The following is a 115,343-nucleotide window of genomic DNA, read 5'->3' on the forward strand; positions in this document are numbered from 1 at the left end:
TATCCGATTCCTGAAAGAGAAGTACGACTGAATAAATTTGATCAGAATCAAGGATGGTAAAAAAAACTAGAAAAAGGCAGAAACGTTTACTATATTACTACAGCTATAGTCAACGGAAGACCCATACAGACAGTATCAACTCAGGAACATATTCAAGTAAATATTTATGACCACGTTACGCAAAAAACCATTCAGGCTACTGGCACTTATTTTCACTGTTGTGATAACAGCGGTGGCTTGTAATAACGGAAACGACTCAACGTCAAAAAGCAGGGAAACCGGCAACCGGAAAATCGACGCATTGAAATTACCTGATAATTTTAAAGCAGAGCGGCTGTATAGCCCGGGCGACAACAAGCAGGGGTCCTGGGTGTCCATGACCTTCGACGACAAGGGCCGCATGATCGTATCAGATCAATACGGCTACCTGTACCGGCTGCAGTTACCCGCCGTAGGAGAAGATTCAGCTAAACTGAAAATTGAAAAGCTCATTATCGGCGGCGATACCTCTACCCAAAAAGTGGCGATGGGCTATGCACAGGGCCTGCTATATGCGTTCAACAGCTTGTACGTAATGGTGAACCACAACAGCGACGACCGCTTCAATAAAGGCAGTGGCTTATATCGCCTGCAGGATACCGATGGCGACGACCAGTTCGACAAGATCACACTCCTGAAAGCGCTGGAAGGAGAAGGAGAACATGGTCCGCACAGCATTGTCCTTTCCCCGGACAAAAAATCTATTTATGTGATTGCCGGGAACTTTACCAAAATCCCGGAGATGAATAATTATAAAGTGCCGCCTTCCTGGAATATCGACAACGTACTTCCTTTTATCAAGGATCCTAACGGTCACGATAATACGGTAAATACACATGGCGGATGGATTGCGCATCTCGACTCTACCGGCGCTAACTGGGAGCTGATCAGCTCTGGTTACCGCAACCCATTCGATCTTACATTCAATGATAACGGGGATATGTTCACCTATGATTCTGACATGGAATGGGATTTTGGAACACCCTGGTATCGACCCACCCGTATTTGCCATGTTACCAGTGGCAGTGAATACGGCTGGCGCCCGGGTACTGAAAAGTGGTCGCCTGCCTACCCGGATAACCTGCCTCCGTTGCTGAATATCGGCCAGGGCTCTCCTACCAACCTGATTTACGGTGGTAAAGCACGTTTTCCTGAGAAGTACCGCAAATCGTTGTTTGCGTTTGACTGGAGCTTCGGCATCATCTATGCTATCCAGCTGCAGCCCGATGGCGCCTCCTATAAAGCCAGTGCAGAGGAATTCCTGTCCGGTTCCCCGCTGCCCCTCACCGATGGCGTTATTGGCCCGGATGGCGCACTGTACTTCCTCACCGGTGGACGCAGGCTGGAATCAGACCTGTATCGTGTGTACTACAAAGACAACAAGGAAAGCAATGATCCGTTGCCGGTAGCGGCACCTACCGCCGGCGCCAATGTGCGTAAACAACTGGAAGCCTTCCATGGCGGCCCCAAAGATGGCGCAGTGGATTTTGCCTGGCCTTACCTGAAAGACAACGATCGCTTTATCCGTTTTGCTGCCCGGATTGCCATAGAAAATCAACCCGTTAGCCAGTGGCAAAATAAAGTACTGCAGGAGAAAGACCCTGAAACCCTTATCCAGGGAAGCATTGCGCTGGCCCGTCAGGGTAAGGAAGATGTAAAGAAAATACTGCTGCCACAACTGATGACCATCAACTATGCGCAATTGTCACCCTCTCAGCAGATTGACTTACTCCGTGCTTTTGAGCTTGTGTTCGTGCGTATGGGTAAACCTGATGCCGCAGTAGCGAAACAGGTAGCTGCCTATCTCGATCCGCAGTATCCCGCCAGCAACAATGACCTGAACCGTTCTCTAAGCAAGGTATTGGTGTACCTGGATGCACCTAAGTCAGTAGAAAAAACCATGGCATTGCTGGCCATAGCGAAAGATGATACCGCTGCGCAAAAAACTGCCATGCAATCGGCCGACCTGATCCTGCGTAACCCGCAGTATGGGCTCGATATTGCCGGTATGCTTTCTAAAATGCCTCCATTACAGCAAACCTGGTATGCTACCGTATTAAGCCAGGCTAAAAACGGCTGGACACCTGCCTTACGTGAACAATACTTCCAGTGGTTCTACCATGCCTTCACATTTAAAGGAGGCCATAGCTTCATCGGGTTTATCAATAATGCCAGGAAAAATGCGCTGGACAACCTTCCGAAAAGTGAGTATGCACACTTCAACCAGGTATCCGGCGATTCACTGGTCAACAACAATGGTAACCTGGCCCAGGGCTTCCCGCAGCCGAAAGGACCTGGCAGGCGCTGGACCGTGGAAGAAGCGGTGAAAGTGGTAGATAGCGGCTTAACGAATCGCAACTTTGAACAGGGCCGCGCCATGTTTGCCACCGCCTTATGCAGCTCCTGCCATGGTATACGCGGAGAAGGTGGCGTTGCCGGTCCGGATCTGACTCAACTTGGCACCCGCTTTTCTACCAGGGATATTCTCGAAGCAATCATTGATCCAAGCAAAACCATTTCTGACCAATATGCCGCTACCGTATTTTCTCTGAAAAACGGCGGCTCTGTATTAGGGCGGCTGGTAAGCCAGGATAAAGATAAATACGTTATTTCCCAGAATCCTTTTGCGCCGCAGGAAGTACGGGAACTGCCGAAGAAAGAGGTGGCCGGCACAAAAGCCTCTACCGTATCGGTGATGTTGCCGGGGTTGATTAACCGCCTGAACGAAGAGGAATTGAGGGATCTCATTGCCTACCTCAAAGCAGGCGGCAATAAATCTGATACTATCTTTCTGCCTGCAAAACACCCGGTAGAACTTTCAAAAAAATAAATCACGCGCGGATGACCTCCTCATCTCAACCATGGCTTCATAAAATATCCAACCATTTACAGTTGGGTGGTATTGAAACGGCGGTACTGGACAATGGCCCCGGCAGGGGCGCCCGTATCGCCTGGATCAATACCGGCACTGGCTTGCGTTATAAAGTGGTGTTGGACCGGGCCATGGATATCGCGGATGCTTTTTACCAACAGCATAGTCTCGCCTGGTTGAGCCACGGCGGGGTGACACCGCCGCAAAGATTAACAGACAAAGGTTTGGACTGGCTCCAAACCTTTGGTGGTGGATTGATGACCACCTGTGGCCTGATGCATGTAGGCGGACCCGAAACCGATGAATATGGTGAACGTGGTCTGCATGGGCCTATCAGCAATACACCAGCGGAAATCATTTCCATCATACAACCCGACCCGGTAGCCGGTAATTTTGATATGAGCATTACCGGCATTGTACCACAGGTGCAGGCACTCGGCAAACAGCTATGGCTGAAACGAACCATCTCCGGTACCCTGGGCGTTGCGGGCATCCGCATACAGGACGAAGTGATTAACCGCGGTAATACTACCGCACCGCATATGTTACTGTATCACTTCAACTTTGGCTGGCCGCTGATAGATGAAGGCGCCGATATTTTATGGAAAGGCAGCTGGACTTCCAGGGCCGGTAATCCTGATCACATTTTCAATAATACGCATAACTACAAAAAAGGAATGGCGCCGCTGGACAGCCACGCTGGCGGCGGAGAAGAAGCCGCTATCATCGACCCGGAAGCAGATGCACAGGGCTGGTGTAACTGTGGCGTACATAATGCCCGCCTCCCATTGGCAGTATCCCTGCGTTTCAAAAAAGCGCAGTTGCCGGTGCTTACCAACTGGCAGCACTGGGGTAAAGGCGAATATGTGATGGGACTGGAACCCGGCACCCATCCTCCTACCGGCCAGGCCAAAGCCCGCCGGGAAGGGACCTTATTATTCCTCGAACCCGGCGAAAGCCGGCGGTATGAACTGGAACTGGAGGTATGGCATACCGAAGCAACGATAAAACAATTTCTCACTGATCTTTAAATCACAACACATGATTGAAGCAAAGGAAAAAATAAGTTTCGCTGAAAAAGCGCTTGAACAGGGACAAGGCATTCTTCGCTTAGCGCCTACCTGGGTACCCCGGTCGTTTTGTATACCCGGCCGCAGGATTAAATTGCACCCCGACGACTATTACGTGCTAGGGGGCGAACGTGGCGGCATAGATGAGCGTTGGCTGTCATCTACCACCCCGGCCAAGAACGGCCCGTTAACCGGCGAAAATGAAGGATTAAGCATGGTAGTATGGCAGGATGGTCAAAATACCCGGCAGTTCCTGTTGAAAGATGCCATCAGCGAATTAAAAGACCAGCTGATCGGAAAACGGTTATGGCATGAATATGGCGCCTGGCCCATGTATTCCAAGTTCTTCGATAATATGGGACCACTGCCCCATCACATCCATCACAACGATGAAAAAGCGGCGCTGATAGGCCAGGCCGGTAAACCCGAAGCCTACTATTTCCCTCCGCAGCTGAATAATCACGGGGGCGACTTCCCCTATACATTCATGGGTATTGCTCCAGGCACCAGCCGTGAACAGATCAAGGAATGCCTGATGAACTTCACCAAAGGGGATAATAAAATTACCAACTACTCCCAGGCGTATCGCCTGGAGCCCGGCACCGGCTGGGATGTACCGCCGGGATTATTACACGCGCCCGGTAGCTTATGTACCTACGAACCACAAAAAGCGTCCGACGTATTTGCCATGTACCAGTCGCTCGTTAACGAAGCAATTGTGCCGGAAGTATTGCTCTGGAATGGCACGCCGCAGGAAAGCATCGGCGACTATGATGCGCTTATGGATGTTATTGACTGGGAACTGAATGTAGATCCCAATCAGTTTCAAAACCGTTTTATGCCGCCCAAACTGGCAGCTAACGGGGAAGGTTATACGGAAAATTGGGTATGTTATAAATCGGCCGCCTTCAGCGCCAAAGAGCTGACCATAGCGCCCGGCGCCACCGTGGTGATCAAAGACAGCGCGGCCTATGGCATGATCATGATGCAGGGACATGGCAAGATGGGCGTATGGGATATTGAAACGCCTTCCCTGATCCGTTATGGACAGCTGACCCATGATGAGTATTTCGTTAGCGAGGCGGCAGCAACGGCCGGGGTGAAAATTGTGAACACCTCCGCCACCGATCCTATTGTAATGCTGAAACATTTTGGTCCGGGTAATCCTGACCTGGTACTGTAACTCACCCATTAAACACCCACGTGATGAAGAATAACAACTTTCCAAAACTCCACAATGCTACCTGGCCGGGTATTGTAGGAAAGGGCGATGGATCTGAACCCATCATCTCATTTGATACACTGCTGGAAATGACGGCTGCCGTGGAAGTAGACGGCATCAAATTCGATGGCATCGACATCGGTTTATTTGATCCGCATGTACCGGTGGATAGCAGTGATGATGACCTGAAGCGGCTGCGCGACAAAGTAGCATCCTATGGATTGGAGATAGGTAGCCTGGTAGCGCCGATCTGGCCTCCCACAGGAGGATCTGCCATGGGCAGCAAAGAAGACCGGGCCCGTTTTGTGGAGCAGGTGCGTAAAGCCTGCCGCGTTGGTCAACGGTTGCGGGAACTGGGTATCCGTCCGCATGGCATCGTACGCATTGATTCCGCTACTTCCCCCGAAAGCTGGGCTAAAGACCCCGCCGCCAATACCCAACTGATTGCCGCCACGTTCCGCGAAGCTTGTGATGTAGCAGCGGATTACGGCGAACGACTGGCGGCAGAAGGCGAAATCTGCTGGGGAGGTATGCATAGCTGGAGAGCCATGATAGATACCTTAGAAGCGGTGAATCGCCCTAATATTGGCTTCCAGGCCGACATGTCGCATACCTTCCTGTATTTACTGGGATATAATAGTCCGGAAGACAGTATCCTGCCGGCGGATTTCGACTGGAAAGACCGGGAAACGCTGACGGCCGGCCTCCGGCAGTTAACCCAGGCATTACGCCCGTGGACCATTGATTTCCACGTCGCACAAAACGACGGTACCGTTCATGGCACCGGTTCCCACGACAAAACCGGCCGGCATTGCCTGGCCACCGATCCTAACGGCAAGCTGAACATCCCGGTGGATGCCGGCAATTGGCTGCGCGATGAACAGGGACAGCTGACCAGGGCTTTTCGTCATATCTGCTGGGATGGCTGCATGTTTCCCAATGCCGTAATGACCCAGGCAAAAACCTGGCATGATATACTGGCGGCCATGATCGCTGTAAGAACGCAACATGGCTGGCAGGAATAGCTTTTCAATTACCTAACGAGAGATAACTATGACAACAAAGAAAGCACTGAGGATAGGATTAATAGGATGCGGTTTTATGGGCCGGACACATTCCAACGGATACCTGCGGGTAAAAAACTTCTTCCCTGAACTGGCTTACCAGCCGGTACTGAAAGCTGTATGCTCCCGTACCGAAAGTAAGGCCAGGGCCTTCGCCGAACAATGGGGCTATGAGTCGGTGGAAACAGACTGGAAAGCACTCATTGCCCGGGATGATATCGATGCAGTTGATATCTGTACTCCCAATGATAAGCATGCAGAAATTGCCATCGCCGCAGCTGCCGCCGGTAAAATGATCCTTTGTGAGAAGCCGCTGGCCCGTACCCTCCGGGAATCGGCCGATATGGTAGCCGCGATAGAAAAAGCGAAAGTACCCAACACCGTATGGTATAACTATCGCCGGTTGCCCGCCGTAACGCTGGCCAAACAGATCATCGACTCGGGCAAGCTAGGGCGCATCTTTCACTACCGCGCCAACTTTTTACAAGATTGGACCATCAACGCCAATCTACCCCAGGGTGGTGAAGGGCTTTGGCGCATGGACGCAGATGTAGCCGGGTCGGGTGTACTGGGCGACCTGCTCTCCCATTGCATCGACACTGCCTTGTGGCTCAATGGCAGCATCTCTACTGTGTCGGCCATGACAGAAACCTTCGTCAAAGAACGCATGCACCAGCTTACCGGCAAGGTAGAAAAAGTAAATATCGATGATGCGTGCACCTTCATGTGCCGCTTCAGCAACGGTTCTTTAGGGCTATTTGAATCAACACGTTACGCACGCGGACATAAAGCTTTATATACATTTGAAATCAATGGTGAACATGCCTCTATCCGCTGGGATCTGCATGACCTGAACCGCCTGGAATTCTTCGATAACGCCGACGCCTCTACGCTGAAAGGATGGAGATCTATCCATGTAACAGATGGAGATCAGCCTTATATGGATAAATGGTGGGTGCCCGGACTGGGCATCGGCTACGAACATTCTTTTGTTCACCAGGTGGCCGACTTTCTTAAAAGCCTGGAAGATGGCAGCTCCTGCTCACCCACCTTCCTCGAAGCATTTGAAACACAGAAAGTCTGCCAGGCCGTACTTGATTCTGCCGCTACCGGTATATGGAAAGACACCCATGCGGCGTAACTAACAATACCGGGTAAACGAAACATATCTCAAAAGGAGATACGAAAAACAAACACTTAAAATATCAACTATGCTGAAAAGATACAGCGCATTGTTTATGCCATTGGCCGCAGCAGTGCTGCTGACCTCCGCCAGCAGCTGTCAAACCGGCCACAGCATGGGCAACGACAGCGGCTTTGTTTCCATCTTCGATGGCAAAACATTAAAGGGCTGGGACGGCGACTCCATCCACTGGCGGGCTGAAAACGGCTGCCTCGTAGGAGAAGTAACTCCGCAAACCCTGCTCAAAACCAATACCTTCCTGGTCTGGAAAGGTGGGCAGCCAGCTAACTTCGAGCTAACCTGCGAATTCCGGATTACCGGCGGCGGCAACAGCGGCATCAACTACCGCAGCGTATGGGTCGACAATGTGTCTCATGCCCTCAAAGGCTACCAGGCGGATATAGACGGCGCTAACCGGTATACCGGGCAAAACTATGAAGAACGCGGACGTACTACCCTGGCCTATCGCGGACAGGTTACCACGATCCCCAAGCCGACCGTTTCTTTAGCGGAGGGCATAAAAAATAATGCCTGGACCGCCGCTATTGTGACTGGCTCCCTGGGCAGCAGCGATTCGCTGCAAACCCTTATCAAACATGAAGACTGGAACAGCTGTCACCTTGTTATAAAGGGCAACCGCCTTCAGCATTACATCAACGGCGTATTGATGAGCGATGTGACCGACAACGATAAAGTAAACGGCAAAGCCAAAGGACTGCTGGGTGTACAGGTACATGTAGGCCCACCAATGAAAGTAGAATACCGGAAAATTATGTTGAAGCGATTGTAGAGAAGCAGAAAGCTTAAAGCTTTCTGCTTCTTTTATTATATTAGCTCCATAAATCTGGAAACGATGCAGCTATCTATTGCCATAGACATGGACGAAACCATTGCCGATCCTATCAAAAAAGCCAGGGAATGGTATTACAGGGATTACGGAAAAACCTTTACCCCTGAAGAATTACACGGCAAAACATTTACCGAAGCAGTACCGCCTGAACACAAAGACAAGATCAAGGAATACCTGAATACGCCAGGCTTCTTCCGCGACCTGGATGTCTTCCCTGATGCGAAGGAAGTACTGAAAGAACTTAACCAGAAATATAAGCTCTATATCGTATCTGCTGCCATGGAGTTTCCCGATTCCTTGCGGGACAAATACGACTGGCTACAAGAACATTTCCCTTTCCTCACCTGGAAACAATTCTGTCTTTGCGGCGATAAATCTATTGTACAAACAGACATCATGATCGATGACCTGATCCGTAACTTTACCTTTTTCAAAGGGAAGGCGTATCTCTATCATGGTCACCACAACGTACATATAGAAGGCTATGAGCGGATACTGAACTGGGAAGATGCGGCAAAAAAACTGCTATAGCAGCTACTGGCGGATCACCTTTCCATCTTCCATTTCGATGATACGATTAGTATTTTGAGCAAACTCCGTGTCATGTGTAACGACCAACAGCGTTTGGTGATATTGGGTGGCCAGTTCTTTAAAAATATCGAATACAATCTGCCCGTTTTTCTTGTCCAGGTTACCGGTAGGTTCATCTCCCATGATGATAGCGGGATCGTTGATCAGGGCACGGGCTATCGCCACCCGCTGTTTTTGTCCGCCCGATAACTGGTTAGCGCCTTTTAGTGCCAGGTCGTCGATATACAGCATTTTAAGCCGTTCCATGGCCCGGTGTTCTATTTCTTCGGCGGAATATTTATTGAGTTTAAGTCCCGGCAGCATCACATTCTTTAGTACGCTAAATTCATTGAGCAGGTAGTGAAACTGGAATACGAAACCGATTTTTTCATTGCGTATACGCGCCAGCTGCTTCTCTTTCTGACCTGTTACGAGCTCCTGTTCTATCCACAGCTCTCCTTCATAATCGGTATCCATTGTAGAAAGTACATAGAGTAGCGTGGATTTGCCACATCCCGACTTACCCACTACTGATACAAATTCTCCCTTGTTCACAGACAAGCTAAGATCGTTCAGCACCGGTACCGTTACCGGGTCGTGAAAGTATTTCTTGATATGTGTTGCCTGTAAAATTACTTCGCTCATCTTATTTACCTCTTATAATCACCACCGGATCCACCTTGCTGGCCTTTCTTGCGGGAAAGAATCCTGCCAGGTAGGTAGTGACCAATGAAAATACCGTTGCTATCACATAAAATACCGGGTTATAATTCACCGGAAACGTTGATATAGTGGGCAATGCAGCCGTTTTAAACGGAATATGATTGATCACCACTGATAAGATATACCCCATTATCAATCCTACAGATCCTCCTGCCAGTCCTATGCTCAGGGCAATTACGATAAAGATCCGGTTTACATCGGCGCCGGAGAAGCCCGTCGCCTTCATGATGGCAATCGCATCCATCTTTTCGTAGATCATCATGTTCAGGATATTGTAAATCCCGAAGCCGGCCACAATCAACAGCGTAATACCTACCGAGTAAGAAATCAGGGTACGAATAAAGCTCCCGGTTTCAAACTGCGAGTTAGCGGTTTGGATATCCTCCGTATCGGCCTGGAACAGGCCCCCATATTCCCTGGCCACAGCCGGCGCCCCATTCAGGTCATGCAGTTTTATCTGTATATCGGTGAGATAATTATTGGGCTTGCCTAATAATTTCTGGGCCGTATTGATAGAAGTATAGCATTGTACTTTGTCAAAGTCCTGTAGCCCTGACTGAAAATAACCCACTACTTTCAAGGGCATCGTTTCTCCCTGGGAAGTAGTTACCTGTACCACATCTCCCAATTCTGCCAGTAGCTTTTCCGCTACCCCTTTTCCTAAAATGATGCTGTTGGGTACATTTTTCAGGTCAATGGCATTTCCGGCTACGATATAGTCGTTGAAGTGAAACAGGCTGCTCTCCGCCTGTACATCGATACCATTCACTACGCCGGTGATATCGATAGTGCCGGCATTAAAAAAAACGGGGGCCACAATTTTAGGCGCTACGCCCAGTACACGGCCATCGTGATGCAACAGATCGAGGATGGCGGCGCTATTGTATATTTCCAGGCGTCCGCTGGCCGATTTAACGGAGTGAATAAAGTTATGCGCAGACTTATTTTCGGGCGCCAGTGTCACCGGCTGACGTTTGGTGGGTTTGGTGTCGTTGTAGATGCGCACATGCGGCGTCCGGTTGAGAATCAGGCCATCGAGCAGGCCATTGAGCCCGGTCATGAAACTGAGCAGCGCAATAAACATGGTGATGCTGAAGGTAACGCCGATGGCAGCCACCAGTGTTTGCCGCCAGCGGGCTTTCAGCAATGAAATGGCGATATTGACAATTAATCTGTAGTTCATGGCGCCGGCTTAATGATCACATCGTTGGCGGTGAGCCCGCTCACAATTTCAACCTGCTGGTAATCTTTCACGCCCGTTACCACTTTCTTCCTTTCTTTATTTTCCAGCATTACTTCATCTTCCCCCAGTAAATAATTTCGGGGGATGGTTAACGCATGTTCTTTCGTTTGTATTTCGATATTGGCCTCGAGGGTGAGATTGGGATATACTACTGGTGGCGCCGTGGTGAAGTGTGCATCTACAGTAAAGGACCTGGATTTTTCGTTCATCATCGGGTAGATCTTTTCTACTACGGCCTCAAATACTTTTCCCCGGTAGCTATCCAGCGTTACATACACTTTTTGTCCCAGGCGGATGCGGGCAATATCATATTCGTCGGCTTGTAGCTCCAGGTAATAATTCCCGGCGTCGCCAATCACTGCAATGGGGCTTTGGGTAGTCACCATTTCTCCATTTTTTGGGGCGATGCTGTATACCTTCCCGTCAATATCGCTTCTGACGATATAATCATCGTTCTGGGTATGGCTGATTTCCAGGTTTTTTCCCGACTGCTTCGCGGCGAAATTAAGTTGCTTTTGCAGGTCGTTGTATTTGAATATGGCTACATCATAGGCCGTCACGGAATTTTTATAGGCCAGCTCCGCCTGTTCCAGTTGCTGCTGGCTGCCTATGCGTTGTTCCCATAGCCTGCGCTGGCGGCTCAGGGTGAGGGAGTCATTGTTGAGCTTTATACGGGCCAGGTCTATATTTACGCGGAGTTCATTTAATTTATCGGCGTTGGCTTTTACCGAGTTGTAGTCGGCCGCGATGGCAGCGTTTTCGGTATTGAGCTTTGCGGTTTCATTGCGGATGATGATGATCGGGGCGCCTTTCCTGACGGTATCTCCTTCGGTGACAGGAATGCTGACGATCAGTCCATTTACCCTTGAAAACACCTGGTATTGGCGCCGGGCTTTGATGATACCGGAAGCGTATACCGATTCCGTGATTTTTCCTACCGATGGTTGTGTCTTTTCCCATTTGCCTTTACAGGAAGCCAGGAGGAAAAGCACCGCTAATAATTGGATCGTCCTCATGTAACATATTTTTCCTGCCGGAAAATAACGGACAGTGCTTCGTTTGTGCTTTATACGGTATCAAATGTACGGCTTTCCGGGCGATGGCGGGGGCTAAAAATTTGTATCTTTAATTATCGTAATCTCCACCGCTATGGGAAAATTCTTTGATGATATCAATCCGCAGCACCAGGCATTCATTTCCGCCCAGAAAATGTTTTTTGTTGCCACTGCACCGCTCAGCCAGGAAGGGCATATAAATCAATCGCCTAAGGGACTGGACAGCTTCCGGGTATTGTCGCCTTCCCGGGTGGCTTACCTGGATATTGTAGGCAGCGGCAATGAAACCTCCGCCCACCTGGTAGAAAATGGCCGCATCACTTTTATGTTTTGTGCCTTTGATGGTCCTCCCAATATACTGCGTTTATACGGCCACGGCTATACGGTATTACCCGGCGCCCCGGAATGGCTGGAACTGTCGGCCCATTTTTCCCTGCTGCCGGCTACCCGGCAAATTATTGTGGCCGACATTCATAAAGTGCAAACCTCCTGTGGTTTTGGCGTACCGCTGTATACCTACACCGGAGAAAGGGACCATGCCGCTAAATGGGCTGCCAGCAAAGGCCCCGAGGGACTGGAGCGCTATAAAGCCGAAAAGAACCGCTTCAGTCTCGATGGGTTACCCACCGCACTGGGAAAATAAAAACCACTAAGAAATATACTCCCTTAAATGATGAGAAGGGTATCCGTTGATACCCCTGTTCTCCCCTGCCTGATGACCAATTGTTTTATGAAAGGCTAAAATAAATTTTGATATATGTAGTCAACTACGTAGTTTTATACTATAATTACGGAAACATGAGTACAGCACCCATCATCAGGATGATCGACAATCGCTTCAGCCAGCGGGCCATTGAGCTTATCCTGCCTATTCAGCAGCAGGAGTTTAACATCCCCGTTACCCTGGAAGACCAGCCGGACCTGCTGGATATTGACACCTGCTATCATCGTACCGGCGGCGGATTCTGGGGAGCCATACAGGGAGAAGCGCTGGTAGGCACCATTGCGCTTATTGCCATTGGTCACCAGGCCGGGGCTATCCGCAAGATGTTTGTGAAAAAAGAGTTCCGGGGGAAAGAGCCGGGCATTGCCCAACACTTGCTGGAATGCCTTATAGCGCATAGCCGCCAACAGGGCATACAGGACCTTTACCTCGGCACCGTCAATAAACTGGAAGCCGCCATGCGTTTCTATGAGCGCAATCATTTCAAAAGGATTCCTAAAACGGATTTACCTTCGTATTTTCCGGTGATGCCTGCGGATAACGTATTCTATCACTTACACCTGGATAATGAAGGCTAATGAGCAATTTAATTGAAGCATCCGGCATATTGGCAATTGCCACGCGGCTGCAGCGACTCAGCGACCAGCTGCGCAAAGAGGGGCAATTGATTTACAAGGCCCATGGGATTGATTTTGAGCCGAAGTGGTTCCCGGTGGTGTATACCCTCCACCAAAAGCCGGTATTGAGCGTAGTAGAAATAGCCGCAGAAATAGGCTATTCTCATCCATCTACCATCAGCTTACTAAAAGAACTGGAAAAGCAAAAGCTGGTCCGCTCTAAAAAAGACAAGACCGACGAGCGGAAACGGCTCATCCTGCTTACAGATAAAGGGAAGGACCTGGTAATCCAAATGCAGCCGGTGTGGAAAAAGATGTCGGCTGCCCTGGCGTCACTCACAAACACTCCCCATAACCTCATGAAGGCCATCGAAGAAGTAGAAGCCAATATAAAAGTGCAGAGCTTTTTTGAAAGGGAACAACAACAATAGGCTTATACCAGCAAGCCCTTTACCAGTGCTTTCCATTGGAGCTTTGAAATGCCGATAGCGCCGGTAGAACCCACTACTGCGTTCCTGATCCGGTCGCCCAAATCGGGGCTCTGGGTATTGGGCACCTCATTACGACCATATACCGCCGCAGTAACGGTAGCACCATTCCTTACCAATACAAAAGAACTGCTGGCTTCTTTACGCAGGAAATGTGCGATCCCCGCGCTTTTTTGTATGGGGTGCTCAGAAGGCCTGGCACGGATAAAGAATACTTCCTGGTGCTCATTCAACATGATATGTTCCTTCTGCTCAATTTTCACCCAGTCAAACCCCTTCCCTGCGTGGGTACCCGGCCCCGGAATATCAATGCGTATATACATGCCCGTTTCCGCCAGCCCTGATACAAGCTTTCCGGCCAGATCGGTAAGCTGAAAGCCTGACGACATGCTACCACTCAGCGATTCCCAGTTATTAATATCTGCCAGGCGCAGTACCGCCGTTTTAAAAAAGGCTGAGGCTGTCTCTTCATTTAATAAATCTTTGCTTTCGGAAGTACTAGTGGCTTCTCCCACATACTGTGCCGGTAGAAACGGCGTCGCAATATTATCTCCCATAACCAACTTTTTACGGATAAAACAATGCTACTTCCGCGCTTTACAATTTCCATTCCTGTTTATACCCGCGATCTTTGTATTTTTGCGTGGTAAACACTACAAAACAACGGAACAGAGAGCACATATACCGCTATGAATATCATCCATCCAATAGCATAATCGCGTTTCACGGGCATTACATTTGATGACACTAAAGATACAATTTATGAATCGTATTTATACTCTTCTACTTCTCGCCATCGTCCATATCAGTTGCAGCAACGTTCCTCCCGGCCAGAGCAATGGCAGAATTATCGGCAAATGGCTACCCGTGAAATCTGTCATGAGCGGCAGTGAAAACGGAAAGAAAACGTTCGAGAAAACCGACAGCAGTTTTAGCGAGATTGACGTGATGGATTTTAAAGAGGACGGCCACCTGGACGATGGAGGCCAACGATACGAATCCTATATCCTCTATCCCGATTCAAAGGAATTAACTTTGCTGGAATCGACCGGCGATGCCGTCACTTTTAAAATTCATACCCTCAATCCCAAACAGATGATCCTGGTGCGGGAAGATGACGAAGACTATCGTAACAACCGCCGGCACATGCGGCTCGAAATCCATTTTAAAAGACTCTGATCACTTCAGCACAAGGATAATTGCCCTACCCATATAGAATCCCGGGCATGCTGCGCCCGTACCGGGAGCATATACCATGCTGCCAGCAATAAAAAACCAATCGTGTCATACTGCACGATTTATTTCAAACCACCTGCCGTCAAGGATTCTGCGGGAAATTGGTGGGATCGTTGTGAATATCTATTTCGCTTTGAGGAATATAGAATAATAACCGGGAAGGCGTGAGCACCGGCGCAGTGAGGTTGTACTCATTTTTCAGGTGCGCCTGCATAATGGCCAGTCCCTTGCTATACCTGATCAGATCGAACCAGCGGTTGTTTTCAAAAGCCAGTTCTATCCTTCTCTCTGCAAATACCGCATCACGGAAACTGGCCTGATCGGGCAGGTCAGCAGCCGTTCTGGCTTTAAGCCCGGCTCTTTGCCGCACCTGGTTGAGGTAACCGAAAGCTGTACCGGCACCGGTGGCTGCACTATAAGCCTGCTCATTCAGCGCCTCTGCCTGCAGCAATAGGATGTCGGCATAACGTAATAGGGGGAAACTGCTACCACCGTCGCCGGTAGCGCCGGGCGGATCCAGGAATTTCTTTACATAGTTGCCCGACTGTTTAGTAGTAGCATTGCTATAAGACACCGTATCGAGAGAAGCCGCAAAACGCAGATCACCCGGCTCATACGCCGCTACGATATCGTGTGTGGGACGGTTATTGTTAGAGCCTCCATAAGCCACACCATTGTAAAAGAAGGAAAAAGGCACCATGTCTGAAAAAAATGTATTCCCTTCAGACGGACTCAATCCTTTTTTAAAACGGATGGTAAACAACACTTCGCTGTTCACGGCATTGGCAGGTGTAAACAGCGCTGCATAATCGGGCAACAACGTATAGCCATTTACGTTTTTCAGGACATTAGCAGCAGCCTGCCACTTCTTTTCTGTAACGTATACCTTACCCAGCAAACCATTGGCGCTGCCCGCGGTTACGCGGCCATAGTCATTGGGGTTGGTATACACGGCAGGCAGCAAAATGGCTGCCTGTTGCAGGTCTTTTTCTATCTGGGCATACACTTCCGTTACGTCATTCCGCTTGTCGTTCTGCGCTTCTGAGGTAGTTTCCGTTTTGATTACCAGGGGTACTTTGCCATACAAGCGAACCAAGTCGAAATATACAAACGCCCGCAGGAACAAGGCTTCTCCCTTGAACTGCTTTTTAGACGAATCGGGTATGGCGGCAGCATCTACCTGGTCCAGCACGGAGTTGGCCCGTGAAATGACAATATACGAACCGGCATATACATCTGTGAGAAAAGGATTGGTAGTGGTTTCTCCAAAAAGATCGATCTGAGAGGCCACTCCTGCCAATGCGCCACGGTCCAGGATATCGGTGTTATCGCTTCTTACCTCCATCAGGTAATAACTGGATTTACCGTAGGTGCGCGTACTTTGCAACCCATCGTAAATACCATTCACCCCCTGCTGAAAATCACTGGCTGTTTTGAAAAAGGTAGCGGTAGTTTGATTGGATACCGGGGGCCGGTTAATAAAATCTTTGCTGCAGGAAGATATAATCGTTACCAGCGACAAGCCTGCTATTGCTATAGTGATATTTAACTTCATATACTCCTGTTTTTAGAATAAAAGATTGATACCTGCGGTAAATGTTTTCGGCAAAGGATAGGTACCATAGTCCTCCCCTTGCGACAGCGGACTGTCGGGCCGGGCGTTCACTTCCGGGTTATAACCGGTGTATTTGGTCCAGGTATAGATATTCTGCCCGGAGAGATATACCCGCAACTGCTGTACTTTGTTACGCAACAGGCGTTGATTAAAACTGTAACCAATAGTTAAATTACGTAAACGCACATACGAACCGTCTTCTACAAAGAAGGAGCTGGGCTGTGTGCTATTCCCCGTAGCTACGCGATTAGGACGCATGGTGTTGCCATCCCCCGGATCGGCAGGCGATTTCCAATACCCCAGCTCTTCTACCATCTGGTTGGCATTACCTTCGCTGTTATAGAGGAAGCGACGTTGCAGGTTCATAATTTTGTTGCCATGTACCGCCTGCAGGGCGATATTCAGGTCAAATCCCTTATAACGGAATTCATTGCTGAGGCCCCAGATAAACTTGGGAAAGTAGCTGCCCATATCGGTTCTGTCGCTCGCATCAATTTTCTTATCGTTATTAAAATCTATAAACTTACGATCTCCCGGCTTTGTGCTGCTGTAATGGGGATAGGCATCAATTTCCGCCTGGTTTTTAAATACGCCTCCGTTGATATAACCATAATAGCTGCCTATCGGCGCTCCTACTTTGGTGATATATAACTGGGAGATAGTACCGTTGCCACCATCGGAGATGATGGGAGCGTTGTTGGCGCCCAGTTGCAGTACTTCATTTTTGTTGGCAGCGATATTAAAGCTCGTATTCCATATGAAGGCGCCCGTGAGATTGCGGGTATTCAATCCAAATTCCACTCCGCTGTTACGCACCTTGCCGATATTTTTCAAGGCGGTACCGAATCCTGAACTAAGGGCTACCGGGACATTCAATAGCAAGTTGGAAGTAGTAGCGCGATAGTAGTCGGCGCTGAGGTAAATTCTGTTGGTAAACAGGCCAATATCCAGACCAGCATTCAGTTGCAGCGTTTTTTCCCAGGTCAGATCGGGGTTGGCAGGCTGTGATAGTCCCGCTCCATTCACGGCATTGCCCGTACCTGGTCCCAGCACATATCCGTTGGATGATAACAGGTCGTAAGCCGCATAGTTGGCAATCTGGAAGTTACCAGAAGTACCGTAGCTCAACCTTGCTTTTAACTCAGAAATTGGTTTTACTTTAAAGAAGGACTCATTGCTGATCAACCAGCCGCCGGAAACAGCCGGGAAATAGCCCCATTTATTGTTGGCCCCGAAGCGGGAAGATCCATCGCTACGGATGCTGGCCGATACAAAGTATTTATCGTCGTAGTTATAGTTAACCCTGCCCAGGTAAGACACCAGCGACCATTGTGATTCCGTGGAAGTACCGCTGGTAATTGTAGCTGCATTCAGCGTTTGTACGGCATCGTTAGGAAAGCCAGTACCATCAGTTTCACTGGCTTTAGTCACGTTCCTCTGAGAGGTATAACCGGCCAGTACATCGAACTTATGTTTATCGTGTATGCTGAACTGGTAGGTCAGCGTGTTTTCCCAGAGCCAGTTGGTAGACAAAGCTGTTTGCGCTGATCCCTTGGGAATAGTGGGCGCACCTTGTTGTATAGGCTTATAGGTACCCAGGGTAGAAGGCCTGAAATAGTTGCGGCTGAAATAATTAATATCAGCGCCAAAGAACGTTTTAAACTTCAACCCCTTGACAATTTCATATTCTCCACAGGCGCTTCCCAGGTTGCGGATATGGTCCATTTTATCCTTGATCCGGGTGGCGAGTGCGACCGGGTTTTCTCCTCCAGAATAGCCAAACGCCCATATATTCTGACGATTGGTGGCCAGTGAGCCATCCGCGTTATATACCGGGAAAATGGGAGCAGCCTTCAGGGCATTGCTCAGCACCCCGTCAAATGTCCAGGGCCCTTCGCTGTTGATCAGGTCGTAGTGATCAAATGTTGGGTTGATACTAACGCCCACCCTTACACGTGATGTGAGGTCGGCGGTGAGATTGGCCCGTACACCATATCTTTTATACCCCGATCCCAGGATGATCCCTGTTTGATCAAGATAATTACCGGAGATATAGTACTGGAATTTGTCACTGCCGCCGGAAGCCGACAAGGTATGGTTTTGAATAGGCGCGGTTCTGAACAGGGCATCCTGCCAGTCTGTATTCACCAACCCCTGCTGCCCTGCCAGGTAAGGCAGTGTTTCCGGCGCAATCTGATAGTTGGAACTGCCGCGGGTAGCATTGTCGTCGGTGATTTTACCGGAGGGCCTGAAGTCGAGATAAGCGTTATTTTTAGCGTCGTAGCTGTATTTGGCCCACTCGTAGGCATCCATCAATTTTATTTTCTTACTTACCTGCTGAAAGCCTGCGTACATGCTATAGCCGAATGCCGGCGGACCAACCGGCTTTCCTTTCTTCGTGGTAATTAATACCACGCCGTTAGATGCGCGGGAGCCGTAGATAGCGGCGGAAGATGCGTCTTTCAGGATATCGATAGTGGCAATATCATCGCTGTTCAGGGTGCTGAGCGGATCCGGCGATTTCTGGAAAGAGGCCTGCCCGGCAATGTTTACAACATCTGTGGCGCCTTGCAGGTTTTTAAGATCGTTGGAAAGCGGCATCCCATCTATTACATAGAGTGGGTCGATGCCGGCAGAGATGGAGTTGAGTCCGCGGATACGTACGCTCATGCTGCCTCCGGGCGCGCCGGTATTCTGTAGCACCTGTACGCCGGCTACCTTGCCGGCAATGGCTTGCTCGAAGGTAGTTACCGGCTGGTCTTTCAGGTCGGCTGAACGTACAGAGGCTACCGCACCGGTGATTTCTTTGCGACGTTGTACGCCATACCCCACTACTACCACCTGGTTAAGCGAGGAGGTAGATTCTTTCAGCACAATCGCCAGTTGCTGCGTGGCGCCTGCTGTTAATGTAATGCCGCTTTGCAGCGTAGGCTCGTAGCCAATAGAACTGAATTGTATGGTGTAAGGGCCGCCAGCTGCCAGGGCAGGAAAGCGAAATACGCCGCTGGCATTGGTTTGCGTAGAGGCAATGCCGCCATTGGTTTCATTTTTTATCGTCACAGATACGCCGGGAATACCATCCTGCCGTTCATTGCGGACGATACCGGTAACGCCTGTACGTTTTTCCTGCGCCAGCAGGAATAAGGGAGCCAATAAAGTAACGAGCAACAGTAAGTGCTTCCATCTCCCTGGGAAAGACTGATAGTAAAAAGAGTCCATAGGTAACATTTTGGGGCCTCTGCGGGCTGTTGCCGTAGCCGCAGCTGGTAAAGCGTTTGCTCACCGATGTTTAAGGCCAATTTTAAAATAAACTGTTTATATTGATTCGGGTTGCGTTAAGCGATCTTTAGATTTTTTATCAAGGTTAAAAGTACCAACAAGTTTTTAGTCCACCAAATCAATAGACTAATACGAAGAAAATTTTTGTGATAGATAAATTTACCTTTCTGTTTATAAATGGCGGGCATCAATTACATAACCGGTAAAAAAACCGGGCACCTGATATGTTCAGAAATGAACACCCCGTCGTAAAAACGGACAACCTGAAAGATATATAGGGTATATTACCTATTGATAATCAAGTTATCCAAGCCTGGCACTTCCTTCGCCTACCTGTTTTCACAAGTTGTACTGCCATGATCAGAAGTCAATTAAAAATTGCGTTCAGAAATTTTCGCAAAAACATTACCCACAGTTTATTAAACCTTGTTGGTTTGACGCTTGGGTTGACCGCCTGTTTTTTCATTGCTATCTATGTGCGGGATGAATATAGTTACGACCGCTGGATACCGCAACAGGAGCAGGTGTACAGGATGGGAATGGATGTAAAAACGCAAACGAACGACAATATCCGGTTTGCAGCTACCTCCGGTAACCTGGCCAGGGCGCTGATGGAATATCCGCAGGTAAACAATACGGTACGGGTATTTAATTATGGCAACAACGGGGTGGTAAGTACTTCTCTCCAAAAACAAATTCCGGAACAAGCCATTTTTTTTGCCGACAGTTCCTTCTTCGACGTACTCCCCTACCCACTCCTGGCGGGCGATAGCCACACCGCGCTCAACGATGCAGATGGCATTTTATTGACCGCAGACAAAGCCACCAAATATTTCGGACATCAAAGCAACGCGAGTAACTGGCTAAACCAATCGCTCGATGTCAATGGTACCCATTACAGGGTGACGGGTGTGTTGAAAGATATCCCGTTCAACACTTACTTCCGGCCCGACTTTATTATTTCTACCGTTTCGGTAGCGCACCAGCAATGGTTCCAACAGAATACGGATAATTGGCATGGCACGATGGTGCAGACTTTCTTGAGGCTGAAACCCAACGTATCCATGGCAGCTTTTGAACCACAGATCCGGTTTATTGCTGATAAGTACGTAGGCGATGAAATTAAAGCTAACGGGCAGGTATACACGCATTTCATGCAACCACTGGCATCCATCCATCTGCACTCCAATTTACGTTATGAGCTCAGTAAAAACGGGGATGCGCTTTACATACGTATTCTTTCTTTCATTGCCTTGTTTATCCTGTTGATAGCCGGGATCAACTTTGTGAACCTCGCTACTGCAAGGGCCACTACCCGGGCTAAAGAAGTAGGTGTACGGAAAGTAATTGGTGCACAGCGTGCGCAACTGATCTTCCAGTTTATGCTGGAGTCCTGCATGATGAGCAGCCTGGCATTCATTGCCTCCTTGTTACTAATGCTGTTATTGTTACCCGCCTTCAACCATGTTGCCGATAAGAATTTTACACTTGATACCCTGCTGGCGCCGGGTATTATTAGCGCCGGGCTGGGTATTAGCCTGCTAATCGGCTTGTTATCGGGTATTTATCCTGCCATTGTACTTTCTGGGTTCAGCCCATCGCGGATTATACAGCGTTATGCCTGGCAGCGAAAAACCAATGTACTCAGGAACTCGCTGGTGGTCACCCAATTCGCCATATCCATACTGCTCATCATTGCCACCATCGTGGTGTACAAGCAACTGCAGTTTATGAAACATCAGGACCTTGGCTTTAACCAGTCGCAAGTATTGGTGATCCCTACCGCCGGAAATGAAGCCAGGCAACTACTGCCGGCGCTGGCAGAAAAACTGCGTAGACAGGCAGATGTATTATCGGTAAGTGTTTCCAGTAGTATACCAGGCCGGGATTTCGGCAACAACCTGTTGCAATTGAAAAACGACCATACCAAAAAAACGGATACCCGTTTACTGACTGCCGATGACCAATTTTTCCGTACTTATGATATTAAATTATTGGCGGGGCGCCTGTGCAACATGGTGGTGGATACCACCGGGCACCCGGATATTATGATCAATGAATCCGCACTCCCCTTCTTTGGATGGAAGAAGCCCGAAGAGGCGCTGGGACAGGAGTTTGACTGGGGTTGGGGAAGAATATGCGGGGTATATAAAGATTTTCATTTTAGCTCGTTGCAGCATGGTGTAACGCCCATGGCCATATTTTACAGGCCCTGGTCGCTGGCCTATATCAGCGTAAAAATGAATACGCACAACGCCGCTGCTACCATCGCGGGCATTGAAAAGACCTGGCATAGTTTGATACCAGGTGCTCTATTCAGTTACTTCTTCCTGGATGAAGATTATAACAAGCAGTACCTGGCAGAACAGCGGCTGGGCGAGCTGTTTATGATATTCTCCGTGCTGGCTATTGTAATTGCCTCGCTGGGATTGTTTGGATTGGCCTCTTTTGCCATAGAACAGCGTACCAAGGAAATTGGTATCCGGAAAGTACTGGGCGCCAGTATCAGTGGTATTGTGCGGTTGATGTCGACCGACTTCCTGCGGCTTGTCATCATTGCCGCGGCCATTGCGTTCCCGCTGGCCTGGTGGGCCATGAAAAGCTGGTTGCAGGATTTTGCCTACCGTGTGCCGCTCAACGCCTGGATCTTTATTATGGCCGGCACAGGCTCCCTGTTGATAGCCGCTTTGATTGTTAGTGCCCAGGCAGTAAAAGCAGCTTTGAATAACCCTGTGAATAGTTTACGCGCTGAATAAACAGCGAACCGCCCATCGTAGCTAAGCTACGATGGGCGGTTATATCTTCTCCCTGCCTATTACTTTGTAAACAGGGTAATATCTTCTCCTCCAGGTTCACAGTCAGCTAACTCCTCTTCCCAGTTGGACGAAAGCTTGAAAATATTATGCAAGGCACCCACCAGTTCCAGCCAACCACTCATCTCGTCCGACACCTCCAGGATTTCGCCATCCGACGTTTCGAAGGCCAGGAAGGTTAGCTCTCCCGGGTACGCATATACTTTATAACCTGATATGCGTGTCACATCCTCCCAGGCGAGGGTATCATCAATGTCTTCATCATATTTTACAGCCAGCGACTGTTCATCAAATGCTATATCCATGACGCAAAGATATTAATTTTGGTCTATCGGGTTTACAGTTTACCAGACAATACCCGCTTGATGGCTTTTGCCCACAAAATGCCCAGCTCTTCTGCTCCTTTTTCATTGGGATGCAGCTGGAAGGTGCCTGCTTTTCCGTGTTCCTGGACATACCATTCAGGATGTTTTTTAAAATAGTCAAAACCACTGGTATTGCCGATGAATACACGCTTAGGGTGAGTAATATGGTATTCGGCCGCAATGGTATTTAATACCGGGAAATAGGATTGCAACCTGGCGAGTCCTGCTGCCAGGTAGCGGGAGCTATTCTGGGTAGTGGGACTATACCAGATCGGATGATGCAGGACAACGATACAACCGGGATAATCGGCCAGGAGCCGGTCTATGATTGTCTTTACATTGGCTTTATAGTTAGCCGGCGATACCGGAGAGCCATTAGGCCCCTCTTCAGCACTGTCGTTTGTACCCAATACCAGGGAAAACACCAGCGTGGCATCTTTGTCTGTTTTAAAAGCATCGGCTGCTTTTACCACGTTATTGAATAAACGATTGGTGGCGGGCAGGAAATCGACCGTCGTGGAGCCACTCACGCCCTGGTTGCTGATGTGCACGTCGGCGGCAGGCATTGTTTTCTGCAGCCACTCCAGTGCCTTTATAGGCGGGGCTTCTTTATCGGCATGTGGTAAGCCGGCACCCTGGGTAATGCTGTTACCAATAAAAACGATGTTTACTTTTTTAGATTGCGCGATGGCCGAAAAGCCCAGCAGCAGCGCCAGGAGGCAAAGAAGCGTGGAATGTTTGTATAGCATGTCTTTTATTGTTGAGTGGCGTAAAATAATACCTTCCCCTGATAATCCGTTTTTTTTCATCCACAGCTTCTCTAAAAAAAATTTTGTGTAACCATTCGGTTTCCTATATTTGTAACCGAATGGTTACACAATAAAAACAGATTCCTTGAGACGAGATGTATTTCAGGCAATAGCAGATCCTACCCGTAGGCAGATCATTGGCCTGCTGGCCAACACTACGTTGAATCTGAATGCCATCGCCGACAATTTTGATATCAGCCGGCCGGCTATTTCCAAACATATCCGGATTTTAACAGAATGCGGGCTGGTCACTATCCGCCAGGATGGCCGGGAGCGCTATTGCAGCGCCGATTTGCGGCAATTGAAAGCGGTAGCAGACTGGACGGCGCAATACCATGCCTTCTGGACACAGAAACTAGATGCCCTGGAAAATTTCCTGGCGGCCACGGGAAAGCCTTCCCGTAAGAAAAAGTAATTACCTCATTTTTCATCTATTTAAACATGTCACCATGAGTAACACACCTTTAGTCATTGAGCGTATCCTGGATGCACCTGTAAACGCTGTATGGGAAGCCATTACAGACAAAGACAAAATGAAACAATGGTATTTCGATCTCTCCGCTTTCAGTCCCACCGTAGGCTTCGAATTCAGCTTCAGCGGCGGCAGCGAAACGAAACAATACCTGCATCATTGTAAAATCACAGAAGTAATACCAGGTAAGAAACTCAGTTATACCTGGAGGTATGAAGGGTATCCTGGCAATTCGGAAGTTACCTGGGAGCTGGCGGCAGAAGGCAAAAAAACAAAGCTCACGCTAACACATACCGGCTTACATACTTTCCCTTCCGGAGAGGATTCCAATTTCGGGGTGGCCAGTTTCACACAAGGCTGGACATACATTATCGGCACCAGTTTGCCGGAATACCTGGCGAAACAAGCCGTTGCACAATAGTTGCATGCAAAGGAGCAAAGCAACAAAGATTTCTACACCTTCTTATGCTGCTTTGCTCCTTTGCATTTTTGCGTGATAAGCTATTTACTGGCTACTGTGATTAATAGCGGTGAATTGAACATGCTGACAGGAGAGATAATTTTTTCATCGAGGGGAATATGTCCCTGGTAAATTTGTTCCATCTGCTGTTTTACCGCAGTGCTGTGCAGGTCAAAATCTTTCAACGCCTGTAATGTCCCTATTTCCAGTCCCGTGGCGCCTTTATAGATTTTCCAGACGAGTTCGGAACAATACATTCTTTCATCCGACCAGGCAAAATAAATGTCATAATCCCTTCCATCATACTGCGATCCTATTGCTTTCATTTTACCGACTACGGCGGGAGTTAACACGGTAGCGGCATCTTTGAGGCGTTTTTGAACGAAATGTTTTCCTTTCCCCCTGGCGATCCATTCCTGTAATGGTGTATATCTCACTGGTTGTAAGGCTTCGTATACATACCAGGCATCTCCTCTTTTAAAAATTATTCCGCAATGACTATATTTGGAATGTGTAGCCAACTGGATAGCCGTACTCAGATCTGATTGGGATACCTGGAAAATAATATCCCCTTCCTGTATATCTGAGTTAACAGGTGCAGCTTTTTGAGCCAGCGTGAGCCCTGTCAGCCACGCGCCCGCCACTAGTGTGCCGGTAGCGAGTACCAGTATTAATATCGTTGTAAGTGCTTTTCGTATCATTGCCATAAGTCACAAATTAACCAACAATATATTCTATTATTATAACCCAGCAAAAATGAAAGAAATCCTTATTGTACCTGCCATCACCGCAGAGGTGGAATTATTGCAACAGGTAGCCCGGCAAACATTCCTCGAAAGTTTTGCCGATGTTAATACGGCTGAAAATATGGCGCACTATCTCCGGGAAAACATGAGCCTCAACAAACTAACGAATGAAATGAGCCATCCCGATTCAGAGTTTTACTTCGCGATGCTGAACAATAACCCACTCGGCTATATGAAAATCAACTACCGGGCGGCGCAATCCGAATTATTCAACAGTCGTGCAGTGGAACTGGAACGGATATACGTACTTAAGTCGCACCAGGGCCAGCGGTTAGGTCAGCTGATGCTCAACCGAGTATTGGAACTGGCGGAGGAAGTAAAGGCTCCTTTCCTCTGGCTGGGCGTGTGGGAACATAATACCAGGGCTATAGGCTTTTACGAAAAACATGGATTTGCGTCGTTTGACAAACACAAATTTATGCTGGGCAGCGAGGAACAAACCGATATCCTCATGCGGCTCGATTTGCCCGTGCGCCGCTAACATTGGCCTGTCAACGGTAAATCCATAACAGGATAGGGCGATTGGCCCGATCGATGTAAGGCTCCAGCGACGCAAAATAGGCAGGATTTAACATGGGGCAGCCATCGCTGCGACAAATGCCCTGCTCCTGCGCTACTGCGGGCACAGCGCGGTAGCTGTGCAGCACCACAAACCTGTTGAATGCATTACTGTTTGTACTATCCAGTCCATGAAGCTTATATGCCGTACCAAATTGTCCACTATACCTCACGCCTATACGATATTTACCTAAAGAAGAACAGCGGCTTCCCGGTACATTGGAAAACACTACTTTCTCCGCCCGGAAGTCGGGCCCCTGTCCATGGGATACCAGCGCGGAACTGAGTACCCGCTGGTGTTCCAAATCATAGCAAATAAACCGTTTGCTGCCGGAGAAGACACTGAAATCGACCAGGAAAGCCAGCTGCATATTATAGCCATGGGCCTGCGCGTATTCCCGCAGCAACCGGGCCTGTTTCCGTAGTTTAATGGTGTCGGGCGACAGTAGGTAAGACGGCGGAGATAGCGGTATGATGCCGCTTTTAGACGAGGTATGCTTTTCTTTACAAGCTACTACGCCTGTTATCAGCCATAGCAGCAACAGGTAGCGTATATATGAATATTTACGGGGCATGAGGTAGAGATGCAGCACCGGGAAATTTCCATAAGTATACCTGGCTTATTCCCAGATATCTTTAATATGGATCAGGATAGAATAGCGCCCGGTAGGTGGGTACTGTTCAATATTGAGACGGGCTTCATCGAAAGGCAGGGGCAATTTATCGGCATATTGCAGGTACAGTTCCTGTACTACCGCAATGGCTTCCGCTTTGCTTTCCACCACCCAGGATTTGGCGGTGCGGTTATTATCGAAGAGTTGATTGAATGCTTTCCTGGCATCGGCAGTCTGCTCAAAGGGCACTACTTTCAGTGTCCACACTTCTCCTATCTTTTCCGGTTGTTCCGGCGTATCGAGGTTGATTTTAAACCGTTCCAATCCCGCGGGGTCCAACGCTCGCATAATGTCCATCGCCACTGACATAAATAGTAATTTTAGTTTCAGCCGCAATATTACAATTTCCGGGAGAATAAACCCCGACTATTCCCCTCCTATCACTTTCATGCGTAATTTATAAAATCCGCTACCGGCGGTAATAAAGAGCACATTTTTATTTTTTCCACCGAAACAGGCATTCGCTGTCCAGGCTTCCGGCACGATAATTACCCCTATTTCCTTGCCTTCTTTGTCAATCACGGTGATGCCGTTACCGCACAGGTATACATTCCCGTGGACGTCTATGGCAAATCCATCGACCGTTTTATTGGAAACCAGTGTTTGGTGGGACAGGCTCCCGTTTTTCTCAATATGGTAACGATACACCTTGCTGGCGCCAATATCCGCGATATATAAATATTTTCCATCATGTGTTCCGATTACGCCATTGGGCTTTGTAACATTAGTCTGCAACGCCACCGGTTTTTTAGCGCCGGGCGCCAGATAGTACACCCTTTCCTCTTTTATATCCGGTTGCGTGCGGGCCCAGTAGTCGCGTTGATAATAAGGATCTGTAAAGTAAATACCTCCGTTGGGAGCTATCCAAACGTCGTTGGGGCCATTGAGGCGGTGTCCTTCAAAGTCCTTTACCAATACCGTTATTTTCCCCTTGGGAGAGATGGACCAAAGTTGATTTTTCTCATCTGCGCAGGTAATCAGGTTGCCTTGCTGGTCGAAATACATACCGTTGGAACGGCCGCTGGATTCCATGAAAACAGACAGGGTACCAGCAGTATCATATTTCCATATTGTATTGTCCGGCTGGTCAGTAAAATAAACGTTGCCTTTCCTGTCGGCTGCCGGCCCTTCTGTAAAAGAAAATCGCCTGGATACCAGCTCCAGTCCTGTATGATCAGCCACAGTGGCTGGGATAGAATCGACGGTATTGGCGGTTACGGGCATGGTATGGCAAAAACATAACAATCCTACGGGAAAAAACTTGCCTAACATAGTGGCCTATCAATTTTTGCAAGTCTAATAATTATCAATGATATTTTCTGCTAAAAGTAAGATATATACTTATGGATAGACGCCTTTTGACATCTTATCCATAAGTATATAAGTCATGAAATGCGGCCATGGATGGGGGCGGCACGTACAGGGATAAATAAATAACTTAACCTGGTAACGCTGTAGAAATTTTGGTTGATAAGCTGGTAAACATTTTACAGTACAGCATACAGTGTAGGTAACGCCCGGTGCTTTTCACCGTGATCACCTGCTGGTTGATAACTCCAGCAGGCAGGGTTGGATAAGGTTTGGGGCAACCTACTATGGATGATACTTCTACCCGATTTTAGAATGGCGTTCCTTTTTCAGGTACAGATGGTATGTTAACACAATTTTTAATACTGTTTTAAGGGAACATGATTCCTATCTATTTCTTTCAAATGAACATCTTTCTGGCATGGTACTCCAGCAAACATAGCCGCTGTTTGCTGTAAGGTAGCTGGCGAAGACAAGTCATGTACTGAATACGGCTACAAAATTATCGTGAGAAACAGCCTCTTCATAGTACAAAAACGACATTTTCGATTTTACTTCATGATGGTATGTAACCGAATGGTTGTTTGAAGTTCTTCTTCGTTGATAAAAGAGGGCGTGATGCCTGCAAATTTTTTAAAGTCCCTGATAAAATGCATCTGGTCGTAATAACCACTTTTGTACGCTATTTCCGTCCATGTTTTGTCTGGGAACATTTCTTTCAGCTGGTAGGCTTTGCAGAACCTGATCAGGCGGGAATACTGTTTAGGCGGCATGCCCAGGCGCTCCGTACATTTTCGTTCGAACTGGCGCAGACTAAGGCAGGCTTCCGATGCCAGTTTATCCATAGACAGCGCCCCGCCGCTGCTTACCAGCGCTTCCATGGCCAGATCTACCGGTAACAGGGGTTTCAGTTTTTCCACCTTTTTCAGGAGATAAAACTCGATAATACTGATCATGTGATCCCAGTCATCTGCCTCTTTCAATCTTTCTGTTATCTCTCCAATCTCGTTTCCCAGTAAGAGGCTGGTATCGAAGTCCTGTTCATACAATTCAGACATGGGGATTTTCAGCAGCCGGTGCAAACCGCCGGGTTGAAAGGCCACACAAAGGGCCAGGTGTTTTTGTCCCATATCGAGGGTAACGGCCTGCTCTTGCGGACCGATGGTAACACAGGCAGCTTTGGCAACAAACCCCTCGTTACCGGGTTTTAGTACCTTGATAGGATCTTCCAGGTAAAAAATAATGTAACGTTGATAGGCAGGAACAAACCGGTAAGTGTTGGTTAAGGAGGTGCTTTCAGTAAAGTCCACCTCGTAAATACTAATACAATTCACCAGGGCCTGCAACGCCGGATGTGGCTTATAAGCTTTTGATTTCATGGATTCTTCGGCTATAGGAGCTCAGTACATTCTCAATTTCAAACAAATATATACAAATTGTCATTGCTATCAATTTGACTTATCTTTTACAGGCGAATTATATTCTTTAAAAGATGAGAATTGCGATCACAGGCGCATCCGGATACATCGGCTCGGTATTGATCCCCTTATTACGTTCCCGCAACCATACCCTGCGGTTACTCACCCGTAAACCTCCCGTGGCGTTAGCCGATCCGGGTATTACTTTCGTACATGGACATCTGTTAGATGAAGCGGCGATCAACCAATTAGTGGCCGGCGCCGACGCTGTGATACACCTGGCCGCCATGATATCGGTCGATGACCGGCCGGATGAAATGCTGGTGCATACCAATACGGAGGGTACGCGCCTGCTGTCAGCAGCTGCCCGGGCGGCCGGCGTAAAGCGTTTTATTCACCTTAGTTCCGTTACTGCCTTTCAACAGGCGCCCTACAACGAGCCCATGAATGAGCAACGCGGCGCCACCACGGCCCGGCATGGTTACGACTATTCCAAGGCACTGTCGCAAGCCATCGCCCTGGAACATCATGGCCAGGGCATGGAAGTAACGGTGCTGGCGCCTACGGCGGTAATGGGTCCCTACGACCGGCAGCCTTCCCTGATTGGCAAGGCCGTTGTTAATATGTACCGTGGCAGGATCCCGGCGTTGTTTCCCGGCGGAGTCGACTTTGTGGATGTGCGTGATGTTGCCGGTGCTATTGTCAATGCCCTTACCATGGGCGCTACCGGCAGGGTGTACCTGTTGAGCGGGCAATGGGTATCGCTGGTAACCCTCCAAAAAGAAACCGGCCGGATCAAGGGCTGTTCCATGTCCCGGCCGGTATTGCCGCTATGGCTGATCTTTGGCATGCTGCCACTGGTGCGTCTGCTGGCCACCATCATCGGCGGACCGCCTTTTTATACACGGCAGTCGATCTACAATCTCATTTATAGTAACAGGAAGATTGATCATGCTGCGGCCACTGCGGAGCTGCAATTTATGCCCCGCGCATTTATTACTACTTTACAAGACACAATTGATTGGTTCAAACAAACTGGTATACTTCCATGATGAACTATTTATCATTCCATTACTACCAACTCTTCATCCTTTGCTGGTCTATCATTGGACTTGGCTCAGGCCTGTACCTGCTGCGCCGGGAGGCGCCCTATGGCAGGTATAGTAATGAACAATGGGGCCCGATGATCGACAATAAAACCGGTTGGATACTGATGGAGGCCACGGTGCTGGTATCGTTCCTGGCATGGCTTCCCTTTGGGGCTCTTCAGTGGCGCAGTCCTGCCGGTGTAATGGTGGGACTATTCCTGTCGCACTACCTGCATCGCAGTTTTGTATATCCGTTGATGATACGTACCCGCGGCAAAAAAATGCCAGTCATTATTATGCTGTCGGCCGTGCTGTTTAATATGATCAACGGCTCTTTATTAGGCATCTGGTTTGCGGTGTTTGGACATTATGCGGACAACTGGTATAGTAGCCCAGCGTTTATTACAGGGCTGATATTATTCTTCACCGGGATGTTCATCAACTGGCGATCAGATTATTACCTGATTCACCTGCGGCAAAAGCACGACACCGGCTATAGGCTGCCACAGGTAGGGCTTTTCAAATATATTTCTTCGCCTAACCTGGCGGGCGAAATCCTGGAATGGGGTGGCTATGCCCTGCTCACCTGGAGTTTGCCGGGGTTGGCATTCTTTATCTGGACGCTGGCCAACCTGGTGCCCCGGGCGCTGTCGAACCATCGCTGGTACCAGGCACAGTTTCCTGGTTATCCGGCCAATCGTAAAGCTTTACTACCTTTTATCTGGTAAACTCGTGTATGTCTAAAAAATATAGTCAGTTTAAAGCGGCGCTGGTACTGTCCAGGGCCAGTTTGACCGCCACGCTGCGCAGCCCTACCTCTGTAGTGTTTGCCCTGTTATTCCCTATTATTTTCGTAACGGTATTCGGCGCCATGGTCGATAATACAGCTGTGAAAGTGAAGATAGTATTGTCGCCGCACAGCGATACCAGCAATCCCCTGTATGCCGCCATCCGGCAGGTAAAAATATTTGATCTCAGCCAGGGAAAAGACTCCGCCGCCATGCTGGCGGATTTAAAAAAGGGAAGGATCGCCGGCATTTTATACCTGCATCCACCGGTGATCATAAACGGCGCCCCTCAGTTTCACACCGACCTGCTGGAAAGCAGTGCGGTGGCAGACAAACTACCGCTGGTACAGGCAGCCTTACAGGAAGTGGCGGCCCGGGTAAACCGTCAAACATTACCGGATCAACCGGTAGCTGCCAGCGTGCGTATGGTACATGTTCCGGGAAGGGTGTACCGGCAGATCGATTTTATTTTGCCCGGACAGCTCGGCTTCTCGCTGTTGATGGCCGGGGTGTTTGGATCAGCTTTCCTGCTATTTAATTTACGGCATACGCTGGTACTGAAACGTATTTATGTAACCCCTATCAAAGGTTCTTTTTTACTGTTGGGAGAGATGATCAGCCGCCTGTTGTTCCAGGTGATCTGTTTTATCATTATCACTGCCCTGGGATATTTCGCTTTTCACTTTACACTGGTAAACGGCATTTTTACTTTCCTGGAAATGTTGTTGCTGTCCGTATTTGGACTAGTGATCTTTATGGGCATTGGTTTTATTATCAGTGGGCTGATCCGCAATGAAAGCTCTATAGCGCCGGTAGCCAATACGCTGACTGTACCGCAAATATTGTTGTGCGGACTATTTTTCCCTATTGATAATTACCCCGTTTGGTTGCAATCTTTTTGCGAAATGCTGCCCTTAACTTTTTTTGTAGACGGGTTACGCAAAATTGCCTTCGAAGGACTGCATATCTGGCAAATACCTGTACAGCTGGCCGGATTGCTCGTTTGGGCTATTATTGTCGCGGTGCTTTCGGTGAAGCTGTTTAAATGGGAATAAACAGATGTCGCGATTACCCCTGTAAATGTCTTACCTGCCCTCCCCATAAGGCAGGAATACAGGTACCTTTGCTTTATCATCTGTAATCCTAAAATAAATTATCATCATGGCAGCTGTAAATCCTTATTTATCTTTCAATGGTAATTGTGCCGACGCATTTAATTTTTACAAAGGCGTATTTGGCAAGGACTTCCTGGTAATGTCGCGCTATAGCGACATCCAGATTGAGCACATGTCTGATCCTTCCGAAAGCCATAAAATCATGCACGTGGCATTACCGGTGGGTGGCGACACAATCCTGATGGGAAGCGACCGCCCAAATATGATGGGCCCCGGCACTGAAGGCAATATGTTTTCTGTAGCTATTGCGGCCGACAGTGAAGCGGAAGCCGACAAATTGTACAATGGTCTGGCAGCCGGAGGTATGGTGGGCATGCCAATGGGAAAGGCTCCCTGGGGCGCTTACTTCGGTATGTGTACCGACAAATTCGGTATTCAGTGGATGATCAACCACGACTATAGCCGCCAGTAATTCCCGGACATTTTCACTCCATAAAAGGTTAGGATCGTCCAGCATCCTAACCTTTTTTATAACGTATACGGATATATCAGCCACTTATTTTTTCCTTCTCTCCCACTACCCTAGCCATTTTAACAGTGTTTAACGGTTGGTACAATAAACTCCCCATGGATACGCCGGTCTAATCAACTCCAGTTTTGCGACAGAAAGCCGTCACATTTTTGTACTGGAAAGCAGGTGACCAAGGCCGCCATCGCCGTATAACGGATAATTATTGATTGTTTTTGAACAATACGATAAAACAGATAGTTACTCTTAATACCTGTTGGGAGCCTGTATTGCCGGATTACTTTCCCGGTAGCCGGTCCTCACTGTCGCTGTAAAACATAAACGAATGGATTTCATTAAACGAACCGTCATGCACAAGCCTGTAACTGCCTTTATTCTCCTCCTGGTACTCGGCGCCTGTAAAAGCAACAAGGGTGGCAGTAAAAATGCTGTCATCAAGCCTTACCCAGTCATTGCCCTAACGCCGCAAAATGCGGTCATCAACTCCGATTATCCGGCTACCATTATGGGTATACAGAATATTGAAATCCGGCCCAAAATAGATGGATACGTAGAGGCTATTTATATCGATGAAGGGGCTACCGTTAAAAAGGGACAGCTCTTATTTAAAATCAATGCACCCCAGTACGAGCAAAACGTGAACACAGCCGAAGCGAATATCAAAATAGCGGTGGCCGATGTAAATGCTGCCCAGATGCAGGTTAACAAGGTGAAGCCGCTGGTGGAAAAAGATATCGTGAGCGCGTATGAACTGGAATCCGCCGCCTATACGCTGCAATCCAAACAGGCCGCACTGGCCCAGGCCCAGGCAGCGCTCAACAATGCGAAAACCAATCTAAGCTATACCCTGATAACCAGTCCCGCCGATGGTGTGGTGGGTTTATTGCCTTATAAAATAGGAAGCCTGGTAAGCAGTACCACGGCCAACCCGCTGACAACTGTTTCCGATATCACCCAGATCTATGCGTATTTCTCCATTAATGAAAGACAGGGGCTCGACTTCTTCCTGGCCTCCAAAGGAGCTACCATGCAGGAAAAGCTGGCTACGCTGCCGCCAGTGACCCTGGTGCTGGCCAACGGCACCATACTTCCCCGCAAGGGCCGGGTGGAAACTGCCAGCGGCTTAATTAATCCGCAAACCGGCGCCATCAATATGAGGGCCACTTTCGATAATCCCGATGGACTGGTACGCAGCGGTAGCAGCGCCATTGTACGGGTACCACGTACCGTAGATACCGCCTTGCTGATACCGCAAAAAGCCACCTACCAGATACAGGGAAAATTATTTGTATATGTGGTAGATGCAGACAACAAAGTCAGATCGGTTGACATAGGATCCAATGCCAGCGCAGCGGGCCAATCCTTTGTAGTACAACAGGGCGTAAAAGCCGGCGATAAAATCGTGGTAGATGGTATCAGCAACCTGCGGGAAGACCTGGTGATCCAACCAAGGATGGTAAATGCAGACAGCCTGTATAAGAGCTTGTGAGTGCCCTGATTGATCCATTAAAACAATGTCATGTTAAGAAGATTTATAGAACGGCCGGTATTATCCACTGTGGTATCCATTATCATTGTCACCCTAGGTATCCTGGGACTGGTATCGCTGCCTATTTCCCAGTACCCTGATATTGCACCGCCTACCATTCAGGTGCAAACGAGTTATAGTGGCGCCAATGCCGACGTAGTGCTTAAAAGCGTGGTGGTACCGCTGGAACAACAGATCAATGGCGTAGAGAATATGGACTATATCACGTCTACCGCCGGCAATGATGGTTCCGCAAATATTACCGTTAGCTTCAAAATAGGCAGCGACCCCAATATGGCCGCAGTGAACGTACAGAATGCCGTAGCCCGTGCCACGCCGCTGCTGCCACAGGAAGTGACCCGTGCCGGCGTTACCGTACAGAAAAAACAAACCAGCAACCTGCTCATCTTTTCGGTATATAGTACTAACCCCTCGTTTGACCAAACCTTCCTGCAAAATTATGTCGATATCAACATTGTGCCAGTTATCAAACGTATCCAGGGAGTGGGCGATGCTGCTGCCTCCGGTTCCATGGACTACTCTATGCGTATCTGGCTCAACACCCAGGCCATGGCTTCTTACGGACTGGTGCCGGCAGATATCACCGCCGCGCTGGCGGAGCAAAACATCCAGGCAGCACCCGGGCAGTTCGGAGAGCGCGGTGGTCAGGCTTTTCAGTATGTGATCAAATATCCCGGTACGCTGGTAGATACCGCCCAGTTTGGCAATATCGTGTTGCGGTCAAACCTGCGTAGCCGCTTATTGCGGTTAAAAGATGTGGCCCGCATTGAACTGGGCGCCCTTAGTTATTTCAACAGCACCCGTACCAATGGCTATCCTGCGGTGTCTATCAGCGTAGCGCAGGTAGCCGGTTCCAACGCCCGTGATGTGATTGAACAAACGCTGAAAGTGATGGACGACGCCTCCAAATCATTTCCGAAAGGCGTTAAATATGTGGTGCTGCAAAACGTAAACGACTTTTTAACGGCATCGATCGAAAAAGTGATCCATACACTGTTTGAAGCGTTTATACTGGTATTCCTCGTCGTTTTTCTTTTCCTCCAGGATTTCCGCTCCACGCTAATACCAGCTATATCCGTACCGGTGGCCATTATAGGCACGTTCTTTTTTCTCAAACTATTTGGCTTCACCATTAACCTGTTAACCCTTTTTGCCCTGATCCTGGCGATCGGTATCGTGGTAGATGATGCCATTGTAATTGTAGAAGCCGTACATGCCAGGCTGGACACGGGTTATAAGTCGGCCCGCAAAGCCAGTGTCGACGCGCTTAACGAAATATCCGGCGCTATCATTTCCATTACCCTGGTAATGTCTGCGGTGTTTATTCCCGTGAGTTTCATCGGCGGTTCGTCCGGCGTATTCTACCGGCAGTTCGGGCTCACGCTGGCTATCGCGATCGTGTTGTCGGCTATCAACGCATTGACGCTGAGTCCTGTGTTATGTGCGCTGTTCCTCCGCCCTCACCATGACGCCCCTACGAAATTGAACTTCCTGCAACGGTTTTACCGGTCATTCAATGTGGCCTTTGAGAAAATGACCAACCGATATACACATATCCTGCGCTTCTTCGGCAAACGTACCTGGATCCCTATGTCGGTGCTGGCGCTGTTTTGCGTCGGTTTATTTGTAATTGCCAGCGTAACGCCTACTTCTTTCGTACCGGAAGAAGACCTGGGTACTATCAATTGTAATATTACCCTACCGCCGGATGCATCCCTGCAACGTACCGACGTGGTAGCCCGAAAGGTGGAGAAACTGGCCGGTACCATCCCGGAAATCAACAATGTGCTGGCAGTGACCGGCCGTGGGCAGCTATCCGGCAGTGGCAGCAACTACGCGATGGTGGTGATGCGGCTTATTCCCTGGAGTCAACGTAACCGTACCATACAGCAGATCATCAAAGAGCTGAATCGTAAGTCGACCGATATTACGGAAGCGGAAGTGAAATACTTTGCGCCCGCCACCATACAGGGCTTTGGCGCCTCCAGCGGCTTTACCTTCCAGTTGCAGGATAAAACAGGCGGTGATATTGCTCACTTCTATAAAGTGAGCCAGGACTTCCTGAGCGTACTCACACAGCGTCCGGAAATACAGTTTGCCACCACCTCCTTCAATCCTAACTTCCCGCAATACCTGATGAATGTAAATGTGCCCAAGATAAAGGATGCGGGGCTCAACGTTACTGACATCACCAATGCCATGCAAGGGTATTTCGGCGGTGTGTATGCGTCTAACTTCAATGAATTTGGACAGCAATACCGGGTGATGGTGCAGGCTTCGCCAGAATATCGTACAACGCCGGAGAGTTTAAACGCCGTGTTTGTGCGCACCCCGGATGGGGCGATGGTACCGGTCACCGAGTTTGTAACGCTAACGCAGACCTATGGCCCGCAGGCGATCACCCGTTTTAACCTGTTCAACTCTATCAGCATCACGGGCACACCCAATATTGGCTACAGCTCGGGGCAGGCTATTGCGGCGGTAGACCAGTCGGCCACAGAAACGTTGCCTCCCGGCTTTGGCTTCGAGTTTTCCGGTATTACCCGTGAGGAACTGGCCAGTGGAAGTCAAACGATTTACATCTTTTTACTGTCACTCATATTCGTGTACCTGCTGCTGAGCGCCCAGTATGAAAGTTACCTGTTGCCTTTCGCGATTCTGCTGGCTGTGCCGGTGGGTATTTTCGGCGCCTTCCTGTTTGCCTATCTCTTTGGTATCAGTAATAATATTTACGTGCAGATCACGCTGATTATGCTGATTGGGTTGCTGGCCAAAAATGCGATCCTGATCGTGGAATATGCCGTTGAACGAAGGCGTCAGGGCATGAGCATTGCCGAAGCTGCCGCCGATGGGGCCAAAGAGCGGTTACGCCCCATCCTCATGACCTCTTTTGCCTTCATCCTGGGGCTGGTACCCCTGATGGTGGCCAGTGGTGCAGGCGCCAATGGCAACCGCTCCATCGGAACAGGCGCCGTAGGCGGGATGCTGATCGGTACCCTGTTCGGGGTATTTATTACCCCCGCTTTGTTTATCATCTTCCAAACCTTACAGGAAAAGGTAAAACGTGCGCCCAAAGAAGATGAGGGTGCCCTGGGAGAATAGTTCTTTTAACATGAAGCCGCTGTATGCGGACATCAAAATATCAGCTCATGAATTGGCGTATCAGACAAATTATTATCATCATCAGCTTATTTGCCGGAGGACTCTCCTCCTGTCATATTACCAAACCTTATCGGTCGCCGGGTATCAATGATACCCAGCTATACCGCGATGCAAATACCACCGATACCAACACCATTGCGACACTGCACTGGAAAGAGATTTTTACGGATACGCTGTTACAGCAACTGCTGGAGGAAGGCATTCAACACAACCTGGACCTACAGGTAGCCTGGTCGCGGGTTCGTCAGGCGCAGGCCAGTTACTCGCAGAGCCGGCAGGCCCTGTACCCCGCCGTAAATGGTGATGCCAGCGCTATACTGGCGGGAGCGTCTAATCAAGCCAATACCGGTAGAAGTGTAATGCCCAGGCAGTTGGGCGCTGAGCTCACCGCCAACTGGGAAGCTGATATCTGGGGCAAATTACGCAGTACCAGACGTGCTTATCTCGCCTCGTGGCTACAGGCCAGCGCCAATGCACAGGCACTACAAACAGCCCTCATAGCCAATATTGCCAACAACTACTACAACCTGCTGGCGCTGGATCAGCAACTACATATTACCCAGCAAACCGTTGTCAACTGGCAGGCGACCGTGGAAGTGATGAAGGAACTGAAAAAAGCAGATGTAGTAACGGGAGCGGCAGTGGTGCAAAGTGAGGCCAGTCGCTATGCTGCCGAGGTAACCATCCCTGATTTGAAACAATCTATCCGGCAAACTGAAAACGAGATTAACTTATTGCTGGGCCGTGTATCCGGTCCTATTACCCGCAGTACCCTCGAGGCACAACAACCCATTATGTTGCTGAAAACGGGGGTACCGGCGCAATTGCTGGCCAACCGGCCGGATGTACAGGCGGCCGAATACAACCTGCGGTATTACTTTGAACAAACCAATGTTGCCCGAACCTATTTTTACCCGGCGCTCAATATCTCCACATCTGGCGGATATACCACCTATCTTTCGCTGACCGGGCCGGGGTCCTGGCTCAGCAACCTCACTACGGCACTTACCCAGCCCATTTTTAACCGGGGACTCAATAAAGCGAGGTTAAAAATAGCGAAGGAGCAGCAGGAACAGGCAGCACTGGGATTCCGCACAGCGGTACTAGACGCCGGCCAGGAAGTATCCAATGCGCTTTACTCCTACCAGACCGCCCAGGAAAAATCAAATTCGCGCCGGCTGCAGCTCCAGAACCTGCAGTTGTCGGTAGAATATACCCAGGAGCTGGTAAGGTATGGCTTTGCCAATTATACAGAAGTGTTAAACGCCCAGCAAAGCCTGCTGGGGGCACAATTAGGGAAAATCAATGACCGCCTGCAGCAGTTGCAGGCCATCGTATTTCTATACCGGGCTTTAGGAGGTGGCTGGAAATAGGTTAGTGTACCATTACCAATACCACACGGAACCCATCGGGGTCAACGATGGTAATGCCATGTTTGTTCCAGTAGGGATTTTTGGCTTTCACTTCCTCTGCCCCTGCTTTCCTGGCCTTGGTCAGCATTTTGGTAAAAACCTCCTTGCTTTCGGGATACAGCACCAGCAGGTCGTCTTCATCGGGATGGTGCTGGGGATGTTCGGGAGATACGGTAAATTCCAGGTGCCAGTTTTCGCCCGGAAGTCCCAGGAATACACCATTGTAGGAGCTATGGTCCTCAAAGGCGCCCAGTTGCCGGAACCCCAGTACATCCTGGTAAAAAGCAATCATTTTATTTAAATCAGTCGTATGCCTGGCTACTCTTAGTCTCATAACAATACGGATCTTTAGTTGCTGCGTATAATAATTCAATGGTAGTTTCCACTATTGAATTTACTAAATCTCCCGCATTCATGCTAGCCAGGATACAGGAAGATAACAGTAATCCCGGTTTTTCTCACCTGGAGTCAGCAAAACAGTGGTTGGCAGCTATCTCTCAAACTGTTAACGGGAAAGTATATACGTTATGAAATCAGCAAGGGCATTTCGGGGCGAAATGGCAAGGCAGGCAAGGCTTCGGAGGGGTTCAGCACTTCATCTACCAGTCCGAAGTCCCTCGCCTCGGCCGCATCCATGAAGTGATCATTTTTAAAAGCCTGTTCCACCTCCGCCAGGGTACGACCTGCATGGCGCGCTATTACCTGGAAGGTTTTATGTTGCAGGCGTTCCTGTTCTTTAAACGCAATCCTGACATCTTCGGTATAGCCTTTGGCGCCACCGCCGGCCGGATGCATATGTATGGTGGCATTGGGCAACGCATATCGCTGGCCACTGGCGCCCGCCGTGAGAATGATGGTGCCCATGCTCCCTGAAAACCCCAGTGCCATGGTAGACACCGGCGATTTCAGCATCTTCATGGTATCATAAATGGCCAGGCCGGCATAGATGACGCCGCCAGGGCTGTTCACATACATATTAATCGGACGGTGACTTTCACTGTCCAGGTACAATAGCTGGGCCACTATGAGGTTAGCCATCTGCTCGTCGATGGCCGTGCCGAGGAAAATGATCCGCTCTTTCAGTAACAGGCTGTATATATCAAATGCACCGCGGCTATCGCCGTCGATGACTGTAGGAACCAGGAATGCCATAATCGTTATTTAAAAATAGTAGTGATGGTATGATGGAAAGTTTCGTCCTGCATGAGTTGCCCGAACACCTGGTCGAGCTGCTTTTTTTTCTCTTCGCGGCCCAGCCAGCGTACTAACTGCAATACTTTGCGCTGCGCCGCCACTTTTTCCTTTATCATAGGATCCAGTAGCATGCGGACCTGGAACAGCAGCCGGGAAGCCGCCGGCATCTGCTGTTCCAGGTATTGCTCTATTTCCCGGGTATCAGCTAACTGTTTCCGCATAATCCATTTGTTGAAGTTGTGTTCTTACCTTTTCCAGGCATTTATATTTCTGCACACTGACTGTATGAGGGTTTTTAAATTGAAAGTCGCTGGCGATTTCTGATATGGAGAGATCATCATAATAAAAAGCGCGCAGCAGCTCCAGGCATCGCTTTCCTGTAGCCTTTATGTAGTCGAGCAGCGGGCGTTGTACCGGCGCCGGGGCGTAATAATCGGCCGGGATCACCATTTCCTCCGGTACCTGTTCCAGGGAGATATGTTCTCCTTCCCTTTTTAGTTTCCGGACACAACATATCCTCGCAATACCAACCAGGTAGGCCATTGCCGGCGCCTGTTCTGGTAATGTATGTTGCCGTTGTTTTTCCAGGTAGATGATTACCGCATCCTGGAAAATGTCTTTGGCCATATCCAGGTCTCCTCCCATCCGGCGTACCATAGCGGCTACCCGGGGAAAGATGTCCCTGTATATTTCTTTCAGCCATTGATCATCCTGGTGGCGCATAGCAGGTGTTTTTATATACTAGTGTCTGTAAACCGGTAAAAATCACCCTAAAATTTAAGATTTTTTTTTACTTTTGCGTTCTCATGTGATCATAACCCACATACACACGCCAGGTTTCACCTGTTAACATGCCGTCCGGCGTGTTCCTTTTTTGTTTCCATTTATTTATCGATTCAGACATACGGCATGTACCCACATGCGCTGCATTTTTTCACTAAAATTTACTGACATGAAACTTCAACGTTTTTCGCAGCATTGTTACGCTGCCCGGCCACAGGACATCTATTTTGCAGACCTATTCAACACGACTATTTCACATGCTTATCCACGCACAAAATATCAGCTATACACTGCCTACGGGCCAACCCTTATTCCAGGACATCCACTTTTCACTGCATAAAAATGAAAAGGCAGCGATTGTCGGGAATAATGGCGCGGGGAAATCGACCTTATTACGCATTATTGCCGGCCAGGAAACCGCCTATAGCGGCAATATCCATGTTAGTAAGCGCCTGTATTATGTACCGCAGCATTTCGGTCACTTCGATCACCTGTCTGTAGCGGTTGCCTGTGGCATTGCCCCTTTACTGGAGGCGTTGCAGGCCATTGAGAATGGCGACATCCGCCAGGAGCTGTATGATTTACTGGAAAACGACTGGGATATTATAGCCCGTTATCAAACCGCTTTTGAGAAATGGGGTATTGGGGCGCTCAGCCCGGATCAGCCGCTGTCGACTCTCAGTGGGGGGCAGAAAACCCGCCTGTTTCTTTCGGGCATTGACATCTTTCAGCCACAGGTGGTGTTGCTGGATGAACCCACCAATCACCTGGACCGTGGCGCCCGGGAGCAGCTGTACGACTGGGTGAGCAGCACCAGTTGCACCTTACTACTGGTGAGCCATGACCGGGAGCTGTTGCGCTTGTGTAATCCCATCTGGGAGCTGCAAGCCAATGGGATTAACATATATGGCGGCAACTATGATTTTTACGCCGACCAAAAAGCCATCACTGCTGCCGCCAAAGAGCAACAGCTGGCATACCAGGAAAAGGCACTGAAAGAAGCAAAAAAGCAGCAGCAGATAGCCCTGGAACGCAAGCAACATGCCGATGCCCGTGCCCGGAAAAACAGCCAGCAGGGAGGTTTACCAAAAATATTGCTGAATGCCCGCAGAAATGCCGGCGAAACCTCCACCGCCAAATTACAGCAGGTACATGCCGAAAAGGTGAGCGAACTGCATGATGCCCGGAAAGAGGCCGCAGCACTGATACAGGTGCAACGGATGCTGAAGGGATATTTCGAAGATTCTTCGCTGCATCGCGGAAAAGTACTGCTCACCGCCACCTCGCTCAACTATGCCTGGGCGCCGGATAAAATGCTCTGGCAGCCGCCGCTTAGTTTCACTATCAGAAGCGGCGAGCGATGGTCTATTACCGGGCCTAACGGCAGTGGGAAGTCCACGTTAATGCGACTGTTGCTGGGCCATCTCGCCGTTCCCGAAGCACAGCTGTACCAGGCAGATACCAAGAGCCTGTTGCTGGACCAGGACTATTCCCTGGTAGACCGCAGCAAAACCCTGCTGGACCAGGCGCTTGCATTCAATGAGCGTAAGCTGGACACGCCTGTGGTCAAGGCTACGCTGGTCAACTTCCTGTTTGGACCGGATACCTGGGATAAATCCTGTGCTGTATTGAGCGGTGGTGAAATGCTGCGGTTATCGCTCTGTTGTATGACACTCCAAAACCGGGCGCCCGACCTGATCATGTTGGACGAGCCTACCAACAACCTGGATCTTAATAATATCCAGGTGTTGACCCAGATTTTTGGGGATTACAAGGGTACGCTGATCCTGATATCGCATGATACCACGTTCATCAAAGAAACGGGTATGACGCATCACCTGGAGCTGCGGGCTTCGGGGGAATGGGCGATGGTCTGAACAGTGTTACAGGGCGGTTTGGGCTGCATTTGCCCAAACCTGAAGATATTTCCATTCGCATGATCGCTGTACGAAAATGCCGCAAATTCCAATACCCGCGGGCATTGGAGATTTGCGGCATATTATTATCAAGCAGACATTTATTTTTCAGGTATCAAAGCGCCGGTATACCGTATGCAGCATCCGCTTCAAATGGAATTACTTCTTTTACTATCAAAGGCAGGAAGGTACCATCGGCCAGCAGGTACTGGTAGGTATCTCCTTTACGGCACAACAAGGGGAAGTCGTATGAGATAGCGGTAGCCGTATAGGTCGTGCCGGGATCTATCACAACATCATCAAAGGTTTGGGTAGTGATTGGCTGTGTATAGGCATTTAATACCGTAAACTGGCCATCGGTCTGCACCAGGAATCCGCGTTTGTTTTCTTCCCGTAGTATACGGTCATAGCTGGCCGGCAGCACTGTTTTTCCGTGGAAGTTGATCAATCCTTTCTTCATTTGTCCATCTTCCTTTCCGCGTTGGCTAATCGGGAGATACAATGAATCTTCCATGCCGGCAAAGCCTCCGCCATAATACGCGTATAAGGGCGGTACAATGATCTTGCCGGTACTATCAGCATAGCCATAGGCCATGGTCTGATCGGCGCCCACTGTTTGCAGGTAGAAGACCCGGTTTGCCAGGTATGTCGCTTCTTCATAGACAGGTGGCAGAATTACCTGTCCATTCGCGTGGATAAGTCCTTTTTTGTTATTCTTTGTCACCATTAGTATGTCCTGCTGGCCCGTTACAGCTACCTCATCATATGCCAGCGGTGTTTGTTGGAGGTTACGGCTATTAAATATAGCGTAACTCATTTTATAATTGGCTTCACTGATCAACAGGTATAAATGGTTTCCGATCTCTGTGATGCTGGTGTAATACAATGGCAACACCAGCTGGCCCTTACCATTATATAACCCTTTCACATAAACGCCGCGTTTGCTGGCCAATAGCAGGGTGCTGTCTCCCGGCAGCAGATCTACGTTATAGAACGTAGCAGGGATTATTTCCCGTTGCTCCGTTATATCATAAATACCTACGCCGGTTGCCTTTTCCACCGTCCACCACCTGGATGTCAGGGCGTTTAAAGATTTATAAGCCATGGGGATCAACATCCTTCCATCGGCGCTATATACGCCTTTCTTCTCCTGGTAGGATACCGTGAGGCAGCCCTGCCAGGGCGCATCATCGATCTCGAAAAATGCCGGTGGTACGAGCTTGTGGAGACTGGGGTTATAAAATCCGTACACGGCCTTCTGCTTTAATTTAAAAAGCTGTTCCCGGGAAGGGTTTTCGAAGTCTGTAATTTCATTATAATTAAGAGCCAGCAACTTCTTACCAGTAGTATCCAGGAGGTTATAATCGCCATTCACCGGCGCTACGAAGTAGTTACCGTAGCAGATAATATCACCATCATACACCAGCGGCACTACTAGCTGGCCATTTTCCCTGATGATACCTGATTTTTTATTTTTTGTCACCCGGAGATACGGGCCATTGCTCCATTCGGGGTAAGGGCTGGCAATGTCGTCGTAGGTAAAATCGGCTACAACATTCCCTTCCGGGCTGATGAGTCCATAGTGTCCATTCTTTTCCGCTTTCAGCATGCCGTTGCCGATAACATCCATGTGCGTATACTCCGGGGCGGCGTATTCCTTTTTGTTATCCAGATTCAGTACCACCTCCTGCCGGTTCTTTTTGAAGCACAATACCCAGCTGTCGCTGCGCATCATATAATGATCATGCTCATATTCAAAGGGCGCCAGTATCTCATTTTTTAAATTGAGCACGCCCCATTTTCCATTTTTTTCAGCGAAAACATAATCACTTTTACTGCCACAGCCACCACAATAATCGATGGCGTCGTATGCTGCAGGGATGACGAGTTGCTTTTCTTCTACACCGTACACACCCCATTTACCTTTTTCCTTCACATCGAAGTGATGGTTATCGAGAATGCCTACAGAGTCGAAGATCATGGGCAATAATAGTTTCCCATGGGTATCAGCATACGTCATTTTGCCGTCTTTATAGAGGCTGAGATAAACTTTCCACTCCAATGATATCGTGTCATATACCGGTGGCAACAGCCATTCGCCCTGGTTGGTTACGGCTCCTGTTTTCCCGTTTTGCCGTATCAGCAACATTTGTTCTTTTTCACTGACTTGCAGGTTTCCTTCCGCCGTAACGCTTACCGGGTGCCAATACCCGACGATCTCATCAAAAGCTTTGGCGCCTTTGTGATCGATATACCAGGTCTTATTGTTATCGGCAACCCGTGCAAAACCATACTGAAAAATGGACCCCTGTTGTGCCATGGCCTGGCTGGTAAGCAACAGGCAGCCGATTAGCCATCTATTAATCTTCATATCCTTGCTTCTTTAATGATTTATAACGAAAAGCCTGTCCATTTGCATCGAGGTAGAAATACCATTTGCCTTCTTTTACCAGGATGGGAAACAAGCTGTCATCACCCCGGCGGTTGGTGTAGAGCTCATCATACTTCAGGGGAATGCGCATTTTGCCGTTGGTATCTGCGATACCTTTTTTGCCGTCTTTAGCTACCTCCAACAACCCGGTTTTCTCCCGGTAGCTGATATAATCAAATACAGGCGGCAGTATCACCTTACCGTTAGCATCCACCAGGCCTTCTTTTTCTTTGCTGGTTACTTTAAACAGGGGCTCCTGGTAAAGAGCGCTGATGGTTTCGTAGGCAATTGGTAAAAATGCACTCCCATCTTTCCGGATCAGCCCTACCTGCTTGCCTTTGGTGACTAGCAGCAAGCTGTCGTTGAAAGCAGCCATGTCATCTAACGTGATGGGGTAAACGATTTCCTGGTTCCGGTTAATAATGCCAAACAACTCCTGGTCTGGCGCTACCTCTTTTCCTGCCAGTGCCAGGCCATTGTGAAAATCGCCCACGAAGCTGTAATCTTTAAACACCATTTCTTTCCCATTGGTATCTACAAAGAGATTTTTACGGGAAGCGTCCCATATTTTCAGCAGACCACTGCCAAAATGCGGATGATCGCTTTTGGCAGTGACCGGCATCAGTAACCGGGTAGCCTGGTCATCTCTAAATTCCCAATAGCCGTTGGTATACAGGATATTCCCCGCCATATCGGTGAGTACCGATACCGATTGGTTGTTGTCGTAACGCCTTTCCACAATGCGATTAGTATCTACTGCGGTAAAGAAGCCATACTGCTTTCCGCCGCGTATAATACTGCCGTTGCGGGTAGCCAGTGAAGCGGTGTCACCATTTCTCAGGGAGAGCAGGTGGCTATTTTGCCATTCTATCCCATCGTATGTAGGCGGCAATATTTCCTTGCGGGTGGCGACATTAAATAACCCGATGCGTCCATTGTTCGATACGGGCATGAAATCATCCCTATCGGTTCCTGCATTGGCGTCGTTATAGAGATAGGTGGTGGTGGCCATTACCGGTATCTCTTCATAAGCCACCGGTATCACAGTCTGGCCTTTGCTATCCAGTAACCCTGTTTTGCTGCCTTGTTGTACGGCGATGTAGGCCTCGTTATGATAAATAGCTACATTGATGTCGGTATAGGCAAACGGTAATATTTGTTTACCCGTACTATCAAACAAGCCTATTGCTGTGCCCCTGGTAACGGCAAAGTACGGCGCCATACCGTGGTTATTATACACATTTCTCACTGGTCCAGCGCCGGCAATCAAGCCACCGCCATCAAAAGATTTGATGTCATCATACTGTGCGGGAATAATTTCCTGGCCCACAGCGTTCACCACGCCTTTTTTATTTTCTATTGTTACTTTCACAAAATTGCCCAGCGATTCAACCTGGGAATATTGCAGAGGAAGCAGGGTTTTACCGGCCGCATTCACAAAGCCGGTTTTATCCTGTTGGGTAACGGCAAAGATTTCCGGGCCGGGCCCATGGCTGCATTTATCATAGATAGCCGGGGTTACCGGCGTTCCATTTTTATGCATGATACCGTTTTTGCCCTGTTTCGTATAACCAAAGAAGGGACTTCCCTCATAGCCCAGGTAGTCGAAGCCTTCATATTCCAGTGGTATGATGATATGACCATCAGGGGCCGCCAGTCCTACTTTACGGCCTTTGCCGATTTGTACGGCGCCTTCCAGCACATAACTTTGATCCACCTCGTCGTATTGCGGCGCCTGTAGTACCTGCCCGGTTTTCATGTCGGCCCAGCCCCATAGTCCGTCTTTTTTAATTTTCAGGAGATGGGGATCCAGTACGGCTATTTCATTATACACAGTCGGGCAAATCACTTTCCCCAGGGAGTCTACCGCCCCATATTTACCATGGTCCCGGACAATCACCACGCTATAGTTCTTTTGCGGGTAGGCGTTGTCTTCTTCCGCCTCCAGGCTCACTTCATCGTATTTAAAAGGAGCGATCACTTTGCCGGCATCATTGAAAGCACCATAAGCATTGTTTTTCACGCCGGCTACTAACCTGTAAAAACCGAAGTTTACCGTCTTGTCGACCACTACGGCGCCGGAGCTGTGCAGGTACTGTTTTTTGTGCTGGATCATGATGGGCGCTTCCTGGCCCTCGAACTCCCCCAGGTAATCGGCGATGACAGGCGCTTGTTGTGCATAGGCGTTGATGCCTCCTATACAGAGCGCCAGGGTTAACATTCCGTAATTTCTCATTTCGTATCAGGCTTTTTTATCACTAACAAAGCTCCTTCCCGGTCGACCACCACGGCCCTGCCTTCACTGAAAGGAGTTACATCTTCATATTGGGGCGCTATCACCATTTTCCCGGTAGCATCCATAAATCCCCATCCGGAAATGACGCCGCCTCTTTTTACGGCGATCAGTCCATCCGAAAACATTACGTGGGAATCGTAAATGCAGCTACCACTATTATCGCAGAGTGGTACTTTGGCCCGGATGGCGCCAGTAGTATCGAGTATATACAGGTGTCCGTCGCTATTATCCCTGGCGGTACCATTTACTTGTACGGCAGACAGGCCACCCGAAAAGCGGTAGGGCTTTTCGTGGAACTGCGGCATGAATACGGGCCTGCCGGTTTTATTCATCAGGCCCCAGGCGCCGTTCTTATAAAAGGGGGCCAGGCCATCTGTATAGTCGCCTATCTCTTCCGCGTCGATGCTGAAAACCACCTTACCGGAAAGGTCGATCACCGACCAGTTCAGGTCTGGCGCGCCCTGCGGCAGGCTGTTATATAAGGTTGACAATTCATCATTACCTTTCATGCTATCCCCGGGAGGGGCTGCGGTAGCCACCAGGGCTACGCCATCGGAAAAATCCCTCGCAGCAAGGTATATAGGAGGGATCACCCAAACGCCGCTGGTATCTGCATATCCAAACAAGCTATCTTTCCTCACCAGCAAACGCCCGTCATGAAATGAACGGGGATCGGCTACCACCCGGTCAAAAGCGCCATTGTTGGCCTGGTCGATAACGGTATCCATTCTCACAAACTCCTGGCCCAACGTCACCTTACCAGATGGGTCGATGTAATACCAGGTATCATTCTTTCTCACCGCGGCACGGTTACCGGAGAAATCTTTTGCCTCATCGAACTGGTAAGGTACCTGGAGCTGGCCGGCACGATTAATATAGCCATACAGGATAGTATCGTTCGTTGTTTTACCTACAATTGCGAGGCCATCATGAAAGCTCTCCGCTTCATCGAACTGCAGAGGGATAGTCACTTTCCCGGTGGTGTCAATAAATCCATACAGCTGATTGGCATCGGTACGTACCCGGGCCAGGCCGCCCGAGAAATTGGCAATATTCGAATATTGCTGGTCTGAAACAAAGGCCAGCACCGGTTCCTGTGCCCTGGCGCCCAGGGGCAGGAACAATACCAGGAAGCGTACTATGGAGTTTCTCAGCATATGGGCTGTTTACGATGGATATGGTAAGTTTCCATTAGCAAAGATCAGATACTTTCCCCTCATTCCCCAATTTTAGCTGCCTACAAGCTATCTACGCCAGCATCTACAAAACAACTACAACGGCTGCAAGTCCGCTCCCAATATGATTTTCAGCAACCTACGCCCGGATAGCGGGTCTACCACTCTTCCTTAAAGTCCTGTACTTTATTATTTTTTTATTACGTTTGCCGATTCCCGTTTTGGGGTGTGAACCTAAAAAATGAAAAAATCAGTACTATGAATGGAATGACAAAAACAGTGGCTACTGCTGTTCTGGGCGCCTTCACTGCGTTACAGGGATTAACAGCCGTAGCGCAAGCCAATGAAAAGCCCAAGTTGATTGTAGGTATTGTAGTGGACCAAATGCGTTGGGATTATTTATACCGGTATTACGACCGTTATGAGTCGGGTGGTTTCAAACGTATGTTGGGCGAAGGTTTTTCCTGCGAGAACACATTTATCAGTCATCTTCCATCTTATACAGCCGTAGGGCATAGCACTGTATATACCGGTAGTGTTCCTGCCATTCATGGTATTACAGGCAACGACTGGCCCGATCAGCTGACCGGCAAAACCTGGTATTGCACCGAAGATACCATCGTAACAGGCGTAGGCAGCAACAGCAATGCGGGCAATATGTCGCCACGTAACCTGCTGGCCTCCACCATTACCGATGAACTGCGATTTGCCACCAACTTCCGCTCCAAGGTAGTGGGCGTGTCCCTAAAAGACCGCGCCTCCATCCTGCCTGCCGGACATACGCCTACCGGCGCTTTCTGGCTCGACGACAGCAATGGCAGCTTTATTACCAGCACCTATTATATGAACGAACTTCCGTCGTGGGTAAAGCGTTTCAACGACCGCAAAGAACCACAGGACCTGATGTCTAAACCATGGAAGCCGCTCTATCCCATCAATACTTACCTACAAAGTTCAGCAGACGACGTTGCCTGGGAAGGAACTTTTCCGGGAGAAAAAGCGCCGGTATTTCCACACAGCCTGAAAGACGCCTATAAGACAGATCCGGGTACCCTGAGATCCACGCCTTTCGGTAACACGCTTACCCTGGATTTCGCCAAGGCAGCCGTAGATGGGTACGACTTGGGTAACGGTGAGGCTACTGACTTCCTGGCTATCAACTGCGCCTCTACCGACTACGTAGGCCATAAATATGGCCCTAACGCCATCGAGGTAGAAGATACTTACCTGCGCCTGGATAAAGACCTGTCGGCCTTCTTCAGCTATCTCGACAAAAAAGTAGGTAAAGGTAATTACCTGGTATTCCTCACCGCCGACCATGGCGCTGCACATGCCATTAAGTTTATGCAGGAGCACAATTTGCCCGCCGGACAGGTAGAGGAACATAAATTACTCACCGGTCTGGATAGCGCGCTGACACAGCGTTTCGGCATCAGCAAACTGGCTACTTCCTTCATGAACTACCATGTGAGCTACGACAAAGCGAAGATCGCTGCCAACAAACTGGATTACAACGCCATCAAACAGGCTACCATTCAATATTTCGAAGCGCAGCCGGGCATCCAGTTTGCGGCCGACCTGGACAACGCCGGCGTAAACCCGTTGCCAGCGCCTATTCAATCTATGGCCATCAATGGTTATAATCGCAAACGTACCGGGCCTGTGATCGTGATCCCTGAGCCAGGATGGTTTGAAGGCTCGCTGAAAGGCACTACCCATGGTAACTGGAATCCTTTTGACATCCATATTCCGCTGGTATTTATGGGCTGGCATATCAAACATGGCGCTACCAACGAAACAGTGCATATGACAGATATTGCCGCTACCCTGGCCGCTATGCTGCATATGCAGATGCCCAGCGGATGCGTGGGTAAGCCGGTGAAAGAAGTGTTGCAGTAAGCGGAAAGCAGAAAGCGAAAAGCTATTGAGGCGAATGATCTTTGCGAATACTTATAAATCGCATTGGTCATTCGCCTCAATAGCTTTTCGCTTTCTGCTTTAAGCTCCCATAAACGGATCTGTAATCCCTTCCTTCCCTGTTTCTACCCGGCCGGCATAGCGCTGAAGGAACGTATCGGCGCCGTTGACCGTTACAGAGAAATCATACCAGCCCCTGCTTTTCTGTAGCGGCAGTAATAGTTCCAGTGTTTTGCCGGCATCCACCGTACGTTCGATATTTTTGGCGTCATAGGCATTATCTGTAATGGTGATATCGCGTACGGTACTACCGTTATTGGCTATACGTAATATCACATTTCCGGTAGGTTTGGCCGTTAGCTTCCCGGTAGTATCGTAGTCCAGTTGCAACTCCAGCTGAGGATGGGCGGCGGTACCGGCAAATTCCCTGTAGAAACCATTGGGCCCGTGAAGGTGCAGGTGATAACGCCCATCGGCAAATGCTTTTACCGGCCACTCATAGGTGAGCGTATCCCCGGCAACTACAGCAAAAGCCCAGCTGCGACCTTCTTCCGTTTGCCCGGTTTGCGCATCCGTATAAGGCAAAGTCGTATATACCCGGAAAGGGGCCCCCATTGCGTTGCTACCAAAGAAACGCTTGCCGGCCTGCATTTTCAGTACCAGTTGTTCCTGTTGCCACAGCCCATCTGCCAGCAGCTCGTAAGGCAATGCGCAGGAAGGGCGGGTACCCCGCTCCTGTTGCCCCAAACCCGGCACCTGGCTACGTTTGAAAGCAGTAATATCTTCTCCGCTTACCTTCTTAAACCCGGTGGGTACCTCCTTAAATTTGGCATTATTGATATTTTCTACCACCCTGCGTTGGTTGAGGTAGATCTGTTTGTTGGGCGTAGTATTGTTGAAAGGACTGAATACGGAAGTAAGATCCCCGCTGATGGTGCGTCGCCACTGGCTGATATTATCCAGGTGGATCTGCTTATGCAATTTCTTGTTAATAAACGTTTCCAGGAATTGTAACGTAGAGGTATGTTCAAATACCTGGGAGCATACCTTTCCGCCCCTGCTCCAGGGAGAAGCAATCATCAGCGGTACCCGGAAGCCCAATCCTACCGGGGCTTCCCTGGCTTGCTTTTCGCTCACGCCCTGTTTTAATTCGTGGGCCAGTCTTACCAGTTCCACTTCCGTATCGATGCCGGCAGAGCATTTACCGGTGCCTGGCTTATTATTATCGCAAATAGAAAATGGTACTACGTGATCAAAGTAACCGTCATTTTCATCGTAGGTTACAATGAAGATGGTTTTCTTCCATATCTCCGGTTTTTGCGTCAGGATATCCAGTATTTCCGATACATACCAGGCCCCATACCAGGGCGCGCTGGGATGGTCTGAGAAATTTTGTGGGCCAGCCAGCCAGGATACCATGGGCAGTTTGCCGCTGTTGACATCTGCGCGAAACTGGTGCAGTACATCACCGGCAGGCACAGTAACTTCTCTTTCCGTAGCGCCATCCTGGTAAGTTACCTGGGTAACTTTCCTGTAGGAAGGATCGGCGCTATTGACCACAAATGCACGCTGGTAAAGCGATTGCTGATACGGCGTTAATTTTTCGTAGCTCTCTTTATTCCATTTTGCCAGCTCCCCGGTAGCATTGTCCAGCACCGCTTGTTTTTTGGCAATATCTGTGCGGATTTTGGCGGCAGCTTCGTCGGAAGAGGGACTGGCTTCCTGTAACTTGTTGATTTCATCCGGTAGCGTGTCTACTTGTTTCAGGAGCCCGTTGATATAGCGTTCTGAAAACTTTACATGGTAAGCAGCAAAAAACTCCAGCAGGTTACAGCCGAAATTAGCCAGCCAGGCTCTTTCTTCTCCTTTAAACCCTCCTCCACAGCTGATTTCGTTCTGATAAAATTTCCAGGGTACTTTATTTTCCTCCAGTAATTCCGGGAATGTTTTCCAGGGTAACTTACCGTAGCTATAATCGTCGTTCCGGATATGCGCCTTAGGTATCCCGTCTTCCGGATGTATAATTTTGCCGGTCCAGAAAAAAGAGCGGTTAGGTGTAGTGCTGGTCATCGCGGAACAAAAATGTTGATCACATACCGTAAAGGCATCGGCCATGGCGTAGTTGAATGGCAGGTCCTCCCGGGTATAATAGCCCATTGTTAGCGGCATGGCAGCATATTCGCGGTTGCCTGGCCTTTTGGCAATGAGCCATTTGTTGTAACGGCCACGGTTATACGCATCTACCTGGCTAGGCCGTGAGTGTGGTAAATCTCCCATCCATGTGGCTTTAGTGTCACGGATATTCAATCGGAAGGGCGCATAGGTATCCCCATGTTCATTGGTTTGAAACCATACGGGGTGGTGGTTCGGTTGGCTGTTGGCCCTGGGGTCATTGAATCCACGAACACCCTGCAAAGAGCCAAAACAATGGTCGAAGGAACGGTTTTCCTGCATCAAAATGACAATATGCTCCGCATCCAGGAAAGTACTGCCAGGCGCCGGGTCTATCGCCAATGCCTTTTGTATGGAAGCGGGTATCATGGTGGATAGTCCTGCCGCCCCAGATAGCAATAATGATTGCTTGAGAAAGTCTCTGCGTGAATCCATAGATAGTTTTGTTGATGTAGATTTTTTATGTTGTTCGCCGCAACAAAATAAAAAACATTCTCAACGATTGCAACGGCATCCTCACTATTCACGTTTTCTGAAGCGTTCCGGCGGGATGCCGGTATTCTTCTTAAAGAAGGTAGCGAAGTAAGAAGCGCTCTCAAACCCCAGCGTATCCGCAATTTCAGCCACCGACAATCCCGTATGGTATAGCAGGCGCTGCGCTTCTATCGTTACTCTTTTGCGTATCAGTTCTCCGCTGGAAATATGTTTGCACTGCTGGCATAATTTATTCAGGTAGTTGGTGGTGATATGTAATTGCGAAGCATAAAATGAAGGCGTTTTATGTACTTTATAATGTGTTTCCAACAGCTGCTCAAATGACCTGATCTTTTCATCGCGGCTGTTATTTTTTTCAGCAAGTGTTTCCGCACTGCAACATTGATCCAGCATACAGAGTAAAATATTCAGGTAAGAACGAAGTACCCTGTCGGCCCCTTTATACCGCGAATGAAATTCCTGTTGCATTAAACCGGTGAGCTGCCGCCATTTGGCCAGTATTGGCCCTGGTAGAGGAATAAAGCTACCCGGTTCTTTGGCCAGGAAAGAAAACTGGTACAATACATTGCTGTTATAGCGCAGCGAGAAAAAGTCTTCCGTAAAACAGATTACGCTCCCGCTGTGCAGGTGTATGCTGGCTACGCTATTGGGCTTGATACAAATAATGCCGGACCGGTCCAGGTGTACCTGGCTATTATCGATGGTAACCTGCCCGCCTGCCGGATCGGCGCATAGCAACAGGTAACATCCCAGCCGTTGCGGCTCCTGGGCCAGTGGATACAGGGCATGGAAGGCGGCGGCATTACCGGTCCAGAAAAAGTGATTGTCGTTAATTGCCAGTGTAGATATTCCATCCGTTTTCATACGCAGCATACTCAAAACAAATAAGTGAGGTGTACCATGGCCCGGCTACCTGCTTTTACACGTTGGTCGGCCAGCTGTTGGGATATTACCGGCTGAAAATTTACGCCGGCGGATATTTTCCCGATGGTAGCTTCTATACCGGCAGTGGCCAGCAGGGAGTATCCCCCGGACATATCTACCGTAAACGTTCCCGCTTCCCTGTCTTTAGCCGCCGTTTCATACAGGATACCGGCATTCGGCGCCAGGCTCACCTTATCGGCTACACGAATTTTATAATACGCCAGCACGTTAGCCGTAAACTTATTGCCATAACGGTAATCGTACTTATTGGCGGTATTCAGCTTATAACTCACATTGGTATTGATACCTATGTCTATCAGGCGGATATCATATGCGGCATTGAGCGTAAAATCGGTGCTGGCGGTGCCCAGTTGAAAGTTGTTAGGCGCATCTTCGTTTTCTTTGCGCTCCGCAGGCTCATAGCCGCCTATAGGCAATTTCACGCCTCCGCCTATCCAAAGCGATTGTACCAGCAGTTGTCCCCTACCGGTGGTGTACTGCTTATCCAACAACTGGTAGTAACCAACAGCCGCTACATCGCCCCAACCGGACTTACTGGTAGTAATGCCCTGGTTTTCCCGGCTGTTGATGTTTACCGGTATAAATCCCAACACGCGGAAGCGACGGCCTATATTCCAGCCGCCCCATAGTTCCGCCGTCTGGTAGGTTTCCTGCGTAGTGAGATAGGAAGTAGTACCTCCTGGTCCCAGGTGGGAGCGCATGGTTTTATGCTGGTAACGCAGCCCGATAAAACGTTGTTTAAAATCGGGTAGCAATCCAATATAATAGCTGCCCACGCCACAGCCACAGATATCGCAGGCGCTGGCGACGTAGTTACTGAGTAATATTATACAGAGTATACTGATCTTTTTCATGGTATTATCATTTTGGACATTCGCTTCAATAGCTTTCGGCCTTATGCCTCTGCTTTATGCTTTTATGGCGCCTCTTCAGCAAATCGGGCATCATTCACGAATTTCTTATCGTTCAGGGTTTGGAGAAAGGCCAGCAATTGTTCCTGCTCCGTAGCGGTCAGTGAAAACCCGGTATGCCCGCCTTGTTTCAGCAAAGGATCCAGGGTGGGCATCTCCTGTACTTCAGAAGTATAGTGGCGTAACACTGCCGGCAGCGTATAAAAGCGGCCATCGTGCATGTAAGGAGCCGTATAGGCCAGGTTACGCAAACTGGGCACTTTGAACTTGTATTGATCGCTGGGGTTCAGGGTAACATCGTACCGCCCCCGATCATTGTTGGGACCGGCGCCCAGGCCGTTGTTACGGAAAGACTGGTCTGTAAACAGTGGTTCCTGATGGCAGCTGCTGCAATGACGACGATAAACAGCATATCCCTGTTGCTCAGCGTCGGTAAAAGTGACCCCTTGTTTACGCATAACGCTATCGTATTTGGACTGGTCGCTCACCAGCATCACCATAAACTGCGATAATGCCTTCATCATGCGTGCGGTAGTAATATCCGTGCTGCCAAATGCCCGCTGGAACAGCGCCGGGTAAGGAGGCGTGTTGCGTAACTTCTGTAATACATTTTCCATGGTTTCATCCATTTCCACCGGGTTGGTGATGGGAGCTATCGGCTGCAGGTCCAGGTCAAATACTCCTCCATCCCACATCAGCGTAGTATTCCAGGCCAGGTTCATGATAGGCGGGGAATTGCGGCTGCCGAGGCGGTCGTCAATCCCGTGGCTCACATCATGCCCATGATGGGTAAACGCTGAGGCCTGGAGGTGACAAAAACCACAGGAAATGGTATTATTCCGGGAGAGTCGCGGCTCATAAAATAGTTTCCTGCCCAGCTCAAATCCTTCTTTGGTAACCGGGTTATTGGCGAGCTTATAGGCAGGCGCCGGGAATCCCACCGGCTGATGGAAGCCTTCAAAGATGGCCACTAACTGTTCGCTTTTACTACAGGCAAAAAGAAATAACACGATGCCGGTTATCATCATCCATTGCAGCTTACTCATAACTGTTAGTTTTCCGTATGATCGTGGTGAAACAGCTGCGTATAATTATTGGCTACCTGGGTGCTGAAATCGCTGAACATCACCGTAGGATTGGCAGCAATGCTGATAGTCCGGGTACCGTTAAACACCTTCAGGATATCGGCCATGAGATGAACATTGGCTTCGCGGCCTTGTCTTACCTTGGCGATACCGCCTGCGCGCAGGTCTATCGTAATCCGTTTAATATTATTCAGCGTAGGCGCGCTATAGCCACCAAATCCACCTATGTGATACCGGAACTTATGCTGACCGCTGGGATCTGCCGGCGCGGCGGCGGACTCTCCTTCCATTTTAAAAAAGATATATCCACTGTTCCAGCCCCAGTACATGGCATCGCCCATGCCACCGGAAGGATCCAGTACGCCTGTCCTGCGACTGATGTCCATGGTACTCCGGAGGCTGTCTACGCCCAGCACAAAGGAAAGGGTTTGATAGTCGCCTTCCGGCACTTTTACTTTTACAAACTGGGACCCCGCATTGGCTTCATTTACCAGGAAATAGCTGCTGTCGGCGGGTACTACGAACTCCTGGCCACTGCTGTTGGTGACTTTGATGTTGCTGATAAAATACTGTAACAGGGAGATGTTGAAGCTTTCACCGGCAGCATTGACGTAGCTGCCGGTATTGAGCTGCAGGTTACGGTCGCCCGCAATATTATCAAACTGTATCGACAAAACAGCTTTAGCTGCGGTGGGTGTTTCCGATTTAATGTCTTCTTTTTTACAGGCCGTAAAGCTGAGCAGCACCACGAGGGCACCGTATATGGTATGTTTAAATGGATGCATAACAGGTTATTGCAGCAATGGATTGCTGTGATGAATAAACAATAGGATGCCGCTTCCCGTGCGTACACGCGAAAGATAAAGGCAATAACAATCGAGTTGGTACGGGGTACCAGTTAAATTAAAGGATCAATAATAGTTGGATAATTATGCGGCAGGCGGATGAAATATGGTATCAGGCTGGTCAATAGGTGTGCCGATACAATAGGGATGCGGATAGTGAGCAATATCGGCGGGTACAGCGGCTGTCAGCGAAGTGGGTTCCAGCCAGGCCGCATAGAAGATTTCGCTGCGATGATCTTTGCGCTCAGGATTATCCTGGTCGCGTTTTTCCTCTTCCTTTAACTTTTTACTGAGATGACATTTACCATTACAATGCATAGCAGGCTTATTGCGGTTAACGCATAGGTTCTTTGCAATATATTCCTGGTTCAGGTAAAAGTCGAGCATCACAAAATAACGGCCTGAGAGCTGGCAAAGCCAGATCAGCATTAAAAAGACCGTTATGAATTGTTTCCGCATGCTACGAGTAAATGAGTTAAAGTCTGCGCAAAGGTATTACTAAAATCCATTGCTGCGCAAAATTACATTTTGCGCAAGTGATGTACTTGCGATAAACGGGACAAATATTTAGATTATCAGGCTATTGTTTTCAGTGAGCGCCATTCATGTTCAATACCCGTCATGAGAAGCGCGTTATCGAAATGTACCGTTCCTTCAGGGAACATGGCAGTATTGTCGAAAAAGCTGGACGCTACTTGTTGTAACTGCAATGGTTTCACTTCCCATCTATACGCCTGTAAACAAAGGCCATCCAATGTTTGGGAACGGCCGGGAGAATAACCCATGCTGCCTTTTTCAAAAAAGGCCGACGCATTTTCCAGCGTGGCAAATATAGAAGTAGCGGGGAATTGCCGGCAGATATTGGCATCTATTGAGATGTGCGTATTGTCGTCGCTGGTGAAGCCTACCTGGTAATGGCCATTTTCTTCGGCTACCCGGAACTTTGCCAGGTGATGTTTCCCCGGAAATATCCGGCCGCCGGCCAGTGCATTCCACCGGGAAGAGGTATCCCTCCGGGGAATGTATACACCTTCTTTTGTGATGCCGTCTTCATCCCACTCCACGGCAATCCGGTGCGCGGCATTCTCAGATCTGATACCGATGATATCGGGCCATCCTTTGGGTTTAATATGGGTAAGTCTTATCAGGCAGATACCGGCTATTGCCTGGCCTTTGTATAGTTTAGGACGAAAGGGAGCCGGCAGTAAGGGTGTTAGAGTATGTGGTGCTACCGTAAAATTAATCAGTATGCGGCGATCGATATAGCCATGTATGACGGGTAACTGCATGGGATAAAATATAAGGATTTGTGTATCAAAAATACGCAATTCCTTACACACCAGTGAGCGAATATATTAACCCGCCGTTGGCGCCTTACCAAATTTTTTCTTAAAAGAATGCGAGAAGTGAGAGAGGCTTTCAAAACCCAGGTCGAGATAAATCGCCGATGGTTTTTTATTCTTTTTCTCAATAAGATGCCGCGCTTCCGCCAGTCTTTTTTCCAATAACCACTGCCGGGGCGGCATTTCAAATATTTTCTGGAAGTCGCGCTTAAAGCCTGCCAGGCTCCTCCCGGTAAGGTGGGCAAACTTCTCCACCGGAATATTGTAGTGAAAATTGCTCACCATGAATTTCTCCAGGTCTATCTTATATGGCTCCGAAAAATCGAATAAGAACGCTTTGAGCACCGGCATGGCATTCAGTAGGAGATATACTGCCTCTTTTACTTTCAACATGCCCACGGTATGGGTTATCTTTTCTCCCGGGTGCTGCACATAGGGCAGCAGTGATTGAAAAAAAGCCTCCAAAAAAACGTTTCCGGGAATATGAATATTAGGAGCGCCGGTGTACTTCTCGTCTATTTCTATTTGCTCCTCCAGGGCAATCTTCCTCAGCAGGTCTTCCTGCAGGCGAATCACAATGGTTTGATATGGCTTCCCTTCGAGCGGCGTCTTGATAATTTCTCCCAATTGATTTTTTTGGATCAGCAACATGCCACCGCCTTCCATGGAAATGCTGTGGTTGGCAGTTTCCAATGTAAATCGCCCCGACACCTGCATCACCAGGGTTTTATGTTCCAGGAAGGCCACCTTTTCCTTTCTCTCGGCAGAGAGGTAAGAGAAAAAGATGACTCCCGGAACGATATCAACTGGATTTATCATTACATAAAGATATAAAACAGCACAGATTTATGAACAGTGTCACTACCGCTGCAGGTAGGTACCACCTGATATGGCTCCCTGCGAAAAGTGGGTATTGAGCCGGTTCATTTCCTCTGGCGTAAACCTGATCTCCATTGCCTGTATATTTTCCGGCAACCTCGATCTCCTGCTCATGTTCACCAACGGCATGATATGACCGCCCTGTGCATTTACCCAGGCAATGGCCAGTTGTGTAGGCGTATATCCTTTCTCGCTGGCCATTTGCTTTAACACTTCTACCTTTTCCAGGTTCTTTAGCAGGTTCTCCCCCTGGAAACGGGAGAAATGAAGGTGGTAATCATTTGCGGGAAGCGGTGCTTTCATTTCTCCGGTCAATAACCCTTCGGCCGTATTGGCAAACGCTACCACCCCTATGCCCAGTTCTTTGGCCGTGGGAAGCAGGTCGCTTTCAATCTGCCGGTCTGCCAGAGAATAACCTATTTCCAACGCCGATACCGGGTAAATACTGTTCGCCTGGCGTAGTTGATCCGATGTAATTTCAGAAACCCCCAGGTAACGTACCTTTCCTTCTTTAATGAGGTCAGCAACCGTTCCGATCACATCTTCTATTGGAACGCTGCCGTCGAGCCGACAGGGCTGGTAAAGATCAATGGTGTCTACTCCCAAACGTACCAGGGAGTAATTGATAAAGTTCTTAATCGCTACGGGGCGCAGGTCCAGTCCCAGTAGTTTACCGCCATAAAAGATGGCGCCAAACTTAACACTTATAAAAGCATCGTCCCTTCTCCCTTTGATGGCTTTGCCCACCAACAGTTCATTGTGACCGCTGCCATAAAAATCGCCCGTATTTAAAAAATTAATGCCGCTATCTAACGCCATTTGAATAGTAGCAATACTTTCGTTTTCATCATTTGTTGCGCCGCCCCAAATGGAGGACATCCGCATACAGCCTAATCCCAGTTTGGATACCAGTGGTCCATTGTTACCTAAAGCTATGGTTGTCATCATCGTTATTTTATTGATTAATAACGTAAAGGTCCGCTTTTGTAACGGATGGCGGCTTTCTTTGACGGCTCAAATTACTTGTCTCTACGGCTCACCTTTCAAAAATTGAACAACTTTTTTGAAAAGTTGTTCAATTTTGTATCTTTGGTGAACAAATACCGGATTATGCCCGCAAAAGAAAAGAAGGAAAAAATGGATGCCTCTACGGAAGACCGGATCAAGGCCGCTGCCAGGACGGTGTTTACCCGCAAAGGTTATCATGCTACCAAAATAAGGGACATCGCCGCAGAAGCCGACATCAACCTGTCGCTCGTCAATTATTACTTCCGGAGCAAAGAGAAATTGTTCCAGTTTGTAATGGCAGAAGTAATAGACAAGCTCCTCAACACCGTGGCCGGCGTATTAAACAACGAGCAGCTATCGCTGCAACAACAGGTAGAACAGGTGGCGGATCAATATATTACGATGCTGTTAGCCAACCCCGATTTCCCATTGTTTATGGTCAACGAGATTTTTTCCGGCAGCGATGAGCTGTTAAAAGGCGAGCGGAAAAACGCCATCTTCCACTCCCACTTTTTCAAACAGCTGGGGGCGTTACAAAAACAGGGTAAGTTATCCATACAACCGCTGCACCTGCTCATGAATATCATCGGGTTTGTGGTAATGCCCTTCCTGGCCAGGCCACTGCTGGAAAGGCAGAAGATCGTGAAAGCCGGGGAGTTTAAAATCCTGATGGAAGAACGGAAGAAGCTGATTCCTATGTGGATAAAAGGCATGATTAAATAAAAAAATTTTGCCCCAAAATTGAACAATTTTTCAAAACAAATATTCAAACTGGATATAGCATCATGAACGTCTTTAAAACTCTCTGCTGCTGCCTGGTATTCGGTATCACTACGGTGAGTGGGAAAGCCCAGAGCAATACCCTTACCCTGGAAGAATGTTTTATAAAGGCCCGGCGAAACTATCCGCAGATCCGGCAATATGACCTGATCCGGCGAAGCAGCCGATATTCCATAGAAAATGCCGGTAAGCTATACCTGCCACAGCTTACCATAAGCGGGCAGGCCAGCTATCAATCGCAAACCATCGATTTTTCGGAGGTGCTCCCCGCCATTCCAGGTATACATCCACCGGAACTCAGTAAAGACCAATACAAAATACAGGCGGAAATCAGCCAGCAAATCTATGATGGCGGCGTCAGCAAATGGCAGAAGGAAAGCAGCAGCGCCAATGAGGCTGTTCAGCAGCAGCTGCTGGAAGTAAATCTGTATGCGGTCAGGGAACGGGTAACCCAGCTCTATTTTGGCATCCTGCTCATGGAGGCCCAGCTGCAACAAAACCGGCTGAAGAAAGCCAACCTCCAAACGGCAGCCGACAAAGCCAGTGCCGCCCTGGCCAACGGCACCGCCTACCGGAGCAATGTAGATGAACTGAAAGCCGAAATCGTGAATGCCGACATGACCGACACCGAATTCAGGGCTAACAGGAAAGCCTATATGAATATGCTCGGCGTGTTTATCCAGCAGCCCCTGGGCGACAGCACTACGCTTAGCTGGCCCACGCCCATAACTTCTCCCGAAAATATTAACCGCCCGGAACTGGCGTACTACGATCTGCAAAAGAAAGGATACGACATACAGGAAAAACAATTATCCACCAACTACCTGCCCCGGCTCTACGCCTTCCTGCAAGGCGCTTACGGCCGCCCTACCCTCAATATCGTAGACAATAAATTCGGTCCCTGGTGGATGGGCGGTGTACGCCTCAGCTGGTCGCTCGGCAGCCTGTATTCCCTGAAAAATAACCGGCAGCTGCTGGACATCAACCGCCAAAACCTCGACGTCAGCAAAGCCACTTTTTTATTCAATACACAGCTCACGCTGCAACAACAAAACCAGGATATCAGCAAATACGCCGACCTCCTGCAACAAGACGATAAAGCCATTGCCCTGCGAACGGCAGTACTGCAATCGGCGCAAGCGCAGCTCGACAATGGCGTGATCACGGTACACGAATATATCACCCAGCTCAATGCGGAACATCTTGCCAAACAAGCGCGCATTCTCCATAACATTCAATTACTACAGGCTCAATACAATTATAAAAACACTTCGGGAAACTGATCAACTAATTGCATTATGAAACTTCACCTCCTACCAGGACTGGCGCTGCTACTTCTTCTGAACGCCTGCAACAGCAACAAAAATAATTTTGATGCTGCGGGTAACTTTGAAGCAGATGAAGTGATGGTATCGGCCCAGCAAAACGGCGTGATCCAGCAATACTCCCTGCGTGAAGGCGACCACCTCAGCACAGGGCAAACTGTGGGACAAATTGACGTGAGCATCCCTACGCTGCAAAAAGAACAAGTACAGGCATCGATAAATGCGTTGCATGACAAAACGTATAACACCCAGCCGCAAACGGAGCTGGTAAAACGTCAGCTGCTGGTACAAGAAGCCCAGTTGCAACAACAATACCGCGAAAGAACCCGCACCGAGAACCTGGTAAAAAGTGATGCCGCCACCCGTAAACAACTGGATGATATCAACGCCGGCATTGAACAACTGGAACGGCAAATCAATGTTACCAAACAGCAACTGGCGTTAAATAACGCCAACACCTCCACACAAAATCGCAGCATCCTCAGTGAAAAAGCGCCTTTAGAGAAGTCGCTCGCACAGTATGCTGAACAAATACACCGGGGGCAAATTATCAGTCCTATTACCGGCGTGGTGCTATCTAACTATGCACTGAAAGGAGAAATGGCTACCATAGGTAAACCATTATTTAAAATCGCCAATACAGACACGCTTTACCTGAAGGCCTATGTTACCGGCACCCTGCTTTCCGATATCAAACTCGGGCAAGCCGTGCAAACACGTATTGACCAGGGGAAAAATGACTATAAATATTACCCTGGGCAAATCACCTGGATATCGGATAAATCAGAGTTTACACCTAAAACCATCCAGACAAAAAACGAGCGGGCCAACCTCGTATATGCTATTAAGATCCGTGTAAAGAATGATGGCTACCTGAAAATAGGTATGTATGGAGAAATGTTGATCAACAAGCCAAAGTCATGAATACAGTTGTATTGGACCATATCACCAAACATTACGACCAGGGAAAAGTACTGGCTGTTAACGACGTATCGCTGCAGGTAGGCGCCGGTGAATTATTTGGGCTGATTGGCCCCGATGGCGCGGGAAAAACTTCCGTGTTCCGCATCCTCACTACGTTGCTGTTGGCCGACAAAGGCCAGGCCAGCGTGCTGGGTTACGACTGTGTGAAAGACTACCAGCAAATCCGTAACAAAATCGGGTATATGCCGGGGAAATTCTCCCTGTACCAGGATCTTACCGTAAAAGAAAACCTGGATTTCTTTGCCACCCTCTTCGGCAGCAGTATCGATGAAAACTATACCCTCATCAAAGATATTTACGAACAGATCAAACCTTTTAACAACCGGCGCGCCGGGAAATTGTCGGGCGGCATGAAACAAAAGCTGGCGCTTTGCTGTGCACTCATTCACAAGCCTGAGGTATTATTTCTCGACGAGCCGACTACCGGCGTAGACGTAGTGTCGCGGAAAGAGTTCTGGCAGATGTTGAAAAACCTGAAGCAGCAGGGTATCACTATCCTGGTATCTACGCCTTATATGGACGAAGCCGTGCTTTGCGAAAAAATAGCGCTGATACAAGGCGGCAATATTTTATCGATTGATACGCCCGATGGCATCCGTTCGAAATTCCCGGTGCCGTTGTATGCCATCCGGTCCGATAACACGTACCAGCTGCTGACCGCGCTGAGGCAAGAACCAGGTGTTGACAGCAGTTATGCCTTTGGCGAAAGCATTCATATTACGCTGAACGACCAGCAGACCAATATGGCAGCCATTCAGCAAAGCATGGTAGCCAAAGGACATACACAACTCAGCATGGAACAAATTCAACCGGGTATAGAAGATAGTTTTATCCGCCTGATGAACCAGGCATAACCAGCGATAGCATGGCAGAGCAAGTAATTGTATGTAAAGAGCTGACCAAGCGTTTTGGCGACTTTTATGCCGTCAACAAAATTTCCTTCGAGGTAAATAAGGGAGAAATATTCGGCTTCCTGGGCGCCAATGGCGCAGGCAAAACCACGGCTATGCGGATTTTGTGCGGACTGTCGCATCCCAGTTCCGGAGAGGCGCAGGTGGCTGGATATGATGTATACCAACAAGCCGAGTCCATCAAAAAAAATATCGGTTACATGAGCCAGAAATTTTCGCTCTATGAAAACCTGACAGTAGCCGAAAATATTGAATTCTTCGGAGGCGTGTACCGCGTGCCTGCTGCGGAGATACGGGAGCGCAGCGATGCCTTGCTGCAAAAGCTGGGGCTTACCGGCGAAGCCAAAAAGCTCGTAGGGGCCTTGCCGTTAGGCTGGAAACAAAAGCTGGCTTTTTCCGTGGCCATCTTTCACCGGCCCCGGATTGTATTTCTCGATGAGCCTACCGGCGGGGTGGATCCGGTCACCCGGCGGCAGTTCTGGGACATGATCTATGAAGCTGCCGCATCGGGCATTACCGTATTTGTAACCACGCACTATATGGACGAAGCCGAGTATTGCGACCGGGTAACCATTATGGTGGATGGTAAAGTGGAAGCGCTGGATGCGCCATCTCGGCTGAAAGCGCAATTCAATGCCAATAATATGGATGACGTATTTTATCAGCTGGCCCGCGGCGCCAAAAGATCCGGCGATTAAAAAATCAGGTATGAAACAGTTTTTTGCATTCATCCGGAAAGAGTTTTTCCACGTATTCCGTGACAGGCGCACCTTGCTGATCATGTTTGGCTTGCCGGTAGCGCAGATTGTGCTGTTTGGCTTTGCCCTCACCAGCGAGGTAAAAGATATTACGCTGACCGTGATTGATCAATCGCATGATGTGAATTCGCAACAGCTGGTCAGCAAAATAAAATCCTCTTCCTATTTCGTGGTAACCGAGGCAGCTCCCGGTTTCAACGATATTGCCGGTGCATTTAAAAATGGTACGGCCAAATGTGCGCTCATTTTCCCTGATAATTTTGGCAGCGACCTGCAACACCGTGGCCGGGCGCCTTTGCAGATCATCACCGACGGTTCCGATCCCAATACCGCCAAAACGGTGGTCAACTACCTTACAGCTATCACCACTGCCTACCAACAGGAAATCAATCCGGGCAAGCCCCTGCCCTACCTGATTATACCGGAGCCGCGAATGTTGTATAATGAAGAAGGCAACGGCTCCCTGAATTTCATTCCCGGTGTAATGGCCCTGGTGCTTATGATTGTGTGCACGGCGCTTACCTCCGTTTCCGTTGTCAGGGAAAAAGAGCTGGGCACCATGGAAATCTTGCTGGTATCGCCTTTCCGGCCGCTGATGGTATTGATTGCCAAAGCAATTCCTTACCTGATCTTATCGTTGCTCAATTTTATCCTCATCCTGGTGCTGGCGGTGTTTGTGCTGAACGTAGGGATCAAAGGCAGTATTGTACTGCTTTTCCTGGAAAGCATGCTGTTTATTATTACCTGTCTTTCGTTTGGGCTGATGATCTCCAATACCACCAATTCCCAGCAAACGGCGTTGCTGCTGTCGATGATGGGGATGATGATTCCCACGATGATCTTTACGGGGTTTATGTTCCCGCTGGAAAATATGCCCGGGGTGTTCCAGGTCATTGCTAACCTGGTGCCGGCGCACTGGTATTTCCTCATTATAAAAGCGGTGATGTTGAAGGGACTGGGATTTAAGTACATCTGGAAAGAAACGCTGGTGCTATTAGGGATGACCCTATTGCTGCTCACTATTGCCCTCAAAAACTTTAAAACCCGGTTGTCATGAGCGTACTGCGTTATTTACTGAAGAAGGAGTTCCGCCAGATTTTCCGGGATAAAACGATCCTGGCGATGATGTTTGCCATGCCTACCATACAGCTTATTATCCTGCCGCTGGCCATGAACTTTGACGTAAAACAGGTAAACCTGGCTGTGGTAGACAATGACCATAGCAGTTATTCCCGGCAGCTGGTCAATAGTATCGGGGCCTCCGGCTATTTCCGGATGGTGGCTGCCGCCCCGTCGTTTCCGGCGGCGTTGCAGTATATAGAGCGGGAAAGGGCCGACCTGGTGCTGGAAATCCCGGCGGGCTTCGAGCGCAACCTGGTCAGGGAAGGCCAACAGAAAGTAGGAATTTCCATCGACGCCATTAACGGCACCAAGGCCACCATTGGCGGCAACTACCTGCTCACTGCCATCGGTGATTTCAATAAAGACCTGCCGGTCAATACCAATGCCAGGCTGGCGCCTGCGGCGGGACTCATCGATCTTACCTGGTCGAACTGGTATAATCCGCTGGCCATTTACAAATTTTACGTGGTACCGGCTGTACTGGTATTACTGCTCACGTTGATCGGTGGATTTATGTCGGCGCTCAATATTGTACGGGAAAAAGAAGTGGGCACTATCGAGCAGATCAATGTAACGCCTATACGAAAATGGGAATTTATACTGGGCAAGCTGATACCCTTCTGGCTAATGGGGTTGATTGTATTTACGCTGGGTTTATTAGTCGCCTGGGGCGTGTATGGCATCTGGCCGGTGGGTAGTTTTGCCTTGCTTTACCTGTTTGCCGCCATTTACCTGGTAGCGTTGCTGGGATTTGGCTTGCTGGTATCTACCTATACGAGCAACCAGTTGCAGGCTATGTTTGTGGCATTTTTCTTTATGATGATCTTTATGCTGATGAGTGGCCTCTTTACGTCGGTAGACAGTATGCCTCCCTGGGCCCGGCTCATCGCCAACCTAACCCCTATTACCCATTTTATCAAGGTAATGCGGATGATCGTACTCAAAGGCAGCGGCTTCGTGGATGTGCAGCAGGAGTTTGGGTACCTGGTCGTGTTTGCGCTGATTTTAAATGGCTGGGCGATTCTTAACTACCGGAAAACCAGTTAATCGCGACTATCTTTTTTCTTTCCAACTATTTTTTCAAGAATTTACAATTATCTGACTATCAACAAAATACAAGGCAGAACGGGCTCAAGCGCCCATCCAGAGCCCTTATTTGTGGCCTTTTATGGGTAATCCTTAGAAAAAACATTGAAATAAAACAGATTTTATGAATAAATTTGAACAATTAAGTAGCTACTTTTAAAATTTTAAAAAATGAGCAATAAACCCGCTACCTTATTTGACAAAGTATGGGATTCACATGTTGTGAGGAAAATTGAAGATGGTCCGGATGTATTTTTTATCGACCGCCACTTTATTCATGAAGTAACCAGTCCAGTGGCTTTCCTGGGAATGGAAGGCCGGGGTTTAAAGGTAATGTTTCCAGAAAAGACCTTTGCTACAGCTGATCACAATACGCCAACGATCAACCAGCATTTGCCGGTACAGGATCCGCTTTCTGCCAACCAGCTGAAGGCGTTGGAAACCAATTCCAATAAATATGGTATTTCCCACTGGGGCCTGGGTAATCCCAAGAATGGTATCGTGCACGTGGTAGGCCCGGAAAACGGGATCACCTTACCGGGTATGACCATCGTTTGTGGCGACTCCCACACCTCCACCCATGGCGCTTTTGGTGCAATTGCCTTTGGTATTGGTACCTCTGAAGTTGAGATGGTATTATCTTCCCAATGCATTATGCAGCCGAAGCCTAAAAAAATGCGTATCAATGTAACAGGCAAGCTGGGTAAGGGTATTACTCCTAAAGACGTTACACTCTATATTATATCTAAACTCACTGCAGCCGGTGCTACCGGTTACTTTGTAGAATATGCCGGTGAAGTATTCGAAAACATGAGTATGGAAGGTCGTATGACCGTGTGCAATATGAGTATTGAAATGGGCGCCCGCGGTGGTATGATTGCCCCGGACGAAACCACTTTCAATTATATTAAAGGCCGTGAAAAAGCGCCACAGGGAGCCGCCTGGGACAAAGCCCTCGCGTACTGGAAAACGCTGAAAACAGATGAAGGCGCTACCTTCGATGTTGAGCACACCTATGCTGCCGCTGATATTGAACCCATGATCACTTATGGTACCAACCCGGGTATGGGTATGGGCATCACCCATCATATTCCTTCCGCACTGGCAGGCGACAGCAAAGCCAGCTACGAGAAGTCGCTGCAATACATGGGCTTCCATGAAGAAGATGCCATGCTGGGCAAACAAGTAGACTATGTATTTATTGGTAGCTGTACCAATGGCCGTATTGAAGATTTCCGCGCCTTTGCCTCTATCGTAAAAGGAAGAAAGAAAGCCGAACATGTTACCGCCTGGATCGTACCGGGTTCTCATATTGTAGAACAACAGATCAAAGACGAAGGTATCCTGGACATCCTCACCGAAGCTGGCTTCCAGCTGCGTCAGCCCGGATGCTCCGCCTGCCTGGCCATGAACGATGATAAGGTTCCTGCCGGCAAATATGCCGTGAGCACCAGCAACCGGAACTTTGAAGGCAGACAGGGACCCGGCTCCCGCACCATGCTGGCCAGCCCACTGGTAGCGGCAGCAGCAGCGGTAACCGGCGTAGTTACCGACCCGAGAGAGCTGATGGCTTAATCGTACCGGCACCTTTTTTCCAATCATTCAACAAACGACAACTTAACAATGGCTTACGATAAATTCACTATACTGAAAAGTTCTGCGGTACCCATGCCTATTGAAAACGTGGATACTGACCAGATCATTCCTGCACGTTTCTTAAAAGCCACCGAGCGCAAAGGCTTTGGCGACAACCTGTTTCGCGACTGGCGCTATGAAACAGACGGCACTCCTAAAAAGGATTTCGTTTTAAACAATCCTATCTACTCCGGTAAGATACTGGTGGCTGGTAAAAACTTCGGTAGTGGTAGCAGCCGCGAGCACGCCGCCTGGGCGATCTACGACTATGGATTCCGTTGTGTAGTGTCCAGCTTCTTTGCCGATATCTTCAAAAACAACTCCCTCAACATCGGCATATTACCTGTACAGGTAAGTCCCGAATTCCTGGATAAAATATTTACCGCCATCGAGGCTGATCCCAAAGCAGAAATAGAAGTAAACCTCGCTACACAAACCATCACCATTACAGCCACTGGCGCCAGCGAGTCTTTTGCCATCAACGGTTATAAAAAACATAACATGATGAACGGCTTCGATGATATTGATTACTTACAGGCCATGAAAGAAGATATCAAAGTCTTCGCAGAAAAGAGCCTGTACTAAAACATTGCAAAACGATGATGCCAGCGAACCAGCGCCATGTTGAAATAATGGATACTACCCTGCGTGATGGGGAACAAACCAATGGCGTATCTTTTTCACCCTCGGAGAAATTAACCATTGCACAGCTTTTACTGACAGAAGTAAAGGTAGACCGGATTGAAATTGCTTCGGCCCGTGTTTCCGAAGGCGAATTTGCAGCCGTGAAAGCCATTACCAAATGGGCAAAGGCAAACGGCTTCATTCAGAAAGTAGAAGTATTAACTTTTGTTGACGGCGACGTATCGGTGGAATGGATGCTGAAAGCCGGCGCCAAAGTCATGAACCTGCTCACCAAAGGTTCCCTGAATCATTTAACCCACCAGTTAAAGAAAAAACCAGCGGAACACTTTGCGGAAGTAGCCGCCGTAATTGCACTGGCCCGGAAAAAAGGGTTGGATTGCAATATCTACCTGGAAGACTGGAGCAATGGTATGCGTAATTCGCGGGAGTATGTTTTTCAATACCTCGACTTCTTACAAAAGCAGCCGGTAAAGCGGATCATGCTGCCCGACACCCTCGGCGTACTGACGCCCGATGAAGTGAAGGAGTTTATAACGGCCATCGTTACACGCTACCCGGATATTCATTTCGATTTTCATGCGCACAACGATTACGACCTGGGTACGGCCAACGTACTGGAAGGCGTAAAAGCAGGCGCCCATGGCATCCACCTGACCATCAACGGTATGGGGGAAAGAGCGGGAAATGCCTCGCTGGCCAGCGCCATCGCCGTGTTGCACGATTTCTTACCGGAAGTAAAAACCAGCGTAGCCGAAACATCGCTTTATACCGTGAGTAAGCTGGTAGAAACATTTTCCGGGTTCCGCATACCGGTCAACAAACCGATCGTAGGCGAAAATGTGTTTACCCAAACAGCCGGTATCCACGCTGACGGTGATAAAAAGAATAAGCTCTACTTCAGCGACCTGATGCCCGAGCGTTTCGGTCGTCAGCGTAAATACGCCCTGGGTAAAACCAGCGGCAAAGCCAATATCGAAAACAATCTTCAGCAACTGGGCATTAAGCTGTCGGATCCCGATCTAAAAAAAGTAACACAGCGCATCATTGAACTGGGCGACCGCAAAGAAATGCTGACGCAGGCCGACCTGCCCTACATCATTTCCGATGTACTGGACAGCAACCGGATACAGGAAAAGGTGAATATAGAAAGCTATGTACTCACCCATGCCAAGAACCTCAACCCTTCTGCCACCGTCAAAATATCGATACAGGGAGAAGTATTTGAAGAACATGCGCAGGGTGACGGACAATACGATGCCTTTATGAATGCCGTTAAAAAGGTGTACAAAAAGCTGAAGCTGGAACTGCCTTCCCTGGCCGATTATGCCGTACGCATTCCTCCCGGCGGGAAAACAGATGCGCTTTGTGAAACTGTGATCACCTGGAGTCACCGTAACAAAGAATTCAAGACGCGGGGACTGGACAGCGACCAGACGGTGTCCGCTATTAAAGCGACCCAGAAAATGCTGAACTTAATTTAAACTTTCAATAACAACTGAATGGCAACCAAGCATATTTTAATTGTTCCTGGTGATGGAATCGGACAGGAAGTAACCGCAGTAGGAAAAAAAGTACTGGATAAAATCGCAGCAAAGTTCGGGCATACCTTTACTTATGATGAAGCGCTGATAGGTCATGTGGCGATAGAAGCTACCGGCAATCCATTGCCGGATGAATCGCTGGAGAAGATGAGAAAATCAGACGCCGTATTATTCGGCGCGGTGGGTCACCCGAAATACGACAACGATCCATCTGCCAAAGTAAGACCTGAACAGGGTTTGCTGAAGATGCGCAAAGAACTCGGATTATATGCCAACCTCCGTCCCATCAAGCTGTTTGATGAACTGCTGGGCGCTTCCAGTATCAAGCCTGAAATATTAAAAGGCGCCGATATCCTGTTTTTCCGTGAGCTCACCGGTGATATATATTTTGGGGAGAAGGGAAGAAAAAACGATGGCGATACCGCTTACGACATTGCCGAATACAGTCGCTATGAAGTAGAACGTATTGCCCGCAAAGCATTTGAAGCTGCCCGTACCCGTCGTAAAAAGCTCTGCTCCGTAGATAAGGCCAACGTTATTGAAACCTCCCGCCTGTGGAGAGAAGTGATCCAGAAGATTGCGCCTGAATATCCAGACGTAGAAGTAGAACACCAGTTTGTAGATGCTACCGCAATGCTGCTGATCAAAGATCCGCGCCGCTTTGACGTAGTAGTTACCGCCAACCTGTTTGGCGACATCCTCACCGATGAGGCTTCCCAGATAGCAGGTTCCATGGGCATGCTGGCTTCCGCCTCCGTAGGTGATGGCACCGGCGTATACGAGCCTATTCACGGTTCCGCGCACGACATCACAGGTAAAGGCGTGGCTAATCCACTGGCCTCTATCTTATCTGCCGCCCTGCTGCTCGATATCTCCTTTGGAATGAAAGCAGAATCCGAAGCGGTGATCAACGCGGTAGACCAGGTGCTGAAAGCAGGTTTCCGTACCCGGGATATTGCAGATCAACAAACCCCGGCCGACAAAATACTGGGCACCGAAGCTATGGGTGCAGAAGTAATGAAACATCTCTAAGTAATACTGACATATGCACAAAAGCCCTTCGCCTTCAGCGGGGGGCTTTTGTTATTTTGCATTTGACGCAATCGCCCCCATAAATGTCTTAATCGCACCTCTCGCATGTAACTTTTCCGGAGTAAGTTTGTTTTGTTATCTACCACGCAATAAAAACTACCTAATATGAACCCGGAAGTAACACAATACATTGAAAAGCTGAGCCCCTGGCAGGTGACTGTATCGGACAACCTGCGTAAAATGATCCTGAAAGCTATTCCCGACGCAGAAGAACGCCTCCAATACGGCAAACCACCTACCTGAAGAATGGGCACTATGCTGCCGTTATTGCGGCCGCTAAAGCCAAAGTTTCATTCATGATCTTCAACGCCATGGAGCTGCCGGAAGTAAAGGGTTACTTCGCTCCTACCACCAGTCCCGACCGGAAAATCGCCACTATTACAGAAGGATTGACGGTAGATTATAAACAATTGGAAACATGGTTAAAAAAAGCCAGTAAATCACTCTAAAAAAACAAGTATATGAGAAAGATAGTTTCTTTCATGCACATCAGCCTGGATGGCCTTATTGCCGGTCCTAACGGAGAAATGGACTGGATCCGTGTGAACGATGAAATATTCGATTATGCAGGAGATCGTACCAACAACTCCGACACTGTCCTATATGGCCGGGTTACCTATGATATGATGGAAGGCTACTGGCCTACTGCTGCCGATAAACCGAATCCCAGCAAACATGATATTGAACACAGTACCTGGTATAAACAGGTGGATAAAGTAGTACTGTCACGTACCATGAATGGCCAGCAACGGGATAAAACCACCATCATTCATGACGATGTTGAAAAACAAATCCTGGCCATTAAAGAAAAACCCGGAAAAGAAATTATCATATTCGGTAGCCCACGTGCCACGCAAACTTTGATGCAATATGGCCTGGTAGATGAATTCTGGCTTTTTGTAAACCCGGTACTACTGGGCAAAGGAATTGCACTGTTCAAAGATGTCCCCGGAAAAGTATCGTTGAAATTGCTGAAGAGCCACGCGTTTTCTTCTGGCGTGGTATGCCTCCACTACGAAACAGTAAAATAAGAAAGGCGGCAATTTATCTTGCCGCCTTTCTTATTTTATATCTGCAATGTCTGTACTTCCCTTGTAGACATATATCTTAACCGGTCGTGCACTTTTCCGGGCATGTTTCAAAAAACTCATGTACATATTACTGGACACTCGCACCAGGATGAATTTAAACGTCCCCTTGTAATTCTTGAAGCTGATAACCACCACGTTCTCTTTTTCCAGGGTGATCGTGTCGGGCACAAAGCTACCCAGGAAAATCACTTCCCTCGTTTCCTTGTTCGGTGACGGATCATTCTTCTTCCTGCATGACACACCGAGTAATATCATTACTGATAACAATGACCATAGCCACAGCTGGATGTGTAATTTTTTCATCATCAGTATATAGGTAATAATTGACAGTACCTGGTTTGATTTAACCAACCTGGTTGACTAACCCAAACAGCCATCGTCAACCAGTTATTAAAAATATATAAAACCTTTGTAAAATGACGAAAAAGTTTGTGTTGATAAACACGGGTAATAAAACGAAAGTTTAACAAAAGAAACAAGGGCGAATCTTACTTGCCACTCCCGGCAAATAGCGCTGAAGGAAATCCCCTACCACTCCTATCATAAAAAATACTCCGTAAGCAGTAACATTTACCGCATATGTAAATACCAACCTAAATTGTCCAAAAATATCTCAAACGCCCTAATTTTACCTCTATAAAGACTCCAAAATGAAAAAGAAACAGGCCTATTTTTTTGTGCTCTTTATTTTAGTAACTACTTACATAAATAAAAGCTATGCACAGGCAAAACCTGCAACTTCTGCCATTAACGGCCGCATCATCTCAGCGGATAACGCACCCGTAAAGGATGTACTGGTACAACTTCGCCAGGCAACTGATAAAAAATTGCTGAAGATGGAATACACGGACAGCACCGGTAACTTCCGGTTTGATAAAATTCCCGACGGCAATTACCAGGTGACGACACAAAGCATGCTGTTTACCCCGTATGAATCGGCTACCTTCCGCCATGAAGGCTCTACACGGCTAGCGGCCATTTCGCTGCAATTGCAGTCTAAGCAGCTCAAAGAGGCAACGGTTACGGCCAGCAAACCATTTGTACAACAACAATACGATAAAACGGTTATCAATGTGGCCAGTTCCATTTCAGCGGCCGGCAGTACAGCATTGGAAGTCCTGGAAAAATCGCCGGGCATTACCATCGATCAGAATGATAATATAGCCATGCGCGGACGCCAGGGGGTGCTGGTGATGATAGATGGCAAACAGGTACCCATGTCGGGACCAGAACTGGCCACCATGCTAAGGAGCATGTCGGCTAACCAAATAGAAACCATCGACCTGATTACTAACCCCTCTTCAAAATATGACGCAGCCGGCAACGCCGGTATTATTGATATCCGGTTAAAGAAAGACAATAAATCCGGTACCAATGGGAATATATCATTGAGCTACGGACAGGGAAAATATCCAAAGGTGAACCCCGCCCTCACTTTCAACAGTAAATATCATCGCCTGAATATTTTTGGCGCCTACAACTACAACTACCGGCAGGAACTCAATGCGTTAACCATCTATCGCCAGTTTTATAACGCGGACAATCAGTATACCGGCGGCACCAACTACGACAACCGGTTCCGGTTTAACGCCGGTAGTCACAACGCCAGGATTGGAGCCGACTATAATATCAGCAAAAACATTGTGGCGGGGTTTGTGGCCAACGGTATTTTCAATAACATGCGCATCTTTACCAACAGCCCCGCACAATCGCTGGATGCAGCCGGACAGCCTGCCGGCACCTTTATCACTACCGGTACCAATACACCGCGCCGTAATAATCGCAGTATTAATTTCAACTATAAGCACACCCTCGATACCAGTGGCCGGCAACTTACCGCCGATCTCGATTATGCCCGCTTTAATGCCAGCCAGGCACAGTATTATACCACCCGTTTTTTTGATAATCATCAGCTTGAAAATAAAAGCCCCTACGAACTTTTTGGTGATTTGCAGGGCGACCTGAGCATACGGTCCGTAAAAGCAGATTATACCCAGCGATTAAAAGCCCTGGGGGCTCGGCTGGATGCCGGCGTTAAAAGCAGCTGGATAAAAACAGACAACGATGTCCGGTTCTTCGACAGGAGTAATGGTGGTAACGTATTAGATAAAGGCAAGAGCAACCGGTTTATTTACAAGGAAAATATTAATGCCGCCTATATCAATGTTGCCAAAAAATGGAAACGCTGGGATACGCAACTGGGGCTGAGAGTAGAAAACACCAACGCCGATGGCCTGCAGGTAACAGACAGCACGGCCTTTACCCGCCATTATACACAACTGTTTCCCAGTGGCTATCTCGGTTATGCCATTAATGCCAATAACGACCTGGGTATTACAGTAAGCCGGCGCATTGAACGTCCCTCCTACCGGCAGCTGAATCCTTTTAAAATATTCCTGGACCCGTATACCTATGAAGCCGGTAATCCGTACTTGTTGCCGGAACTTACCACTTCCACAGAACTAACGTATACCTTTAAGCAACAGTATACCGCCAAAATCGGTTACAGCCGCACGAAAGACAATATCATTGAGGTATTGTCGCCCGACACAGTAGCAGGTTCCGTTATTCAAACGGGTCGTAACCTGGCGGTATATGACTACTACAACATGAGTGTCAGTTTCCCTGCCAGCATAGCGAAATGGCTTAGCAGTACCAACACTGTATTAGTGTTCTATGGCCGGTATAAAGGCAACCTAGTAAATACCCACCTGGATGTGAGCCGGGTGGCGGTGGAACTTAACTCAGTCAATACGGTGACCATCAACCCGTTGACCAGCTTGGAGATTACGGGTAGTTACAATAGCCGGTCCTACTATGGGTTCCTGGATGTGAAAGGATATTGGTTCATGAATATTGGCGCACAGCGGCAGCTGTGGAACCGAAAAGCATCTGTCAAATTAAATGTCAGCGATATTTTCCTGACCAATCAAACCAACGCCGTTACACGACTGGCGGGTTATGGCGAAACCTTTCATCAACGCCGGGATACGCGGGTAATGACCTTCACGTTCAATTATCGTTTTGGCAGCAACGGTGGAAATAGTAATGCCCGGAAAACCGGTGGTGCGGAAGAAGAAAAGCGAAGGGCAGGATAAAAATTTATACATTTAGTGCATGAATTTAGTTAATGAACTGGAGGAGCTGGCGCTGGCTACCCGCCTAAAGCGGCTGGGAGAACGTTTATCCGCAGACGTTAGCCAGATATATAAGGAGTCGGCGCTGGACTTTGAAGCCAGGTGGTACCTGGTACTGGAGTTGCTCAGCCGGCAAAAGCAGCTGGGTATTACAGAAATTGCTGCCATGCTGCAACTCAGCCATCCGGCGGTGGTGCAGTTTGTAGAGCAGATGACAGAAAATGGACTAATTAAAACAGCGCCGGATCGCAAAGATGCCCGGAGGCGGCTGGTGTCATTAACGCCGGCGGGTAAACAGATGCATAAAAAGATAGCGCCGTTGCTCGAAGTGATTAAGGAGGAAAACAAGAAATGGCTGACAGCCGCCAGTGCCGACTTGTTGCAAGTGCTGACTGAGCTGGAGCAGTCGCTGGATGAGAGAAGTATGTACAAACGGATCAAGGTGAGCCTGATAGAAAATTCCTGATGGCGAGCCCTGATCCGTTTGCGGATATGGTCTAAATACCCAGTTGATTCATTACCTTGTTCACGATGCGGTCGCAACGGATCAAATGGAATGGGAATACCAGGTCATTTTTATAATACTCAGAAATTTTACCACGCAGGATCAATTTTGCCCTTAGTAGTCTCACCTTAACATTTACCGACGAAATCTGCAGGACTTGCGCGGTTTCGGCGTTACTGAGCTGTTCAATTTCCCTCATAACAAATACCACCCTGTATTTCTCGGGTACTTGCATCAGGGCATGTTCCAGCGCCTCGCCTAGTTCTTTATCAATTACTCTTGCCACCGGGGATTCTTTTGTTTCGGTCATACCGGCCGAATGGTATTCATCAATTACAGATATATCTTCCCTGACCCCACGTTTTCTTTTCTTCAATTGCTGATTACATTCATTAATCATGATTCGTTTCAGCCAGGTGCCAAAGGCAGCCTCCTGCCGGAAAGAGCTAAGATGCTGATATGCATTGATATAAGCTGTCTGCATGACATCTTCTACGTCTGCATCGTTGTTGAGGATAGTCATTCCTATCCGGAACATGCTCGGATTATGCCGGCGCATCAGCTGTTCAAATAGCTTTTTTTCTCCTGCCAGGATCTTATTGATTATTTCGTTATCAATTTCCCTGTCTGTTAATGAGATTGTGGTCATTATATCTTATTGGATGATGAAAGTTGAGAAAAGTTACAAAATTTTTTTTCTCTTTTTTGTAACCCTGGAAACAATTTGTACTCTAATTAACAGGAGCCGGTCTTAAACCGGTCAGAATGCGAACTTAAAAACCGAAGTCATGGCAACTGTTAATCAACTCCAGCGCACGCTACAGGCTACTTATGGGATTGTTCCCATTATTGCAGGGTTGGATAAATTCACTAATATCCTCACTGACTGGTCTGCTTACTTGTCGCCTGCCGTAAAAGGAATGCTTCCGTTTGATGCCCTGGTTTTCATGAAAATAGTGGGTGTTATTGAAATTGTAGCTGGTTTACTGGTATTCTTCCGTCCTCTTTTTGGTGCCTGGTTAGTGATGGTATGGCTGATTTGTATTGCCCTGGAATTAATTACTACCGGACAATACTTTGACGTAGCCGTCAGAGACCTGGTAATGGCTATAGGAGCCTATACCCTGGCGCAACTGACTAAAAATAAAAGTTTAGCATAGTACTTTATAACCCGCATCCGTTTACTATTATTAACCGTTCAAGTAACTCAGCCAATGCATAAGAGCAAAGTATTTAACCTGCAGGGCATCAAAATGCCGGAATTAACGCACGAGCGTATCCAGGAACTGAAACTAACACCCAAAGGCAAGATGATCCTTAATACCGATATGGAAGCATTCCCATCTTTACTTAAAATGATGGAAACATCCCTGGTGGAGCAACTCGCCCAGTATGAATTGATGATCCGTAACAGCCAGGACGCTATTAAACGTAAAATGAAACTGCTGGAAATGTTGGATGACCACCTGTATTGGGAGTTTGCCTACCATATGATGTTCATCAAATGGCGGGAGCAAGAATTACTTAAAGCTTCCTGATGAGGGCAGGAAGGTCTGCCTTTTCAGACCTTCCCAGCCCGGCCAGCTGGCCTATTTTCGCAATAATTTTATCTGCGCTTGTTGCTCATCTACCCTTTTATTCAACTGGATGATATAGAGGGTGAGTTCTTCTACTTTTTTTAGCAGCAGCCTGTTCATTTCACCTAAGTCCTGTCCGTTTTCCATTACTTCTTTGGCAGAAGGAACTTCGGGAAGATGTTGGCGGGTGGTTACAAACTGCTCCAGGGATGCTATTGATGGCAATGAATAATCAGCAGTAAACACATCATCAGGCCAGTTATTATACGCTTTCACCACTACACGGGTAAATACACCCGCACCATTTACTGCCAGTTTATAACCTTTCGTATCAGGTGTACCTATGCCTATATTGCCGTTGGCCTTTATAACAAAAAGATTGTCAGTATTATTGTTAACGGTGAATACGTTATTATTCAGGAGTTTCCGCTGTTGTATATTTTTGGATAAACCAGTTATCGTTACCGCCCCCACGTTGGGTTGGTCTGCCAGTGGTACAATATCTTCTGATTCGCCGAGCATATATAATCCGTAGCCACGGCCATGGGACCAGGCACGGCCACGCAGGGTGGGAATATAGTCGGTGTCGGCTCCGGCAGCATTGTAGATCACCATTTCTCCATCTCCCCCGGTATTATCCACCTGTGTATATTTCGCTAACACGATGCCATAGGGCGCCGCCACATGGAACCTGGCAGCCGGTTTTTGGACCCCCACGCTGATATTCCCACCGGAAGTGATCCGCATTCTCTCTATCGGCCCGCTTACTGACCCGGTGGTATGAAAGGTTAAATCCATCCCTTGTACCAGCGCAGCATTTGCCTGGTAAATATTTATTCTTTCCGCCCGGATACGCGCGCCAATGAGGCCGGGCGTCACATCTCTCCACCCGTGAAAATCAATGTTGTAAGCACCACCGGTAGGCGCCCACAATGGAACATTCTGATTGCCGGGATCTCCGCTCCGGCCAATATCCAGCACCGGGATACTACTATCCATCGCCAACTTGGTGAATTGTGCATTGTAACGTTTAATGGAATCTTGCGCGATACTTACCTGCGCCAGCAACAAACAGGCCACTACAGCCAGATACCTCATAGGATGATCCATAAAGATCAGGGATACTTTCTTCATACTTTATATTATTATATCAACAGCATACCAGGTGAAGGGAGGGGGCTTGTCAACAAACAATTCCTTTCTTTGCAATGATAAAAATAAATTCCTAACCTACAAATATCTTTCTAAAAAAACCTACCTTATATCTTTGCAGTAAATCATACCATGGAGCTCTATAGCATTGTTATCTTCATATTGGCTATTATGATCATCTTATCTGCGATGGCAGATAAGATGAAGTTGCCTTACCCGGTGTTGCTGATCAGCGCCGGTATTGGCATTGGCTTTATACCGGCGTTGCCCGATATTTCACTGAACCCCGATGTAGTGTTCCTTATTTTCCTGCCGCCCCTTTTATACGACGCGGCGTTTAATATTTCGCCGCAGGAATTCAAAACCAATTTTAATACGATTGGCACCCTCGCCATCGGGCTTGTCTTTTTAACGGCAGCGGCTATCGCGGTGGTGGCGCATTACTTAATTCCTGGTATGACCTGGCCTTTGGCCTTTGTATTGGGTGCTATCCTCTCTGCTACCGATGCCGTAGCCGCTATGAGCATTACCAAAGGACTGGGCCTTTCCCATAAAACCATTACTATCCTTGAAGGTGAAAGTCTTATCAACGATGCCTCTGCCCTGGTAACCTATCGTTTTGCTATTGCCGCGGCCATGGGTACGGCCTTCGTGTTCTGGAAAGCATCGCTGGAATTTATTGTGCTGATGGCGGGCGGCGTACTGGTGGGACTTGCCATCGGCAAGCTATTACATATAATCCTGAAAGTGGTGCATAAAAACGACCTGGTAACCATCAGCTTTATGCTCCTGATGCCCTTTGTTACTTACCTGCTGGCGGAAGAGCTGCATGTATCGGGTGTGATTGCCGTAGTCGTACTGGGCCTCATGACCGCGAGGATCAGCAACCGTGCCTTTCCGGAAAAGTTAAAACAACAATCCCGTGCCATCTGGGACATTATTATTTTCCTGCTCAATGGGCTCATTTTTATATTGATAGGATTACAGTTTCCCTATATTATTAAAGACATCCCTGCCGATATGATATTTCCCTACATCGGCTATGGGATTATAATTACCCTGGTAGCGCTGGTGCTACGCATGGCCCGTATCTTCACCCAACAGCTCAACCTGGAGCAGGCCTTTAAGAAAGGTAAAGGCAGGATCACAGAAAATGCGTTGCTGGATTTTAAGAATAGCCTGATTATCGGCTGGTCGGGCATGCGGGGCATTGTTTCCCTGGCTATCGCCATTGGGCTGCCTATGACGTTGGGAGATAACAAATCATTCCCGGAAAGAAATGCTATCGTATTTATTTCCGTGGTAGTGGTGTTGTTTACCCTGATCGTACAAGGTATTTCCCTGCCATGGATTGTAAAGGCGGTGAAGCTGCCAGGTACACATCCGAAGAAATTACATAGTGCATAACAAGGAGCACCTGTTTTTTATATCGTGGTACTAAAAACATAATTGCCAGCGGGCAATTCATATGTTACCCCTCCATTTTGCCTGCGCTGCTTTTTAATCGGCGCCTGTCCCGCATTGAGACCTGCGGCTTCCTCCTCCGTCAACTCCAGTGTGGCCGAGCAGTTTGGTGGCACCGACAGTCGTAATGTTAGCCCGCCATTCTCTCTTTTCCAGGCCGTTTTTATTATTCCGGCAGAGGACCCAAAACTGGTATTAGCCCAGGTCATTTGAGGACTATTGAAAGATGGCAGCCGTACAACAAAATGCTGGAATCCTTTAGTAGAAGCGGGATCGCGTCGTATACCGGAGACCCCGTTGATATACCAGGCGCCCGGATAAAGAAAGGAACTATGTAAAAGAGAATGTCCCGGTAAGTCTTTCTCCCACATTTCCCAGATAGTGGTGGCATCGTTGTCCTTCATATAACCCCAACCAGGGTACGAAGTTTGAGAAGTCATGCTATACAGGAGGTCATCACGGCCTTCGTCGCGGAGCAGGCGGAACAACATGGCGCCCCCGGTAATCCCCACATTGATATGTCCTTTGCGTACTACGAGGATTTCATTTTCCAATCGCTTCATCACGGCGACGCGCTGATCGGGTGCCGGCACTTCCGCCAGTAGCGCAGCGGCCATATTGCCCATGGAGCTGTCGGAGTAGCTATGGTCTGCCGCGTTATAAAACCGGGTATTGATAGCGCGACTGGACAAGTCCGCCTGTTGCTGCCATTCGGCAGCTTCTTTAGTTTTGCCCAGCACCTTCGCTATTTTCGCAGCGGTACGCAGGTTAAATACGCGGTAACAATTGTTCAGGCAAAGCGTTTGTGGTTTATCGTTATTCATCCCTTCAGCGGTAGCACCCGGCCAAAGCCAGTCTCCCAGGAAATCCCAGTTGCCGCCAAATCGCTGTAAGAGATGGTCTTTTGTTTGGGTATCCAGGAAAGCCAGCCAATTTTTTATCATCTCAAAGTTCCTTTCCAATACCCGCCGGTCACCTTCCTTTTGGTAAATGAACCAGGGCAGGGATACGCAGATGCCTCCCCAGGGAGGGCCACCCCCACCCATATACGTAGGCGCGGAATGAGGTTGTATTCCTTTATGGAGGTGACGGCCACTCATCAGTCCTTTGTGGGCCCAGGCTGTATCGTACATATTGCCTACAACCGCCTCAGATCCCTGTACATCGCGCCAGTCTTCCATCCACTTGGTATAAAAGGCGCCGAGATGATAGTTATACATCCCCGTTTCACAGGTAGCATGTGCATCGCCACCGTAGCCCAGTCGCTCCCGTTGCGGGCAATCTACGATATAACCGCCAAGCGACAGGTTCTCGTAAGTCCATCGCACCCGGTTGTAGATCCAGTTTTGGAGGGAGTCTGAGCAGGTAAAGCTGCTGGCAGCAGTATATCCTGTTCGCACCAGCCAGCCGCGGATATCGGTAAGTGCAGGGGTATATTTCAATCCGCGGATGGTGATCCAGCGCCCGGAGCTGTAGTTAAAACGATTGTGAAAAGTGGCTGTACCATCGTTGCTGATCACCACCGCACTATGCAGCGCGAAGGTCATGGGTACATTCGCCCTTTCTGAAAACAGGAACTGGATAGTATCGCCGGGATGACCATGTACCTGAATAGCTGTCCATCCGGCAAAGTTGACGCCCATATCTGCTACATAGCTGCCATCGGGCGCTGTTGTGACGGATACCGGGTTTATTTCATTTATCACCAGGTTAGGTTCCACCATTTGGGCCGACAGTAACAGGCGCGGATGATATACCACTGCTGAAGGCCAGTTGCTTTCATCGCAGCCGGCTGTATTCCAGTCTTTCATTTCCTTGCGGGCATCCCAGATCTCTCCTCCCATTTTATGGAAGTCCCAGGTGCCCAATAGCTGGTTGGGACTGGGATGTGTGCGCCACGAAGCATCTGTTTTAACGAGCATGAAAGGCGTAGTGGCGTTACCGTTATAAAGTGCAGCCTGTGCCATTACAATAGGTGTATTGGGTTTATCCGGTGTAATGTATGGCCCGAATATAGACCAGGAAGTACCCAGCCAGAGGGCAATTACATTCTTTCCGGGCTTTAGTTCCTTTGCAATATCATAGGCTATATAGCGGGCTCTTTTAGTGTGATTGCTTACCGCAGGGGCCATCACGCCATCCCCGATTTTTTTTCCGTTGACATACAATTCATGGTATCCTATAGAGGCTACAAACATGTTGGCTTTGTGTGGCGCCTCCTTTAGGTCAATTGTTTTTCTCAGCCAGGGGTCGTTGATATTACAATCGCGCTGACGTGGATCAAATACTTCCGCCGTGCCTATCCAGGAAGCCTGCCATTCGCCGGGCTGAAATAAGCCGGTAGTCCATTGTGCGGTTTCGCTCCAGGGCGAAATACGTCCCTGCTCGTCCTTTACACTTACTTTCCAATAATACGACTGATCCGACTGCAAGGGTTTTCCTTTGTATTCAATCTGCTGCATGTCGCTGGAATTGATCCATCCGGACGACCACCATGAACCTTTGTTGTCGTTTAATTCTTCCGGTGTGGCCGCCACCAGGATGCGATAGGCGGTTTGCCGTTGCCCGAAAGCCTTTGGATCGGTGGCTTCAAATGTCCAGCCCAGGCGTGGATGCGGTTCATCTATGCCGGTGGGATTTACCAGGTATTCACAACGCAGATGAGCGGGTAACAGGGAGCTTCCCCCATTAGCCAACGTGGGGGCGGCCCACAGTAACAATAGCCAGCCCAGGAATAAAACCCTTTTCATAGTTGTTAATGCAGCTCTTTTATATTGATAGATAATACGCGGCCCATTTGTTTGCCGTTGCGGTACGTCACCACTTTGACATCGGAGGCGCCGGCCGGTATTGCCACCGGTGTACCGGTATATTTCGATGCATACTGGTCGGGGCGTACGCCTTCAAACGTATAGTACAGCTCCAGGTCGGGCGCTTCGGTAAACAGGACCAGGTTAAGGGCGCCTTTGTCGTTCTTTTGTGTACGCACCTGGGGATCATAGATGGCGGGTGCATAGTTGACGCCGGCGTCGGACAAACGTACGAAATGCTTTTCTACCCTGCTAAGAAAATCCGGCAACACACGTTCTTTTTTTGGAGACCACAGCACCTCCGCCAGGGCGAAGGCCCGGGGCCAGGTCATGTACTCTGCCCGCCCGGGGGAAGCAATGAATTCGGTCCACAGGTTGCCTTGTCCCCCGAGAATATATGCGGGGTCTACTTCTTCCGGCACCGGTTCAAAGCGATAAGTATCTGTTAGCGTTAAGTGGTTACCACCGATCTGTTCGATGTGCCAGTCTGTTTGCAGGTAATCCAGGTAACAAAACTGCAGTGGCGTCATTACCACCGCATGCCCGGCTTTGCCGGCAGCAATACCGCCTTCTGGTCCCCGCCACGACATTACCGCCGCGCCAGGGGCCAATCCTCCTTCCAGGATCTCGTCCCAGCCTATCAACTTTTTGCCATATCGTTCTACGATCCTGCTCACTCTCTTAATAAAATAGCTTTGTAATTCGTGTTCATCTTTCAGCCCTTCCTGTTTCATACGTTGCTGGCATTTGGGGCACTGCTTCCAGAACGATTTATCCACCTCATCGCCGCCGATATGAATGTAACTACCAGGAAATAAAGCCGCCACTTCACCCAGGATACTATCCAGCAGCACAAAGCTTTTTTCTTCTCCGGCACAGAGCACATTATCGCCGGGCCCTTCACTGCTTCCGGGATAGGTAGGATGATGTTCGTGTTTGCAGGATACTTCCGGGAACGCGGCGATCAGGGCGCCGCTGTGACCGGGAACATCTATTTCCGGTACGATGGTAACGTGCCTGGCGGCGGCGTATTGTACAATTTCGCGGATATCCTCTGCCGAATAAAATCCGCCATCGGTGGCACGTTCTCCTGGTGCAGGTCCGCTGTAAGTTCCCCAACGGCCTGTTCTGGGAACGCGCCAGGCGCCAACTTCCGTGAGCTGGGGGTATTTTTGGATGGCCAGTCTCCATCCCGGATCATCGGTAAGATGCCAGTGGAATACATTAAATTTGTATTTGGCCATCTGGTCGATATACTTCTTCACGAATGATTTAGAAAAGAAATGGCGGCTATCATCCAGCATCAATCCTCTCCAGCCGAAGCGGGGATAGTCTGTTACCGATACGGCTGGCAACGTCAGTGCCGTCTGCATCAATTGCCTTCTTTCTATTGCTGGCGGGAGTAGCTGTAATAATGATTGCGCGCCATAAAAAATGCCCACTGGTGTATTGGCGCGGATGCTGACGCCCGCTGGTGTAATATTCAACCGGTAGCCTTCCGTCCCCAGGACCGTTTCGTTGGAAGTGTTGAGCTGCATGCGGATAGCCTTACCGGTATTGCGGGCTGATACTAACGGCAGCGGATACCCGGTGACAGCGGTTAATTGTTCCCGCAGCAGTGCTGCTTCCCCGCGTAATGTGGTATCGGCAGCAATAGCGGTTTCCCTGGAGATGGTGAAAGCGCCTTTACCGGTATGCATTTCTACCGGTATGGGAATCAACGGATTGGTTAACTGTGCCCGCAGCATTGATGCCGGCAGCAGCAGGCACAGTACGAGCATTGTCTTGCTAAATAAGTACATAACGGGAAGATTTTAGACATCTGTATTTTGATTGTAATCAGATAACACCGGGCTGACAAGGAATGCTGCAAATTTCATTGTTCAGGGAGCAGCAGTTATCCAATATTACAGGTAAAATCCGATGCGGGCATCCTGCCCCATCCTGCTCCTGCGTGTAGGGCAGCTACCAGCATGTCAAAAAAGAACCAGCAAATACTAAAATTGATACAATCCCCGATCAGTATAAGCTTTATCTTGCTCATTGTTGTATACCAAAGACAGCTCTACTTTATAACAGCACACGTATGAAAAAACAGCGACATTTACTAACCTTCCTTTTCTTGCTGAACCTGGGAGCTATACAAGCGCAAAGCACCAACTGGAAAAGCATTTCCGGCACTTACTATGATTGGACAAAAACCGGTAAACCAGCGTCTCCCTATGCTTTCAATTATGGTCAAACACTGGTTATGCACCTGATGCTTGCCACACCGGATGGTAAAGGAGGATCATACGTAAGACGTACTTTTAAAGAAGTTGCTGCCCTCGTGAAAGAAGTAGATGCTATCACCCTTCACATTCCAAAAATCATTTACCTGGTAGGCTGGCAATATAATGGTCATGACGATAAGTACCCTGCCTGGCATCATGTAAATGATGCGCTTAAAAGGCCTGAAGACAGTACCGGCTTACAGTCGTTAATCTGGCTATCTGGCGAATGTAAAAAGTATAACACTACCATTAGTGTACATGTTAATATGGCGGATGCTTATAAGAACAGTCCTTTATGGGATACTTACTGGGAGAAAGGTCTGATTTCCCGGTTGAAAGACGGGCAGCCTATGAAGACAGGTAGTTATAATGGTTTTGATGCTTACCAGGTTTGTTTTAAAGAGGAATGGGAAAAGGGCTATGCCACCAAAAGAATTGATGAACTGCTGACATTACTGCCATTTTTGAAGGAGGCTAAAACTGTGTTGTTAGACGCCTACTTTTCCCGGGGAAATCCTTATTTGAATATCTCTCAGCCGGAAGAAGAAAGCTATCAGCGCAGGGTAATAAGATATTTTAAAACGAAGGAGATTGATGTGTCCCAGGAGAGTTACATCCGCCTGCGGGATGGACAGGACCATTTTACCGGGTTGTCGCCCTGGTTTGTTTGGTTTGATCAAACAGAAAGCGGATTTAAGCGTACGCCTGCTTCCATAGCCACAGGCGGAGGGCCATTTTTATTTATTAAACAGGATCCGAAACTGGCTGGTGAACAAATGCAGCTTGGCTTTTTGTTTGGTATGAGTACCCGGGGAGAAGATTGCTTCAATGATCTGGAAAACGATTTCCGCACCATTATCGATTGGCAGCAAGCATTTAAGTACCAGTTTTATACCGGCACACTGCCTTATACCTACCTGAATAAATACCATCGTAAAAAACTACAGGGTAAAGGGTTACAACGGGTAGCACAATACAGTGACGGACTTACTGTCAGTTTGAAAGATTCATCTATTATGCATAAGGGCATCGTACTTCGGAAGGGGAATGATCTATTTATACCCGTCGTTTGGAGCAAAGAGCGTGAAATAATAGCCTACAGTGAGAAAGGCTACAGCTCAAAAACATGGCAATTGCCATCAAACTGGTCAGATGCAAAAACAGTCGACCTCTTTCAAATTGATGCCACCGGACTTAAATTCTTACAGCATCAACCGACTATAAACCGGCACATTGCTTTATCCCTTTCAGGAGGCCAGGCTGTCGTTATTGTGCCTACACCGGCACAATAACGATTTAACAGGCGATGATGATCGCCAGGTCAACTTAAAACCTGGCGATCAGGTCTTCCATGCTGATCTCTTCGGTGCTGAGTTGCCGTGGGCTTCCATATTTTTTCAGGTACTTCCATTTATGTGCCGCAGCAATGGAAACTGGCATAATTTGTTCACTCAGGGTGTATACCTGGCGGCCGGTGAGCCTGGTAAATTCTTCGGGATAGATATCAAAATTCAGGCAGGGCAGCCGTTTGCTTAACTGGTAATTGTTATCCCATAAATAGAGTACAGCGTCTGGTTTATAAGCGACCAGGTATAAATCGCCTTCATCCTCATACTCGGCTGCCAGCGCTATTTGCAGGGCGTTTACCCGGGTAACGGTAAGCCCGTTTTGCATCAGCAGCGAGTTGGCGACCGACCACTTACGTTTTATGCGCCTATTATTCTGGTATCTCTCAAAAGGGGCAAATAAGACAACAAAAAAACAAAGTCCTACCAGCGTACCAAATACTGCGATGCCCAAACCGGATTTGATCATAGTGGCCATATCTGCAAAGGCGATGCCTGTGATAAAAATCAACAGCAGGTCATATACCTTCAGGCGTGATACAGCTTTCTGACTGTATTTAAGTTTCAGCTTATTCAACAGGCGGATTTCGTCCGGGAAAAAGGGTCTACTGATTAGTTCCATATTAATTGACAGGTATAGGAGCAGATAATAAAAATAGCCTGGGATACCGCTACACCACCGCACTACCCTCTTCTTCCGCCAACTGCCGCTGCAGGTCTTTACTGGTTTGCGACTGTCCGTCGTGGCTCCATCCCGGCGCATAAAACAGGTATTTCAGCTTATCTGCCGGTGAATCAGCTTTTTTCATGTCCTGCCACAGGGCAATAAATTCATGAAAAATAATATTCACGGGGCCACGGTTTTCCAATTCTTTTACCAGTCCGTACTTCACCTTATCTTCCGGCAGCTCTTCCTGGAACGTGCCAAACATGCGGTCCCATAGGATCAGCAGCATGCCCATGTTTTTGTCGAGGTACCGGTAGTTGCTCGCATGATGTACACGATGGTGAGAGGGCGTCACAAATATATACTCAATTACCGGGTGCAGTTTTCCGATAGCCTGGGTATGTACCAGGTTGCCGTAGATCTGTGTAATGTAATAGGCAAACAGGATATCCAGGGCGTTAAAGCCCAGCAGGCTCAATGGCACAAAGAAGAATAACCGGTACATAGGCTCAAATACGCTGGAACGGAATCCGGTAGTGAGGTTAAACTGTTCGGACGAGTGATGGGTAACATGCACGGCCCAGAACAGCCTGATATAGTGGCCGGTGGCGTGGAGCAGCCAGTATAGAAAATCCTGCAGCAGGATCAGTACCGTCCAGTAAAGGAACACATTGGGAATGATAAAAAAGCGGTAGCGCCGGTAACAAAAATCCAATAAAATATAAGTCCCGGATTTCATGACCACGTTTACAAGGAAGTTAACGCTCATCAGGTAAATGGTAGTCAGGGTGTCTTTGGAGTCATAGTATTTCTTATCGTGTTTGTAGCTGAAATAAGATTCCAGGAGACTTAAGAAAATAATAGTTCCGAACAAATAAACAATAGCCGAACTCAAAGTTGATTCTGTCATAGGTAATACATTTCCGGGGGATTTCTCCCATTACAGGTTTCCCTTGCAAATTTAGACGAGTGCCGGGAAAAAAACACCTATACTACTACTAAAAATTATTTTTTGCAAGGGAAAGGCGATCAGCGGTCGTGTATGAGCGATGAACGTTCCTATTTCACCGGCAGGAACCATATGTGGTCTTTGGCGCTTCCATTTCAGTTATCCCCTGCTAACTATAAAAAACGACTTCCTTTCCAGGGGAAGTCGTTTTTTATAGTTTAATGAGCGCCATTTATTTTTTCGCGGGCGCCGGGGTCAAATCCATGATCTCAATATGCCTGAAGTCCACGGGTTGCCCTTCGCTCTGCAGGGCAATATAGCCTTCCGACAAGAGCTTACCATCGATCTTGATGGCCGGATTGTAGTCGTGCACTACGCCCCCGCCAATCTGCGGCTTGGAATATTGTAACACGGTATCGCCGTTGATAATATGGGTGATTAGCGAATCACCCAGTACGATCAGCTCCCCGCGTACCCATTGTTCTCCTTCATAAGTATGGGAAGACGATTCGATGCAGTGCGTTTCGTCCAGCTTTCCTTTGTATACCACGTTGGTACCCGGTGAGCACATATTACCCGTGGGCCGGCGTTGGCCATTTCCCAGGCCCGCCAGCAGCTGCATTTCTATAGAAATAGGCCAGTCCTGCTCTTTAGGCATGGTACGCGGATCCTGCGAATGGAACATCACCCCGCTGTTGAGCAATGTATATTCGGGCGCCGTGGGGCACCACTTCCCTACAAAGCGGTATTCGAACTTCAGGTGATAATGCGAAAAGGGCTGTTTATAGTACAAGTGGCCAAACTGCTCATTGAAGTCACCATACTGGTCGTAGCGCACTTTAATAATGCTGTCCTCTACCCGGAAAGTGTTGCCGAAGTTGTCGCCCACCTCATGGTGATGAATTTTGACTATCCAGTCATTGATGTCCTTTCCATTAAAAAGAGAGATCCATTTAGGCGGGGTATCTTTTTTCACTGTTCCTGCGCAGGAAATAAAACCGGCAAACAAGGCCATGGCCAGCGTCCGGGAAAAACGATGCTTCATCATAACGTTAGAATTATTCGACTGGCAAAATAGCTTTTTAAAACAAAGAATAAAAGTGTTTATTCCTATATTTGGCCCTTTGCCAAAACCGGATACAGGAATGAATAAGTTGATATTACTGGTAGCACTTTGTTTGTTAGCGGCCAATACCCAGGCGCAGGAATTACATGAATATATCACCAAACAGGACATCTCCATCCTGTTACTACCCAATAGGGAAAAGGGGTTGCTGAGAGGACCTGTAAAATCGTACCTACAATGCATCACCAATTACGATGGCAAGGGTATGCCCAGCAATGCTTTAACTTATCAAGCGTTTGAGTTCACGTTATCAGGTTGGCCATCGAAGCTAATGAACTATACCAGCACCGATAAAAGTATTCCCACAGTATATTATTATACTGGTAACCGGATAGACAGCAGTGATGGACCCGGGAGGAAAATATACCTATACAATGACGACAACAGCATCCGCCAGATAGATACCTATGGCTATATGGAACGCGACAGGTATACCCTTCTGCAGTCCGTGCAGCTTTTCTATGACAAGCGTCGCCTGGTGAACAAAAGTATTACCACACAACGGAGTCAGCAGGAAACTACCACTACATATACTTACAATAAAGCGGGGAAGTTAACCGGATCGCATACCACCAGTACCAACGAGGATATAGAATGGAGCCGTGAATTTGATGAAAAGGCGCAACTGTTCCGGTTTAAGACCAGCTATAAAAATACGCCGGCCAACAATTTCCTGACTACCATGGAGTTGAATAAACAGGGAGATATATCCGCTACTACCTATAGTGGTAACGGGAAAGTATATATTAATACCTACCAATACGAGTACGATGCCAAAGGGAACTGGATTAAACAAACCCGGTTCATGAATGGGCAAATGGATTATGTGGCACGTCGCTCCTACGAGTACTACCCTGAAAATAAGGAGCAAACCGGGCTTGCCACAACGGCCCCCGACATGCCCGTCCTTCCAAACATGCTGCTGGCAGCAGAAGTAGTAGACTCTTTTACCGCTGCACTGAACCAGCGCCAATATACGCGTGCCTGGCAATACTGTACCGGTAAACGCTGGGGCACTGCGGCACAGTTTTCCAGTATAAAAATGTATGGAGGCATTACCGCAGCCAGGTTGCTAAAGCCGCTTTACCAGCCTATTCCCGGAGCCGAGCGTACTATCAATATCCCTGCAACCGTGGCGGTCGACGACCCGGTGAACGGTAATGGCATCTTTGAACAGGAATACCAATTAGAGCGTGGCGATAATGGGTGGAAAATAGCCGGGATACGGTTGATCAGCAGCAGCCGGGCCAGCGACAACTGGAGCCTCCAGGTGGCGCCCGCACCGGATTTCAACGCAGACCAGGCGATGCGCCTGTCCAAGGCGGTGTATGACACAGTATCTTTGTTGGCCGATGTAGGCGATCATGATAGCATTGTCAGATCCCTGGATACGCTCCGCTTCTTTAAAACAGATAAAAAACGATATGCCCTGGCAGTATTTACCAACCAGGGACCTCAATATGGCGCCGCCACTGGTTGGTGCGACATATTGCTGTTTAGCAAAATCGCAGATAAATGGCAACTGCAAACCTTTCTTCTCAATGCCGGTGGTGGCGGTATGTACGGCTATTCCGGCCGCTTCCTCAAACTATTGCGGACTGGCGATGAACAGGTAGGCATTGTACTGGAAGGCGGCCTTACCCACATGGGAGAAAATGTTTCCTGGGTAGATGTTGTGGGACTACAGGGCGATCGGTTGTCGCCGCTTACACACCTGGTTACTTCCTACGAATATGATAACGGTAGTGATAACCGCCGCTGTTACGACAACAAATTCCGTTTTGAGAAAAACGGTCGCCCTGGATATGACCTGATCGTAGAAACCTCGTCTTCCGGCGGTGTGGCGCCCCGGAAATATATCATACCCTATAATGACGGGTATAAATTACCTGAGGCGCTGGAACAGGAATTATGAATTACTTTCTGCAAAAGAAATGCCCCCCGCTGGAAGTGGGAGGCATTGTAATTTTATAACTGGAACGCTATCTGTGTATCCGTCATATAGTACACTTTGCTGCCGCTATCGTATGAAAGAGGGAAAATGGAAATGCCGTTGATGAGACCAGGTGAAGCCTGGGCGTTGCTGTCATCGTTAATGAAATTATAGGCAGAATTTTCTGGTGCGCCAAAATCGCGCGTATATTCTGCATTGGGGTCTATGCCGCTTGCGGCATCACGGATAACAATGACGTACAAATTCTTGGTGCCATCAGCTGCTTTTATGGGCAGTACTACTTTCTCAGACATGCCTCCTAATGGTATATTTTTAAGGATAGTAACGGAATCGGCTGGGTTTGCCGTATAGTCTTTACTGTTATTACGGAAGATCGTTACATTAATTTTTCCGGAACCGAAATTGGTAAACTTATTAATAAGAATAAATGCAATGCTGTCGGTAGAAGGATGTTCAAAATCGCTGCCTTTTACAAACTGGTTAAATCCTAATGCCGGATCGTATGCATAGGACAATGACAGGTTGTTGGTGGTTACATTCACGGTAGTATCTTTCAACACCGTGGCGCTGCCTTTTTTCCTTATGCTGAGCTGCAACTGGCTTCTCTGTTTTAACAACACGGTAACACTGTGGCCTTTAATATTTTCGGCTGTCTTTGCCAGCCGACCATCTACAAATACATCCAGTGTATCCGTGGTAGTTAGTACAAAGGGAACCGACAATTCCATGAACTTTTCTCCTTCCAGCGGAGTGCCTTTCTTACAGGAAAACAATCCTATTCCTGCCAACAGGCAACATAATAATCTTACAATAGAATACCTCATTTTATAATACGTTGATTAAAAAGTGACCGATCCCCCGAAGGGGACCAGTCACGCCATAAAAACTGATTAGTAATTGAATTTAGTCCATCCGGTAGCCCAGTTGTTGGCAGCTGTACCATCGAATGCACCTCTGAAAGTAGTACCTACTAAACCAGCAGGTAAGCCGGTAGTTAAACCACCTGTCAGTGCAGGAGAAGCTACAGCAGGAGCACCTGTTCTTGGCAGATAGAAGTCAACAGGCACCCTGTTGAACGGATCTTTCAATCTGATAGCCAGGTTAGCATCTGTTGCGTTAGCATAGCCGGTGTTGTTATCAGCCGGATCAGCATAAGGCTTGGTAGCGCTGTAAGGATAAGCAGGGTTGCTGAAGAAAGGAACATTGAATGCGTGTACCAGGTTATTTTTAATTTTAGATACACCATCTCTGTACTTTTCCTGTGTAGTCTGATCTGCTGCAGTACCGCCCGTAGGAACGGTGTTATCCAGGAGGATACCATTGTTGAAGCCCAGGAATACTGAGTTGTACACTTCAAACTGGCTGCTTCTTCTCCATTGTGCCGCTACACCATATTTGCCGGTACCAGAAGGGGCAAAGTTGGTTTTGGTAGCCAGTGCCTGGTTAGGTTGACCAATGATAGTGAGGTTAGCAATCAATGGTTTTGTTACCGGGGTACGGGGGTTACCGGTAGCGTTGTTGTCTGACTCGATACCGTTAGAACCGCTCTTATCAGCGCGGGTAGTATCTTCTACTACCAACGCGTACTGAATACGGCCACGGAAACCGTTGTCGAAATCCAGACCATCATCCAGCGGGTTTACTACTACCACATGGGTTGCGTTTACAGTACCGCCAAAGAATTCGATACCATCATCAGCAGCTTTGTACACTTCTACGTAGTCGATAGTAGTACCACTACCAACGCCGCCGAGGGTTAAACCGTTGATTTCATTGTCGGGTGACAATTCGAAACCTGCATACTCAATACGTACGTATTTCAGGATACCGGAATTGTCGGTATCAACAGAACCACCATAGTAAGGAATTAATGGAGGAACGCCGCCGATACCTTCGATACGGGCAGTGTCGCCCAGGTTGGTGGTAGCACGGCCCAGGATAATGATACCAGAAGTTTGTCCGGAAGCAGGGCTGGCACTGTTGGTAGTGAAAACAATGGGAGCACTGGAAGTACCATTAGCTTCAATTTTACCGCCACGGGTAATTACCAGACCACCACCTGGAACGCCGGCAGCACCTGGGATTCCTTTGATAGTAGAACCGGCATCGATCTGGATTACATCCAGGGTATCTACGTATACCAGGCCACTCAACAGGTAAGTACCGCCTGTGAGGTGAATGGTATCACGTACCGTTTTGCCGGTGCCCAGTACGCCGCTGAGGGTAGCACCGTTAGCGGGTACAATCTGCGTAGCGCTCACCGGACGATCCGCTTGCTGATGTGCGTCTTTCTTACAAGAAACTGTGAGTACACTGGCAGCCAGGATAGTTGCAGCTGCAGCGTAGAGGTTAAACCTGGTCATCAATCAAAGATTTAAAATTAGAAAATAGGAAACTAAAAACTGTATATACCGGTAATACATTCATTTACTAACGCTGTGACGGGGTTTCATTAGAAACTGTATCCCAGCGTGAAACTATACGTTCTGCCTGGCGTGAGGCGATGGTAAACATAATCTTTGCCTTTCTGATACATTAATTGCTTTGCGGTCCGTTGCTCTCCTGATGTTTCTTCTCCATCGCCATGATTAATATAGATCAATGAATAACTGTTTAACAGGTTGCTCACGTTGGCACGAAAGATCATTTTATCTTTCAGCAAGCGAACAGCTACCTGTCCGTCTAATGACTCCAGGGGGCGTTCGTACTGGGAAATATAAAAGTTCTGGTTAGGTACGAATAAGCGGTTAGTCACATAATTATACATCAGGCTCACAGATACGGGCTTGATATCGTAGTAGGCTCCTGCGTTGACCATCCAGTTGCTGGCGCCCTGCTGCGGCCTGTTTTCCCACTCGCCTATGCTTTGTACCAGCACCATTTTATTGGAGCCCGGAGGATCTTGCTGATACGTGATACTGGAAGCCTTTTTCACCCGTGCAAACAGCCGGGTGCCGTTGGCATATAAAGTAAGGTTCCGGATCACCGGTACCTGCGTAAAAGCCAGTGATTTGCGTATTTCCACTTCTATTCCCCGGTTCTCGGCCACATGGCTGTTACGCAGCGTGTAGAACCCACCGTTGAAGTCCTTAAAGATCTCCATAGGGTTATCTATCTTTTTATAGAAAAGGGATATAGACAAGATCTCCCCTGGTCCGGGATAATACTCATACCGGAGGTCCATGTGTTTGATACGCGTAGATACGATCGGGTCATTGCTCATGTATTCATCTCCTAATTCAAAATCATATTCCCTGAAAAAGGTCAATTCGCGTAAGTCAGGACGGATAATACTCTGGGCATATGATCCGCGGATATTCATTTTATTAGTGGGGCTGTAAGTTAGGCTGGCAGAGGGAAACAGGTTCCAGTTCTTTTCCCGGTTGTACAATGCGCTCAGGTCGTACGTATTGGCATTACCGATACTACCAATCACTTTTTCCAGCACTTCATTTACCTTATTCAGGTTATAATACTCTGCTCTCACTCCCCAAACCAACCTTAATTTACCTGCCAGCTTCTGATCAAACATGCCATATACAGCGTGTAACGTAGCAAAGCGATGGAAGTCATCTCCAAAATTATCAAAGGCAAACTTGTAATCCGGGTTGGCGGGATCAAAGAATGAAGGTACGGGCAGCGGTACTTTAGACACCGGGCCGCCAGTAGAAGCACGCGCCACATAGAAAGAGCGGTCTTTATACCAGCCTGCATACCCTGCTTTAAACGTGTTGGTTAATACGGTATTGCCTATATTAAAACGGAAAGGTATCTGCGTATTTACATCCCAGTTCAGGTCCGACTCATAAGCGTGTGTCCACCAACGCATAGCGCCATCGATCCCCCTGGCAGCGGGCGGGCCGGTCATCAGGTAAGGATCGGTAGTAATGCTATCATCCGGGGCCGGAGCATTCATGTGATGATTGTCGGGACGTTGCCGGTCCAGCTGCACATATGTGCCGGACCATTGTATTTTTATGCCTTTTCCACCGACGCTATGCTCGCCTTTCAACTGTGTTTGCCACAATCGGGTCCACTGCACATTGTCATAATACCCAGTTCTTTGTCCCTGCGTACCACCTATATCACTGAGCCCTTTTCCCAGGATCAGCTGTTGATCCAGTGTATTAATATATAAAGACTGAAGACTGATCTTATGTTTGCTGGTGGTATACCCTATGCCTGCCAGGAATCCCATATTGGTGGTGAAGCCATATTGATTTCCCCGGAAGATAATAGAGTCGTCACCGTTGATTTTGCTGGGATCATAAATAAAACCATCCCGCTGCGATTCTACCCGCTGGGTTTGCAACGTATTGCGGTAACTCACTGCTGCCAGCAGTCCCAGCTGACGGCTATTACTAAGGTTAGTAACGTGTCCCCAGGCCAGTTGGTAATTCTGTGAAGGATGGGCCTTCATATTATAGAGTCCCCAGTTGTTGTTCACCACCTGTCCTTTCTTTAGGGGATATTCATAGTTGCCGGTTCCCGGCTGAGGAGTAAGGCCGGCAGTTTCCGCCCGGATAGAAGCCAGATCTGGCCAGCCGAGCTTTCCGAAAAGTTCCCGGTGCTCTGATGGGCGTCCCAGGTATTCCTTGTCTAATTTCAGGCTGAGAAATTGTTTGCCGGTGGTGTTGTCGTTGATGCTACCTCCCACGCTGATAGTAAAGAAATTCTGCGTAGGAATAGCTTTCGTTTCCACGTTGACCAGTCCCCCACCGAATTCGGCGCTCATATCTGGCGTGATGGTTTTATATACCGTGATATTGTCGATGATATTGGAAGGGATGATATCGAAACTGAAATTCTTCCGGTTCAATTCTGTGCTGGGCATCAGTTGACCATTGAGCATGGCGCCGTTGTACCTTTCACTCATACCGCGTACCACCACATATTTATTATCCACCGTGGCTACGCCGCTTACGCGTTTTAATACTTCTCCCACATTCTTATCCGGTGTACGGGCTATTTGTTCCGCACTGATACCGTCTGTTAATGCAGCCGCGTTTTTCTGCCGGTTATACAGCGACGCTATGGATTCTCTTTTAGCCGTAGCATTGACCGTTACTCCTTTCAGGTTGGAAGCGGTGGCTGCCAGCATCACGTCTTTTATGGTGGCCTGGTCAGCTTTCACCACGATGTTGGCCACACGGGTATTGGTAAATGCCAGGTGGCTGAATTGTACTTCGTATATGCCTTCAGGTAAGGGAATAGTATAGGTGCCATCCACCCGGGAGGTGGTTACTTTAGTGCCTTTATTAACAGAGATGGTAACACCCGGTACCGACTCATTCTGGTCGTTAAAAATCCGGCCCTGTAGGCTGCCCATGGCGGATTTTCCGGCGTCTTCGTTTTTATTTCTTTTACTGCGGATAGCAATGATATTTTCTTTCAGCTCTACCTCCAGTGGTAATTGTTCATCTACCAGCTGTAAGAGCGCAGATAAAGACATGGGGCTTTTAGGAATATTCAGGCGCAGGGAAGCTACTTGTGCAGGGTCGTACAGGTACCGGTAATTTCCCTGCTGTTGTTGCAGCGAGGTAAGTATAGTGGCTACCGGCTGTTTGCCAACCGGCAATTTTACCAACTGCTGTAAGCCTTCCTGGTGCTGGGCATATAGCGTTGTTAAAGGTAGGAAAGAAACAAGACACATGATCAAAACGATACTTCGTACAAATGACCTCATTGATAGTATAGCTTTTATTTGTTTTTAAAAATGCCCCGTATGGGCAATAGTATAGCTGCTCAGCATATTGCTATGCTGTAGTACGTTACTTGTTGTATCAAAAATTTACTCTTTGCTGATCTTACACCCCGACGGTGTATAGGTCACCTGTAGCTGATGCACAAAGGTGATGGCTGCTACAATGGTTTTGAAATCATCTGATGTATTGAATGTACCTGAAACACGCTGCTGGCCTGCTGTTTCCGTTGCTGTCAATTGCTGGTTATACTGGTACGATAACCGGCGGCATACTTCTTTCAGGGTAGTATTATTAAAATAGATCTTATCTTTTATCCAGCCGGTAGACTGTTTTACCAGGCTATCCTGCACAGGCTCCATCAGCTGGTTACCTTCGAAATCCACTTTCATGCCGGGTGTGAGTATACGGTCGCCGGCGCCGGCGGTGGTAACCGCCACTTTACCTTCCAGCAGGCTTACGCGGATAGCGGTATCCCGTATGGTAAAGGCGCTGATATTAAAAGCGGTTCCCAGTGCGGTAGTGGTAATGCCGGCCGTGTGTACGCGAAATGGTTTGCTTTTATCGGGCGCCACTTCGAAGTACGCTTCTCCCAACAGTTCCACTTCCCGGGTAGCTTCATTATAATTATCCGGATAACGGAGCACAGCATTTTTATTGAGCCATATTTTGGTGCCATCGCCCATTACTACCGAACGGATCGCACTACCGCGGTTGTCCAGTTTCTTCCACTCCAGCCGGGCTACCTGGCTGACTGCCGCTTTCTTTTTACCGGCAGTCAGGAGGTAAAAGATGGCTGTTGACAAAACAAGTAAACCCGTACATACGGCTGCATACTTCGACCAGCTGGCCCGCAGCAAGCGGATCTTAGCCTGGCGGGGTAGCGTAATAGGTGGTGGTGTTATAGTAGCAGAAGGATTTTCAATGGCATCCTTCCATTTCGATTGTAAAAATCCATCCAAAATTGTATGATCACCAGCATCGAGGCAGGCTTCCACCAAGGTGCGCTCTTCGGCCGTGCATTGTTGTTTAAAATAACGTTCTAATAGTTGTTGTGTGATCACCTGTTAATATTTGAATGAATTATACAAACAGAACGAATGGCGATAAAAAAGTGAGGAGGAGAAAAAGGTGAATTCACATTTTGGTAACATTGGAGATAAAATCAGGGATGGGTAACCATTACCGGGTAGGCCATGGCACCGGGTGTAATGTGCTGCCTGGGCGCGTTTTGCTCCGTATGGGCTATACGGCCGCCAGGGGCGCCTATCTGCTGCAACGCCTTCGCCAGCAAAGGATCACTGGTATTGCCAAGTGGCTGTAGCGGCAGACTGGCCAGTTCATCTACCGGGTAAGCGGGCGCCAGGCCCTGGTGATAGCCACCGGCGCCAGTAGCATTTAGCAGCTTATAGGTAATGGGCATCAGCACCCAGGGAATTCGTTTGGGATTACGGGTATCCGAAATAGTGACCATGCCTTCATCTTTACCGAGGGTGGTGCCGCCTACCTGGATCACAGTAACATAGGGCTTCAGGTTGTTAACCACCATTTCAGCCGCAGAGGCAGTATGTGGGCCTGTCAATATATATACCTTATTTAAAGGCAGCTGTAGCGCCTTTACCTGTTCAAAGCTCACCGGGGTACCTTGTTCCGGTAACGACATCGCCCGTTCAAAAGTGATACTACGATTACCCAGCCGGCTATTACCGTTATATTGGGCAAAGATATCCGTGGGTTTAATATGGTTGCTCACCAGGGCGCATAGTACCGCCGCCATAGCCACACTTCCACCGGGACTATAGCGCAGGTCGATCACCAGGTGCTGAATACCCTGCTGATGATAGGTATTGAATGCCTGGAGCAACGCGGCTGATTGCAGGTCGTCGAAGTAATTAAAGCAGAGATAGGCAGCGGGTTGAGGTGTACCAGTAAGGATAAGGGATTGCTGTACCGCTGGTTCTTCCGTGACGCCCCCGCCTGTCACGGGTTGTTCGGTAGTTTCTGTAACCTTACCATCAGCAGCCTTATCTGCCATCTTTAGCTGGCCTTTACGGTCTTTGACCAGTGCCGACAACAGCGTAGGAGCATTGCCTATACTGAGCGTCTGCCCGTTGATACGGGTAAATAACTGGCCCCGTGCGAGCCCTTTGGACGCTGCCGGTGAACCGGGTTGTACGAGCTGGATAATTCCCAGCGCTCCACCTGGGGCTTTATCATCGCTTACCACCGTCACTTCCATACCGTATACGCTTCTTATACTGGCGGGGTAAGTATTCCAAACCGCAGGATCATATAAAAAAGAAAAACGGTCTGCCGCATTTTTTAATGAGTTAAAATAGGCTGGCGCTTCGCTGGAGGCATCAGGAGTGCTCGGTAGTCCTTCTTTCCAATAGTAGAACCATTGCATGCTATCCAATATCCAGCGGTTTACTTCCGCGGTAGTAACCGGGCCGGTGGGGATAGACGGCCCGTCATTTCCTTTGCGGCAAGACCATAATACCAGTGTGCCCACTAGTATCACGGTGGCGTTGCCAATTCTTTTACGGATAAAATGAGTAGCGGTTTTCAGATGGGTACGTACCGTTGTTACAGAGATGTTGAGCATAGCGGCTATTTCTTTATGGGAATACCCCGAATCGCGGAATTCGTATACGGTGCGGGGCTTGTCGGGTAATAGTTCGAGGATATTACTCAACCGGTGTTTCAATTGTTTATAATCGATATTGGTAACGGTTTCGTCGACACTGCCGGTGGAGGTATGCAGTATATCCTTATATGCCTGTGCACTGGTACTGGCCCTCCTGCTTTCATCGATGACTACCCGTTTGGCAATAACAAATAACAGGGGAAATATATCTTCCTGGTTACTATCAATGGTATCTATTTTTTCCCACAGGCGTAGAAAACATTGCTGGGTAATATCTTTCGCCCGGTGTGGGTCGCCACAGAGCTTATAGGAGAAGTCATAGACCTTCTGATAGTTAACATTATACAACTTGATAAAAAATACCGCTGCAGACATTAGGTTGAAATATGATAACCAAAATAAGCTGTTACTATTAACGCAATGTTAATGGCGGCGATTTTTTTTCAAGTCGTGTATTTATAGCTGGGTTACAATTGTTTAGAAACTATTATTTATTGATTCCGGTATTCCCGGTACAGCTATTCCGGCCAATAACCGGCCCAGGCATGGATGCTGTAACAGGAATCCGGGAAGTCTCTCTTCGGCCGCAACTAGTCAATGCAATATTGCAACAGGGCTGCTCACTTTTGAATTTTAAGGTAGAATTAATCCCAATCCTTACTGCAATTCAAACTGAAAACCATTAAATTGTATTGTTTAAACCCCTGTGGTTATGATGAATTTAAAAGAGATCAGCAAAAAAATCAGGCAAGGTGATTTTAGCAGTTTGTTAGGCCTGGACAACGGCAATAAATATGTTCATCCGGCCGAAGTGGCGCGGATGTTGGCTTCGGTGCCGGCTGACAACGCCGTGCAGGGCTTTATTGCCTTGCCGGCAGGAAAGGAAACGACAGTTTTTCCCTACCTTGAAGCTCCCCTGCAGCGGAAAGTGATTACCGCTATAGACAGGTCAAGGGCCTCCCAGATACTTAATGATCTCAGCTCAGATGACCGCGTTGCATTTTACTCTCTCCTGGGCGGGCTTGAACGTTCGGCTTACCTGGAATTGCTGAATCAGCAAAACAAAGCTGCTGTTCATGATATATTGGGCTACCCTAAAAATAGTGTGGCAAGACTCATCAACACCGATTTCGCCACTATCGAACCGGATATTACCATTGCCCAGGCCAGCGAGCACCTGCGAAAAAATCATCGGGACAGCGAAGCTGCCAACGTCATTTATGTGGTAGGAAAAGATGGAAAACTAATTGACGACATCCCGGTAAGGCGATTTGTGTTAAATGATCCCGGAAAAAAAGTATCTGATATCCTTGACGGTTTTTGTATATCACTCAAAATGACCGATACCAAAGAGGATGCAGTAGCGAGGTTCAAAGAATATGACCGGGTAGTATTGCCTGTTATCAACGATGATCATATCCTGCAGGGCGTTTTAACCGTAGACGATGTACTTGATGTAGCAGAACAGCGTGATACCAAAGAAATCCAGAATTTTGGTGGTGTAGAAGGGCTGGACTATCCTTATGTACAAACCAGATTTTTTTCGCTGATCCAAAAAAGAGCATCCTGGCTGATCGTACTTTTCATTGGCGAAATGCTGACTGCCACCGCCATGGGATATTTTGATACGGAAATCTCCAGGGCTGTGGTGTTAGCATTGTTTGTGCCACTCATTATTTCCAGCGGTGGTAACAGCGGGTCACAAGCGGCCACCCTGATCATCCGTGCCATGGCATTAAAAGAACTTACCATCAAAAACTGGTGGTTTGTGATGCGTCGTGAAATCCTGTCGGGGCTTACCCTGGGCTTCATTTTAGGTTGCATCGGCTTTGTACGCATTGCCGTTTGGCAAGAACTACACCTGTATAACTATGGCATTCATTGGTTCCTGCTGGCAACAACCATCTTCTTTTCGCTGATCGGCATTGTGATGTGGGGTACCCTGAGTGGCTCCATGATACCCATTCTATTGAAAAAAGTGAAGCTCGACCCGGCCACCTCTTCTGCGCCACTCGTAGCTACCCTCGTAGATGTGACCGGGTTGGTAATTTACTTTTCAATAGCTGCAGTCATATTAAAAGGCACTTTACTTTAATTATTATTCCAGCACTTTCAGGTAGCGTGCCATCCAGTAGGGCAACAGGAACTCATCGCCGGCCAGCTCTGATTCGCCGTTATGACCGCCATCCAGCGTAAACGCATTGGCATTATGCCGGTGTACAGGCAGTTCGTCGAGTGGCAGCAAAGTAGCTGTGGTCTGGTTGCGGAAATTGGCTGGCAGCAGTGTAATATCCTGGCGGTGACTATTCGTGATGGTCCAGGTGATCAGATCCATGGGGAAGGTTTGCAACCACCAGGTAGTAGCTGTGGCATCAAAATCGCCGGCAGTAGCCATAGTAATGAGGTTCCACAGTGCATTCTTTTCCGGCCGTTCCATTTGCCAATGATTACGGATAGCTGTTTTATATTGTTCTTTCAACTCCGGCGTAAAGGCATAACGGTATAGTACCCAATAGGTAAGAAACGCCATTTCATCATCAGAATGGTTCCAGCCGCCGTTGCCCATGTCGATGCCCATATGCAGGTAACCCGGCGTAGGCTTGATGGTATGGTAGTCGACAAGTATATTTTTCAGGTAACCATGTTTCTTTATCAGGTCATAGGCAGCTGTTTTATAGCGCTCTTTACCGGTGAGCGCATAGGCCAGTTGCAGCCCCGCCATGATGGTAGTGCTTCCCAGGCGGCGATCGCCGATGGTGGCAGGATACCAGTTGATGTATTCCGGTCCCCAGCGGCCCCAGAGCGTAGGCTTATTATCGATATCCGTGAGGGTATATTTATGGTCGAGGATATGCGTCATGATCTTATCAATGAAAGCAGTAACCCGTTGCTGTTCTTCCGGTGTTTCGGCCACCATTTCGTGTAGCACAGCCGCTATCCAGATATAGGCCACAAATTCGTCGCTGCTGGTATGTCCTTTCCATTCCCATTCGGGGTCTGGCGAATCTCTCCATCGTTCCGGATCTGAATTTTTGTAGCCTTTTCGTTCGAAGGTACGGGAAGGAAAACCGGTCAACTGGTTGACAGAAAGGATTCTTTCAAAGGCTTCAAAGGCTTCCCAGGCATAACGTTTGGCCGCCGGCTCTTTGGTAGTAGCATAGCGGAATGCCTGGCTGCCCAGGTAGAAACTGGTCCACAGGCCGTCATTGTCGGTATCGGCCATTTGGGCGGTACGTTCATCACCGGGGGGATCCAGCTGTAGGTTAGCGATGAATCCATAGCGGATATGTTTCTCGCGGATCTTGCGCTGGAAATAAGCTGCTTTCTGTGCCAGTGTTTGCCGGTTGAAGGTAATTTTATTGAGACCTGTACCGGTTAGCACATATACATCACCGTTACTATCCACAGTCATGCTTTTTACACTGTCCTGATCCAGCCAGCGGCGGGAGGCAAAGTACCGGCAAGCGCTGTCACCTTTCAGGAATGCTCCCTGCGGGGTACCTGCCCATACCTGTCCATTTACGATGAGTAATTGCTCAATATCGGTAACGGGTATACGCAATTGCAGCGATAAGCTGGTATCCCCGCTGCGGCGATTCACCGCGTAGTACCCATGATGGGTGCCCAATACAATATCCTGCCCGCTGAAAGCCATGGCGGTGGCGTTGTTTGTGCGGTGTATGGGAATAAACCGGTTATCTTTCAGCTGGTATACAGCTTTAGGCGTTAGTATAAAAAATTCGCCACCATTCGCTTCCATCGAAGTAACCCCTTCGGTAATATCGGGCAATGATATTAATTTTCCATTGTCGGCAATGGCCATGACCTGATCGCCGGCCAGCAACATGCGGCCATTCACGTCTACTGCTACACGCTTAAACTTTCCGGCCGGGAGATTGATGTAAGGAATGCCGGCGTAGCCGTTGGTCAGGCATTTGTCGGCATACAGGTAGTATAAATGCCCGCTGCCTTCGCGGATGGTCACATCCACCGGGATCTTCTGTGCGAGGGGGCGAAAACGCAGGTCCCGGACCAGCTCCTGCCCGCTGAGGCGATAAAAGCCTTCTTTGGTGAGCACCTGCACGTTATCATTGTAGTCGTTGACTACCTTTACCATATGCAAGCCTTGCGGCACGATATATTTTACAGACATCGCCTGCGTAAAGGGATCATCGGGCGTAGCCCAGGCGGAGCATGACAGTAGCAGGCCTGTGGCCAGGTAAATAACTTTCTTCATCCGTATGCATTTATAATTTAATCAGCCACACTTCGGTGACCCTTGAATGTTGGCGCCAGTTCAGGTGTTCTTCGTCGATGTCGTCCCAGGTGAGTAGCAGCGTACCGGTTTTTGTCAGTTCCGCAGGTACCGGGAATTCCTTTAGCTCACCGATACCTTTGCCATACAGGCCGGGCGGGAGTCGCACGCCATTGGCTTTCAGCAGGCTTTCTCCATAACCGGTTACCCTCACTACATACCGTGCAGTGGTGTCGAGATGATCGTAACGCAATGCCGACGGCCAACGCAGGCTCACCATCCACGACAGGCGTTTGCGGCTATAGCCGCTCTCCCACCAGTCGAAGCCCGGCGTATCGCTGCGGCGCACGAGCGGATCGGTATGTAAATCTTCCGGCCGGAGTACATGGGGAGATTTGGAAATATTGGCTACTGCATCGTAAAAGCTGCCCGGGCCGGGGTTTTCCCAGCGCGCCAGCGTATCCAGCGCTTTACGTTGTGCCGCTGCCGGTAGTGTGCGGATATATTTGAATTTATCTTCCAGCCACCAGCGATTGTTCAATGGCCGGTCGAGGAAGTCGAGCACCGCTCCCCTTTCCGGGCCTGCGGCTTTGTATTTGGCCACGCTGGTTTGCAGCGCAACAGACTGATACAGCGCCTCGCATAAATCGACGATACGTTGGCGCCAGGCAGGCTCTACTACAGTATCCGCCTGCCGCAATATCTTTTCTGCGCGGGACATTACATCGCCGCTATCCAGCAGTACCTGGTTCACGGCGGCTTCCAGCGCAGCATCCCGGATGGCACGCCGCCGCGTATAGGCGTCGTAGTAAGCCCTCTGCAGGCACATTTGCCAACGCCAGTTGGTGCTGAGTTCCGGATGCTGCTGTTCCAGCTGCTGCCACCATCCAAGGGTGGTAGCAATACCGGCGTTGCCGGCAATAGGCCCTTCCCAGTTCTTTTCCAGGGCCAGGATTCCCTCTGCTGCGGCATCCCTGGCGGTAGAGCCAAAAAAGAAATTGGCGTATTGTTGTATGATGTCACGTATATCTGCCTGGCTATTCCAGCCCAGCAGGCTCCAGGTCATTTTATTGATGTCGTCATGGGCGCCATCGGAATAACTGATAAATCCATCCATCACAGGTGCTATAAACCGGTAGATGTTGGCATAGTACTGCGGTTGCGGATTCACCGGTTCCCGGCCCAGGGTAAACGCAAAGGCCGGATCCCACCATACCACGGGGTAGTCGCAGCGTACGGTGTGGGTAATATCAGGATAATGGCGGATTTTATAGCGGGCCGGCAATGCTGCCCGCGTATCTTCCAGCGAGGGACTGGAGGGACCTACCACAATCCCTCCCAGCCACCGCGGCTGGTGTTGGGTGATATAGGAATAAACGAACGTACAGGCATCGGGGGTAAAGCCCTGGAGCGATAACCAGATCGATGCTTTTGGGTGATATTTTTTCAGCCGGGGTGCCAGCTCTTCGAGGAAGGGCAGTACCTGCTGCGGGGTATTGTCGCCTGGATCGCCGCCCGGGAAGAATACGGCATCCAGCCGGGGCGACTCCCGGAAGAGGGAATCGAATTGTAAAAGAAAATGATTTCTTTTGGTGGTATCCTGCAAATCAAAGGTGGCGGGCGTCCACACGGAAAAGTCCAGGTCGTATTTTTTACAGTATTCGCTAATGCGAAGATTCATATCGTGGGAAGGGAGATGGAAATGCGGTGATGGCGGCATAAAGGGAATGGCCTCTATACTGTTGGTACCAAAAATGGCGAGTTCGCGGATATAGCGTTCGTATTGTTCCGGCGTCCATCCATCGTAGGAGTTAGCGAGGTTACGGTAACCAATCTGGTGGCCGCGGATCGCCTTTTCCGGCGTAGCCGCCACATTAATCTCATCTGCCAGCTGTACCTGTTGCGGCAGGTAGGTCATGGTACGCAGGAGGTATCCCACGCCGTACAGCAAACCACGTGTATCCGGCGCCGTTATCCTGATCTGCCGGCGGCCTGCAGCCGGAATGTATTCAACATGATAAGATTCGGGGGCTCCCGGCGCTAATGTGAGCAACATCACATCGCCGGTTGATGGCATCCTGGCGGCTATAGGCCAGGAAAGCCCCGTACGGCGCTGTACTTCTTCCTGCAATACCTGCGCAGCAATCTGTTTGTCTTTACAAACAACAGTAACATCCTTCCACACAGTAGCGGCGCACAACAGCGGAACCAATAGCAATAAAGTAAGGAATCCTTTCATTATTTCACTCAGAAAAGTGTAACAGGAATAAAGTATAGGAATAGCAGAACAACTACAACCCCACACTGAAAGCATGGGGCTATAGATAATCAGGTTATTTCAGGTACCACATCAGGGTAGTCTGCTTATCCGGACCGAACTGCGTTAACGCTTTCAGGTATTCGTCGTTGTTGGTATCACGTTCCCCTGTCGGATAAATATAACGTTTGGGCAAGCTGGTGGAGGCAGACAGCGGGCCTAGTACGAACTTGGGGAAACCGGTACGACGGTTGTCGAACCAGGCTTCCGCTCCTTTCAGGAACCCGGCAATCCATTTCTGGCCTATCAGCTGTTCCAGTGTACCGTTGTACTTTACAGACGGCTGATCGTAGTAGTGGGCATCGGTAGCCGCCTGGTCAACACCATAGTATTTCATGCTGGCGCCAATACCATCGTAGTAGAGGCTTTCAGCAGTTTTGCCTGCTACGGTTATTTTTCCGGCCTGTACACATTCTGCCAGGATGAAGCATACTTCTGCATAAGTCATCATGGTAGCTTTCACCATGGGATGACTGTTACTTTTAAACATATCAGACAGCCGGGAAATATGAACCGTTCCACCGTTATAGTCATAAGGCGCAGGGATAGCGTTCGGAACGCCGACATAAGGCTTTGTATCAACGGTTCCTCCCGAAAGCGAATCTACTTTGGCGATCCAAACGCCCAGGCGGGGATCGTTGCGTTGTTGCAGCGCATCTACGATTTCCTTACTGGGTTTACGCTTATTGAACTCCTCGAAACCATTGGCCATGGGACCTCCGGGCCAGCTGTTAGCGCCTACGTCTCCCAGGTACTTTACTTCTGCATTGTCTGCATTGCTTTCAAAGATGGGATACTTTACCTTATCATTGATAATGGCCTGCATGTCGGTAAATGCGGGCACATAACTCTTTGAGATGCGCAGTAGCATTCTTAACCGGAGCGAGTTAGCAAACTTACGCCAGAGTAAAGGATCGCCGCCATACATCACATCTGCGGTAGCATCTACGCCATTCGTCAGCGTAGCCAATTGGTCGTTGGCATCTTTAAGTGATTGAAGCAAGGCAGGATATACTACCTGCTGCTGGTCATATTTCGGATGCAGGATACGGTCCTCTTTCAAACGCAATGCCTCGGTATAGGGGATGTCGCCAAACAGGTCGGAGAGATAGGCAAAGTTAAATGCCTCCAGTATCTTTCCTACCGCTATGTATTGTGGAACGTTTTGCTTTTTGGCCTGGTCCATCATTTCATAGTTAACCGAAAGTTTGGCGTAGTTACCGTCCCAGCTCTGCGGACCCCAATCGAATTTGTCGTTGCCTTCGTTACGCACCATCGTGATGTAACGCCCCGCAGATGCAGGCTTATCGAAGTAGGCATCTTCCTGGTAATCATAAGCAGTGTTGATCAACGAGGTAGACAACAGGAATTCAGGGTTGATCACCTGCGACTTGTTTGGGTTTACGTTGATGTCTTCCAACCCCTTCTTACAAGCAGAGGAAAGTATCACCAGGCAAAACAGTAGATATATAACAGGTATGCGTTGCATAACCAACTATTTATTAGTTTAAAAATTGAATCCCAGTTTTACGCCATAGGAACGGGTATATGGCAAGCCCCAGCTGGTAACACCAGGCGAAAAGCTGCCGTTGGCAATGGTCATAGCCGTTTCAGGATCATAGCCTTGCTCAGCAGCGGTCCAGGTAAACAGGTTCCTGGCAATGAATGCAATGGAGAGATTGTTTATAGGCGCTCTGCCCAACACTTTCTTCGAAAAGTTGTATGTCAGGGAGGCCTCTCTCAGCTTCACGTAGCTGGCATCGAAAGTAGAGCGGCTATTGAAACTCCAGTAGTATTCGCCGTAGTAATTTTCCGGGTCCGTTACAACATCATTGAGTTTATATTTACCGGGACTTTCTTCCACATATCCAAACAGGATCATTCCGTCGGTACGGTTGTAGGTGCCATCGTTCCAGGCCAGTCCACCGGTTTGCGGATCACGGCCATGGATGGTTGTTTGCGTACGTCCGTCACTCAGGAGATTTTTAGCTACGTAGGAGAAGAACTTTCCTCCCTGGCGCCAGTCGATCAGCAGATTCAGCGTAAATCCTTTGTAGGTAAAGGTATTGGTGATCCCTACCATAAAATCGGGATTGTAGTTACCTATTTTAACATAGTCATTTACTTTCTGATAGCTACCGTCGTTGGCCAGCAAAGGCTGCCCTTTAAACTCTCCGTCTGGCACCGTGGCCCAGTTCTGGGCATACATATCGCCCATTTCTGTTCCCTCTGCTACCTGGAAGCGGATACCTTCTGCACCACCTACAAGGTAGTTGGTAATACCCGGCATCAGCTCAATGATCTTATTGCGATTCTTGGTGTAATTAACCTGTAAATCCCAGCGGAAGGCGCCTTTAACCGGGGTGGCATTCAACCCGATTTCAATGCCTTTATTTCCTACCTTACCTGCATTTGTCAACAGGTTGCTATACCCTGTAGCCATTGTTACCGGAATCCGGAGAATCTGGTTTTTGTTGATGGTATTATAGTAAGTGATATCAATCCCCAGTCTTCCGTCCAGGAAACGAACATCGGCCCCGAACTCATGAGAGGTGGCAATCAGGGGTTTCAATTTGTTATTCAGCAAGGCATTGTCAATAGTGGCACGCTTCACACTTCCCCAATCCTGTCCAAAGCCAAAGGTATTGTACAGGCTATACGGATCTGTATCTCCGCCCACCTGCGCCCAGTTAGCCCTCACCTTGGCAAAAGAAAGTATGTTTGATTTGATATTGAACATATCGGTCAATATCAGGCTGAGTGAAGCAGAAGGATAGAAATAGGAGTTATTTTCAGGAGGCAAAGTACTTGACCAGTCGTTGCGGGCGGTCAGATCGAGGAAGGCATAGTTACGGAAAGCTACCTGTCCCATGCCGTATACGCTGTTAATACGTTTTGTAAAACGATAGGAGTCGTTGAATACAGTGCCTGCTTTAGCATTTGAAATACTGTATACGCCGGGCATTACCAGGCTTTCTGTTTTCTGGGTAGTACCAGCACCGGATTGGTTCATCCTGTTGGCGCCGCCAGATACTGAGATAAAGAAATCCTTGTTGACTTGCTTCTTATAGCTCAACAGGAAATCTGTATTCTGCTCCCGGAACGTTTCCGTTTCGATACCGTAGCCACCATTGGGATTCTTAATGGCGCTGAAGGCACGCTTACTTTCCCGGTATTCAGAATAGTAGTCCATACCGGTACGGGCCATGAGCGTCAGGTCTTTAGTGATATCTATATTCAATTCCACATTTCCCATGATACGATCACGGTTATATCCATTGGTCAGCTCATATGCTACGAAATAGGGATTATCAGTAGACCCCGGCACATGTGAGAACTGCTGCAGTCCTTCTTTTCCAGGAATCCAGTAGTTGCGGAGCTTCCTGATATCTACATTGGGCGTGGTGGTATATACAATGCTGGATACACTTCCACGGTTGTAGGTAGGCCTGTTGTTGCTCGTGTTTTTCGTATAGCCGATATTGGTGCTCACGCGTACTTTCGGGTGCAGCGTATACCCGGCGGACAGATTAATAGTATTTCTTTTCAGATCGGTATTAGGGGTAATCCCTTCATTGGCAAGATTAGTATAAGACAGGCGGAAGTTACCATCTTTATTATTACCGGTTACGGCTATATTATTAGTCAGGGTAGAGCCGGTACGGAAGAAATCTTTATGGCGGTTAGGATAAGATACCCAGTCTGTAGGAATAGGATTACCATTAGCATCCAGGGGACTATCCCATTGTACATGTTTGGTACCTACATCGAGGCGCGGGCCCCAGCTGGCTTCTGAGATGGTTTCATCGGAACCGGTACGGTCGCCTGCGCCAAATTCATTCTGGAATTTAGGGAACAGGGTAGCGCGGTCGAACAGGGCACTGGAATTAACAGCAACACCCAATCCTTTTTGGGCGCCACTTCCTGATTTGGTGGTAATCAGGATCACCCCATTGAGTGCGCGGGAGCCATACAGCGCAGAAGCGCTGGCTCCTTTCAGTACGGTCATACTGGCAATGTCGTCGGGGTTGATATCAGAAATGGTGCTGCCATAATCCACCACCACCTGTCCTACCGGTTGTTTGGGCGCGCGTACAGCAGGTGCAATGGGTACACCATCTACTACATACAGAGGTTGATTATATCCGTCCAGTTTACTTTGACCGCGGATCACCACCAGCGAGGTGGCGCCGGGATCAGAGCTGGTGCTACGTACATTCACCCCTGCTACTTTACCGGACAACGCATTGGCAACGTTTACGTCTTTTACGGTATTTACCTGGTCGCTTTTCAACGTGGCGATAGAATAACCGAGCGCTTTTTCCTGGCGTTTAATACCGAGGGCGGTTACTACTACATCATCCAGGCTGCGTACTTCAGGACTTAGCTGTACCAGCAAAAGGCCGCTACCTGCCGCCAGTTCTTTTGCCTGGTAGCCTACGTAGTGAAATACCAGTATAGCATTTGTACCAGCAACCTTCAAAGAAAAATTGCCCTCTGCATCAGTAGCGGTACCGTTGTTAGTGCCTTTTTCGCGTATGCTTACGCCGGGAACAGGATTTCCTTTTTCATCGGTCACCTTTCCTTTTACAATTTGCTCTGCTGCTTTGATGTTGGTGGCAGGCGCGGCATCGGCGCTACGAATGGCATAGTCATGTTCACTTAACCTTACTGCCTGCAAACCCAATGGCAGCAATGTTTTGCGGAGTTGTGCTTCGAGATCGGCCTCTTTCCCGCGGGTATTCTTGTTGGTTACAAATTTACCGGCTACCTGTGCGGGGGCATAGTTAAAACTGACACCATAACGTGTTTCCAGGTTAGCCAGCATTTGCTGTAAAGGAACTGATCCTGCTTCCCGGGAGGTGTTACCACTGCTGACCATTAATTGCTGTGCATCGGCACTGGTGGCCCAAAGCAATAATAGCAGCATGACGCTCCAGGGAGCATAAAGCTTCGTAAAGCTCTTTTGCATAACTGTAATTTTTAAAAACTTTATTCAAAAATGATGACTGAATTGTTTTGTTTCATTTTCAGCTGATGCACTGTGACGACCGCCTGCAGTAATATTCCCGGGTTACCTGCGGGTGCAGAACCGGTGAATAACAGGCTTTCCATTCTTTTATCCCTGAATTGAATACGATATCCGTAAAGATCTTCCAGTTGTTGTGCTACCTCAGATAAGGAGGTATTGTTAAACACCAGGCGATGTTGTTTCCAGGCTGTTAGTTGCGCCGGATCTGCGTGTAGCCGTTGAGAAGCGTGTTCTCTGAATTGCATCATGTCGCCCGGCAGCATTTTCAGGCTATCATTAACAACGATCTTTCCTTCTTCCAGCAACACATTAATCGTATGACGGCGGTTATATACATTAAAGGCCGTACCCTTTACTTCTATGATAACATCCGGCAGCAGTACCCTGAACTTAGGATGCAATCCTGCAGGCGCTTTGGATACATTAAAATAGGCCTCTCCTTCCAGGCTCACGGTCCTTACCTGTTCTTTCGTCCACTCCGCGGGATAGCTTACCGCCGAATTAGCATTGAGCTGTACCACAGAACCATCCGGTAAATGGATGGTTTTAGTTTCTCCAAAGCCGGTATGTACATAAATCTTTTCCGGTGTATGATTTCCCTGGTAATACCATACCGCTATAAATAGTATCAGTGCGGCGGCTACTGCACTAACGACATACCCTATACGTCTGATCCAAAGCCCGTTATTTTTTTTAACGGATTCGTCCAGCAATTGATCTATCTGCAGTTTTATGTCTTCCATTTCACGAGGGCGTACTTCGTTGGTACGAAACCGGAGCGCCAGCACCATAGCCCGGGCTTCCCGTAACAAGGCTTCCTTTTCGGGATGAGCCGCCTGCCAGCTTTCCCAGAAAGCCCGGTCAGTACCGCCTTCCAGCACCCATTCGCAAAATGAAACATCTGCTGCAAAATCAGCAGCGTCATACACATTGTAATCCATAAAAATACCTTGTACTATTAAGAAGAGTCAAAAAAAGGGCGGATGCCCTCAGGAAAAAGAAAGAATTTTTAATTTTTTTTTAGCGTACCATCAGGGCAGATTCATTGACCGCCAGCAGCTCCTTTAATTCGGCGATGGCCCTATATATTAAAGTACGGGCGTACTTTACTTCCTTTAATACCATAATCTCTGCAATGGCTTCATAGCTCAGGTTTTCGTAGAAACGGAGATAGATAGCTTCTTTCTGTCGCAGGGTGAGTGTTTGCAACTGCTGCCGCAGCAGGCGGGCAGCTTGTTCGTCGTGTTGCCGGTTAATCAGTATACTCTCCGGCGACAACTCCAGTTCAAAACCGGAAAGCGCGCCCTCTTCGAGTATCCCCGGCTGCCGGGTTGATTTTTCCAGGTAACGGAATAACTTCCTGCGCGCCGACACCATCAGGTAGCTCTTGATATGTACCTCCCGCGCAAGACCAGCGCGTTGCAGGAACAACTGTGAGAAGAAGTCCTGCAACACATCCTTCACCAGTCCTCGATCGGCCGTAAACCGGATACAATAACGGAACAGCAGCGGAAAATACCGCCGGTATATCTCTCCGAAGGCTTCCCGGTCGCCGTCACAAAGCCGGCTCCAGAAGAGCTTTTCATCGTGCTGCGGATTGTAAGTGCTGGTGGACATCAAATTATGTGAATTAGGAATAAGGATCTTTCTCTAAACTACACATTACCCGCATGCAATCATCATTACTACCCTAAATATAACAACGAATTAATGTGATGTCAAGGGGGCGGTCACCACTTCCCGGATTTGCAGCCGCATGCACCATCCTTTAAAGTCGCGGTAAATCTGTTGCAATACCAATTTCTGTTCAGGCGTCAGCTCCAGGGCATGTGCACGACTGATAGTTCGTACCGGCATGCCTCTCAGCTGCATAAAATACTTGGCGCTGAGAGGATAAGCCACATGAATCAACGGATCTACCCTGCGCAGTTCTTCCTGTATCCATTTTACGTCATCCTGGCGACTTTCGTCGTTCACATGATTACAGAGCCAGACCAATATCTCCGGATAAAAATTACCTGAAATAGACGACATACCCGCTGCGCCCATCTGCATAGAGCTTACCCCATGGGGTGTATGCGCATCGTAAAACTCCAGGCGGCTTCCTTCTACTACGGCCAGCTTAGCCTTCACTTGATCTACATTGCAGGAGGTATCCTTGTGGTAATTCAGGCGGTTGGTAGCCAGCAGGGTGCGTAATATCTCTGGTGTAATCACTCGTTTATAAGGCGCGGGGCATTCATATAATCCCAGCGGGATATTACCCGTTAATGAAAACATTTGTTCAAAGCGCTGCAACAATACCTCGTCTGGCTCATCTACATTGGCAAAGTGCCCCGTGATCATAATTACAGAATCTACACCGGTATCATGCAACTTTTCGGTAAACAGGGCCTTATCGGGGATGATAAGCCCAAATGACCCGGTGGCTACTACCGGCACCCGGCCATTCACATAGCGTACTACATGGCGGGTGAGGTCCAGTCGCTCATCTTCACTGATGCTGTACATTTCAGACGACAAACAATTGGCGAAAAAACCTTTTACCCCAGCTTCCAGGTAAAAGTCTACCAGGTATTCCACCATGCCCATATCAATCTGCGCTTTCAAATTAAAAGGGGTGATCATCACCGGTACAAATTTCTTTTGCATATCACTAAGAGGTTTTAGACGAAGAAGATGGCTGTGCCTGCAGCCGCGAGAGCAGCATGCCCACCAGGAAAATAGACAGGGTGCCCACCACGATAATCATATGCACATGCAAAGGGCTGCGCAGGTGCTGCCAGGTGGCGGGCAGGTATTTCGACAGCGACATCCAGATAATAATCAACATACCGACAATCGTTGCTGTTAACGCGGCCGCATTCTTTGTTTTTGATATCATACCCA

At 48.5% G+C, this 115,343-nt stretch carries 97 protein-coding genes (2 of these 97 running past the window's edge); 47 read left to right on the forward strand and 50 right to left on the reverse strand.

Annotated elements, in window-relative coordinates; all coding sequences use genetic code 11:
• The 8 genes from FHW36_RS10555 to FHW36_RS10590 form a co-directional block, all read left to right on the forward strand.
• Positions 1-60: the final stretch of a RagB/SusD family nutrient uptake outer membrane protein gene (locus FHW36_RS10555; protein ID WP_145666987.1), read on the forward strand. 1,422 nt of this gene lie to the left of the window's left edge; the window shows 60 of its 1,482 coding nt (coding positions 1,423-1,482); its start codon lies beyond the left edge, outside the window; its stop codon occupies positions 58-60.
• A gap of 106 nt (positions 61-166) precedes the next feature.
• On the forward strand, positions 167-2,869 hold the full coding sequence (locus FHW36_RS10560; RefSeq protein ID WP_145666989.1) for a c-type cytochrome: 2,703 nt from the start codon (positions 167-169) through the stop codon (positions 2,867-2,869).
• An 11-nt stretch (positions 2,870-2,880) separates the two neighbouring features.
• Positions 2,881-3,942 carry an aldose 1-epimerase family protein gene (locus FHW36_RS10565; protein ID WP_145666992.1) on the forward strand — a complete coding sequence of 354 codons (1,062 nt, stop codon included), beginning with the start codon at positions 2,881-2,883 and terminating at the stop codon, positions 3,940-3,942.
• Positions 3,943-3,952: 10 nt separating this feature from the next.
• Positions 3,953-5,164, forward strand: a complete 1,212-nt coding sequence (locus tag FHW36_RS10570; protein WP_145666994.1) for a cupin domain-containing protein — start codon at positions 3,953-3,955, stop codon at positions 5,162-5,164.
• 23 nt (positions 5,165-5,187) lie between these two features.
• Entirely contained in the window at positions 5,188-6,228 is a 1,041-nt protein-coding gene (locus FHW36_RS10575; RefSeq protein ID WP_145666997.1) for a sugar phosphate isomerase/epimerase family protein, read from the forward strand.
• A 28-nt stretch (positions 6,229-6,256) separates the two neighbouring features.
• Complete coding sequence (locus FHW36_RS10580) at positions 6,257-7,408, forward strand: Gfo/Idh/MocA family protein (protein ID WP_145666999.1); 1,152 nt, start codon at positions 6,257-6,259, stop codon at positions 7,406-7,408.
• A 70-nt stretch (positions 7,409-7,478) separates the two neighbouring features.
• Positions 7,479-8,240 (forward strand): 3-keto-disaccharide hydrolase, encoded by a 762-nt coding sequence (locus FHW36_RS10585; protein ID WP_145667002.1) that lies wholly within the window; start codon positions 7,479-7,481, stop codon positions 8,238-8,240.
• A 63-nt stretch (positions 8,241-8,303) separates the two neighbouring features.
• A complete protein-coding gene (locus FHW36_RS10590) occupies positions 8,304-8,831 on the forward strand; it encodes a 5' nucleotidase, NT5C type (protein WP_145667005.1) in 528 nt (175 codons plus the stop codon).
• Positions 8,832-8,834: 3 nt separating this feature from the next.
• Here the strand turns inward: FHW36_RS10590 and FHW36_RS10595 are convergent, their stop codons facing one another.
• From FHW36_RS10595 to FHW36_RS10605, 3 genes are read right to left on the reverse strand one after another with little or no spacing between them, the layout of a single operon-like run.
• Entirely contained in the window at positions 8,835-9,515 is a 681-nt protein-coding gene (locus tag FHW36_RS10595) for an ABC transporter ATP-binding protein (protein ID WP_145667008.1), read from the reverse strand.
• A gap of 1 nt (position 9,516) precedes the next feature.
• Complete coding sequence (locus tag FHW36_RS10600) at positions 9,517-10,776, reverse strand: ABC transporter permease (RefSeq protein ID WP_145667011.1); 1,260 nt, start codon at positions 10,774-10,776, stop codon at positions 9,517-9,519.
• Positions 10,773-11,852 carry an efflux RND transporter periplasmic adaptor subunit gene (locus tag FHW36_RS10605; RefSeq protein WP_145667014.1) on the reverse strand — a complete coding sequence of 360 codons (1,080 nt, stop codon included), beginning with the start codon at positions 11,850-11,852 and terminating at the stop codon, positions 10,773-10,775. Before FHW36_RS10605 ends, FHW36_RS10600 begins: the two co-directional genes overlap by 4 nt.
• Before the next feature lie 133 nt (positions 11,853-11,985).
• Here FHW36_RS10605 and FHW36_RS10610 point away from each other — a divergent pair, with 133 nt between their 5' ends.
• From FHW36_RS10610 to FHW36_RS10620, 3 genes are all read left to right on the forward strand, one after another.
• The gene (locus FHW36_RS10610; RefSeq protein WP_145667017.1) at positions 11,986-12,534 is read left to right on the forward strand and encodes a pyridoxamine 5'-phosphate oxidase family protein; all 549 of its coding nucleotides are present in this window, start codon (positions 11,986-11,988) and stop codon (positions 12,532-12,534) included.
• Between the two features lie 155 nt (positions 12,535-12,689).
• A complete protein-coding gene (locus tag FHW36_RS10615; RefSeq protein ID WP_145667020.1) occupies positions 12,690-13,193 on the forward strand; it encodes a GNAT family N-acetyltransferase in 504 nt (167 codons plus the stop codon).
• Positions 13,193-13,663, forward strand: a complete 471-nt coding sequence (locus FHW36_RS10620; protein ID WP_145667024.1) for a MarR family winged helix-turn-helix transcriptional regulator — start codon at positions 13,193-13,195, stop codon at positions 13,661-13,663. Before FHW36_RS10615 ends, FHW36_RS10620 begins: the two co-directional genes overlap by 1 nt.
• A 2-nt stretch (positions 13,664-13,665) precedes the next feature.
• On the opposite strand, the gene FHW36_RS10625 is transcribed toward FHW36_RS10620, so the two are convergent.
• Positions 13,666-14,277 carry a hypothetical protein gene (locus FHW36_RS10625; RefSeq protein ID WP_145667027.1) on the reverse strand — a complete coding sequence of 204 codons (612 nt, stop codon included), beginning with the start codon at positions 14,275-14,277 and terminating at the stop codon, positions 13,666-13,668.
• 205 nt (positions 14,278-14,482) lie between these two features.
• Here FHW36_RS10625 and FHW36_RS10630 point away from each other — a divergent pair, with 205 nt between their 5' ends.
• The gene (locus FHW36_RS10630) at positions 14,483-14,899 is read left to right on the forward strand and encodes a hypothetical protein (protein WP_145667031.1); all 417 of its coding nucleotides are present in this window, start codon (positions 14,483-14,485) and stop codon (positions 14,897-14,899) included.
• Between the two features lie 139 nt (positions 14,900-15,038).
• On the opposite strand, the gene FHW36_RS10635 is transcribed toward FHW36_RS10630, so the two are convergent.
• Entirely contained in the window at positions 15,039-16,511 is a 1,473-nt protein-coding gene (locus FHW36_RS10635) for a RagB/SusD family nutrient uptake outer membrane protein (protein WP_145667034.1), read from the reverse strand.
• Positions 16,512-16,523: 12 nt separating this feature from the next.
• On the reverse strand, positions 16,524-19,790 hold the full coding sequence (locus tag FHW36_RS10640) for a SusC/RagA family TonB-linked outer membrane protein (protein ID WP_186452382.1): 3,267 nt from the start codon (positions 19,788-19,790) through the stop codon (positions 16,524-16,526).
• A 416-nt stretch (positions 19,791-20,206) separates the two neighbouring features.
• Between FHW36_RS10640 and FHW36_RS10645 the strand changes: the two genes are divergently transcribed.
• On the forward strand, positions 20,207-22,606 hold the full coding sequence (locus FHW36_RS10645) for an FtsX-like permease family protein (protein WP_145667040.1): 2,400 nt from the start codon (positions 20,207-20,209) through the stop codon (positions 22,604-22,606).
• A 59-nt stretch (positions 22,607-22,665) separates the two neighbouring features.
• On the opposite strand, the gene FHW36_RS10650 is transcribed toward FHW36_RS10645, so the two are convergent.
• Together FHW36_RS10650 and FHW36_RS10655 are read right to left on the reverse strand one after the other, a co-directional pair.
• Complete coding sequence (locus FHW36_RS10650; protein ID WP_145667043.1) at positions 22,666-22,968, reverse strand: hypothetical protein; 303 nt, start codon at positions 22,966-22,968, stop codon at positions 22,666-22,668.
• Positions 22,969-23,000: 32 nt separating this feature from the next.
• A complete protein-coding gene (locus FHW36_RS10655) occupies positions 23,001-23,777 on the reverse strand; it encodes a GDSL-type esterase/lipase family protein (RefSeq protein ID WP_145667046.1) in 777 nt (258 codons plus the stop codon).
• A gap of 145 nt (positions 23,778-23,922) precedes the next feature.
• On the opposite strand from FHW36_RS10655, the gene FHW36_RS10660 reads away from it, so the two are divergent.
• Both FHW36_RS10660 and FHW36_RS10665 read left to right on the forward strand, forming a co-directional pair.
• Positions 23,923-24,252 carry an ArsR/SmtB family transcription factor gene (locus FHW36_RS10660; RefSeq protein WP_145667049.1) on the forward strand — a complete coding sequence of 110 codons (330 nt, stop codon included), beginning with the start codon at positions 23,923-23,925 and terminating at the stop codon, positions 24,250-24,252.
• A gap of 34 nt (positions 24,253-24,286) precedes the next feature.
• Positions 24,287-24,730: an SRPBCC family protein gene (locus tag FHW36_RS10665; protein ID WP_145667052.1), complete on the forward strand. Its 444-nt coding sequence runs from the start codon at positions 24,287-24,289 to the stop codon at positions 24,728-24,730.
• A gap of 80 nt (positions 24,731-24,810) precedes the next feature.
• Here FHW36_RS10665 and FHW36_RS10670 read toward each other — a convergent pair whose 3' ends face one another.
• Positions 24,811-25,476, reverse strand: coding sequence for a YiiX family permuted papain-like enzyme (locus FHW36_RS10670; RefSeq protein WP_246121127.1), 666 nt, complete (start codon positions 25,474-25,476; stop codon positions 24,811-24,813).
• A 49-nt stretch (positions 25,477-25,525) separates the two neighbouring features.
• Between FHW36_RS10670 and FHW36_RS10675 the strand changes: the two genes are divergently transcribed.
• The gene (locus FHW36_RS10675; protein WP_145667055.1) at positions 25,526-26,056 is read left to right on the forward strand and encodes a GNAT family N-acetyltransferase; all 531 of its coding nucleotides are present in this window, start codon (positions 25,526-25,528) and stop codon (positions 26,054-26,056) included.
• A 10-nt stretch (positions 26,057-26,066) separates the two neighbouring features.
• Here FHW36_RS10675 and FHW36_RS10680 read toward each other — a convergent pair whose 3' ends face one another.
• The 4 genes from FHW36_RS10680 to FHW36_RS10695 all read right to left on the reverse strand — a co-directional run bounded on the left by FHW36_RS10680 (position 26,067) and on the right by FHW36_RS10695 (position 29,494).
• Entirely contained in the window at positions 26,067-26,708 is a 642-nt protein-coding gene (locus tag FHW36_RS10680; protein ID WP_145667058.1) for a murein L,D-transpeptidase catalytic domain-containing protein, read from the reverse strand.
• Positions 26,709-26,753: 45 nt separating this feature from the next.
• Positions 26,754-27,116, reverse strand: a complete 363-nt coding sequence (locus FHW36_RS10685) for a hypothetical protein (protein ID WP_145667060.1) — start codon at positions 27,114-27,116, stop codon at positions 26,754-26,756.
• A gap of 57 nt (positions 27,117-27,173) precedes the next feature.
• Entirely contained in the window at positions 27,174-28,079 is a 906-nt protein-coding gene (locus tag FHW36_RS10690; RefSeq protein ID WP_145667063.1) for an SMP-30/gluconolactonase/LRE family protein, read from the reverse strand.
• Between the two features lie 587 nt (positions 28,080-28,666).
• Positions 28,667-29,494: a helix-turn-helix domain-containing protein gene (locus tag FHW36_RS10695; protein ID WP_145667066.1), complete on the reverse strand. Its 828-nt coding sequence runs from the start codon at positions 29,492-29,494 to the stop codon at positions 28,667-28,669.
• Positions 29,495-29,607: 113 nt separating this feature from the next.
• Between FHW36_RS10695 and FHW36_RS10700 the strand changes: the two genes are divergently transcribed.
• The 7 genes from FHW36_RS10700 (at position 29,608) to FHW36_RS10730 (ending at position 39,137) form a co-directional block, all read left to right on the forward strand.
• On the forward strand, positions 29,608-30,585 hold the full coding sequence (locus FHW36_RS10700) for an NAD-dependent epimerase/dehydratase family protein (RefSeq protein ID WP_145667069.1): 978 nt from the start codon (positions 29,608-29,610) through the stop codon (positions 30,583-30,585).
• Positions 30,582-31,349: a 3-oxo-5-alpha-steroid 4-dehydrogenase gene (locus FHW36_RS10705; protein WP_145667072.1), complete on the forward strand. Its 768-nt coding sequence runs from the start codon at positions 30,582-30,584 to the stop codon at positions 31,347-31,349. Before FHW36_RS10700 ends, FHW36_RS10705 begins: the two co-directional genes overlap by 4 nt.
• A gap of 8 nt (positions 31,350-31,357) precedes the next feature.
• Positions 31,358-32,464 (forward strand): ABC transporter permease, encoded by a 1,107-nt coding sequence (locus FHW36_RS10710; protein ID WP_145667074.1) that lies wholly within the window; start codon positions 31,358-31,360, stop codon positions 32,462-32,464.
• Between the two features lie 106 nt (positions 32,465-32,570).
• On the forward strand, positions 32,571-32,996 hold the full coding sequence (locus tag FHW36_RS10715; protein WP_145667077.1) for a VOC family protein: 426 nt from the start codon (positions 32,571-32,573) through the stop codon (positions 32,994-32,996).
• A 406-nt stretch (positions 32,997-33,402) separates the two neighbouring features.
• Positions 33,403-34,542 carry an efflux RND transporter periplasmic adaptor subunit gene (locus FHW36_RS10720; RefSeq protein ID WP_145667080.1) on the forward strand — a complete coding sequence of 380 codons (1,140 nt, stop codon included), beginning with the start codon at positions 33,403-33,405 and terminating at the stop codon, positions 34,540-34,542.
• Positions 34,543-34,572: 30 nt separating this feature from the next.
• Positions 34,573-37,704, forward strand: coding sequence for an efflux RND transporter permease subunit (locus FHW36_RS10725; RefSeq protein WP_145667083.1), 3,132 nt, complete (start codon positions 34,573-34,575; stop codon positions 37,702-37,704).
• A gap of 47 nt (positions 37,705-37,751) precedes the next feature.
• Entirely contained in the window at positions 37,752-39,137 is a 1,386-nt protein-coding gene (locus tag FHW36_RS10730) for an efflux transporter outer membrane subunit (RefSeq protein WP_145667086.1), read from the forward strand.
• A 1-nt stretch (position 39,138) separates the two neighbouring features.
• On the opposite strand, the gene FHW36_RS10735 is transcribed toward FHW36_RS10730, so the two are convergent.
• The 4 genes from FHW36_RS10735 to FHW36_RS10750 all read right to left on the reverse strand — a co-directional run bounded on the left by FHW36_RS10735 (position 39,139) and on the right by FHW36_RS10750 (position 41,093).
• Positions 39,139-39,510, reverse strand: a complete 372-nt coding sequence (locus FHW36_RS10735; protein ID WP_145667089.1) for a VOC family protein — start codon at positions 39,508-39,510, stop codon at positions 39,139-39,141.
• Positions 39,511-39,701: 191 nt separating this feature from the next.
• Positions 39,702-40,328, reverse strand: a complete 627-nt coding sequence (locus FHW36_RS10740; protein ID WP_145667092.1) for a ClpP family protease — start codon at positions 40,326-40,328, stop codon at positions 39,702-39,704.
• Between the two features lie 5 nt (positions 40,329-40,333).
• On the reverse strand, positions 40,334-40,591 hold the full coding sequence (locus tag FHW36_RS10745; RefSeq protein WP_145667095.1) for a hypothetical protein: 258 nt from the start codon (positions 40,589-40,591) through the stop codon (positions 40,334-40,336).
• Positions 40,572-41,093 (reverse strand): RNA polymerase sigma factor, encoded by a 522-nt coding sequence (locus FHW36_RS10750; protein WP_145667098.1) that lies wholly within the window; start codon positions 41,091-41,093, stop codon positions 40,572-40,574. The genes FHW36_RS10745 and FHW36_RS10750 overlap by 20 nt, the downstream gene beginning before the upstream one ends.
• 317 nt (positions 41,094-41,410) lie before the next feature.
• Here FHW36_RS10750 and FHW36_RS10755 point away from each other — a divergent pair, with 317 nt between their 5' ends.
• Positions 41,411-43,030 (forward strand): ABC-F family ATP-binding cassette domain-containing protein, encoded by a 1,620-nt coding sequence (locus FHW36_RS10755; RefSeq protein ID WP_145667101.1) that lies wholly within the window; start codon positions 41,411-41,413, stop codon positions 43,028-43,030.
• Between the two features lie 154 nt (positions 43,031-43,184).
• Here the strand turns inward: FHW36_RS10755 and FHW36_RS10760 are convergent, their stop codons facing one another.
• Genes FHW36_RS10760 through FHW36_RS10770 form a run of 3 tightly spaced genes read right to left on the reverse strand, consistent with a single transcriptional unit; the run spans position 43,185 to position 48,953 of the window.
• Positions 43,185-45,440 (reverse strand): WG repeat-containing protein, encoded by a 2,256-nt coding sequence (locus tag FHW36_RS10760; RefSeq protein WP_145667104.1) that lies wholly within the window; start codon positions 45,438-45,440, stop codon positions 43,185-43,187.
• Positions 45,430-47,736, reverse strand: coding sequence for a WG repeat-containing protein (locus FHW36_RS10765; protein WP_145667106.1), 2,307 nt, complete (start codon positions 47,734-47,736; stop codon positions 45,430-45,432). Before FHW36_RS10765 ends, FHW36_RS10760 begins: the two co-directional genes overlap by 11 nt.
• Positions 47,733-48,953 (reverse strand): WG repeat-containing protein, encoded by a 1,221-nt coding sequence (locus tag FHW36_RS10770; RefSeq protein WP_145667109.1) that lies wholly within the window; start codon positions 48,951-48,953, stop codon positions 47,733-47,735. The genes FHW36_RS10765 and FHW36_RS10770 overlap by 4 nt, the downstream gene beginning before the upstream one ends.
• A gap of 276 nt (positions 48,954-49,229) precedes the next feature.
• Between FHW36_RS10770 and pafA the strand changes: the two genes are divergently transcribed.
• A complete protein-coding gene (pafA, locus tag FHW36_RS10775) occupies positions 49,230-50,870 on the forward strand; it encodes an alkaline phosphatase PafA (RefSeq protein WP_246121128.1) in 1,641 nt (546 codons plus the stop codon).
• 99 nt (positions 50,871-50,969) lie between these two features.
• Here pafA and FHW36_RS10780 read toward each other — a convergent pair whose 3' ends face one another.
• The 9 genes from FHW36_RS10780 to FHW36_RS10820 form a co-directional block, all read right to left on the reverse strand.
• Entirely contained in the window at positions 50,970-53,495 is a 2,526-nt protein-coding gene (locus FHW36_RS10780; RefSeq protein WP_145667111.1) for a phosphocholine-specific phospholipase C, read from the reverse strand.
• A gap of 84 nt (positions 53,496-53,579) precedes the next feature.
• The gene (locus FHW36_RS10785; protein WP_145667114.1) at positions 53,580-54,428 is read right to left on the reverse strand and encodes an AraC family transcriptional regulator; all 849 of its coding nucleotides are present in this window, start codon (positions 54,426-54,428) and stop codon (positions 53,580-53,582) included.
• Between the two features lie 2 nt (positions 54,429-54,430).
• Positions 54,431-55,354, reverse strand: a complete 924-nt coding sequence (locus tag FHW36_RS10790) for a transporter (RefSeq protein WP_145667116.1) — start codon at positions 55,352-55,354, stop codon at positions 54,431-54,433.
• Positions 55,355-55,416: 62 nt separating this feature from the next.
• Positions 55,417-56,457, reverse strand: a complete 1,041-nt coding sequence (locus FHW36_RS10795) for a cytochrome-c peroxidase (RefSeq protein ID WP_145667119.1) — start codon at positions 56,455-56,457, stop codon at positions 55,417-55,419.
• A gap of 5 nt (positions 56,458-56,462) precedes the next feature.
• The gene (locus FHW36_RS10800; RefSeq protein WP_145667120.1) at positions 56,463-57,281 is read right to left on the reverse strand and encodes an MbnP family protein; all 819 of its coding nucleotides are present in this window, start codon (positions 57,279-57,281) and stop codon (positions 56,463-56,465) included.
• A gap of 144 nt (positions 57,282-57,425) precedes the next feature.
• Positions 57,426-57,800, reverse strand: a complete 375-nt coding sequence (locus tag FHW36_RS10805) for a hypothetical protein (RefSeq protein WP_145667123.1) — start codon at positions 57,798-57,800, stop codon at positions 57,426-57,428.
• Between the two features lie 116 nt (positions 57,801-57,916).
• Positions 57,917-58,630 carry a DUF2071 domain-containing protein gene (locus FHW36_RS10810; RefSeq protein ID WP_145667125.1) on the reverse strand — a complete coding sequence of 238 codons (714 nt, stop codon included), beginning with the start codon at positions 58,628-58,630 and terminating at the stop codon, positions 57,917-57,919.
• A gap of 66 nt (positions 58,631-58,696) precedes the next feature.
• A complete protein-coding gene (locus FHW36_RS10815) occupies positions 58,697-59,503 on the reverse strand; it encodes a helix-turn-helix domain-containing protein (protein ID WP_145667128.1) in 807 nt (268 codons plus the stop codon).
• Positions 59,504-59,545: 42 nt separating this feature from the next.
• Positions 59,546-60,508, reverse strand: coding sequence for an aldo/keto reductase (locus tag FHW36_RS10820; protein WP_145667131.1), 963 nt, complete (start codon positions 60,506-60,508; stop codon positions 59,546-59,548).
• Positions 60,509-60,673: 165 nt separating this feature from the next.
• Here FHW36_RS10820 and FHW36_RS10825 point away from each other — a divergent pair, with 165 nt between their 5' ends.
• From FHW36_RS10825 to FHW36_RS10885, 14 genes are all read left to right on the forward strand, one after another.
• Positions 60,674-61,294, forward strand: coding sequence for a TetR/AcrR family transcriptional regulator (locus tag FHW36_RS10825; RefSeq protein WP_186452384.1), 621 nt, complete (start codon positions 60,674-60,676; stop codon positions 61,292-61,294).
• A 62-nt stretch (positions 61,295-61,356) separates the two neighbouring features.
• Positions 61,357-62,634, forward strand: coding sequence for a TolC family protein (locus FHW36_RS10830; RefSeq protein WP_145667135.1), 1,278 nt, complete (start codon positions 61,357-61,359; stop codon positions 62,632-62,634).
• A 15-nt stretch (positions 62,635-62,649) separates the two neighbouring features.
• Entirely contained in the window at positions 62,650-63,600 is a 951-nt protein-coding gene (locus FHW36_RS10835) for an HlyD family secretion protein (protein ID WP_145667138.1), read from the forward strand.
• Positions 63,597-64,514, forward strand: coding sequence for an ABC transporter ATP-binding protein (locus tag FHW36_RS10840; RefSeq protein ID WP_145667141.1), 918 nt, complete (start codon positions 63,597-63,599; stop codon positions 64,512-64,514). The genes FHW36_RS10835 and FHW36_RS10840 overlap by 4 nt, the downstream gene beginning before the upstream one ends.
• Positions 64,515-64,525: 11 nt before the next feature.
• Entirely contained in the window at positions 64,526-65,269 is a 744-nt protein-coding gene (locus FHW36_RS10845; protein ID WP_145667142.1) for an ABC transporter ATP-binding protein, read from the forward strand.
• A gap of 10 nt (positions 65,270-65,279) precedes the next feature.
• Positions 65,280-66,386: an ABC transporter permease gene (locus FHW36_RS10850; RefSeq protein WP_145667146.1), complete on the forward strand. Its 1,107-nt coding sequence runs from the start codon at positions 65,280-65,282 to the stop codon at positions 66,384-66,386.
• A complete protein-coding gene (locus tag FHW36_RS10855; RefSeq protein ID WP_145667148.1) occupies positions 66,383-67,498 on the forward strand; it encodes an ABC transporter permease in 1,116 nt (371 codons plus the stop codon). Before FHW36_RS10850 ends, FHW36_RS10855 begins: the two co-directional genes overlap by 4 nt.
• A 210-nt stretch (positions 67,499-67,708) precedes the next feature.
• Positions 67,709-69,112, forward strand: a complete 1,404-nt coding sequence (leuC, locus tag FHW36_RS10860; protein WP_145667151.1) for a 3-isopropylmalate dehydratase large subunit — start codon at positions 67,709-67,711, stop codon at positions 69,110-69,112.
• Positions 69,113-69,160: 48 nt separating this feature from the next.
• Entirely contained in the window at positions 69,161-69,757 is a 597-nt protein-coding gene (gene leuD, locus FHW36_RS10865) for a 3-isopropylmalate dehydratase small subunit (protein WP_145667154.1), read from the forward strand.
• A gap of 14 nt (positions 69,758-69,771) precedes the next feature.
• Entirely contained in the window at positions 69,772-71,298 is a 1,527-nt protein-coding gene (locus FHW36_RS10870; protein WP_246121129.1) for an alpha-isopropylmalate synthase regulatory domain-containing protein, read from the forward strand.
• Between the two features lie 18 nt (positions 71,299-71,316).
• Positions 71,317-72,390 (forward strand): 3-isopropylmalate dehydrogenase, encoded by a 1,074-nt coding sequence (gene leuB, locus FHW36_RS10875; RefSeq protein WP_145667156.1) that lies wholly within the window; start codon positions 71,317-71,319, stop codon positions 72,388-72,390.
• 165 nt (positions 72,391-72,555) lie between these two features.
• Positions 72,556-72,693, forward strand: a complete 138-nt coding sequence (locus FHW36_RS30680; RefSeq protein ID WP_222429039.1) for a DUF1801 domain-containing protein — start codon at positions 72,556-72,558, stop codon at positions 72,691-72,693.
• 53 nt (positions 72,694-72,746) lie between these two features.
• Complete coding sequence (locus FHW36_RS30685) at positions 72,747-72,899, forward strand: hypothetical protein (RefSeq protein ID WP_222429040.1); 153 nt, start codon at positions 72,747-72,749, stop codon at positions 72,897-72,899.
• Between the two features lie 12 nt (positions 72,900-72,911).
• On the forward strand, positions 72,912-73,481 hold the full coding sequence (locus FHW36_RS10885; protein ID WP_145667159.1) for a dihydrofolate reductase family protein: 570 nt from the start codon (positions 72,912-72,914) through the stop codon (positions 73,479-73,481).
• Positions 73,482-73,511: 30 nt separating this feature from the next.
• On the opposite strand, the gene FHW36_RS10890 is transcribed toward FHW36_RS10885, so the two are convergent.
• Positions 73,512-73,847, reverse strand: a complete 336-nt coding sequence (locus FHW36_RS10890; protein WP_186452385.1) for a hypothetical protein — start codon at positions 73,845-73,847, stop codon at positions 73,512-73,514.
• 344 nt (positions 73,848-74,191) lie between these two features.
• On the opposite strand from FHW36_RS10890, the gene FHW36_RS10895 reads away from it, so the two are divergent.
• Together FHW36_RS10895 and FHW36_RS10900 are read left to right on the forward strand one after the other, a co-directional pair.
• Positions 74,192-76,639, forward strand: a complete 2,448-nt coding sequence (locus tag FHW36_RS10895) for an outer membrane beta-barrel protein (RefSeq protein WP_145667168.1) — start codon at positions 74,192-74,194, stop codon at positions 76,637-76,639.
• A gap of 19 nt (positions 76,640-76,658) precedes the next feature.
• On the forward strand, positions 76,659-77,144 hold the full coding sequence (locus tag FHW36_RS10900) for a MarR family winged helix-turn-helix transcriptional regulator (protein WP_145667175.1): 486 nt from the start codon (positions 76,659-76,661) through the stop codon (positions 77,142-77,144).
• Positions 77,145-77,175: 31 nt separating this feature from the next.
• Here the strand turns inward: FHW36_RS10900 and FHW36_RS10905 are convergent, their stop codons facing one another.
• Positions 77,176-77,832, reverse strand: coding sequence for an RNA polymerase sigma factor (locus tag FHW36_RS10905; RefSeq protein ID WP_145667179.1), 657 nt, complete (start codon positions 77,830-77,832; stop codon positions 77,176-77,178).
• Between the two features lie 139 nt (positions 77,833-77,971).
• On the opposite strand from FHW36_RS10905, the gene FHW36_RS10910 reads away from it, so the two are divergent.
• Positions 77,972-78,343, forward strand: a complete 372-nt coding sequence (locus FHW36_RS10910) for a hypothetical protein (RefSeq protein WP_145667182.1) — start codon at positions 77,972-77,974, stop codon at positions 78,341-78,343.
• Positions 78,344-78,397: 54 nt separating this feature from the next.
• Positions 78,398-78,721 (forward strand): hypothetical protein, encoded by a 324-nt coding sequence (locus FHW36_RS10915; protein WP_145667185.1) that lies wholly within the window; start codon positions 78,398-78,400, stop codon positions 78,719-78,721.
• A 51-nt stretch (positions 78,722-78,772) separates the two neighbouring features.
• Here FHW36_RS10915 and FHW36_RS10920 read toward each other — a convergent pair whose 3' ends face one another.
• Positions 78,773-79,894: a hypothetical protein gene (locus tag FHW36_RS10920; RefSeq protein WP_145667188.1), complete on the reverse strand. Its 1,122-nt coding sequence runs from the start codon at positions 79,892-79,894 to the stop codon at positions 78,773-78,775.
• Between the two features lie 150 nt (positions 79,895-80,044).
• Here FHW36_RS10920 and FHW36_RS10925 point away from each other — a divergent pair, with 150 nt between their 5' ends.
• Positions 80,045-81,319 (forward strand): Na+/H+ antiporter, encoded by a 1,275-nt coding sequence (locus tag FHW36_RS10925; RefSeq protein ID WP_145667191.1) that lies wholly within the window; start codon positions 80,045-80,047, stop codon positions 81,317-81,319.
• 17 nt (positions 81,320-81,336) lie between these two features.
• Here FHW36_RS10925 and FHW36_RS10930 read toward each other — a convergent pair whose 3' ends face one another.
• Both FHW36_RS10930 and FHW36_RS10935 read right to left on the reverse strand, forming a co-directional pair.
• On the reverse strand, positions 81,337-84,126 hold the full coding sequence (locus FHW36_RS10930) for a family 78 glycoside hydrolase catalytic domain (protein ID WP_145667194.1): 2,790 nt from the start codon (positions 84,124-84,126) through the stop codon (positions 81,337-81,339).
• Between the two features lie 5 nt (positions 84,127-84,131).
• Positions 84,132-85,988, reverse strand: a complete 1,857-nt coding sequence (locus FHW36_RS10935) for a beta-N-acetylhexosaminidase (RefSeq protein WP_246121131.1) — start codon at positions 85,986-85,988, stop codon at positions 84,132-84,134.
• A 284-nt stretch (positions 85,989-86,272) separates the two neighbouring features.
• Between FHW36_RS10935 and FHW36_RS10940 the strand changes: the two genes are divergently transcribed.
• The gene (locus FHW36_RS10940; protein WP_145667197.1) at positions 86,273-87,751 is read left to right on the forward strand and encodes an endo-alpha-N-acetylgalactosaminidase family protein; all 1,479 of its coding nucleotides are present in this window, start codon (positions 86,273-86,275) and stop codon (positions 87,749-87,751) included.
• Positions 87,752-87,785: 34 nt separating this feature from the next.
• On the opposite strand, the gene FHW36_RS10945 is transcribed toward FHW36_RS10940, so the two are convergent.
• The 3 genes from FHW36_RS10945 to FHW36_RS10955 all read right to left on the reverse strand — a co-directional run bounded on the left by FHW36_RS10945 (position 87,786) and on the right by FHW36_RS10955 (position 90,469).
• The gene (locus tag FHW36_RS10945) at positions 87,786-88,427 is read right to left on the reverse strand and encodes a hypothetical protein (protein ID WP_145667201.1); all 642 of its coding nucleotides are present in this window, start codon (positions 88,425-88,427) and stop codon (positions 87,786-87,788) included.
• A gap of 49 nt (positions 88,428-88,476) precedes the next feature.
• On the reverse strand, positions 88,477-89,382 hold the full coding sequence (locus FHW36_RS10950) for a sterol desaturase family protein (protein ID WP_145667204.1): 906 nt from the start codon (positions 89,380-89,382) through the stop codon (positions 88,477-88,479).
• 271 nt (positions 89,383-89,653) lie between these two features.
• Positions 89,654-90,469 (reverse strand): 3-keto-disaccharide hydrolase, encoded by an 816-nt coding sequence (locus FHW36_RS10955; RefSeq protein ID WP_145667207.1) that lies wholly within the window; start codon positions 90,467-90,469, stop codon positions 89,654-89,656.
• Positions 90,470-90,566: 97 nt separating this feature from the next.
• On the opposite strand from FHW36_RS10955, the gene FHW36_RS10960 reads away from it, so the two are divergent.
• The gene (locus FHW36_RS10960) at positions 90,567-92,462 is read left to right on the forward strand and encodes a hypothetical protein (protein WP_145667212.1); all 1,896 of its coding nucleotides are present in this window, start codon (positions 90,567-90,569) and stop codon (positions 92,460-92,462) included.
• Positions 92,463-92,515: 53 nt separating this feature from the next.
• Here FHW36_RS10960 and FHW36_RS10965 read toward each other — a convergent pair whose 3' ends face one another.
• The 5 genes from FHW36_RS10965 to FHW36_RS10985 form a co-directional block, all read right to left on the reverse strand.
• Positions 92,516-93,325, reverse strand: a complete 810-nt coding sequence (locus FHW36_RS10965; protein WP_145667215.1) for a hypothetical protein — start codon at positions 93,323-93,325, stop codon at positions 92,516-92,518.
• A 66-nt stretch (positions 93,326-93,391) separates the two neighbouring features.
• A complete protein-coding gene (locus tag FHW36_RS10970) occupies positions 93,392-94,864 on the reverse strand; it encodes a hypothetical protein (protein WP_145667218.1) in 1,473 nt (490 codons plus the stop codon).
• Positions 94,865-94,953: 89 nt separating this feature from the next.
• Positions 94,954-98,187 (reverse strand): TonB-dependent receptor, encoded by a 3,234-nt coding sequence (locus tag FHW36_RS10975; protein ID WP_145667220.1) that lies wholly within the window; start codon positions 98,185-98,187, stop codon positions 94,954-94,956.
• 105 nt (positions 98,188-98,292) lie between these two features.
• Complete coding sequence (locus tag FHW36_RS10980) at positions 98,293-99,267, reverse strand: FecR family protein (RefSeq protein ID WP_145667224.1); 975 nt, start codon at positions 99,265-99,267, stop codon at positions 98,293-98,295.
• Between the two features lie 101 nt (positions 99,268-99,368).
• Positions 99,369-101,225 (reverse strand): sigma-70 family RNA polymerase sigma factor, encoded by a 1,857-nt coding sequence (locus FHW36_RS10985; protein ID WP_145667228.1) that lies wholly within the window; start codon positions 101,223-101,225, stop codon positions 99,369-99,371.
• Between the two features lie 337 nt (positions 101,226-101,562).
• Between FHW36_RS10985 and mgtE the strand changes: the two genes are divergently transcribed.
• A complete protein-coding gene (mgtE, locus tag FHW36_RS10990) occupies positions 101,563-102,945 on the forward strand; it encodes a magnesium transporter (protein WP_246121132.1) in 1,383 nt (460 codons plus the stop codon).
• Positions 102,946-102,948: 3 nt separating this feature from the next.
• On the opposite strand, the gene FHW36_RS10995 is transcribed toward mgtE, so the two are convergent.
• The 8 genes from FHW36_RS10995 to FHW36_RS11030 form a co-directional block, all read right to left on the reverse strand.
• Positions 102,949-105,087, reverse strand: coding sequence for a ligand-binding sensor domain-containing protein (locus tag FHW36_RS10995; protein WP_145667231.1), 2,139 nt, complete (start codon positions 105,085-105,087; stop codon positions 102,949-102,951).
• A 10-nt stretch (positions 105,088-105,097) separates the two neighbouring features.
• Positions 105,098-107,344: a glycoside hydrolase family 20 zincin-like fold domain-containing protein gene (locus FHW36_RS11000; RefSeq protein WP_145667234.1), complete on the reverse strand. Its 2,247-nt coding sequence runs from the start codon at positions 107,342-107,344 to the stop codon at positions 105,098-105,100.
• 94 nt (positions 107,345-107,438) lie between these two features.
• Positions 107,439-108,911 (reverse strand): SusD/RagB family nutrient-binding outer membrane lipoprotein, encoded by a 1,473-nt coding sequence (locus FHW36_RS11005; RefSeq protein ID WP_145667237.1) that lies wholly within the window; start codon positions 108,909-108,911, stop codon positions 107,439-107,441.
• Positions 108,912-108,929: 18 nt separating this feature from the next.
• Complete coding sequence (locus FHW36_RS11010; RefSeq protein WP_145667240.1) at positions 108,930-112,394, reverse strand: SusC/RagA family TonB-linked outer membrane protein; 3,465 nt, start codon at positions 112,392-112,394, stop codon at positions 108,930-108,932.
• A 20-nt stretch (positions 112,395-112,414) separates the two neighbouring features.
• Positions 112,415-113,395, reverse strand: a complete 981-nt coding sequence (locus FHW36_RS11015) for a FecR family protein (RefSeq protein WP_145667243.1) — start codon at positions 113,393-113,395, stop codon at positions 112,415-112,417.
• A gap of 79 nt (positions 113,396-113,474) precedes the next feature.
• Complete coding sequence (locus tag FHW36_RS11020; protein WP_145667246.1) at positions 113,475-114,071, reverse strand: RNA polymerase sigma factor; 597 nt, start codon at positions 114,069-114,071, stop codon at positions 113,475-113,477.
• A 90-nt stretch (positions 114,072-114,161) separates the two neighbouring features.
• The gene (locus FHW36_RS11025) at positions 114,162-115,106 is read right to left on the reverse strand and encodes a dihydrodipicolinate synthase family protein (protein WP_145667250.1); all 945 of its coding nucleotides are present in this window, start codon (positions 115,104-115,106) and stop codon (positions 114,162-114,164) included.
• Positions 115,107-115,110: 4 nt separating this feature from the next.
• On the reverse strand, positions 115,111-115,343 hold the 3' end of the coding sequence (locus FHW36_RS11030) for a sodium:solute symporter (RefSeq protein WP_145667253.1). The gene runs 1,312 nt beyond the window's last position; only the last 233 of its 1,545 coding nucleotides appear in the window; the start codon falls outside the window, past its right edge; it ends in the stop codon at positions 115,111-115,113.

The organism is Chitinophaga polysaccharea (assembly GCF_007829335.1).
Taxonomy (GTDB): Bacteria; Bacteroidota; Bacteroidia; order Chitinophagales; family Chitinophagaceae; genus Chitinophaga; species Chitinophaga polysaccharea_B.

What these genes read in the sequence shown, in the direction of transcription:
- FHW36_RS10630 (WP_145667031.1), top strand. Translation starts at nt 14,483, where the DNA reads ATGAATCGTATTTATACTCTTCTACTTCTCGCCATCGTCCATATCAGT.
- FHW36_RS10960 (WP_145667212.1), top strand. Translation starts at nt 90,567, where the DNA reads ATGAATAAGTTGATATTACTGGTAGCACTTTGTTTGTTAGCGGCCAAT.
- FHW36_RS10680 (WP_145667058.1), bottom strand. Translation starts at nt 26,708, where the DNA reads ATGCCCCGTAAATATTCATATATACGCTACCTGTTGCTGCTATGGCTG.
- FHW36_RS10915 (WP_145667185.1), top strand. Translation starts at nt 78,398, where the DNA reads ATGCATAAGAGCAAAGTATTTAACCTGCAGGGCATCAAAATGCCGGAA.
- FHW36_RS10885 (WP_145667159.1), top strand. Translation starts at nt 72,912, where the DNA reads ATGAGAAAGATAGTTTCTTTCATGCACATCAGCCTGGATGGCCTTATT.
- FHW36_RS10690 (WP_145667063.1), bottom strand. Translation starts at nt 28,079, where the DNA reads ATGTTAGGCAAGTTTTTTCCCGTAGGATTGTTATGTTTTTGCCATACC.
- FHW36_RS10965 (WP_145667215.1), bottom strand. Translation starts at nt 93,325, where the DNA reads ATGAGGTATTCTATTGTAAGATTATTATGTTGCCTGTTGGCAGGAATA.
- FHW36_RS10935 (WP_246121131.1), bottom strand. Translation starts at nt 85,988, where the DNA reads ATGTACTTATTTAGCAAGACAATGCTCGTACTGTGCCTGCTGCTGCCG.
- FHW36_RS10715 (WP_145667077.1), top strand. Translation starts at nt 32,571, where the DNA reads ATGGCAGCTGTAAATCCTTATTTATCTTTCAATGGTAATTGTGCCGAC.
- FHW36_RS10620 (WP_145667024.1), top strand. Translation starts at nt 13,193, where the DNA reads ATGAGCAATTTAATTGAAGCATCCGGCATATTGGCAATTGCCACGCGG.
- FHW36_RS10610 (WP_145667017.1), top strand. Translation starts at nt 11,986, where the DNA reads ATGGGAAAATTCTTTGATGATATCAATCCGCAGCACCAGGCATTCATT.
- FHW36_RS10725 (WP_145667083.1), top strand. Translation starts at nt 34,573, where the DNA reads ATGTTAAGAAGATTTATAGAACGGCCGGTATTATCCACTGTGGTATCC.
- FHW36_RS10785 (WP_145667114.1), bottom strand. Translation starts at nt 54,428, where the DNA reads ATGCTGCGTATGAAAACGGATGGAATATCTACACTGGCAATTAACGAC.
- FHW36_RS10895 (WP_145667168.1), top strand. Translation starts at nt 74,192, where the DNA reads ATGAAAAAGAAACAGGCCTATTTTTTTGTGCTCTTTATTTTAGTAACT.
- FHW36_RS10930 (WP_145667194.1), bottom strand. Translation starts at nt 84,126, where the DNA reads ATGAAAAGGGTTTTATTCCTGGGCTGGCTATTGTTACTGTGGGCCGCC.
- FHW36_RS10890 (WP_186452385.1), bottom strand. Translation starts at nt 73,847, where the DNA reads ATGATGAAAAAATTACACATCCAGCTGTGGCTATGGTCATTGTTATCA.
- FHW36_RS30685 (WP_222429040.1), top strand. Translation starts at nt 72,747, where the DNA reads ATGATCTTCAACGCCATGGAGCTGCCGGAAGTAAAGGGTTACTTCGCT.
- FHW36_RS10985 (WP_145667228.1), bottom strand. Translation starts at nt 101,225, where the DNA reads ATGTCTGCAGCGGTATTTTTTATCAAGTTGTATAATGTTAACTATCAG.
- FHW36_RS10925 (WP_145667191.1), top strand. Translation starts at nt 80,045, where the DNA reads ATGGAGCTCTATAGCATTGTTATCTTCATATTGGCTATTATGATCATC.
- FHW36_RS10695 (WP_145667066.1), bottom strand. Translation starts at nt 29,494, where the DNA reads ATGAAATCAAAAGCTTATAAGCCACATCCGGCGTTGCAGGCCCTGGTG.
- FHW36_RS10635 (WP_145667034.1), bottom strand. Translation starts at nt 16,511, where the DNA reads ATGAAGTTAAATATCACTATAGCAATAGCAGGCTTGTCGCTGGTAACG.
- FHW36_RS11000 (WP_145667234.1), bottom strand. Translation starts at nt 107,344, where the DNA reads ATGAAAGGATTCCTTACTTTATTGCTATTGGTTCCGCTGTTGTGCGCC.
- FHW36_RS10570 (WP_145666994.1), top strand. Translation starts at nt 3,953, where the DNA reads ATGATTGAAGCAAAGGAAAAAATAAGTTTCGCTGAAAAAGCGCTTGAA.
- FHW36_RS30680 (WP_222429039.1), top strand. Translation starts at nt 72,556, where the DNA reads ATGAACCCGGAAGTAACACAATACATTGAAAAGCTGAGCCCCTGGCAG.
- FHW36_RS10910 (WP_145667182.1), top strand. Translation starts at nt 77,972, where the DNA reads ATGGCAACTGTTAATCAACTCCAGCGCACGCTACAGGCTACTTATGGG.
- FHW36_RS10805 (WP_145667123.1), bottom strand. Translation starts at nt 57,800, where the DNA reads ATGCGGAAACAATTCATAACGGTCTTTTTAATGCTGATCTGGCTTTGC.
- FHW36_RS10595 (WP_145667008.1), bottom strand. Translation starts at nt 9,515, where the DNA reads ATGAGCGAAGTAATTTTACAGGCAACACATATCAAGAAATACTTTCAC.
- FHW36_RS10835 (WP_145667138.1), top strand. Translation starts at nt 62,650, where the DNA reads ATGAAACTTCACCTCCTACCAGGACTGGCGCTGCTACTTCTTCTGAAC.
- FHW36_RS10705 (WP_145667072.1), top strand. Translation starts at nt 30,582, where the DNA reads ATGATGAACTATTTATCATTCCATTACTACCAACTCTTCATCCTTTGC.
- FHW36_RS10670 (WP_246121127.1), bottom strand. Translation starts at nt 25,476, where the DNA reads ATGGCAATGATACGAAAAGCACTTACAACGATATTAATACTGGTACTC.
- FHW36_RS10710 (WP_145667074.1), top strand. Translation starts at nt 31,358, where the DNA reads ATGTCTAAAAAATATAGTCAGTTTAAAGCGGCGCTGGTACTGTCCAGG.
- FHW36_RS10850 (WP_145667146.1), top strand. Translation starts at nt 65,280, where the DNA reads ATGAAACAGTTTTTTGCATTCATCCGGAAAGAGTTTTTCCACGTATTC.
- FHW36_RS10870 (WP_246121129.1), top strand. Translation starts at nt 69,772, where the DNA reads ATGATGCCAGCGAACCAGCGCCATGTTGAAATAATGGATACTACCCTG.
- FHW36_RS10975 (WP_145667220.1), bottom strand. Translation starts at nt 98,187, where the DNA reads ATGAGGTCATTTGTACGAAGTATCGTTTTGATCATGTGTCTTGTTTCT.
- FHW36_RS10845 (WP_145667142.1), top strand. Translation starts at nt 64,526, where the DNA reads ATGGCAGAGCAAGTAATTGTATGTAAAGAGCTGACCAAGCGTTTTGGC.
- FHW36_RS10640 (WP_186452382.1), bottom strand. Translation starts at nt 19,790, where the DNA reads ATGGACTCTTTTTACTATCAGTCTTTCCCAGGGAGATGGAAGCACTTA.
- FHW36_RS10580 (WP_145666999.1), top strand. Translation starts at nt 6,257, where the DNA reads ATGACAACAAAGAAAGCACTGAGGATAGGATTAATAGGATGCGGTTTT.
- FHW36_RS10955 (WP_145667207.1), bottom strand. Translation starts at nt 90,469, where the DNA reads ATGATGAAGCATCGTTTTTCCCGGACGCTGGCCATGGCCTTGTTTGCC.
- FHW36_RS10655 (WP_145667046.1), bottom strand. Translation starts at nt 23,777, where the DNA reads ATGCTATACAAACATTCCACGCTTCTTTGCCTCCTGGCGCTGCTGCTG.
- FHW36_RS10590 (WP_145667005.1), top strand. Translation starts at nt 8,304, where the DNA reads ATGCAGCTATCTATTGCCATAGACATGGACGAAACCATTGCCGATCCT.
- FHW36_RS10605 (WP_145667014.1), bottom strand. Translation starts at nt 11,852, where the DNA reads ATGAGGACGATCCAATTATTAGCGGTGCTTTTCCTCCTGGCTTCCTGT.
- FHW36_RS10760 (WP_145667104.1), bottom strand. Translation starts at nt 45,440, where the DNA reads ATGAAGATTAATAGATGGCTAATCGGCTGCCTGTTGCTTACCAGCCAG.
- mgtE (WP_246121132.1), top strand. Translation starts at nt 101,563, where the DNA reads ATGATGAATTTAAAAGAGATCAGCAAAAAAATCAGGCAAGGTGATTTT.
- FHW36_RS10600 (WP_145667011.1), bottom strand. Translation starts at nt 10,776, where the DNA reads ATGAACTACAGATTAATTGTCAATATCGCCATTTCATTGCTGAAAGCC.
- FHW36_RS10625 (WP_145667027.1), bottom strand. Translation starts at nt 14,277, where the DNA reads ATGGGAGATAATATTGCGACGCCGTTTCTACCGGCACAGTATGTGGGA.
- FHW36_RS10840 (WP_145667141.1), top strand. Translation starts at nt 63,597, where the DNA reads ATGAATACAGTTGTATTGGACCATATCACCAAACATTACGACCAGGGA.
- FHW36_RS11005 (WP_145667237.1), bottom strand. Translation starts at nt 108,911, where the DNA reads ATGCAACGCATACCTGTTATATATCTACTGTTTTGCCTGGTGATACTT.
- FHW36_RS10920 (WP_145667188.1), bottom strand. Translation starts at nt 79,894, where the DNA reads ATGAAGAAAGTATCCCTGATCTTTATGGATCATCCTATGAGGTATCTG.
- FHW36_RS10770 (WP_145667109.1), bottom strand. Translation starts at nt 48,953, where the DNA reads ATGCTGAGAAACTCCATAGTACGCTTCCTGGTATTGTTCCTGCCCCTG.
- FHW36_RS10615 (WP_145667020.1), top strand. Translation starts at nt 12,690, where the DNA reads ATGAGTACAGCACCCATCATCAGGATGATCGACAATCGCTTCAGCCAG.
- FHW36_RS10685 (WP_145667060.1), bottom strand. Translation starts at nt 27,116, where the DNA reads ATGTCAGTGGCGATGGACATTATGCGAGCGTTGGACCCCGCGGGATTG.
- FHW36_RS11020 (WP_145667246.1), bottom strand. Translation starts at nt 114,071, where the DNA reads ATGTCCACCAGCACTTACAATCCGCAGCACGATGAAAAGCTCTTCTGG.
- FHW36_RS10645 (WP_145667040.1), top strand. Translation starts at nt 20,207, where the DNA reads ATGATCAGAAGTCAATTAAAAATTGCGTTCAGAAATTTTCGCAAAAAC.
- FHW36_RS10765 (WP_145667106.1), bottom strand. Translation starts at nt 47,736, where the DNA reads ATGAGAAATTACGGAATGTTAACCCTGGCGCTCTGTATAGGAGGCATC.
- FHW36_RS10820 (WP_145667131.1), bottom strand. Translation starts at nt 60,508, where the DNA reads ATGACAACCATAGCTTTAGGTAACAATGGACCACTGGTATCCAAACTG.
- FHW36_RS10905 (WP_145667179.1), bottom strand. Translation starts at nt 77,832, where the DNA reads ATGACCACAATCTCATTAACAGACAGGGAAATTGATAACGAAATAATC.
- leuC (WP_145667151.1), top strand. Translation starts at nt 67,709, where the DNA reads ATGAGCAATAAACCCGCTACCTTATTTGACAAAGTATGGGATTCACAT.
- FHW36_RS10575 (WP_145666997.1), top strand. Translation starts at nt 5,188, where the DNA reads ATGAAGAATAACAACTTTCCAAAACTCCACAATGCTACCTGGCCGGGT.
- FHW36_RS10750 (WP_145667098.1), bottom strand. Translation starts at nt 41,093, where the DNA reads ATGCGCCACCAGGATGATCAATGGCTGAAAGAAATATACAGGGACATC.
- FHW36_RS10780 (WP_145667111.1), bottom strand. Translation starts at nt 53,495, where the DNA reads ATGGATTCACGCAGAGACTTTCTCAAGCAATCATTATTGCTATCTGGG.
- FHW36_RS11025 (WP_145667250.1), bottom strand. Translation starts at nt 115,106, where the DNA reads ATGCAAAAGAAATTTGTACCGGTGATGATCACCCCTTTTAATTTGAAA.
- FHW36_RS10815 (WP_145667128.1), bottom strand. Translation starts at nt 59,503, where the DNA reads ATGATAAATCCAGTTGATATCGTTCCGGGAGTCATCTTTTTCTCTTAC.
- FHW36_RS10755 (WP_145667101.1), top strand. Translation starts at nt 41,411, where the DNA reads ATGCTTATCCACGCACAAAATATCAGCTATACACTGCCTACGGGCCAA.
- FHW36_RS10790 (WP_145667116.1), bottom strand. Translation starts at nt 55,354, where the DNA reads ATGAAAAAGATCAGTATACTCTGTATAATATTACTCAGTAACTACGTC.
- leuB (WP_145667156.1), top strand. Translation starts at nt 71,317, where the DNA reads ATGGCAACCAAGCATATTTTAATTGTTCCTGGTGATGGAATCGGACAG.
- FHW36_RS10585 (WP_145667002.1), top strand. Translation starts at nt 7,479, where the DNA reads ATGCTGAAAAGATACAGCGCATTGTTTATGCCATTGGCCGCAGCAGTG.
- FHW36_RS10795 (WP_145667119.1), bottom strand. Translation starts at nt 56,457, where the DNA reads ATGAGTAAGCTGCAATGGATGATGATAACCGGCATCGTGTTATTTCTT.
- FHW36_RS10650 (WP_145667043.1), bottom strand. Translation starts at nt 22,968, where the DNA reads ATGGATATAGCATTTGATGAACAGTCGCTGGCTGTAAAATATGATGAA.
- FHW36_RS10830 (WP_145667135.1), top strand. Translation starts at nt 61,357, where the DNA reads ATGAACGTCTTTAAAACTCTCTGCTGCTGCCTGGTATTCGGTATCACT.
- FHW36_RS10855 (WP_145667148.1), top strand. Translation starts at nt 66,383, where the DNA reads ATGAGCGTACTGCGTTATTTACTGAAGAAGGAGTTCCGCCAGATTTTC.
- FHW36_RS10675 (WP_145667055.1), top strand. Translation starts at nt 25,526, where the DNA reads ATGAAAGAAATCCTTATTGTACCTGCCATCACCGCAGAGGTGGAATTA.
- FHW36_RS10945 (WP_145667201.1), bottom strand. Translation starts at nt 88,427, where the DNA reads ATGGAACTAATCAGTAGACCCTTTTTCCCGGACGAAATCCGCCTGTTG.
- FHW36_RS10825 (WP_186452384.1), top strand. Translation starts at nt 60,674, where the DNA reads ATGCCCGCAAAAGAAAAGAAGGAAAAAATGGATGCCTCTACGGAAGAC.
- FHW36_RS10995 (WP_145667231.1), bottom strand. Translation starts at nt 105,087, where the DNA reads ATGAAGAAAGTTATTTACCTGGCCACAGGCCTGCTACTGTCATGCTCC.
- FHW36_RS10665 (WP_145667052.1), top strand. Translation starts at nt 24,287, where the DNA reads ATGAGTAACACACCTTTAGTCATTGAGCGTATCCTGGATGCACCTGTA.
- pafA (WP_246121128.1), top strand. Translation starts at nt 49,230, where the DNA reads ATGAATGGAATGACAAAAACAGTGGCTACTGCTGTTCTGGGCGCCTTC.
- FHW36_RS10940 (WP_145667197.1), top strand. Translation starts at nt 86,273, where the DNA reads ATGAAAAAACAGCGACATTTACTAACCTTCCTTTTCTTGCTGAACCTG.
- FHW36_RS10900 (WP_145667175.1), top strand. Translation starts at nt 76,659, where the DNA reads ATGAATTTAGTTAATGAACTGGAGGAGCTGGCGCTGGCTACCCGCCTA.
- FHW36_RS10700 (WP_145667069.1), top strand. Translation starts at nt 29,608, where the DNA reads ATGAGAATTGCGATCACAGGCGCATCCGGATACATCGGCTCGGTATTG.
- leuD (WP_145667154.1), top strand. Translation starts at nt 69,161, where the DNA reads ATGGCTTACGATAAATTCACTATACTGAAAAGTTCTGCGGTACCCATG.
- FHW36_RS10730 (WP_145667086.1), top strand. Translation starts at nt 37,752, where the DNA reads ATGAATTGGCGTATCAGACAAATTATTATCATCATCAGCTTATTTGCC.
- FHW36_RS10810 (WP_145667125.1), bottom strand. Translation starts at nt 58,630, where the DNA reads ATGCAGTTACCCGTCATACATGGCTATATCGATCGCCGCATACTGATT.
- FHW36_RS10740 (WP_145667092.1), bottom strand. Translation starts at nt 40,328, where the DNA reads ATGGCATTCCTGGTTCCTACAGTCATCGACGGCGATAGCCGCGGTGCA.
- FHW36_RS11015 (WP_145667243.1), bottom strand. Translation starts at nt 113,395, where the DNA reads ATGGATTACAATGTGTATGACGCTGCTGATTTTGCAGCAGATGTTTCA.
- FHW36_RS11010 (WP_145667240.1), bottom strand. Translation starts at nt 112,394, where the DNA reads ATGCAAAAGAGCTTTACGAAGCTTTATGCTCCCTGGAGCGTCATGCTG.
- FHW36_RS10970 (WP_145667218.1), bottom strand. Translation starts at nt 94,864, where the DNA reads ATGACCAGGTTTAACCTCTACGCTGCAGCTGCAACTATCCTGGCTGCC.
- FHW36_RS10735 (WP_145667089.1), bottom strand. Translation starts at nt 39,510, where the DNA reads ATGAGACTAAGAGTAGCCAGGCATACGACTGATTTAAATAAAATGATT.
- FHW36_RS10950 (WP_145667204.1), bottom strand. Translation starts at nt 89,382, where the DNA reads ATGACAGAATCAACTTTGAGTTCGGCTATTGTTTATTTGTTCGGAACT.
- FHW36_RS10800 (WP_145667120.1), bottom strand. Translation starts at nt 57,281, where the DNA reads ATGCATCCATTTAAACATACCATATACGGTGCCCTCGTGGTGCTGCTC.
- FHW36_RS10565 (WP_145666992.1), top strand. Translation starts at nt 2,881, where the DNA reads ATGACCTCCTCATCTCAACCATGGCTTCATAAAATATCCAACCATTTA.
- FHW36_RS10720 (WP_145667080.1), top strand. Translation starts at nt 33,403, where the DNA reads ATGCACAAGCCTGTAACTGCCTTTATTCTCCTCCTGGTACTCGGCGCC.
- FHW36_RS10745 (WP_145667095.1), bottom strand. Translation starts at nt 40,591, where the DNA reads ATGCGGAAACAGTTAGCTGATACCCGGGAAATAGAGCAATACCTGGAA.
- FHW36_RS10560 (WP_145666989.1), top strand. Translation starts at nt 167, where the DNA reads ATGACCACGTTACGCAAAAAACCATTCAGGCTACTGGCACTTATTTTC.